The 115,343-nt window shown below is 54.3% G+C and carries 103 protein-coding genes, 7 tRNA genes and 1 pseudogene; 70 read left to right on the top strand and 41 right to left on the bottom strand.

The genetic code is table 11. The features are described 5' to 3' along the window. Nucleotides 1-19 precede the first annotated feature (19 nt). Nucleotides 20-226, bottom strand: a complete 207-nt coding sequence (locus tag ACWWFX_RS11280) for a YbfA family protein (protein ID WP_149464416.1) — start codon at nucleotides 224-226, stop codon at nucleotides 20-22. Nucleotides 227-558: 332 nt separating this feature from the next. On the opposite strand from ACWWFX_RS11280, the gene kdpF reads away from it, so the two are divergent. The 9 genes from kdpF to potE all read left to right on the top strand — a co-directional run bounded on the left by kdpF (nucleotide 559) and on the right by potE (nucleotide 12,458). Continuing rightward, nucleotides 559-624, top strand: coding sequence for a K(+)-transporting ATPase subunit F (gene kdpF / locus ACWWFX_RS11275; RefSeq protein WP_347794369.1), 66 nt, complete (start codon nucleotides 559-561; stop codon nucleotides 622-624). Further along, nucleotides 624-2,291 carry a potassium-transporting ATPase subunit KdpA gene (kdpA, locus tag ACWWFX_RS11270; RefSeq protein ID WP_473223820.1) on the top strand — a complete coding sequence of 556 codons (1,668 nt, stop codon included), beginning with the start codon at nucleotides 624-626 and terminating at the stop codon, nucleotides 2,289-2,291. Before kdpF ends, kdpA begins: the two co-directional genes overlap by 1 nt. Before the next feature lie 20 nt (nucleotides 2,292-2,311). Beyond that, on the top strand, nucleotides 2,312-4,360 hold the full coding sequence (gene kdpB, locus ACWWFX_RS11265; RefSeq protein ID WP_473223819.1) for a potassium-transporting ATPase subunit KdpB: 2,049 nt from the start codon (nucleotides 2,312-2,314) through the stop codon (nucleotides 4,358-4,360). 8 nt (nucleotides 4,361-4,368) lie between these two features. Continuing rightward, nucleotides 4,369-4,944 carry a potassium-transporting ATPase subunit KdpC gene (gene kdpC / locus ACWWFX_RS11260; RefSeq protein WP_473223818.1) on the top strand — a complete coding sequence of 192 codons (576 nt, stop codon included), beginning with the start codon at nucleotides 4,369-4,371 and terminating at the stop codon, nucleotides 4,942-4,944. A gap of 2 nt (nucleotides 4,945-4,946) precedes the next feature. Next, a complete protein-coding gene (gene kdpD, locus ACWWFX_RS11255) occupies nucleotides 4,947-7,634 on the top strand; it encodes a two-component system sensor histidine kinase KdpD (RefSeq protein WP_473223857.1) in 2,688 nt (895 codons plus the stop codon). Beyond that, entirely contained in the window at nucleotides 7,631-8,308 is a 678-nt protein-coding gene (gene kdpE, locus ACWWFX_RS11250; RefSeq protein ID WP_473223817.1) for a two-component system response regulator KdpE, read from the top strand. The genes kdpD and kdpE overlap by 4 nt, the downstream gene beginning before the upstream one ends. A gap of 277 nt (nucleotides 8,309-8,585) precedes the next feature. Then, nucleotides 8,586-8,690, top strand: a complete 105-nt coding sequence (speFL, locus tag ACWWFX_RS11245) for a leader peptide SpeFL (protein WP_114149115.1) — start codon at nucleotides 8,586-8,588, stop codon at nucleotides 8,688-8,690. Nucleotides 8,691-8,943: 253 nt separating this feature from the next. Then, nucleotides 8,944-11,142 (top strand): ornithine decarboxylase SpeF, encoded by a 2,199-nt coding sequence (gene speF, locus ACWWFX_RS11240; protein ID WP_473223816.1) that lies wholly within the window; start codon nucleotides 8,944-8,946, stop codon nucleotides 11,140-11,142. Next, on the top strand, nucleotides 11,139-12,458 hold the full coding sequence (gene potE, locus ACWWFX_RS11235) for a putrescine-ornithine antiporter (protein WP_473223815.1): 1,320 nt from the start codon (nucleotides 11,139-11,141) through the stop codon (nucleotides 12,456-12,458). Before speF ends, potE begins: the two co-directional genes overlap by 4 nt. 54 nt (nucleotides 12,459-12,512) lie before the next feature. Here potE and pgm read toward each other — a convergent pair whose 3' ends face one another. Both pgm and seqA read right to left on the bottom strand, forming a co-directional pair. Next, complete coding sequence (gene pgm / locus ACWWFX_RS11230; RefSeq protein WP_149464409.1) at nucleotides 12,513-14,153, bottom strand: phosphoglucomutase (alpha-D-glucose-1,6-bisphosphate-dependent); 1,641 nt, start codon at nucleotides 14,151-14,153, stop codon at nucleotides 12,513-12,515. A 24-nt stretch (nucleotides 14,154-14,177) separates the two neighbouring features. Then, on the bottom strand, nucleotides 14,178-14,735 hold the full coding sequence (seqA, locus tag ACWWFX_RS11225; RefSeq protein ID WP_276218383.1) for a replication initiation negative regulator SeqA: 558 nt from the start codon (nucleotides 14,733-14,735) through the stop codon (nucleotides 14,178-14,180). A 184-nt stretch (nucleotides 14,736-14,919) separates the two neighbouring features. Here seqA and ybfF point away from each other — a divergent pair, with 184 nt between their 5' ends. From ybfF to fur, 4 genes are all read left to right on the top strand, one after another. Further along, nucleotides 14,920-15,684, top strand: coding sequence for an esterase (ybfF, locus tag ACWWFX_RS11220; RefSeq protein ID WP_276218385.1), 765 nt, complete (start codon nucleotides 14,920-14,922; stop codon nucleotides 15,682-15,684). Between the two features lie 129 nt (nucleotides 15,685-15,813). Continuing rightward, complete coding sequence (gene ybfE, locus ACWWFX_RS11215) at nucleotides 15,814-16,107, top strand: LexA regulated protein (RefSeq protein WP_276218387.1); 294 nt, start codon at nucleotides 15,814-15,816, stop codon at nucleotides 16,105-16,107. A 150-nt stretch (nucleotides 16,108-16,257) separates the two neighbouring features. Then, entirely contained in the window at nucleotides 16,258-16,788 is a 531-nt protein-coding gene (gene fldA, locus ACWWFX_RS11210) for a flavodoxin FldA (RefSeq protein WP_015965346.1), read from the top strand. 282 nt (nucleotides 16,789-17,070) lie between these two features. Beyond that, nucleotides 17,071-17,523, top strand: coding sequence for a ferric iron uptake transcriptional regulator (fur, locus tag ACWWFX_RS11205; protein ID WP_013367108.1), 453 nt, complete (start codon nucleotides 17,071-17,073; stop codon nucleotides 17,521-17,523). A 113-nt stretch (nucleotides 17,524-17,636) separates the two neighbouring features. Here fur and chiQ read toward each other — a convergent pair whose 3' ends face one another. The 4 genes from chiQ to nagE form a co-directional block, all read right to left on the bottom strand. After that, nucleotides 17,637-17,969: a ChiQ/YbfN family lipoprotein gene (chiQ, locus tag ACWWFX_RS11200; RefSeq protein ID WP_473223814.1), complete on the bottom strand. Its 333-nt coding sequence runs from the start codon at nucleotides 17,967-17,969 to the stop codon at nucleotides 17,637-17,639. Nucleotides 17,970-18,020: 51 nt separating this feature from the next. Continuing rightward, nucleotides 18,021-19,424, bottom strand: a complete 1,404-nt coding sequence (gene chiP, locus ACWWFX_RS11195; protein ID WP_473223813.1) for a chitoporin ChiP — start codon at nucleotides 19,422-19,424, stop codon at nucleotides 18,021-18,023. A gap of 392 nt (nucleotides 19,425-19,816) precedes the next feature. Beyond that, entirely contained in the window at nucleotides 19,817-21,481 is a 1,665-nt protein-coding gene (glnS, locus tag ACWWFX_RS11190) for a glutamine--tRNA ligase (RefSeq protein ID WP_276218395.1), read from the bottom strand. A 183-nt stretch (nucleotides 21,482-21,664) separates the two neighbouring features. After that, on the bottom strand, nucleotides 21,665-23,686 hold the full coding sequence (gene nagE, locus ACWWFX_RS11185) for an N-acetylglucosamine-specific PTS transporter subunit IIBC (RefSeq protein WP_407732333.1): 2,022 nt from the start codon (nucleotides 23,684-23,686) through the stop codon (nucleotides 21,665-21,667). Between the two features lie 323 nt (nucleotides 23,687-24,009). On the opposite strand from nagE, the gene nagB reads away from it, so the two are divergent. From nagB to asnB, 5 genes are all read left to right on the top strand, one after another. Continuing rightward, a complete protein-coding gene (gene nagB, locus ACWWFX_RS11180; RefSeq protein ID WP_015965356.1) occupies nucleotides 24,010-24,810 on the top strand; it encodes a glucosamine-6-phosphate deaminase in 801 nt (266 codons plus the stop codon). Nucleotides 24,811-24,865: 55 nt separating this feature from the next. Next, complete coding sequence (nagA, locus tag ACWWFX_RS11175) at nucleotides 24,866-26,011, top strand: N-acetylglucosamine-6-phosphate deacetylase (protein WP_473223812.1); 1,146 nt, start codon at nucleotides 24,866-24,868, stop codon at nucleotides 26,009-26,011. Between the two features lie 12 nt (nucleotides 26,012-26,023). After that, nucleotides 26,024-27,244, top strand: a complete 1,221-nt coding sequence (gene nagC, locus ACWWFX_RS11170; RefSeq protein ID WP_276218401.1) for a DNA-binding transcriptional regulator NagC — start codon at nucleotides 26,024-26,026, stop codon at nucleotides 27,242-27,244. 86 nt (nucleotides 27,245-27,330) lie between these two features. Next, nucleotides 27,331-28,083, top strand: coding sequence for a ribonucleotide monophosphatase NagD (nagD, locus tag ACWWFX_RS11165; RefSeq protein ID WP_015965359.1), 753 nt, complete (start codon nucleotides 27,331-27,333; stop codon nucleotides 28,081-28,083). Nucleotides 28,084-28,337: 254 nt separating this feature from the next. Next, nucleotides 28,338-30,002, top strand: a complete 1,665-nt coding sequence (gene asnB, locus ACWWFX_RS11160; RefSeq protein ID WP_113857513.1) for an asparagine synthase B — start codon at nucleotides 28,338-28,340, stop codon at nucleotides 30,000-30,002. Nucleotides 30,003-30,046: 44 nt separating this feature from the next. On the opposite strand, the gene ACWWFX_RS11155 is transcribed toward asnB, so the two are convergent. Beyond that, a complete protein-coding gene (locus ACWWFX_RS11155) occupies nucleotides 30,047-30,487 on the bottom strand; it encodes a hypothetical protein (RefSeq protein WP_456147409.1) in 441 nt (146 codons plus the stop codon). 349 nt (nucleotides 30,488-30,836) lie between these two features. On the opposite strand from ACWWFX_RS11155, the gene ACWWFX_RS11150 reads away from it, so the two are divergent. From ACWWFX_RS11150 to ACWWFX_RS11120, 7 genes are all read left to right on the top strand, one after another. Then, nucleotides 30,837-30,913 (top strand) — tRNA-Met (locus ACWWFX_RS11150). 8 nt (nucleotides 30,914-30,921) lie between these two features. Next, nucleotides 30,922-31,006: transfer RNA gene (locus ACWWFX_RS11145), tRNA-Leu, on the top strand. 23 nt (nucleotides 31,007-31,029) lie between these two features. Then, nucleotides 31,030-31,104 (top strand) — tRNA-Gln (locus tag ACWWFX_RS11140). A 36-nt stretch (nucleotides 31,105-31,140) separates the two neighbouring features. Beyond that, nucleotides 31,141-31,215, top strand: a tRNA-Gln gene (locus ACWWFX_RS11135). Nucleotides 31,216-31,234: 19 nt separating this feature from the next. After that, nucleotides 31,235-31,311 (top strand) — tRNA-Met (locus ACWWFX_RS11130). A gap of 44 nt (nucleotides 31,312-31,355) precedes the next feature. Beyond that, nucleotides 31,356-31,430: transfer RNA gene (locus ACWWFX_RS11125), tRNA-Gln, on the top strand. A gap of 36 nt (nucleotides 31,431-31,466) precedes the next feature. Next, nucleotides 31,467-31,541 (top strand) — tRNA-Gln (locus ACWWFX_RS11120). Between the two features lie 93 nt (nucleotides 31,542-31,634). Here the strand turns inward: ACWWFX_RS11120 and ubiF are convergent. Beyond that, entirely contained in the window at nucleotides 31,635-32,810 is a 1,176-nt protein-coding gene (gene ubiF / locus ACWWFX_RS11115) for a 3-demethoxyubiquinol 3-hydroxylase (protein ID WP_473223811.1), read from the bottom strand. 162 nt (nucleotides 32,811-32,972) lie between these two features. Here ubiF and miaB point away from each other — a divergent pair, with 162 nt between their 5' ends. From miaB to rihA, 10 genes are all read left to right on the top strand, one after another. Beyond that, nucleotides 32,973-34,397 carry a tRNA (N6-isopentenyl adenosine(37)-C2)-methylthiotransferase MiaB gene (gene miaB, locus ACWWFX_RS11110; protein ID WP_231828185.1) on the top strand — a complete coding sequence of 475 codons (1,425 nt, stop codon included), beginning with the start codon at nucleotides 32,973-32,975 and terminating at the stop codon, nucleotides 34,395-34,397. Nucleotides 34,398-34,583: 186 nt separating this feature from the next. Further along, nucleotides 34,584-35,630: a PhoH family protein gene (locus tag ACWWFX_RS11105; protein WP_231828186.1), complete on the top strand. Its 1,047-nt coding sequence runs from the start codon at nucleotides 34,584-34,586 to the stop codon at nucleotides 35,628-35,630. Next, a complete protein-coding gene (ybeY, locus tag ACWWFX_RS11100; protein ID WP_015965365.1) occupies nucleotides 35,627-36,094 on the top strand; it encodes an rRNA maturation RNase YbeY in 468 nt (155 codons plus the stop codon). The genes ACWWFX_RS11105 and ybeY overlap by 4 nt, the downstream gene beginning before the upstream one ends. A gap of 97 nt (nucleotides 36,095-36,191) precedes the next feature. Further along, nucleotides 36,192-37,070, top strand: coding sequence for a CNNM family magnesium/cobalt transport protein CorC (corC, locus tag ACWWFX_RS11095; RefSeq protein ID WP_015965366.1), 879 nt, complete (start codon nucleotides 36,192-36,194; stop codon nucleotides 37,068-37,070). A gap of 22 nt (nucleotides 37,071-37,092) precedes the next feature. Then, nucleotides 37,093-38,631, top strand: a complete 1,539-nt coding sequence (gene lnt, locus ACWWFX_RS11090; protein WP_473223810.1) for an apolipoprotein N-acyltransferase — start codon at nucleotides 37,093-37,095, stop codon at nucleotides 38,629-38,631. A gap of 364 nt (nucleotides 38,632-38,995) precedes the next feature. Then, a complete protein-coding gene (locus ACWWFX_RS11085) occupies nucleotides 38,996-39,901 on the top strand; it encodes an amino acid ABC transporter substrate-binding protein (RefSeq protein ID WP_149464386.1) in 906 nt (301 codons plus the stop codon). Nucleotides 39,902-40,062: 161 nt separating this feature from the next. Beyond that, on the top strand, nucleotides 40,063-40,803 hold the full coding sequence (gene gltJ / locus ACWWFX_RS11080; RefSeq protein ID WP_015965369.1) for a glutamate/aspartate ABC transporter permease GltJ: 741 nt from the start codon (nucleotides 40,063-40,065) through the stop codon (nucleotides 40,801-40,803). Beyond that, nucleotides 40,803-41,480, top strand: coding sequence for a glutamate/aspartate ABC transporter permease GltK (gltK, locus tag ACWWFX_RS11075; protein ID WP_473223809.1), 678 nt, complete (start codon nucleotides 40,803-40,805; stop codon nucleotides 41,478-41,480). Before gltJ ends, gltK begins: the two co-directional genes overlap by 1 nt. Then, on the top strand, nucleotides 41,477-42,202 hold the full coding sequence (locus ACWWFX_RS11070) for an amino acid ABC transporter ATP-binding protein (protein WP_276218417.1): 726 nt from the start codon (nucleotides 41,477-41,479) through the stop codon (nucleotides 42,200-42,202). The genes gltK and ACWWFX_RS11070 overlap by 4 nt, the downstream gene beginning before the upstream one ends. Before the next feature lie 121 nt (nucleotides 42,203-42,323). Continuing rightward, complete coding sequence (rihA, locus tag ACWWFX_RS11065; RefSeq protein WP_473223808.1) at nucleotides 42,324-43,259, top strand: pyrimidine-specific ribonucleoside hydrolase RihA; 936 nt, start codon at nucleotides 42,324-42,326, stop codon at nucleotides 43,257-43,259. An 86-nt stretch (nucleotides 43,260-43,345) separates the two neighbouring features. Here the strand turns inward: rihA and ACWWFX_RS11060 are convergent, their stop codons facing one another. Next, nucleotides 43,346-43,828 carry a zinc ribbon-containing protein gene (locus ACWWFX_RS11060; protein WP_231828195.1) on the bottom strand — a complete coding sequence of 161 codons (483 nt, stop codon included), beginning with the start codon at nucleotides 43,826-43,828 and terminating at the stop codon, nucleotides 43,346-43,348. Nucleotides 43,829-44,051: 223 nt separating this feature from the next. Here ACWWFX_RS11060 and leuS point away from each other — a divergent pair, with 223 nt between their 5' ends. The 4 genes from leuS to nadD are packed head-to-tail and all read left to right on the top strand — an operon-like array spanning nucleotide 44,052 to nucleotide 48,904. Beyond that, nucleotides 44,052-46,634, top strand: coding sequence for a leucine--tRNA ligase (gene leuS / locus ACWWFX_RS11055; protein ID WP_473223807.1), 2,583 nt, complete (start codon nucleotides 44,052-44,054; stop codon nucleotides 46,632-46,634). A 14-nt stretch (nucleotides 46,635-46,648) separates the two neighbouring features. Beyond that, entirely contained in the window at nucleotides 46,649-47,230 is a 582-nt protein-coding gene (lptE, locus tag ACWWFX_RS11050) for an LPS assembly lipoprotein LptE (RefSeq protein WP_108473928.1), read from the top strand. After that, on the top strand, nucleotides 47,230-48,261 hold the full coding sequence (holA, locus tag ACWWFX_RS11045) for a DNA polymerase III subunit delta (RefSeq protein WP_473223806.1): 1,032 nt from the start codon (nucleotides 47,230-47,232) through the stop codon (nucleotides 48,259-48,261). The genes lptE and holA overlap by 1 nt, the downstream gene beginning before the upstream one ends. A 1-nt stretch (nucleotide 48,262) precedes the next feature. Then, nucleotides 48,263-48,904 carry a nicotinate-nucleotide adenylyltransferase gene (gene nadD, locus ACWWFX_RS11040; RefSeq protein ID WP_276218428.1) on the top strand — a complete coding sequence of 214 codons (642 nt, stop codon included), beginning with the start codon at nucleotides 48,263-48,265 and terminating at the stop codon, nucleotides 48,902-48,904. Here nadD and cobD read toward each other — a convergent pair. After that, the gene (gene cobD, locus ACWWFX_RS11035) at nucleotides 48,879-49,973 is read right to left on the bottom strand and encodes a threonine-phosphate decarboxylase CobD (protein ID WP_473223805.1); all 1,095 of its coding nucleotides are present in this window, start codon (nucleotides 49,971-49,973) and stop codon (nucleotides 48,879-48,881) included. The genes nadD and cobD overlap by 26 nt on opposite strands. A gap of 60 nt (nucleotides 49,974-50,033) precedes the next feature. On the opposite strand from cobD, the gene ACWWFX_RS11030 reads away from it, so the two are divergent. The 11 genes from ACWWFX_RS11030 (at nucleotide 50,034) to lipA (ending at nucleotide 60,687) form a co-directional block, all read left to right on the top strand. Further along, the gene (locus ACWWFX_RS11030) at nucleotides 50,034-50,645 is read left to right on the top strand and encodes an adenosylcobalamin/alpha-ribazole phosphatase (RefSeq protein WP_473223804.1); all 612 of its coding nucleotides are present in this window, start codon (nucleotides 50,034-50,036) and stop codon (nucleotides 50,643-50,645) included. A 257-nt stretch (nucleotides 50,646-50,902) separates the two neighbouring features. Then, nucleotides 50,903-51,220, top strand: a complete 318-nt coding sequence (gene rsfS, locus ACWWFX_RS11025; RefSeq protein ID WP_041686290.1) for a ribosome silencing factor — start codon at nucleotides 50,903-50,905, stop codon at nucleotides 51,218-51,220. A 3-nt stretch (nucleotides 51,221-51,223) separates the two neighbouring features. Further along, a complete protein-coding gene (gene rlmH, locus ACWWFX_RS11020; protein ID WP_108473933.1) occupies nucleotides 51,224-51,691 on the top strand; it encodes a 23S rRNA (pseudouridine(1915)-N(3))-methyltransferase RlmH in 468 nt (155 codons plus the stop codon). Between the two features lie 27 nt (nucleotides 51,692-51,718). Further along, on the top strand, nucleotides 51,719-53,620 hold the full coding sequence (gene mrdA / locus ACWWFX_RS11015) for a peptidoglycan DD-transpeptidase MrdA (protein ID WP_276218435.1): 1,902 nt from the start codon (nucleotides 51,719-51,721) through the stop codon (nucleotides 53,618-53,620). A gap of 2 nt (nucleotides 53,621-53,622) precedes the next feature. Beyond that, complete coding sequence (mrdB, locus tag ACWWFX_RS11010) at nucleotides 53,623-54,735, top strand: peptidoglycan glycosyltransferase MrdB (protein WP_015965383.1); 1,113 nt, start codon at nucleotides 53,623-53,625, stop codon at nucleotides 54,733-54,735. Nucleotides 54,736-54,745: 10 nt separating this feature from the next. Then, nucleotides 54,746-55,846 carry an endolytic peptidoglycan transglycosylase RlpA gene (gene rlpA / locus ACWWFX_RS11005; protein WP_276218438.1) on the top strand — a complete coding sequence of 367 codons (1,101 nt, stop codon included), beginning with the start codon at nucleotides 54,746-54,748 and terminating at the stop codon, nucleotides 55,844-55,846. Between the two features lie 146 nt (nucleotides 55,847-55,992). After that, nucleotides 55,993-57,192: a D-alanyl-D-alanine carboxypeptidase DacA gene (dacA, locus tag ACWWFX_RS11000; RefSeq protein WP_149464373.1), complete on the top strand. Its 1,200-nt coding sequence runs from the start codon at nucleotides 55,993-55,995 to the stop codon at nucleotides 57,190-57,192. Nucleotides 57,193-57,296: 104 nt separating this feature from the next. Beyond that, nucleotides 57,297-57,560 (top strand): DUF493 family protein YbeD, encoded by a 264-nt coding sequence (gene ybeD, locus ACWWFX_RS10995; protein ID WP_015965386.1) that lies wholly within the window; start codon nucleotides 57,297-57,299, stop codon nucleotides 57,558-57,560. A 61-nt stretch (nucleotides 57,561-57,621) separates the two neighbouring features. Then, nucleotides 57,622-58,293 (top strand): lipoyl(octanoyl) transferase LipB, encoded by a 672-nt coding sequence (lipB, locus tag ACWWFX_RS10990; protein ID WP_442961866.1) that lies wholly within the window; start codon nucleotides 57,622-57,624, stop codon nucleotides 58,291-58,293. 275 nt (nucleotides 58,294-58,568) lie between these two features. Next, nucleotides 58,569-59,522 (top strand): YbeF family transcriptional regulator, encoded by a 954-nt coding sequence (locus tag ACWWFX_RS10985; protein WP_276218444.1) that lies wholly within the window; start codon nucleotides 58,569-58,571, stop codon nucleotides 59,520-59,522. A gap of 199 nt (nucleotides 59,523-59,721) precedes the next feature. Further along, nucleotides 59,722-60,687, top strand: coding sequence for a lipoyl synthase (gene lipA / locus ACWWFX_RS10980; protein ID WP_015965389.1), 966 nt, complete (start codon nucleotides 59,722-59,724; stop codon nucleotides 60,685-60,687). Nucleotides 60,688-60,913: 226 nt separating this feature from the next. Here lipA and tatE read toward each other — a convergent pair whose 3' ends face one another. Next, nucleotides 60,914-61,120: a twin-arginine translocase subunit TatE gene (tatE, locus tag ACWWFX_RS10975; protein WP_276218447.1), complete on the bottom strand. Its 207-nt coding sequence runs from the start codon at nucleotides 61,118-61,120 to the stop codon at nucleotides 60,914-60,916. Nucleotides 61,121-61,247: 127 nt separating this feature from the next. Then, on the bottom strand, nucleotides 61,248-62,036 hold the full coding sequence (locus tag ACWWFX_RS10970; protein WP_276218448.1) for a deaminated glutathione amidase: 789 nt from the start codon (nucleotides 62,034-62,036) through the stop codon (nucleotides 61,248-61,250). A 93-nt stretch (nucleotides 62,037-62,129) separates the two neighbouring features. Here ACWWFX_RS10970 and crcB point away from each other — a divergent pair, with 93 nt between their 5' ends. Then, nucleotides 62,130-62,507: a fluoride efflux transporter CrcB gene (gene crcB / locus ACWWFX_RS10965; protein ID WP_015965392.1), complete on the top strand. Its 378-nt coding sequence runs from the start codon at nucleotides 62,130-62,132 to the stop codon at nucleotides 62,505-62,507. Nucleotides 62,508-62,566: 59 nt separating this feature from the next. On the opposite strand, the gene cspE is transcribed toward crcB, so the two are convergent. The 7 genes from cspE to ACWWFX_RS10930 all read right to left on the bottom strand — a co-directional run bounded on the left by cspE (nucleotide 62,567) and on the right by ACWWFX_RS10930 (nucleotide 70,243). Continuing rightward, nucleotides 62,567-62,776: a transcription antiterminator/RNA stability regulator CspE gene (gene cspE / locus ACWWFX_RS10960; protein WP_000034825.1), complete on the bottom strand. Its 210-nt coding sequence runs from the start codon at nucleotides 62,774-62,776 to the stop codon at nucleotides 62,567-62,569. Nucleotides 62,777-62,968: 192 nt separating this feature from the next. Further along, complete coding sequence (pagP, locus tag ACWWFX_RS10955) at nucleotides 62,969-63,538, bottom strand: lipid IV(A) palmitoyltransferase PagP (protein ID WP_231828207.1); 570 nt, start codon at nucleotides 63,536-63,538, stop codon at nucleotides 62,969-62,971. A gap of 155 nt (nucleotides 63,539-63,693) precedes the next feature. Continuing rightward, a complete protein-coding gene (locus ACWWFX_RS10950; RefSeq protein ID WP_473223803.1) occupies nucleotides 63,694-66,813 on the bottom strand; it encodes an efflux RND transporter permease subunit in 3,120 nt (1,039 codons plus the stop codon). Then, nucleotides 66,810-68,246 (bottom strand): efflux RND transporter periplasmic adaptor subunit, encoded by a 1,437-nt coding sequence (locus ACWWFX_RS10945; RefSeq protein ID WP_473223802.1) that lies wholly within the window; start codon nucleotides 68,244-68,246, stop codon nucleotides 66,810-66,812. Before ACWWFX_RS10945 ends, ACWWFX_RS10950 begins: the two co-directional genes overlap by 4 nt. Continuing rightward, nucleotides 68,243-69,499 (bottom strand): TolC family protein, encoded by a 1,257-nt coding sequence (locus ACWWFX_RS10940; RefSeq protein WP_276218460.1) that lies wholly within the window; start codon nucleotides 69,497-69,499, stop codon nucleotides 68,243-68,245. The genes ACWWFX_RS10945 and ACWWFX_RS10940 overlap by 4 nt, the downstream gene beginning before the upstream one ends. A 12-nt stretch (nucleotides 69,500-69,511) precedes the next feature. Continuing rightward, the gene (locus ACWWFX_RS10935; RefSeq protein ID WP_276218462.1) at nucleotides 69,512-69,844 is read right to left on the bottom strand and encodes a copper-binding protein; all 333 of its coding nucleotides are present in this window, start codon (nucleotides 69,842-69,844) and stop codon (nucleotides 69,512-69,514) included. Between the two features lie 54 nt (nucleotides 69,845-69,898). Beyond that, a complete protein-coding gene (locus ACWWFX_RS10930; protein ID WP_473223801.1) occupies nucleotides 69,899-70,243 on the bottom strand; it encodes a DUF2946 domain-containing protein in 345 nt (114 codons plus the stop codon). A 382-nt stretch (nucleotides 70,244-70,625) separates the two neighbouring features. Here ACWWFX_RS10930 and dcuC point away from each other — a divergent pair, with 382 nt between their 5' ends. The 4 genes from dcuC (at nucleotide 70,626) to uspG (ending at nucleotide 74,070) form a co-directional block, all read left to right on the top strand. Next, complete coding sequence (dcuC, locus tag ACWWFX_RS10925; RefSeq protein ID WP_015965399.1) at nucleotides 70,626-71,996, top strand: anaerobic C4-dicarboxylate transporter DcuC; 1,371 nt, start codon at nucleotides 70,626-70,628, stop codon at nucleotides 71,994-71,996. An 89-nt stretch (nucleotides 71,997-72,085) separates the two neighbouring features. After that, entirely contained in the window at nucleotides 72,086-72,892 is an 807-nt protein-coding gene (rna, locus tag ACWWFX_RS10920) for a ribonuclease I (RefSeq protein ID WP_473223800.1), read from the top strand. 159 nt (nucleotides 72,893-73,051) lie between these two features. After that, nucleotides 73,052-73,462, top strand: a complete 411-nt coding sequence (gene rnk / locus ACWWFX_RS10915; RefSeq protein WP_276218468.1) for a nucleoside diphosphate kinase regulator — start codon at nucleotides 73,052-73,054, stop codon at nucleotides 73,460-73,462. Between the two features lie 179 nt (nucleotides 73,463-73,641). Further along, nucleotides 73,642-74,070, top strand: a complete 429-nt coding sequence (gene uspG, locus ACWWFX_RS10910) for a universal stress protein UspG (RefSeq protein ID WP_015965402.1) — start codon at nucleotides 73,642-73,644, stop codon at nucleotides 74,068-74,070. A 47-nt stretch (nucleotides 74,071-74,117) separates the two neighbouring features. Here uspG and ACWWFX_RS10905 read toward each other — a convergent pair whose 3' ends face one another. The 6 genes from ACWWFX_RS10905 to ahpC all read right to left on the bottom strand — a co-directional run bounded on the left by ACWWFX_RS10905 (nucleotide 74,118) and on the right by ahpC (nucleotide 80,776). Then, a complete protein-coding gene (locus tag ACWWFX_RS10905) occupies nucleotides 74,118-74,885 on the bottom strand; it encodes a dimethyl sulfoxide reductase anchor subunit family protein (RefSeq protein WP_473223799.1) in 768 nt (255 codons plus the stop codon). Further along, a complete protein-coding gene (locus ACWWFX_RS10900) occupies nucleotides 74,885-75,442 on the bottom strand; it encodes a 4Fe-4S dicluster domain-containing protein (RefSeq protein ID WP_473223798.1) in 558 nt (185 codons plus the stop codon). The genes ACWWFX_RS10905 and ACWWFX_RS10900 overlap by 1 nt, the downstream gene beginning before the upstream one ends. Then, on the bottom strand, nucleotides 75,439-77,715 hold the full coding sequence (locus tag ACWWFX_RS10895; RefSeq protein ID WP_473223797.1) for a molybdopterin-dependent oxidoreductase: 2,277 nt from the start codon (nucleotides 77,713-77,715) through the stop codon (nucleotides 75,439-75,441). The genes ACWWFX_RS10900 and ACWWFX_RS10895 overlap by 4 nt, the downstream gene beginning before the upstream one ends. After that, complete coding sequence (locus tag ACWWFX_RS10890; RefSeq protein ID WP_473223796.1) at nucleotides 77,715-78,254, bottom strand: TorD/DmsD family molecular chaperone; 540 nt, start codon at nucleotides 78,252-78,254, stop codon at nucleotides 77,715-77,717. Before ACWWFX_RS10890 ends, ACWWFX_RS10895 begins: the two co-directional genes overlap by 1 nt. A gap of 201 nt (nucleotides 78,255-78,455) precedes the next feature. Beyond that, a complete protein-coding gene (ahpF, locus tag ACWWFX_RS10885; protein WP_108473952.1) occupies nucleotides 78,456-80,021 on the bottom strand; it encodes an alkyl hydroperoxide reductase subunit F in 1,566 nt (521 codons plus the stop codon). Between the two features lie 191 nt (nucleotides 80,022-80,212). Further along, the gene (ahpC, locus tag ACWWFX_RS10880) at nucleotides 80,213-80,776 is read right to left on the bottom strand and encodes an alkyl hydroperoxide reductase subunit C (protein ID WP_015965404.1); all 564 of its coding nucleotides are present in this window, start codon (nucleotides 80,774-80,776) and stop codon (nucleotides 80,213-80,215) included. 411 nt (nucleotides 80,777-81,187) lie between these two features. On the opposite strand from ahpC, the gene dsbG reads away from it, so the two are divergent. From dsbG to ACWWFX_RS10860, 4 genes are all read left to right on the top strand, one after another. Then, nucleotides 81,188-81,934 carry a thiol:disulfide interchange protein DsbG gene (dsbG, locus tag ACWWFX_RS10875; RefSeq protein ID WP_276218473.1) on the top strand — a complete coding sequence of 249 codons (747 nt, stop codon included), beginning with the start codon at nucleotides 81,188-81,190 and terminating at the stop codon, nucleotides 81,932-81,934. A 203-nt stretch (nucleotides 81,935-82,137) separates the two neighbouring features. After that, on the top strand, nucleotides 82,138-83,052 hold the full coding sequence (gene citR / locus ACWWFX_RS10870) for a DNA-binding transcriptional repressor CitR (RefSeq protein WP_473223795.1): 915 nt from the start codon (nucleotides 82,138-82,140) through the stop codon (nucleotides 83,050-83,052). Between the two features lie 150 nt (nucleotides 83,053-83,202). After that, nucleotides 83,203-84,426 carry a phosphoadenosine phosphosulfate reductase gene (locus tag ACWWFX_RS10865; RefSeq protein ID WP_473223794.1) on the top strand — a complete coding sequence of 408 codons (1,224 nt, stop codon included), beginning with the start codon at nucleotides 83,203-83,205 and terminating at the stop codon, nucleotides 84,424-84,426. Then, on the top strand, nucleotides 84,411-85,037 hold the full coding sequence (locus ACWWFX_RS10860; RefSeq protein WP_473223793.1) for an IbrB-like domain-containing protein: 627 nt from the start codon (nucleotides 84,411-84,413) through the stop codon (nucleotides 85,035-85,037). Before ACWWFX_RS10865 ends, ACWWFX_RS10860 begins: the two co-directional genes overlap by 16 nt. Here the strand turns inward: ACWWFX_RS10860 and ACWWFX_RS10855 are convergent, their stop codons facing one another. Next, on the bottom strand, nucleotides 85,038-86,198 hold the full coding sequence (locus ACWWFX_RS10855; RefSeq protein WP_473223792.1) for a pyridoxal phosphate-dependent aminotransferase: 1,161 nt from the start codon (nucleotides 86,196-86,198) through the stop codon (nucleotides 85,038-85,040). A gap of 114 nt (nucleotides 86,199-86,312) precedes the next feature. Between ACWWFX_RS10855 and ACWWFX_RS10850 the strand changes: the two genes are divergently transcribed. The 3 genes from ACWWFX_RS10850 (at nucleotide 86,313) to ACWWFX_RS10840 (ending at nucleotide 88,264) form a co-directional block, all read left to right on the top strand. Continuing rightward, the gene (locus tag ACWWFX_RS10850) at nucleotides 86,313-87,401 is read left to right on the top strand and encodes an oxidoreductase (RefSeq protein WP_473223791.1); all 1,089 of its coding nucleotides are present in this window, start codon (nucleotides 86,313-86,315) and stop codon (nucleotides 87,399-87,401) included. A gap of 184 nt (nucleotides 87,402-87,585) precedes the next feature. Continuing rightward, the gene (locus tag ACWWFX_RS10845; protein WP_421356098.1) at nucleotides 87,586-87,879 is read left to right on the top strand and encodes a type II toxin-antitoxin system RelE family toxin; all 294 of its coding nucleotides are present in this window, start codon (nucleotides 87,586-87,588) and stop codon (nucleotides 87,877-87,879) included. Next, the gene (locus ACWWFX_RS10840) at nucleotides 87,860-88,264 is read left to right on the top strand and encodes a helix-turn-helix domain-containing protein (RefSeq protein WP_276218486.1); all 405 of its coding nucleotides are present in this window, start codon (nucleotides 87,860-87,862) and stop codon (nucleotides 88,262-88,264) included. The genes ACWWFX_RS10845 and ACWWFX_RS10840 overlap by 20 nt, the downstream gene beginning before the upstream one ends. Here the strand turns inward: ACWWFX_RS10840 and ACWWFX_RS10835 are convergent. After that, nucleotides 88,261-88,458, bottom strand: a complete 198-nt coding sequence (locus tag ACWWFX_RS10835; protein ID WP_015965413.1) for a YbdD/YjiX family protein — start codon at nucleotides 88,456-88,458, stop codon at nucleotides 88,261-88,263. The genes ACWWFX_RS10840 and ACWWFX_RS10835 overlap by 4 nt on opposite strands. A gap of 144 nt (nucleotides 88,459-88,602) precedes the next feature. Beyond that, nucleotides 88,603-90,708, bottom strand: a complete 2,106-nt coding sequence (cstA, locus tag ACWWFX_RS10830) for a pyruvate/proton symporter CstA (RefSeq protein ID WP_276218490.1) — start codon at nucleotides 90,706-90,708, stop codon at nucleotides 88,603-88,605. Nucleotides 90,709-91,017: 309 nt separating this feature from the next. Here cstA and ACWWFX_RS10825 point away from each other — a divergent pair, with 309 nt between their 5' ends. Next, nucleotides 91,018-91,440 (top strand): DUF7832 domain-containing protein, encoded by a 423-nt coding sequence (locus tag ACWWFX_RS10825; protein WP_473223790.1) that lies wholly within the window; start codon nucleotides 91,018-91,020, stop codon nucleotides 91,438-91,440. A 100-nt stretch (nucleotides 91,441-91,540) separates the two neighbouring features. Here the strand turns inward: ACWWFX_RS10825 and entH are convergent, their stop codons facing one another. The 5 genes from entH to entC are packed head-to-tail and all read right to left on the bottom strand — an operon-like array spanning nucleotide 91,541 to nucleotide 96,374. Beyond that, the gene (gene entH, locus ACWWFX_RS10820; RefSeq protein WP_276218492.1) at nucleotides 91,541-91,954 is read right to left on the bottom strand and encodes a proofreading thioesterase EntH; all 414 of its coding nucleotides are present in this window, start codon (nucleotides 91,952-91,954) and stop codon (nucleotides 91,541-91,543) included. Between the two features lies 1 nt (nucleotide 91,955). Next, entirely contained in the window at nucleotides 91,956-92,711 is a 756-nt protein-coding gene (gene entA, locus ACWWFX_RS10815; RefSeq protein WP_456147381.1) for a 2,3-dihydro-2,3-dihydroxybenzoate dehydrogenase EntA, read from the bottom strand. Continuing rightward, a complete protein-coding gene (locus tag ACWWFX_RS10810; protein ID WP_473223789.1) occupies nucleotides 92,711-93,565 on the bottom strand; it encodes an isochorismatase in 855 nt (284 codons plus the stop codon). Before ACWWFX_RS10810 ends, entA begins: the two co-directional genes overlap by 1 nt. Nucleotides 93,566-93,578: 13 nt before the next feature. After that, complete coding sequence (gene entE, locus ACWWFX_RS10805) at nucleotides 93,579-95,189, bottom strand: (2,3-dihydroxybenzoyl)adenylate synthase EntE (RefSeq protein WP_473223788.1); 1,611 nt, start codon at nucleotides 95,187-95,189, stop codon at nucleotides 93,579-93,581. A 9-nt stretch (nucleotides 95,190-95,198) separates the two neighbouring features. Beyond that, nucleotides 95,199-96,374, bottom strand: coding sequence for an isochorismate synthase EntC (entC, locus tag ACWWFX_RS10800; protein ID WP_473223787.1), 1,176 nt, complete (start codon nucleotides 96,372-96,374; stop codon nucleotides 95,199-95,201). Nucleotides 96,375-96,621: 247 nt separating this feature from the next. Here entC and fepB point away from each other — a divergent pair, with 247 nt between their 5' ends. After that, nucleotides 96,622-97,587 (top strand): Fe2+-enterobactin ABC transporter substrate-binding protein, encoded by a 966-nt coding sequence (fepB, locus tag ACWWFX_RS10795; RefSeq protein WP_473223786.1) that lies wholly within the window; start codon nucleotides 96,622-96,624, stop codon nucleotides 97,585-97,587. A 124-nt stretch (nucleotides 97,588-97,711) separates the two neighbouring features. Here the strand turns inward: fepB and entS are convergent, their stop codons facing one another. Beyond that, nucleotides 97,712-98,953: an enterobactin transporter EntS gene (gene entS / locus ACWWFX_RS10790; protein ID WP_473223785.1), complete on the bottom strand. Its 1,242-nt coding sequence runs from the start codon at nucleotides 98,951-98,953 to the stop codon at nucleotides 97,712-97,714. Nucleotides 98,954-99,065: 112 nt separating this feature from the next. On the opposite strand from entS, the gene fepD reads away from it, so the two are divergent. Genes fepD through fepC form a run of 3 tightly spaced genes read left to right on the top strand, consistent with a single transcriptional unit; the run spans nucleotide 99,066 to nucleotide 101,862 of the window. Further along, nucleotides 99,066-100,073 (top strand): Fe(3+)-siderophore ABC transporter permease, encoded by a 1,008-nt coding sequence (fepD, locus tag ACWWFX_RS10785; RefSeq protein ID WP_473223784.1) that lies wholly within the window; start codon nucleotides 99,066-99,068, stop codon nucleotides 100,071-100,073. Beyond that, nucleotides 100,070-101,062 (top strand): iron-enterobactin ABC transporter permease, encoded by a 993-nt coding sequence (fepG, locus tag ACWWFX_RS10780; RefSeq protein ID WP_276218508.1) that lies wholly within the window; start codon nucleotides 100,070-100,072, stop codon nucleotides 101,060-101,062. Before fepD ends, fepG begins: the two co-directional genes overlap by 4 nt. Beyond that, nucleotides 101,059-101,862 carry an iron-enterobactin ABC transporter ATP-binding protein gene (gene fepC / locus ACWWFX_RS10775; protein WP_276218510.1) on the top strand — a complete coding sequence of 268 codons (804 nt, stop codon included), beginning with the start codon at nucleotides 101,059-101,061 and terminating at the stop codon, nucleotides 101,860-101,862. The genes fepG and fepC overlap by 4 nt, the downstream gene beginning before the upstream one ends. A gap of 83 nt (nucleotides 101,863-101,945) precedes the next feature. On the opposite strand, the gene wzz(fepE) is transcribed toward fepC, so the two are convergent. Continuing rightward, on the bottom strand, nucleotides 101,946-103,082 hold the full coding sequence (wzz(fepE), locus tag ACWWFX_RS10770; RefSeq protein WP_276218511.1) for an LPS O-antigen length regulator Wzz(fepE): 1,137 nt from the start codon (nucleotides 103,080-103,082) through the stop codon (nucleotides 101,946-101,948). A 409-nt stretch (nucleotides 103,083-103,491) separates the two neighbouring features. Between wzz(fepE) and waaB the strand changes: the two are divergent. Further along, nucleotides 103,492-104,631: pseudogene (waaB, locus tag ACWWFX_RS10765) on the top strand (lipopolysaccharide 1,6-galactosyltransferase). Between the two features lie 29 nt (nucleotides 104,632-104,660). On the opposite strand, the gene entF reads toward waaB, so the two are convergent. The 3 genes from entF to fes are packed head-to-tail and all read right to left on the bottom strand — an operon-like array spanning nucleotide 104,661 to nucleotide 109,995. Further along, entirely contained in the window at nucleotides 104,661-108,536 is a 3,876-nt protein-coding gene (entF, locus tag ACWWFX_RS10760) for an enterobactin non-ribosomal peptide synthetase EntF (protein ID WP_473223783.1), read from the bottom strand. Continuing rightward, complete coding sequence (locus ACWWFX_RS10755; RefSeq protein WP_327621805.1) at nucleotides 108,533-108,751, bottom strand: MbtH family protein; 219 nt, start codon at nucleotides 108,749-108,751, stop codon at nucleotides 108,533-108,535. The genes entF and ACWWFX_RS10755 overlap by 4 nt, the downstream gene beginning before the upstream one ends. Before the next feature lie 29 nt (nucleotides 108,752-108,780). Continuing rightward, nucleotides 108,781-109,995, bottom strand: a complete 1,215-nt coding sequence (gene fes, locus ACWWFX_RS10750) for an enterochelin esterase (protein ID WP_473223782.1) — start codon at nucleotides 109,993-109,995, stop codon at nucleotides 108,781-108,783. 252 nt (nucleotides 109,996-110,247) lie between these two features. Here fes and ACWWFX_RS10745 point away from each other — a divergent pair, with 252 nt between their 5' ends. Both ACWWFX_RS10745 and entD read left to right on the top strand, forming a co-directional pair. Continuing rightward, nucleotides 110,248-112,476: a TonB-dependent siderophore receptor gene (locus tag ACWWFX_RS10745; protein WP_473223781.1), complete on the top strand. Its 2,229-nt coding sequence runs from the start codon at nucleotides 110,248-110,250 to the stop codon at nucleotides 112,474-112,476. Nucleotides 112,477-112,532: 56 nt separating this feature from the next. Continuing rightward, the gene (entD, locus tag ACWWFX_RS10740; protein WP_473223780.1) at nucleotides 112,533-113,186 is read left to right on the top strand and encodes an enterobactin synthase subunit EntD; all 654 of its coding nucleotides are present in this window, start codon (nucleotides 112,533-112,535) and stop codon (nucleotides 113,184-113,186) included. A gap of 38 nt (nucleotides 113,187-113,224) precedes the next feature. Here the strand turns inward: entD and ACWWFX_RS10735 are convergent, their stop codons facing one another. Then, nucleotides 113,225-114,325 (bottom strand): NADH:flavin oxidoreductase/NADH oxidase, encoded by a 1,101-nt coding sequence (locus tag ACWWFX_RS10735; RefSeq protein ID WP_473223779.1) that lies wholly within the window; start codon nucleotides 114,323-114,325, stop codon nucleotides 113,225-113,227. A gap of 133 nt (nucleotides 114,326-114,458) precedes the next feature. Beyond that, a complete protein-coding gene (locus ACWWFX_RS10730) occupies nucleotides 114,459-115,208 on the bottom strand; it encodes an SDR family NAD(P)-dependent oxidoreductase (protein WP_276218526.1) in 750 nt (249 codons plus the stop codon). Nucleotides 115,209-115,343 lie beyond the last annotated feature (135 nt).

Genomic DNA, 115,343 nt, shown 5'->3' with positions numbered 1-115,343 from the left:
TTTACAGGCTGTGCAGCGCTTAGTAGAAGTCGCTCGCTGCTTTTTCGGCCTGATCCATCCACACCGGCTTATCGCTGGTTTTCGACCAGACGCGATGCAGATAGCTGTAAAAACGTGCGCGATCTTTCCAGAACAGCATGATCGGCAGGGCAATGACGCCAGCCGCCACGGCGAAAGTACGACGCAAAATGACAATATGTGCTGGATACTCTTTATACAGTTCCATAATTCTCTCCCCTATAGTTGGCTGGCAATAAACGCCATAAAAATGAATCTCAGTAATCTGGCTAAAATAATACCGCTTTGGCTGTAATTTTACTACTCATCCGACCACTTATTTTTGGTTATTTAAGTTTAATTTACATTCACCCCGTAACTAAGTTACAAAAAAGTTAAATTAATACTAACCATGAGTTAAATCATGGTCTTTGCCATTTTTATACTTTTTTTACACCCCTCCCCCTGATTTTTGCGAAATCTTTGCACCGAAAATCCTACCGTTAATCCAATCACTTAATGTGTTGGAGGTGGGTTGTGACTACAGGCGTAATAGCCGGCATGGTGCTGGTGTTCCTGTTACTGGCGTATCTGGTGTACGCCCTGCTGAATGCGGAGGCGTTCTGATGGCCGCTCAGGGATTTTTACTTATCGCCAGTTTCTTAGTCGTTCTGTTCATACTGGCGCGCCCGTTAGGCAAAATGCTGGCGGGCATGATCGCCAACGAACCGCTGCGCGGTGAAACGGTGCTGTGGCGAACGCTGGGGATTTCGACCGACGAAATGAGCTGGCAGCGGTATGCGCTCGCCATTCTGCTGCTCAACCTTTGCGGCCTGGTGGCTCTGTTCGCGCTGCTGATGCTCCAGGGTGTGCTGCCGTTTAACCCGCAGGGGTTTCCGGGGCTCTCCTGGCATCTGGCGCTGAACACTGCCGTCAGCTTTGTCACCAATACCAACTGGCAATCGTACGGCGGGGAAACCACGCTCAGTTATCTCAGCCAGATGGCGGGCCTGACCGTGCAAAACTTCCTGTCGGCGGCGAGCGGTATCGCGGTGCTTTTCGCCCTCGCCCGCGCATTTGCCCGCCAGCGTGTGACTACGCTCGGGAACGCATGGGTCGATCTTGTGCGCATCACGCTGTGGGTGCTGCTGCCGTTATCGCTGCTGGTCGCGCTGTTCTTTATTCAGCAAGGCACGCTGCAAAACCTGCTGGCGTATCAGCCTATCACCACGCTGGAAGGCGTTAGCCAGCAGTTGCCGATGGGGCCGGTCGCCTCACAGGAAGCGATCAAAATGATCGGCACCAACGGCGGCGGTTTCTTCAACGCCAACTCTTCGCATCCGTTCGAAAACCCGACGGCGCTGACGAATTTCGTGCAGATGCTGGCGATCTTCCTGATCCCTGCTGCGCTCTGCTTCGCCTTTGGTGAAGTGGTGAATGACAAACGCCAGGGCCGCGCGATTCTGTGGGCGATGAGCATCATCTTTGTCATTTGCGTCGCGGTAGTGATGTGGGCGGAAACTAAAGGTAACCCGCACCTGCTGGCGCTGGGCGCAGACAGCAACCTTAACCTGGAAGGGAAAGAGAGCCGCTTTGGCATTCTTGCCAGCAGCCTGTATGCGGTAGTGACTACGGCGGCATCCTGCGGCGCGGTCAACGCGATGCACGACTCCTTCACCGCCCTTGGCGGCATGGTGCCGATGTGGTTGATGCAGATTGGTGAAGTGGTGTTTGGCGGCGTCGGTTCCGGGCTGTACGGCATGTTGCTGTTCGTTCTGCTGGCGGTGTTCATCGCCGGGCTGATGATTGGCCGCACGCCAGAGTATCTGGGTAAAAAAATCGAAGTGCCTGAAATGAAAATGACCGCACTGGCGATTCTGGTGACGCCGACGCTGGTGCTGCTCGGCACCGCACTGGCGATGATGACCGACGCCGGGCGCAGCGGCATGCTCAACCCAGGCAGCCACGGCTTTAGCGAAGTGCTTTACGCCGTCTCCTCTGCGGCCAACAACAACGGCAGCGCCTTTGCAGGGTTAAGCGCCAACACACCGTTCTGGAACTGCCTGCTGGCGTTTTGCATGTTGCTGGGCCGTTTTGCGGTGATTGTGCCCGTGCTGGCCATCGCCGGTTCACTGGTGAACAAAAAAATCCAGCCAGCTACTCCCGGCACGCTCGCCACTCACGATGCGCTGTTTATCGGCCTGCTGATTGGCACCGTGCTGCTGGTCGGCGCCCTGACCTTTATTCCCGCCCTGGCGATTGGCCCGGTCGCGGAACATCTTTCCCTGTTTTAAGCATTGCGGAGTATGTGTTTATGAGTCGCAAGCAACTGGCGCTGTTTGACCGCAAACTGGTTGGGCAGGCGCTACTCGACGCCATTAAAAAACTCAGCCCGACCATTCAGTGGCGTAACCCGGTGATGTTTATCGTCTGGATTGGCAGCGTGCTGACCACCGTGATGAGCCTCGCGATGGCAACCGGGCACCTGCAGGGTAACGCGCTGTTTAGCGGCGCGATCGCCCTGTGGCTGTGGTTTACGGTGCTGTTCGCCAACTTCGCCGAAGCGATGGCGGAAGGCCGTAGCAAAGCGCAGGCCAACAGCCTGAAGAGCGTGCAAAAAACCGCCTTCGCCCGCAAACTTCGCGCCCCGCAGCACGGGGCCGAAATGGATCACGTCCCTTCTGATGAACTGCGTAAAGGTGACGTGGTGCTGGTGGAAGCCGGTGACATCATTCCCTGCGATGGCGAAGTGATCGAGGGCGGCGCGTCGGTCGATGAAAGCGCCATCACCGGGGAATCGGCTCCTGTTATTCGTGAATCCGGTGGCGATTTCGCGTCGGTGACGGGCGGGACGCGTATTCTCTCCGACTGGCTGGTGATCCGTTGTAGCGTCAACCCAGGCGAAACCTTCCTTGACCGGATGATCGCTATGGTTGAAGGCGCGCAGCGTCGCAAAACCCCTAACGAAGTGGCGCTGACGATTCTGCTGGTCGCCCTGACGATTGTCTTCCTGCTGGCGACCGCCACCCTGTGGCCCTTCTCCACCTGGGGCGGTAAACCGGTGAGCGTGATCGTGCTGATAGCTCTGCTGGTGTGTCTGATCCCAACCACCATCGGCGGCCTGCTGTCGGCCATCGGCGTTGCCGGGATGAGCCGCATGTTGGGCGCTAACGTGATAGCCACCAGCGGCCGCGCGGTAGAAGCCGCAGGCGACGTCGATGTGTTGCTACTGGATAAAACCGGCACCATTACCCTCGGCAACCGCCAGGCATCACAATTTTTACCTGCACAGGGCGTGGATGAAAGAACGCTGGCTGACGCGGCACAACTGTCGTCGCTGGCGGATGAAACACCGGAAGGCCGCAGTATCGTGATCCTCGTCAAACAACGTTTCAACCTGCGTGAACGCGATGTTCAGCAGCTTCACGCGACTTTTGTGCCCTTCACTGCGCAAACCCGCATGAGCGGAATTAACATCGATAACCGCATGATCCGCAAAGGATCAGTAGATGCCATTCGCCGCCACGTTGAAAGTAACGGCGGGCAATTCCCGGCGGATGTCGAGCATCTGGTCGACGGTATCGCCCGTCAGGGTTCAACCCCGCTGGTGGTCGTGGAAGGCGCGAAAGTCCTCGGTGCGATTGCCCTGAAAGATATCGTAAAAGGCGGCATTAAAGAACGCTTCGCGCAACTGCGCAAAATGGGCATCAAGACGGTGATGATCACCGGTGATAACCGCCTGACCGCCGCCGCGATCGCCGCTGAAGCGGGCGTCGATGATTTTCTCGCCGAAGCGACGCCGGAAGCCAAACTGGCGTTGATTCGCCAGTATCAGTCTGAAGGGCGCATGGTAGCGATGACCGGCGACGGCACCAACGACGCCCCGGCGCTGGCGCAGGCTGACGTGGCGGTGGCGATGAACTCCGGCACTCAGGCGGCGAAAGAAGCCGGCAACATGGTCGATCTCGATTCCAACCCGACCAAGCTGATTGAAGTGGTACATATCGGTAAACAGATGCTGATGACCCGTGGCTCACTCACCACATTCAGCATCGCCAATGACGTGGCGAAATACTTCGCCATTATCCCGGCGGCGTTTGCCGCAAGCTGGCCGCAACTTGGCGTGTTGAACATCATGCATCTGCATTCACCGGACTCAGCGATTCTGAGCGCGGTGATTTTCAACGCCCTGATCATCGTTTTTCTGCTGCCGCTGGCGCTGAAAGGCGTGAGTTATCAGCCCCTTTCCGCTTCTGCCATGCTGCGCCGCAACCTGTGGGTTTACGGCCTGGGCGGCCTGATTGTGCCGTTTATCGGCATTAAAGCTATCGATCTGTTACTGACTCTGTTTGGTCTGGTGTGAGGTATACCATGTCTCTGCTTCGTCCTGCTGTTGTGATTTTTCTTTTTCTGGCACTGATTACCGGCGGTGCTTATCCGCTGCTGACCACCGCGCTCGGCCAGTGGTGGTTTCACGATAGCGCCAACGGTTCGCTGATTATTGAGGGCAATCAGGTGCGCGGTTCCACGCTGATTGGGCAAAACTTTACCCAACCCGGCTATTTCCACGGTCGCCCCTCCGCCACGGCGGACATGCCCTACAACCCGATGGCATCGGGCGGCAGTAATCTGGCGGCGAGCAACCCGGCGCTGGATGATGCCATTCGCCAACGTGTCGCCCAACTTCGGGCTGCCAACCCGGATGCGCCAGCCGCCGTTCCCACGGAACTGGTGACGGCCTCCGCCAGCGGGCTTGATTACGGCCTGACGCCGGAAAGCGTGCGCTGGCAGGTGCCGCGCGTCGCCAGCGCGCGTCACGTCTCAGCGGAATGGCTCAATCAACAAATTGATGCCGCCACGCAGAAACCGCTGCTCGGTTTTCTCGGCCAACCTGTGGTAAATATTGTTGAGCTGAATATGGCGCTGGATGCCCACAAGGAAAACTGATGATGACCGACGAGCCGCAACGCCCAAACCCGGATCGCCTGCTGGAGCAGACGGCCTCTCCGCATCGCGGAAAGCTGAAGATTTTCTTCGGTGCCTGCGCGGGCGTGGGGAAAACCTGGGCGATGCTGGCGGAGGCCCAGCGTCTGCGGGCGCAGGGGCTGGATATCCTGGCGGGCGTGGTGGAAACCCACGGGCGTAAAGAGACGGCGGAAATGCTCAAGGGCCTGACGCTGCTACCGCAAAAGCGGCTCGCCTGGCAGGGCCGTTATCTGCATGAGTTTGACCTGGACGCCGCCCTCGCCCGCCGCCCGGCGCTGGTCCTGATGGATGAACTGGCGCACAGCAATGCGCCCGGTTCGCGTCATCCCAAACGCTGGCAGGATATCGACGAACTTCTGGAAGCCGGAATCGACGTCTTTACTACCGTTAACGTCCAGCATCTGGAAAGCCTGAATGACATTGTCAGCGGCGTCACCGGCATTCAGGTGCGTGAAACGGTGCCCGACCCGTTCTTTGATGCCGCCGATGAAGTGGTCCTGGTGGATCTGCCGCCGGACGACCTACGCCAGCGGCTGAACGAAGGCAAAGTGTACCTTGCCGGGCAGGCCGAACGCGCGATCGAGAATTTTTTCCGCAAAGGGAATCTCATCGCCCTACGTGAACTGGCGCTGCGCCGCACGGCGGACCGCGTGGATGAACAGATGCGCGCCTGGCGCGATACCCAGGGCCAGGAAAAAGTCTGGCATACCCGCGACGCGATCCTGCTCTGCGTCGGCCACCATACGGGCAGCGAAAAACTGGTGCGCACCGCCGCACGTCTGGCGGCGCGTTTAGGCAGCGTCTGGCATGCCGTATATGTGGAAACGCCTACGCTGCATCGCCTGCCAGAGGCCCAGCGCCGCGCGATCCTCAGTTCGCTACGTCTGGCGCAGGAGCTGGGCGCGGAAACCGCCACCCTTTCCGACCCCTCGGAAGAAAAAGCAGTGATCCGCTACGCCCGCGAGCATAACCTTGGCAAAATTGTGATCGGCAGACAGGAGAAACGTCACTGGTGGAGCGGCGAGCGCTTCGGCGACCGCCTGGCCCGTCATGCACCGGATCTCGATCTGCTGGTTGTCGCGATGGACGAGAAGCCCGATCCGCTGCCTTCATCAACCCGCGATCCGCGCAGCTTCTTTGACAAATGGCAGGTGCAAATCCGGGGCTGCGCGGTGGCGTTTGCCCTTTGCGCTGCCATCACGCTTATCGCGGCGCAATGGTTAATGGCGTTCGACGCCGCCAACCTGGTGATGCTCTATCTGCTCGGCGTGGTGATCGTCGCCCTCTTCTATGGCCGCTGGCCGTCGGTGCTGGCGACGGTTATCAACGTTATCAGTTTCGATCTCTTCTTTATCGCTCCGCGCGGTACGCTGGCGGTGTCTGATGTGCAATACCTTCTGACCTTCGGCGTGATGCTCACCGTGGGGCTGGTGATTGGCAACCTGACCGCCGGTGTGCGCTACCAGGCGCGGGTGGCGCGCTATCGTGAACAGCGCACCCGCCATCTGTACGAGATGTCGAAAGCCCTGGCGGTGGGACGCAGCGCCGAAGATATCGCCCGCACCTGCGAGCAGTATATTCAGTCAACCTTCCATGCGCGCAGCCAGGTGCTGCTTCCCGACGAAAACGATAAGCTCACGCCGTCCACACAGCAGGACGGCCTGACACCGTGGGATGATGCGATTGCGCGCTGGAGCTTCGATAAAGGCCTTCCCGCCGGGGCGGGCACCGATACCCTGCCCGGCGTGCCGTATCAGATCCTGCCGCTAAAAAGCGCCAGCAAAACGCTGGGGCTGGTGGTGGTCGAACCGCTTAACTTGCGCCAGTTGATGATCCCTGAGCAGCAGCGTTTGCTGGAGACATTCACGCTGCTGGCCGCCAGCGCGCTGGAACGGCTGGCGCTCACCGCCAGTGAAGAACAGGCGCGATTTGCCAGCGAACGGGAAAGTTTACGCAACTCGCTGCTGGCCGCGCTTTCCCATGATTTGCGCACACCGCTGACGGTGCTGTTTGGTCAGGCGGAAATTCTGACGCTCGATCTTGCCAGCAGCGGCTCGCCTTACGCCCCGCAGGCCAATGAAATTCGCCAGCACGTGCTAAACACCACGCGGCTGGTGAATAATTTGCTGGATATGGCGCGCATCCAGTCTGGCGGCTTTAATCTTAATAAAGAGTGGCTGACGCTTGAAGAGGTGGTCGGCAGCGCGCTGCGTATGCTGGAACCCGGCCTGAACGGGCAGCAGATTGCGCTATCGCTTCCCGACCCGCTGATGCTTATTCACGTCGACGGGCCGCTGTTTGAACGCGTGCTGATCAACCTGCTGGAAAACGCGGTTAAGTACGCCGGGCCGCAGGCGCAGATTGGCATTAACGCCCGCGAGCAAAATCATCAGCTCTTGCTCGATATCTGGGATGACGGGCCGGGCATTGCGCAGGGGCAGGAATCACGAATTTTTGATAAATTCTCACGTGGAAATAAAGAGTCCGCCATTCCCGGCGTCGGGCTGGGGCTGGCGATTTGCCGGGCCATTGTCGATATTCATGGCGGTACGCTTTCAGCCAGCAATCGCCCTGAAGGTGGCGCCTGTTTTCATGTTACACTTCCGCTGGAATCTCCACCGGAACTTGAAGAATTTCATGAGGATATGTGACCAGCGTTCTGATTGTTGAAGATGAACAAGCCATCCGCCGTTTTCTGCGCACCGCGCTGGAAGCCGAAGGGCTGCGCGTATTTGACGCTCAAACATTACAGCGTGGGTTACTGGAAGCGGCAACGCGCAAGCCCGATCTGGTGATCCTCGACCTCGGCTTGCCCGACGGCGACGGGATCGATTTTATCCGCGATTTCCGTCAGTGGAGCGCCACGCCGGTGATAGTGCTTTCCGCACGCAGCGAAGAGAACGACAAAATTGCCGCGCTGGACGCAGGCGCGGATGATTATCTCAGCAAACCGTTTGGCATCGGCGAGTTGCAGGCCCGCCTGCGCGTCGCGCTACGCCGCCACGCCAATACCCAGCCCAACGATCCGCTGGTGACATTCTCTGATGTGCAGGTCGATCTCGCCGCTCGCCGCATTGTGCGCGGCGGCGAAGAGGTGCATCTCACCCCTATCGAATTTCGCCTGCTGGCGGAACTGCTCAACAACCCCGGCAAAGTGCTCACCCAGCGTCAGTTGCTAAACCACGTCTGGGGGCCAAATGCGGTGGAACATAGTCATTATCTGCGGATTTATATGGGGCATATTCGGCAGAAACTGGAAGCCGACCCGGCACGGCCAAAACATTTCCTGACGGAGACGGGGATTGGGTATCGGTTTATGTTGTGAATAGTCATTCATTTATTTTGACTTTATAACCATAGTTAGTCTAATTTAATTAAATCCTTATTATTTATACGCCTCGTCAATTTTTGCTTTCGTCTAAAATAAAGAAACACAATCATTTAACAACACAGAAACATATCAGCACCTTCTATTGGAAGATGCGTATATTACGGCTAATTATTTGGCTTGTGATCGTTTTTTATTGATCAGCTTCACAGAATCAGGCCACTTCCAGGATAAAATACCAACGCTTTCATTTTACCAATAGGAAGGTTTAAAAATGGAAAATAATAGTCGTACAATGCCCCATATAAGGCGGACAACACATATTATGATGTTTGCCCACCGCAACAGCTTTGACTTTCATTTCTTTAATGCCCGCTAGTCATTCGACGACGGGCACTCCAGCATACAGGTCTTCCTGACCCTTTGCATTGCAGGCTATGCCTGTATTCCGCGGTGCTCCCCTTTGCATAACCCTGAGTTACCTGTAACCGGACCGGTTAGGGTTCATTGCATCTAAAAAAGCAAATCTCTGATTATTTTATCAGTGGGATGATTTTGCTTTTTTTCCGGAGATATCAATTTCTCATTTGAGAAATTGAGGACCTGCTATTACCTGAAATAAAGAGATGAATATGTCTAATTTAAAAATCGCGGTTAGCCATCGCTGCCCGGATTGTTTTTCTACGCTGCGTGAAATTGTTGATATCGAAGAAAGTAATCTTGTGGATGTCGCCGCTGTGGTGTTATCCATCAGCGATATTGAACAAGGCAAACTTGATGAAATCGATGCTACTGGCTACGGTATTCCTGTCTTTATCGCGACCGATAGTGAGCAACGCGTTCCGGCAGAATATCTACCACGGCTTTCAGGTGTTTTTGAACACAATGCCGCACGCAACACCTTTTATGGCCGCCAGTTAGAAACGGCTGCCAGCCATTATGAAACGCATCTGCGCCCACCTTTTTTCCGTGCGTTAGTGGACTATGTCAACCAGGGCAACAGCGCGTTTGACTGTCCTGGACATCAAGGTGGTGAATTTTTCCGTCGTCACCCCGCAGGGAATCAGTTCGTCGAATATTTTGGCGAAACGCTTTTCCGTTCGGACTTATGTAATGCGGATGTGGCCATGGGCGACCTGCTGATACATGAAGGTGCACCATGTATCGCGCAACAACATGCTGCTAAAGTGTTTAATGCCGATAAAACCTATTTTGTCTTAAACGGAACGTCCTCTTCGAATAAAGTCGTGCTCAATGCCCTGCTAACCCCGGGCGATTTGGTTTTATTTGATCGTAATAACCATAAATCAAACCACCACGGTGCATTACTTCAGGCCGGGGCGACACCGGTTTATCTGGAAACCGCACGTAACCCGTACGGCTTTATTGGCGGTATTGACGCACACTGTTTTGAAGAGCGTTATCTACGAGAGTTAATTTCTGAAGTTGCGCCAGAGAGAAGTAAAGATGTGCGCCCATTCCGTCTTGCCGTCATTCAATTAGGAACCTACGATGGCACCATCTACAATGCGCGTCAGGTAGTTGATAAGATTGGACATCTTTGCGATTACATTCTTTTTGACTCTGCCTGGGTTGGCTACGAACAATTTATTCCTATGATGGCAGACTGCTCGCCGCTCTTACTGGATTTGAACGAAAATGATCCAGGCATTTTGGTCACACAATCCGTTCATAAACAGCAGGCTGGTTTCTCTCAGACATCGCAAATCCATAAAAAAGATAGTCATATTAAAGGTCAGGATCGTTATGTTCCGCATAAACGCATGAACAATGCCTTTATGATGCATGCCTCCACCAGCCCGTTCTACCCTCTCTTTGCGGCATTGGACATCAATGCGAAAATGCATGAAGGCGTAAGTGGACGTAACATGTGGATGGATTGCGTCAAAAACGGTATTGATGCGCGCAAGCTGATTCTGGAAAACTGTCATCATATACGCCCGTTTGTTCCTGACGTCGTTGACGGAAAACCATGGCATGTTTATCCAACCGATAAAATCGCCAACGATCTGCACTTCTTCCATTTTGTCCCAGGCGAGCGCTGGCACGCGTTTGAAGGCTATGCAGAAAACCAGTATTTCGTTGATCCTTGCAAGCTGTTGCTAACCACTCCAGGCATTAATGCACATAATGGCGAGTACGAGAAATTTGGCGTTCCTGCCACCATTCTGGCTAACTTCCTTCGTGAAAATGGCGTTATCCCGGAAAAATGTGACCTCAACTCCATTCTCTTCTTGTTAACACCCGCTGAAGACATGGCGAAATTACAGCAACTGGTCGCGCTTTTGGTTCGTTTCGAAAAACTTCTTGAAGATGATGCGCCATTAGCTGAAGTATTACCTTCCATCTACAAACAACATGCCGAACGTTATGCGGGCTATTCACTCCGTCAACTTTGTCAGGAGATGCACGATCTTTACGCTCGTCACAACGTTAAACAGTTACAAAAAGAAATGTTCCGGAAATCACATTTCCCCTTGATCCGGATGAATCCTCAGGAAGCTAACTACGCCTATTTGCGTGGTGAAGTCGAGCTTGTTCGCCTACCCGATGCTGAGGGCAGAGTCGCCGCAGAAGGCGCTCTTCCTTACCCTCCTGGCGTTCTTTGTGTCGTTCCTGGTGAAATTTGGGGCGGGGCTGTACTGCAATATTTCGGCGCACTTGAGGAAGGGATAAACCTTCTGCCGGGTTTTGCGCCTGAATTGCAGGGGGTCTACATCGAGGAAAACGACGGACGTAAGCAAGTTTGGTGTTATGTCATTAAGCCACGCACAACCACTCCTGCCTTGCTGAAAGGGGAAATATTATGAGCAAAGCCAAAGCGAATAAAATGGGCGTCGTTCAGCTTACCATCCTGACCATGGTCAATATGATGGGCTCCGGTATTATTATGCTGCCGACCAAGCTTGCAGAAGTAGGTACCATCTCGATTATTTCATGGTTAGTCACCGCAGTAGGCTCAATGGCGCTAGCCTGGGCATTCGCCAAGTGTGGGATGTTTAGCCGAAAATCCGGCGGTATGGGTGGTTACGCTGAATATGCCTTTGGCAAGTCGGGCAACTTCATGGCGAACTATACCTATGGCGTCTCATTATTAATTGCTAACGTGGCGATTGCTATCTCTGCGGTAGGTTATGGCACTGAATTACTCGGCGCCTCACTGTCACCCGTGCAAATTGGGCTGGCAACGATCGGCGTACTGTGGATTTGTACCGTTGCCAACTTTGGAGGGGCACGCATTACCGGGCAAATCAGTAGTATCACTGTTTGGGGTGTAATCATTCCTGTCGTAGGTTTATGCATTATCGGCTGGTTTTGGTTTAGCCCAACGCTGTATGCCAGCTCCTGGAACCCCCACCACGTTCCATTCTTTAGCGCTGTCGGTTCATCCATCGCGATGACGCTCTGGGCCTTTCTTGGACTTGAGTCTGCCTGCGCGAATGCCGAGGTTGTTGAAAATCCAGAACGCAACGTGCCTATTGCCGTACTAGGAGGCACGCTGGGGGCGGCGGTGATTTACATTATTTCAACCAATGTGATTGCCGGAATCGTACCAAATATGGATTTGGCAAACTCAACAGCGCCGTTTGGTTTAGCATTCTCACAGATGTTTACCCCAACAGTTGGGAAAGTGATCATGGCACTCATGATTATGTCCTGCTGTGGCTCGCTTCTTGGATGGCAGTTCACCATTGCACAAGTCTTTAAATCATCCGCCGACGAAGGTTATTTCCCCAAAATCTTCTCACGGGTATCAAAAGTCGATGCGCCGGTTCAGGGCATGCTAGCCATCGTCATCATTCAAAGTGGATTGTCGCTGATGACGATCAGCCCATCATTGAACAGCCAGTTCAACGTGCTGGTCAATCTGGCGGTCATCACTAATATTATTCCATACATCCTGTCGATGGCGGCCCTGGTGATTATCCAGAAAATGGCAAATGTGGAACCTTCAAAAGCCAAAATCGCCAATGGCGTCGCATTCATTGGGGCACTTTACAGCTTCTACGCGCTCTATTCCTCCGGGGAGGAGGCGATGCTGTATGGTTCCATCGTCACGTTCCTGGGCTGGACGTTATACGGGCTGGTTTCACCACGCTTTGAACTAAAAAATAAACACAGTTAAGGGGTACATGGTAAAAAAAAGGAGCCGCAAGGCTCCTTTTTTATTTATTCGCTTTTACGCGTTTTTCAGCACTTCGCTGACAATCTCAACCGCTTCTTTCTCAATCTGCTTACGGTGTTCTTCACCAAGGAAGCTTTCGCAGTAGATTTTATACGCGTCTTCCGTACCTGACGGACGTGCGGCGAACCAGCCGTTGTCGGTCATCACTTTCAGACCGCCGATGGATGCGCCGTTACCCGGTGCCGCCGTCAGACGTGCGGTGATCGGATCGCCTGCCAGCGTGCTGGCGCTCACCATCTCTGGGGAGAGTTTAGACAATGCCGCTTTCTGCGCAGAAGTCGCACCCGCCTGCAAACGGTTGTAGCTTGGCGCACCGAAGCGTTTTGCCAGCTCGTTGTAATGCTCTTGCGGGTTCTTGCCGGTGACGGCGGTGATTTCCGCAGCCAGCAGGCACATGATGATACCGTCTTTATCGGTCGACCACGGCGTGCCGTCGAAACGCAGGAACGATGCCCCGGCGCTCTCTTCGCCGCCAAAACCGAAGCTGCCGTCAAACAGACCATCAACGAACCATTTGAAGCCTACCGGCACTTCCACCAGCTTGCGGCCCAGATCGTTAACCACACGGTCGATCATTGCAGAAGAAACCAGCGTTTTACCCACGGCGACGTCTTTGCCCCACTGCGGACGGTGCTGGAACAGGTAGTTGATGGCAACCGCCAGATAGTGGTTCGGATTCATCAGGCCCGCAGGCGTGACGATACCGTGACGGTCGTAGTCCGGGTCGTTGGCGAACGCGAGGTCAAACTTATCGCGCAGCGCCAGCAGGCCCGCCATCGCGCACTCGGAGGAGCAGTCCATACGGATTGCGCCATCTTTGTCGAGATGCATAAAGCGGAAAGTCTGGTCAACCTGATCGTTAACGATGGTCAGATTCAGCTTGTAGTATTCGCCGATACGTTTCCAGTATTCGATACCGGAACCACCCAGCGGATCGACGCCCAGCGTCAGGCCCGCTTTCTGGATAGCCGCCATATCGACAATATCCGCCAGCCCTTCAATGAATGGCTGCACCAGGTCCATCTCTTTCACATGACCGGACGCCAGCGCGGCATCCAGAGAAATACGTTTCACGCCTTTCAGGCCATCGGCCAGCAGCGCATTGGCGCGATCTTCCACCACTTTGGTGACGTTAGTATCGGCCGGGCCACCGTTAGGCGGGTTGTATTTGATACCGCCATCTTCCGGCGGGTTGTGAGACGGCGTAATCACAATACCGTCAGCCAGTGGACCACCTTTTTTGTTGTGGACCAGAATAGCGTTCGACACAGCAGGCGTCGGCGTAAAGCCGTTATTTTCCTGCACAATGACATCCACACCGTTTGCCGCAAGCACTTCGAGCACCGAGATAAACGCCGGTTCAGAGAGCGCGTGGGTATCTTTACCGACGAAGCAAGGGCCGGTAATGCCGTTTTTCGCACGATCTTCGGCGATAGCCTGCGCGATCGCCAGAATATGAGGTTCATTGAAACTCTGGCGCGCCGCGCTGCCACGGTGTCCGGAAGTACCGAACTTCACTGCATGCTCTGCGTTACCCACTTCCGGTTTCAGCACATAGTACTGAGACGTCAGCTGGGCGACGTTAATCAAATCACTCTGTTGTGCAGGTTGGCCCGCACGGTTATGGATTGCCATTGCTTGATCCTTCTTATGCAAGGGTTAGATTGTGCCGCATACCTTTTCGATTAATTCAGCGGGGAACTGCATAAATTGCATAATGTGTTCCACCATACTGCATTTACGACCCGTGTTGGTATTCGTGATCACCCAATATGGGGTTTCCGGTACCTGTTTCGGTTTAGTCTGATTACCGTTTTTCAGCAGGGTTTGCTCATTGGCGGCAAAGTAGACACGCGTACGCCCATGAAGTGATTCCGTCGCTTCGGCAAACGCGTTGTTATCCAGTTTGTAGAGCGTCGTCAGGATCAGCATAAAGCGATTGACGGCTTTTTTCTGCTCAGCATATTCGTCAGAGAGCAGCAGTTCACGCATCGCGCGAACTTTATCTTTCGCGGTTTTAACCGGTTTTACCTCGGCAACTGGAGCAACCTGAGCAGGCGCAACTTCAGCTTTGGCAACCGGAGCAGCAACAACAGGTTGTGATGCGGCGGAAAACTTCAGCATTCGCCGTAAAATGTCAGATGCGCTCTCGCCAATGTGCAGTGTGTGGGCGGCAATATAGCGATAGAGTTCGTCATCAACTTCGATCGTTTTCATCTTAATCCAGTGCAATTATTTTTTCTGAATACAAGTTGCTGGGATTATATGTTCAAAACCCAACAGCGGATAGCGTCATACCAGGATAGCGGCAAAAATGGGATAAAAATCGTATCTTGCCCCTGAACGTGAGAATGTCCAACATAATACCCTAACCCGACAGAGCGAAAAAAAGAACTTTGCTATGAAATTGAATACCCGAGCGCAATCTGCACAAAACCTGCACAATAATTCCCCCATTCTGCTCGTTCACGGCCTTTTCGGCAGCCTGGACAACCTTGGCGTACTGGCGCGCGACCTGGTGACCGACCACGATATCCTGCAAGTGGATATGCGTAATCACGGTCTTTCTCCGCGAGCGGATGAGATGAACTACCCGGCGATGGCCCAGGATCTGCTGGATACCCTCGACGCCCACAACATCGAGAAAGCCACGGTGATTGGTCACTCGATGGGCGGCAAAGCGGTGATGGCCCTGACCGCGCTAGCCCCGGAACGCATCGATAATCTGGTCGCTATTGATATCGCGCCGGTGGATTATCATGTGCGTCGCCACGATGAGATTTTTGCGGCGATTAACGCAGTCACCAACGCAGGTGTCTCCTCACGCCAGCAGGCCGCAACCGTGATGCGCGAATTTTTAGCCGAAGAAGGTGTGATTCAGTTTCTGCTGAAGTCGTTTGTTGACGGCGAGTGGCGCTTTAACGTACCGGTGCTGTGGGATCAGTACCCGCACATCGTCGGCTGGGAGACGATTCCGGCGTGGGATCATCCGGCACTGTTTATCCCCGGCGGAAATTCGCCTTATGTTACCGAAACTTACCGTAACGACCTGCTCTCGCAATTCCCACAGGCGCGTGCGCACGTCATTGCAGGCGCTGGCCACTGGGTGCATGCGGAAAAACCGGACGCGGTGCTGCGCGCCATCCGCCGATATTTAGCAGACTGATTAAAAACTCAACGACCGCGCGCCATTATGGCCGTGGTCGTTGGCGTGTCGGTTGCACTGATGTATGATTGCGCGCTGTCTGCACCGGGCGTTTCCCGGTAGCTTGTTTCCCCGAAGTCACTCTGAATCATGGCAAAAGAACAAACGGACCGAACGACAATTGATTTGTTCGCAAATGAGCGTCGGCCGGGAAGACCCAAAACCAATCCGCTTTCGCGTGACGAACAGCTGCGCATCAATAAGCGTAATCAATTAAAACGCGATAAAGTTCGCGGTTTGAAGCGCGTCGAGCTGAAACTCAATAACGATGCGGTAGATGCCCTGAACGAACTGGCAACCGCGCGCGATATGAGTCGCAGTGAGCTTATCGAAGAGATTCTGATGAGCCAGTTAGCCCTGCTTCGCGCGCAGGAAAAGCTCTGAAAATTTCATAAAATCCCGCTTTCATGTAGCAGAGTGTGCAGTCCGGTACGATTGCTGATTCCGCACCCTTCTCTGTTCTGCTATGATTGCCCTTATCTGTGGGCAATACGCCACCACCATATCATTAAGTTTCAAGAGGTTATTTAACTCATGGCAATCGTTGGCATTTTCTTTGGTAGCGACACCGGCAATACCGAAAATATTGCAAAAATGATTCAGAAACAGCTTGGTAAAGACGTTGCCGACGTGCATGACATTGCCAAGAGCAGCAAAGAAGACCTGGCTGCATTCGACATTCTGCTGCTGGGTATCCCTACCTGGTACTACGGTGAAGCCCAGTGCGACTGGGACGATTTCTTCCCGACGCTGGAAGAAGTTGATTTCAATGGCAAACTGGTTGCACTGTTCGGCTGCGGCGACCAGGAAGACTATGCGGAATACTTCTGTGATGCGCTGGGCACTATCCGCGACATCATCGAACCGCGCGGTGCGACCATCGTCGGCCACTGGCCAACAGCGGGTTACCACTTCGAAGCCTCTAAAGGCCTGGCCGATGACGACCACTTCGTAGGTCTGGCTATTGATGAAGATCGTCAGCCGGAACTGACCGCTGAACGTGTAGAAAAATGGGTAAAACAGATTTCTGAAGAGCTGCATCTGGAAGAGATCAAAAACGCCTGATTCTTGATGCGGCGTGACTTTTCAAATCACGCCGCATTAATAGGTAGAAGCAATCAAAATAATAGCTACAATTTTTTAACTTTTGAGCGTAAATCTGTACAATATCTTCTGAATTTAGCGAGTTTGCTGGTCAAGCCTCGTTTTCGAAATCTTTATTCGCCCAGGTCTTGCTGTTTTCATTTAGAAGGCGTCATTCTATAATGAGACGCATTACACTCGGTGCACTCTCTGTGATACTTCCGCGTTTGGAAGTCAATCGTTTAGCAACAGGACAGATTCCGCATGACTGACAACAATACCGCATTAAAGAAGGCTGGCCTGAAAGTCACACTTCCCCGGTTAAAGATCCTGGAAGTGCTTCAGGAACCAGACAATCACCATGTCAGCGCGGAAGACTTATACAAACGCCTGATCGACATGGGTGAAGAGATTGGTCTGGCGACCGTCTACCGCGTTCTGAACCAGTTTGATGACGCGGGCATTGTCACGCGCCATAATTTTGAAGGTGGCAAGTCCGTTTTCGAACTGACTCAACAACACCATCACGATCACCTGATCTGCCTCGACTGCGGCAAGGTTATCGAATTCAGCGATGATTCCATCGAAGCTCGTCAGCGTGAAATTGCCGCGAAACACGGTATCCGCCTAACCAACCACAGCCTGTACCTGTATGGTCACTGTGCTGAGGGCGACTGCCGCGAAGATGAACACGCGCACGATGGCGTAGAGAAGTAATTTCTTCGAGATTCTGAAAAGCCAACCTTCGGGTTGGCTTTTTTATTGCCTCTGTAAAGACAAAAAAAGCCGGAGACGCTTTAGGTCCCCGGCTCTGTGCAGGCCTTATTGTCTTACTTTGTCGTGTTATTACTGCGAATTTCCTGCCAGATTAACCCGCAATCTTTCTTCACGGCCTGATCGTTACCGGTTTTTCTCGCCAGAATGCACGCCTGATAATCGCTTACCCGCACGGTCTCCTGATTGGCAAACTGCTGGTGCGCCTTCTCCTGCTTCAGCACGTTCAGCACCTGCTGGCAGGCTTCGATTTTTTCCGGCGAGCCTTCTGCGGTGTTGATACAGGCGCTATAGGCATCTTTTAAACGCGTATCTTCTTTTGGTGCTTCAGACTGAGCGCAGCCCGCCAGCGCCGCGACCAGCGCAGCAATCATCACTATTTTTTTCATGTTATTAGCCTTATACGACACGGCGGGCTCTGCGGCCCGCCTGAATACTTATCAGAAGATGGTGAACGGTGCGATAACCATAAATTTCACGTCACGTTCATCCTGGAAGATGTTGCCGTAACCACCGCTCCAGCTCGGGATATCCGAGTGGTTGTCGTACTGGGTGAAGTGCAGTTTTAACAGAGTACCTTTCGCGCGCCCTTCCTGTACGGTGTATGCCACATCGAAGCTGTAAGAAGACTCTTCGATAGTTTTGTTTTTGTCGTAGTACGCGTCCGGGTTGATCTGCCAGGTAGACGGTTTGGCATCCCAGGCGTAGACGTATGATGCACCTACAGCCCAGCCCGGCAGGTTCCAGTTCTTCAGGTCATACATCGCACCGAAGAACACCGCTTTTTCGCCGTTGGCGTTGAAGTCAGAACGGTTATCCCACCACACATCGAGGCGACCGTTTGAGGAGGCGTAGGTTGGCGTCATACGCTGCAGGAAGTAGCCCTGCTGGCCTTCAGCCTTAACCCAGGTCCCTTCCAGACGCAGGTCAACCTGCCCCACTTTGTAACCGAAGGTCAGCGCCTGCAACCACGCGGTGCCGTCATAAATATCGTTTACGGTGCGGTCATCCACTTTATCGCGGGTACCGTAGAACTGATAGCTGGTAGACAGCGGGCTACCGGCGATATCAAATTTGTAGCTGGCTTTGGCAAAGTACTGATCGACATAGCCTTCCGCCTGACCAAATGCCGCTTCCAGCACCAGGTCATTTTTGAAGTCATATTTCATACCGATGGAGTGCAGATAATCGACTTTCGTGCGCTTATCGTTCTGGTAGAAATTATCCATTTCGATATGCCATGGGGCCTTATATTCATTGGTCCACATGTAGGAGAAGCTCAGCGCACCAGCATCGCCGTAATCAAAGTTCGCGCCCGCTTCTGCACCCTGATAGGTGCCTGGCATAAAGCTCCAGTGCGGCGCTAACAACGTTTGACCGGTCGGCTGAATATAACCACCACGCGCCCAAACCGGGCCATACTTAAATTTCGCAGCGGCTTTATAAAGGCTCACACCGCTTTTATCGCCGGAGTAATCTTCCGAGTAGCCTTTATTTTTAGACGAGAACGCAATTTCGTTCGGGTGACCACTTTCTGAGGATTCTGCCATTTCGATAGCGGTAAACGCCGCAATATCGAGGCCGAACATATCAGCAGCATAGCCGGACTGGAAATCGAGGTTGGCGTTCCAGGTGGAGTGAGAAAGGTTAGTTTTATATTTGTCGTTATCGGTCACATCTTTACGGTCACGCTCACGCTGCCAGTAATAGATGCCACCCGTTAACGTGGAGTCATCGATAAAGCCTGCTGCACTCGCCTGGGGAACAACGACCAGGCCCGACATTGCTGTGACACCGGCAATAGCCAGCGCCAGCGTACTACGTTTGCCACTGAACGTACGCATATGTGTATCCTCTTTGACTTTTAAAATGCCGCTGCAAAGCAGAGGCTAAAAATAAAAAACTGATAAAAAAGTAGCGGGTGAAAAGCACCTTTTGCTACAGGATTAGAGTATTTTTCGCGACGCGAATTATCAATCCTTTTTCGCAAGCAAAATGCAGGACTATGACAAAGCGCACATATTTCGTTGCGTCTTGTAACAAATGCGATTTATTAACATTAAGCGGCGCAATGCCTTATCTCATCAGGGGAAAATGTTAATTGCGCAGGTTGCGAGGATGTATCTGGGTGAAATGATGCAAACGGGTGATGCCTGCATAAAAAAGATTAATTCGCATCGCGAATATGAGAGACAAAAAAAACGCCGCAGATGCGGCGTTTTTCACAAGCAGAAACTTACTCGCCCGCTTTCGCCCAGGTGTCACGCAGGCCAACGGTGCGGTTGAACACCAGTTTTTCTGCGGTAGCGTAGCGGCTGTCGAGGCAGAAATAGCCTTCACGCTCGAACTGGTACGCTTTACCGGCAACGGCAGCTTTCAGAGACGGTTCAGCAAAGCCCTGTTTGATTACCAGTGAATCCGGGTTCATCACCGACAGGAAGTCATCTGCCGCACCTGGGTTCGGCACGCTGAACAGACGATCGTACAGGCGGATTTCAACCGGCAGCGCGTGTGCCGCGCTCACCCAGTGAATAACGCCTTTCACTTTACGGCCATCTGCCGGGTCTTTGCTCAGGGTATCGGCATCGTAGGTACAGAAGATGGTGGTGATATTGCCTTCAGCATCTTTCTCTACGCGTTCCGCTTTAATGACGTAAGCATTGCGCAGACGCACTTCTTTCCCCATCACCAGACGCTTGTACTGCTTGTTGGCTTCTTCGCGGAAGTCGGCACGATCGATCCAGATTTCACCGCTAAACGGTACTTCACGGCTGCCCATTTCCGGTTTGTTCGGATGGTTCGGCATGGTGACCATTTCGCCTTCGCCCTGGTAGTTTTCGATAACCAGTTTCACCGGATCGATAACCGCCATTGCGCGCGGAGCGTTTTCGTTGAGATCTTCGCGAATACAGGATTCCAGCGACGCCATCTCAATGGTGTTGTCCTGCTTGGTCACGCCGATGCGTTTGCAGAACTCACGGATAGCGGCAGCGGTGTAACCACGACGACGCAGACCAGAGATGGTCGGCATACGCGGGTCATCCCAACCTTCAACGTGTTTTTCCATCACCAGCTGGTTCAGCTTACGCTTGGACATCACGGTGTATTCCAGATTCAGGCGCGAGAATTCGTACTGGCGCGGGTGAACCGGAATAGAGATGTTGTCGAGAACCCAGTCATACAGGCGACGGTTGTCCTGGAATTCCAGGGTACACAGGGAGTGCGTAATGCCTTCCAGCGCATCGCTGATGCAGTGGGTGAAGTCGTACATCGGGTAGATGCACCACTTGTTGCCGGTCTGGTGATGCTCGGCAAATTTAATACGGTACAGCACCGGATCGCGCATTACGATGAACGGCGACGCCATGTCGATTTTCGCGCGCAGGCAGGCTTTACCTTCTTCGAAGCCGCCGGTACGCATTTTTTCGAACAGCGCCAGGTTCTCTTCGACGCTGCGGTCGCGGAACGGGCTGTTTTTACCCGGCGCAGTCAGGGTGCCGCGGTATTCGCGGATCTCTTCCGGCGACAGTTCGTCAACATAGGCCAGGCCTTTGTTGATCAGTTCAACGGCATATTGATGCAGTTGATCAAAATAGTCTGAGGAGTAGTGAATATCACCGGCCCAGTGAAAACCTAACCACTCGACGTCGTGTTTAATCGACTCGACGTATTCGATATCTTCTTTTACCGGGTTAGTGTCATCAAAACGCAGGTTGCACAGGCCCTGATAGTCCTGCGCGACGCCAAAGTTCAGGCAGATCGATTTCGCATGGCCGATGTGCAGATAACCGTTCGGCTCAGGCGGAAAACGGGTATGGACTGTGGTGTGCTTCCCACTGGCCAGATCTTCATCGATGATCTGACGAATAAAGTTACTCGGGCGGGCTTCAGCCTCACTCATCGTGGATTCCTCAAAAGCGTAAATAACGTATAACGGCGTATGATCTTATAAGCCGGACGCAGAGACAACCCTTAACTTACAGAAAATGCGTCTTTGAAGAGGAATATGGGGATCATTTGCTGCAAAAAAAAGCGGCGGAGGAAAGTCCCCCGCCGCTTAAGGCAATCGCGAACTCAGGAGCGATTATTTACCTTTAATTTCATACAACGCTGTTTGCCCCGCAACGACATGACCCTGCGCCTTAATCACCAGGCCGCTGAAGTCGTCAATGTTGCTGCAAACCACCGGGCTAATCATTGAACGTGCATTGGCGTTCAGGTAGTCGAGATCCATTTCCAGAACCGGCTGACCTGCTTTCACTTCGGCACCCTCTTCCACCAGGCGAGTAAAGCCCTGGCCGTTCAACGCAACGGTATCGATACCCATGTGGACAACGATTTCCGCGCCTTTCTCGGTTTCCAGGCAGAACGCATGGTTGGTGTTAAAGATTTTAACGATAGTGCCCGCCGCCGGGGAAACCACGGTTTTATCCGTTGGTTTAACCGCCACGCCGTCACCCACCGCTTTGCTGGCAAAGGCTTCGTCTGGCACCTCTTCCAGCGCCACCACGTCACCGGTGACCGGGGAAACCAGCTCGGCAATCACCGTGCTGTTATTCGGCACAGCTTGCGGTTTAGCCGCAGGCGCTGCTGCCGGTGCCGCAGTGGCTTCAGCCGCCGCAACCGGGCCTGTGGTTTTCATCGCGTTGGCGATTTTCTCTGCCACGAAGCCAACGATAATCTGCACGCTGGTTTTGTTCAGGCGAATCACGCCGGATGCGCCCAGACGTTTCGCCATTGCGTCGTTCACCAGAGAAGAGTCTTTCACGTTCAGACGCAGACGGGTGATACAGGCATCAATGCCGGTCAGGTTGTCAGAACCACCAATCGCGGCGATGTACTGACGCGCCAGGCCGGAAACATCCTGCTCTTTATCGCTACCTACATTCGTGTCCTGACCATCCGCTTCGCTACCGGCAACCGCCAGCTCGCGACCCGGGGTCATCAGGTTGAATTTGGTGATGGTGAAACGGAACACCACGTAGTAGATAACGAAGAACACCAGGCCCTGCGGGATCAGCATCCACCAGTGTGTCGCCAGCGGGTTACGCGAGGAGAGCACCATATCCACCAGCCCGGCGCTGAAGCCGAAACCGGCAATCCACTGCATGCTGGCCGCGATAAATACGGAGATACCGGTCAGGAAGGCGTGGATCACGTACAGTACCGGCGCCACGAACATGAAGGAGAATTCCAGCGGCTCGGTGATCCCGGTGAAGAATGCCGCGAAAGCACCCGCCATCATGATACCCAGCACTTTCGCTTTGTTCTCAGGACGCGCGCAGTGATAGATAGCCAGCGCTGCACCCGGCAGGCCGAACATCATGATTGGGAAGAAGCCCGCCTGATAACGACCGGTGATACCGACAACCGCTTTACCCGCTTCGATAGACTGTGCGCCACCGAGGAAGTTAGGAATGTCGTTAATGCCCGCCACGTCGAACCAGAACACGGAGTTCAGCGCGTGGTGCAGGCCAACCGGAATCAGCAGGCGGTTGAAGAAGGCGTAAACGCCCGCGCCAACGGAGCCCAGTTTCTGGATGTGCTCACCGAAGTTCACCAGACCGTCGAAAATTACCGGCCAGATGTACATCAGAATAAAAGCGACCACGATCATCACAAACGAGGTCAGAATCGGCACCAGACGGCGACCGCTGAAGAACGACAGCGCCTTCGGCAGCTCAACGCTGCTGAAGCGGTTGTAGAGTTCCGCAGAGATAATACCGACCAGAATACCCACGAACTGGTTGCTGATCTTACCGAACGCCGCCGGAACCTGGTCCGCCGGGATCTTCTGGATCATCGCTACCGCCGCCGGAGAACACAAAGTGGTCAACACGAGGAAGCCCACAAAGCCGGTCAGCGCCGCAGCACCGTCTTTATCTTTTGACATCCCATAAGCCACACCAATGGCAAACAGGACGGACATGTTATCAATAATGGCCGAGCCAGACTTAATGAAGAACGCGGCAAGGGCATTATCGCCACCCCAGCCAACAGGGTCGATCCAGTAACCAACCCCCATCAAAATTGCCGCTGCAGGCAGCGTGGCGACCGGCACCATCAGTGCGCGACCGACCTTCTGTAAATAACCTAGAATACTCACTTTATTCCCCCTATGAGACCCTGTTAGGCTCACGCTTTGCTGTTTTTTTATAGTGTTACAACTGATAAGTACGACGAATTATTCATTGACATGTGGAGTGTGTGAAAAATTAATTCGTATCGCAAATTAAACACCCATTTTTTGTGATTTTTGTCACCAAATATCGCTATACCCCCTCCCTTTTGCTGGCTAACTCGCAAAACTTATTTTATCATTCAAAAAATCAAAGCGGATTGACCCCTTGTTACCGCGAAAGTGCGTTACGCTTTATGATAAGCATTCGTCAATCCACGACCTTTTTAAATTAACTATAGAGGTGAACAATGAGACTGATTCCCCTGGCTACAGCAGAACAAGTGGGCAAATGGGCCGCGCGTCATATCGTTAACCGCATCAACGCGTTCAACCCAACCGCAGATCGTCCGTTCGTGCTGGGTCTGCCGACCGGCGGCACACCGCTGACTGCCTATAAAGCACTGGTAGAAATGCATAAAGCGGGCCAGGTTAGCTTCAAGCACGTTGTGACGTTCAACATGGACGAATACGTGGGTCTGCCGAAAGAGCATCCGGAAAGCTATCACAGCTTCATGCACCGTAATTTCTTCGACCACGTTGATATTCCGGCTGAAAATATTAATTTGCTGAATGGTAACGCCGCAGATATTGACGCAGAATGCCGTCGTTATGAAGAAAAAATTCGTTCTTACGGCAAAATCCACCTGTTTATGGGCGGCGTAGGCAACGATGGCCACATCGCGTTCAACGAACCGGCGTCTTCTCTGGCTTCCCGTACCCGTATCAAAACCCTGACACACGAAACCCGCGTGGCGAACTCCCGTTTCTTTGACGGCGACGTCTCTCTGGTTCCAAAATACGCGCTGACCGTTGGCGTGGGCACCCTGCTGGACGCTGAAGAAGTGATGATTCTGGTGCTGGGCAACCAGAAAGCACAGGCGCTGCAGGCTGCTGTAGAAGGCAACGTCAACCACATGTGGACCATCAGCTGCCTGCAGCTGCATCCGAAAGCCGTTATGGTGTGCGATGAGCCGTCCACGATGGAGCTGAAAGTGAAAACGTTGAAATATTTCAACGAACTGGAAGCGGAAAACATCAAAGGTCTGTAATGTATTATCGCCCTGCGGCATGTGCAGGGCGCTTTTTAGAAACCCGGGGGTCGTAATGTATGCATTAACTCATGGTCGGATTTACACTGGCCGCGAAATTCTGGATGACCACGCGATTATTATCGCCAATGGCCTTATCGAACGTCTCTGCCCGCTGGCAGAATTACCGTCAGATATTGAACAACGTTCAGTCAACGGCGCCATTATTGCCCCTGGTTTTATCGACGTTCAGCTGAATGGCTGCGGCGGCGTGCAGTTCAACGATACGGCAGAAGCCGTGAGCGTTGAAACGCTGGAAATCATGCAGAAAGCCAACGAAAAATCGGGCTGTACCAGCTACCTGCCAACGCTGATCACCTGTAGCGACGATCTCATGAAACAGGGCGTGCGCGTGATGCGCGAGTACCTGGCCAAACATCCTAATCAGGCGCTGGGCCTTCATCTGGAAGGGCCGTGGCTGAACATCATTAAGAAAGGCACCCATAACCCGGCCTATATCCGCAAACCCGAAGCCTCGCTGGTCGACTTCCTGTGTGAGAACGCGGACGTGATTACTAAAATCACCCTGGCCCCGGAAATGGTAGAGCCTGACGTTATCCGTAAACTGGTTGCCGCGGGGATCGTGATTTCTGCCGGTCACTCCAATGCGACGCTGGAAGAAGCCAAAACCGGCTTCCGCGCAGGCATTACGTTTGCCACCCACCTTTATAACGCGATGCCGTACATCAGTGGCCGCGAACCGGGTCTGGCGGGCGCCATTTTTGACAATGCCGACGTCTACTGCGGGATCATCGCTGATGGCCTGCACGTCAACTACGCCAACATCCGTAACGCCAAACACCTGAAAGGTGAGAAACTGTGTCTGGTTACGGACGCCACCGCGCCGGCAGGTGCAAACATTGATCAGTTCATTTTTGCTGGTAAAACAATATACTACCGTAACGGTTTGTGCGTAGATGAAAACGGTACGCTGAGCGGCTCCTCTTTAACCATGATTGAAGGGGTTCGCAATCTGGTTGAGCACTGCGGTATTGCGCTCGACGAAGTGCTGCGCATGGCCACGCTCTACCCGGCTCGCGCAATTGGCGTCGATAGCCATCTGGGCCAGATTGCCCCGGGCATGACCGCAAACCTGACCGCGTTCACGCGCGATTATAAAATCACCAAGACCATCGTTAATGGTGACGAGGTCGTTAACTGAGTAAGCGAAAGTATGACATCAGGCGGACAAGCTCAAATTGGTAATGTTGACCTCGTAAAACAGCTTAACAGTGCGGCCGTTTACCGCCTGATTGACCAGCATGGGCCAATCTCGCGCATTCAAATCGCCGAACAGAGCCAGCTTGCTCCTGCCAGCGTAACCAAAATTACGCGTCAGCTTATTGAGCGCGGATTGATTAAAGAAGTCGATCAACAGGCCTCCACCGGGGGCCGCCGCGCTATTTCTATCGTCACCGAAACCCGCAATTTCCACACCATCGGCGTGCGCCTGGGCCGTCACGATGCGACGCTCACCCTTTACGATCTCAGCAGCAAAGCGGTGGCCGAAGAGCACTATCCGCTGCCCGAACGCACCCAGGAAACGCTGGAACACGCACTGCTTAATACCATCGCCACCTTTATAGAAACCTGCCAGCGAAAAATTCGCGAGCTGATCGCTATTTCCGTGATTTTGCCCGGTCTGGTTGACCCGGAAAGCGGCGTGATCCGCTATATGCCGCACATTGCGGTGGAAAACTGGGGGCTGGTTGGCGCACTGGAAAAACGCTTTAACGTCACCTGTTTTGTCGGCCACGATATCCGCAGCCTCGCGCTGGCGGAGCACTATTTCGGTGCAAGCCAGGACTGTGAAGACTCCATTCTGGTGCGCGTACATCGCGGCACCGGCGCAGGGATTATCTCTAACGGGCGGATTTTCATTGGCCGTAACGGTAACGTCGGTGAAATTGGTCATATTCAGGTCGACCCGCTCGGCGAGCGCTGCCACTGCGGTAACTTCGGCTGTCTGGAAACCGTTGCCGCCAACGCCGCGATTGAACACCGAGTGCGTCACCTGCTGGAACAAGGCTATCAGAGCCGCATGACGCTTGATGATTGCAATATCAAAACTATCTGCAAAGCCGCTAATAAGGGCGATGCGCTGGCGACAGAAGTGGTTGAGCACGTAGGACGCCATTTGGGTAAAACCATCGCCATTGCTATCAACCTGTTCAACCCGCAGAAAATCGTCATTGCCGGTGAAATTACCGAGGCGGAACGTATTTTGCTGCCCGCCATCGAAGGCTGCATTAACACCCAGGCGCTGAAAGCGTTTCGCAAAAATCTGCCGGTGGTGCGCTCTACGCTCGATCACCGCTCCGCGATTGGCGCGTTTGCGCTGGTCAAACGTGCGATGCTCAACGGTATTCTGTTGCAGCATTTGCTGGAAGGTTAATCCTCTTGCGCGAGGCGGCCTCTCGCAAGGCAGCCTGCGTAATTCCGTGTATAATTACGCCTCTTTCAGACCATGTCAGGTAGTCCATGACCATTCAGAATGTAATTTGTGATATCGACGGCGTGCTGATGCACGATAACGTGGCCGTACCGGGTGCCGCAGAATTTCTAACTCGAATTCTGGAGAAAGGCCTGCCGCTGGTACTGTTGACCAACTACCCTTCCCAAACCGGGCAAGACCTGGCGAACCGTTTTGCCACCGCAGGCGTTGACGTGCCGGACAGCGTGTTTTACACCTCGGCGATGGCAACCGCGGATTTCCTGCGTCGTCAGGAAGGAAAAAAAGCCTACGTTGTTGGGGAAGGCGCGCTGATCCACGAACTCTACAAAGCCGGTTTTACCATCACCGATGTGAACCCGGATTTCGTGATCGTGGGTGAAACCCGCTCCTATAACTGGGAGATGATGCATAAAGCGGCCTTCTTCGTCGCCAACGGCGCACGCTTTATTGCCACCAACCCGGACACCCACGGTCGCGGTTTTTACCCGGCCTGCGGCGCACTGTGCGCGGGTATCGAAAAAATTTCCGGTCGCAAGCCGTTCTACGTGGGCAAGCCAAGTCCGTGGATTATTCGCGCCGCGCTGAACAAAATGCAGGCGCACTCCGAGCAGACGGTGATCGTTGGCGATAACCTGCGTACCGATATTCTGGCGGGCTTCCAGGCCGGGCTGGAAACCATCCTGGTGCTCTCTGGCGTCTCGACGCTGGACGATATCGACAGTATGCCGTTCCGCCCATCGTGGATTTATCCGTCAGTCGCGGAGATCGATGTGATTTAAGATTTATGTTGCCGGATGACTATTCGCTTATCCGGCAACCTCCGCAAACATCAATTCTTCAATGAAAACGTCAAATTATTGATGATTCGCTAATTCCTCAGTTCAAAACCTGTCCATTTTTCAGCATCCGGCAACTCCTGTTGCACTATTTCTTTTTCAGCCCCTAAAACGCTTGCGCCCTCTCCCGCTTTGCGGCATTTTTTATCCCATAGCCACAACAATTTCACGACATTACAGGGTTAACGGAGAAGTCTATGTGTTCGATTTTTGGTGTACTGGATATTAAAACTGACGCGGGCGAGCTGCGTAAAAAAGCGCTTGAGCTCTCCCGCCTGATGCGCCATCGCGGCCCGGACTGGTCCGGTATTTATGCGTGCGACAAAGCCATTCTGGCGCACGAACGTCTGTCGATTGTTGACGTCAATGCCGGTGCGCAGCCGCTGTACAACGAAAAGAAAACGCATGCGCTGGCCGTGAACGGTGAAATCTACAACCATCAGGCACTGCGCGCGGAATACGCTGACCGCTACCAGTTCCAGACCGGTTCTGACTGCGAAGTGATCCTCGCGCTGTATCAGGAAAAAGGCCCGGAATTCCTCGACGATTTGCAGGGGATGTTTGCTTTCGCCCTCTACGACAGCGAAAAAGACGCCTACCTGATTGGCCGCGACCACATCGGCATTATCCCGCTGTATATGGGTTACGACGAATTCGGTAACTTCTATGTTGCTTCAGAAATGAAAGCGCTGACGCCGGTTTGCCGCACCATCAAAGAGTTCCCGGCAGGCAGCTACCTGTGGAGCAAAGATGGCGAAATTCGTCAGTACTATCAGCGTGACTGGTTTGACTATGATGCGGTGAAAGACAACGTTACCGATAAAAACGAACTGCGTCAGGCGCTGGAAGAGTCCGTGAAAAGCCACCTGATGTCTGATGTGCCTTACGGCGTCCTGCTCTCCGGTGGTCTGGATTCCTCCGTGATTTCCGCCATCACCAAAAAATTCGCCGCACGTCGCGTGGAAGATGGGGAACGCTCCGAAGCCTGGTGGCCGCAGCTGCACTCCTTCGCCGTCGGTCTGGAAGGGTCGCCTGACCTGAAAGCCGCGCAGGAAGTGGCAAACCACCTCGGCACCGTGCACCATGAAATTCACTTCACCGTGCAAGAAGGTCTGGATGCCATTCGGGATGTTATCTATCACATCGAAACCTATGATGTGACGACAATTCGCGCCTCTACACCGATGTATTTGATGTCGCGTAAAATCAAAGCGATGGGCATCAAAATGGTGCTCTCTGGCGAAGGTTCTGATGAAGTGTTTGGCGGCTACCTTTACTTCCATAAAGCGCCAAACGCGAAAGAGCTGCACGAAGAGACTGTACGTAAATTGCAGGCGCTGCACATGTACGACTGCGCGCGTGCCAACAAAGCGATGTCAGCATGGGGCGTGGAAGCTCGCGTACCGTTCCTGGATAAAAAATTCCTCGATGTGGCGATGCGTATCAACCCGCAGGACAAAATGTGCGGCAACGGCAAAATGGAAAAACACGTTCTGCGCGAATGTTTTGAATCCTACCTGCCGGCAAGCGTCGCATGGCGCCAGAAAGAGCAGTTCTCCGATGGCGTAGGCTACAGCTGGATTGATACACTGAAAGAAGTAGCGGCGAAGCAGGTTACCGACCAGCAACTGGAAACCGCGCACTTCCGCTTCCCGTACAACACGCCGAGCTCTAAAGAGGGTTATCTGTACCGCGAAATCTTCGAAGAGTTATTCCCGGTGCCAAGCGCAGCGGAATGCGTGCCGGGCGGCCCGTCAGTCGCGTGCTCTTCCGCGAAAGCGATTGAGTGGGATGAAGCGTTCAAAACTATGGACGATCCGTCTGGTCGCGCGGTGGGCGTTCACCAGTCAGCCTACAAATAAGAGCGTGTTGTGAAATGCCCCGGCCCACGAGCCGGGGTTTTTTATTACTGTTTTTTCGTATCCTGTTCCAGGTACGCTGTCAGGAAATGTTCCGCGTTAGCACCCGACCCGTTAGAGAGTTCCTCGTTATAGTTGATCCACCAGTTGGATTGCTCATCAGGAAGATACAGGCTACCGTTGCCTTCTTTAATGCGCGCCAGTTCAAACGGTTTCCCTTTTATTTCAGCGGTATAGCTTTTCTCGCCGTCTCGCGTAATTTGAACTTTGCAGCGGAAAATACGCCCGTCAATGTCGTTATCGACATGCGAAACCTGCACTAACGCTTCATTCGCTTCGCGTGGCCCGATGCGCATCAGCCAGACAACGGCACCTTCCTGCCCGCGATAAGCCTGCACATATTTGCTGGTTTCCGGCCGAGCCTGATCGGCAAACGCGGACTGCATCAGTAAAAAAACACCTAAAAAAGCGGTAATCAAACGCAACATACTATTCCCTCAATAATGTAACGATGGGGAGCATCCCCTTATGGTCGTGACAAACATGCAGGCGCAACGCTTCCTGCCCTGACAAATTTGGCGGTATCAGTATTTCACAGAGCAATTTCTCAACACTATTGATGGAATCCGAATTTCATCCTTTACGCTGAAATAACAGCTTCATGCCGTGCATAAAAACACGAAGTAACCAATTTTTGCCGAATATTCCATCACGCTGTTCGCAACCTAACCAAACAGTCACATTCCGGCAATTTTCCTTGAAAAAGAGGTTGACGCTACAAGGCTCAATACGCATAATGCGCCCCGCAACGCCGATAAGGTAACGCGAAAAAAAGATGGCTACGTAGCTCAGTTGGTTAGAGCACATCACTCATAATGATGGGGTCACAGGTTCGAATCCCGTCGTAGCCACCATCTTTTTTGCGGGAGTGGCGAAATTGGTAGACGCACCAGATTTAGGTTCTGGCGCCGCAAGGTGTACGAGTTCAAGTCTCGTCTCCCGCACCATTCACCAATATGCGTTGCACGGATGGGGTATCGCCAAGCGGTAAGGCACCGGTTTTTGATACCGGCATTCCCTGGTTCGAATCCAGGTACCCCAGCCATATTTCTTCGATATTTGCGGATAACCGCGACGGTATTGGGGTATCGCCAAGCGGTAAGGCACCGGTTTTTGATACCGGCATTCCCTGGTTCGAATCCAGGTACCCCAGCCATCGAAGAAAGCAGTAAATTGGCTACGTAGCTCAGTTGGTTAGAGCACATCACTCATAATGATGGGGTCACAGGTTCGAATCCCGTCGTAGCCACCAAATTAGGAATTTATCGATTATTTCGGTAAACTAGCAAGAATTGTTGGGGTATCGCCAAGCGGTAAGGCTCTGGTTTCTGATACCAGCATTCCGAGGTTCGAATCCTCGTACCCCAGCCATTTTAAAAAGACGTTCACCTTGTGAGCGCACCCTGTTGGGGTATCGCCAAGCGGTAAGGCACTGGTTTCTGATACCAGCATTCCGAGGTTCGAATCCTCGTACCCCAGCCATATAAAACAAAAAAGCTCGCTTCGGCGGGCTTTTTTGTTTTTGTCGTTCAGAGGAAGTGCCGGATGCGCTACGCTTATCCGGCCCACGAAAAACTACAGTCCTAACGCATACTTCAGCGCCTGACGTTTTAACACGCCTGCGCGTTGGGCGGCCATGAGGCCGATATTACGCACCACTTTCAGCGGGCTGAGATCGTTACTAAAGCCAGCATAGAAGAGATCCATCCCGGACTGCATCAGCAGGTTATCCGCGCGACGGCGCGCCTGATAGCGCTTCAGCACCGTTTCACTGGCCCAATCTTCAGCATAACCGCGCGCATTCGCCAGCACGTCAATTAACGCATCCACATCACGATACCCCAGATTCACGCCCTGCCCCGCCAGCGGATGAATGGTATGCGCCGCATCGCCCACCAGCGCCAGCCCCGGCTGGACATACTGTAAGGCATGACGACGCGTTAGCGGGAACGAACCGGCAGCAACCGGCGTGACGTGTCCTAAACGCTGCGGAAAATGAGTATGAATTTCCTGTTGCAGCTGCGTCATGGTGAGCGCCTGTAGCTGGCGAATCCGCGCGGGCGTGTCATACCACACCAGCGATGCCCAGTGTTCAAAGAGCGGTAAAAACGCGCGCGGCCCGGTAGGTGAAAACTGCTGCCAGGTACTGTCGCCCGGATCGTTTTCACACTGCACGGTGATCAGCATGCAGGATTGCGGATACTGCCAGCCATGTGTGCCAATGCCAGCCATCTGACGTACCTGAGAAAATGCGCCATCCGCGCCAATCACCAGACGCGCGGACAACGTTTCGCCTTCAGCCAGCGTCACCACCCGGCGCCCAGCGTCCATCGTCATGGTGCTGAGGGTTTGACCGGTTTTCAGCGTGACCTGCGGATGTGCCTCAAGCGCCTGCCACAGCGCCAGCTGCAAGACGTTGTTCTCCACCATGTAACCCAACTGCGGCAGCTTCAGCTCAGCAGCATCAAATACCACGTGCGCGTTTTGCCACTCCCAGGTTTCGAGGCGACGCCAGGCATGCACGCGCATCGCCTGAATCGCATCCCAGACGTCAAGCCCGCTCAGGAGCGATACGGACGCGGCGCTGATAGCCGAGATTCGCACATCAGGCGGCGATGCCGGATCAAACGCAACAGGCGCGGATTTCTCCAGCACGGTGACGGAGAACCCTTCCCGCGCCAACCCTAATGCCAGCGCGCCGCCGACCATCCCACCGCCTACCACGGCGATGTCTGTTTGCTGAATTGTCATAGTCAATTATCCTTAACCGTTAATGCCTTAAGTTTACCGGATTTTGCGCCGCTTGAGGTCATACTGGTCACAACCGCGTCAAAGCATTACAATACGCGCCCTGCATTCCTGGCTATTTCCCCGCCATTTTCGGGGTTTAAACATTTGAGCAAGAGCAAGTCGATGACAAAAAAACTCCATATTAAAACCTGGGGCTGTCAGATGAATGAGTATGATTCATCCAGGATGGCCGATCTGCTGGATGCCACTCACGGGTATCAACTCACTGATGTGGCTGAAGAAGCGGATGTGCTGCTGTTGAATACCTGCTCAATCCGCGAGAAGGCACAGGAAAAAGTCTTCCACCAATTAGGCCGCTGGAAATTATTAAAGGAAAAAAATCCGAAGCTGATTATTGGTGTGGGCGGCTGTGTTGCCTCTCAGGAGGGGAAACTGATCCGCCAGCGTGCGCATTACGTCGATATTATTTTTGGCCCGCAGACCTTACACCGCCTGCCTGAGATGATTGATACCGTGCGTGGCAACCGCCGCCCGGTCATCGACGTCAGCTTCCCGGAAATTGAGAAGTTTGACCGTCTGCCGGAACCGCGTGCAGAAGGCCCGACCGCCTTTGTCTCCATCATGGAAGGCTGCAACAAATATTGTACTTACTGCGTGGTGCCGTATACCCGTGGTGAAGAAGTAAGCCGTCCGTGCGACGACATTCTGTTTGAAGTGGCGCAACTGGCGGCACAGGGCGTGCGTGAAATTCACCTGCTCGGCCAAAACGTCAACGCCTGGCGTGGTGAGAACTATGACGGCACGACGGGTTCATTCTCCGAACTGCTGCGCCTGGTCGCGGCTATCGACGGCATCGACCGCCTGCGTTTCACCACCAGCCACCCCATCGAATTTACCGACGATATTATCGATGTGTATCGCGATACGCCGGAACTGGTGAGCTTCCTGCATCTGCCGGTTCAGTGTGGTTCCGACCGCGTACTGAACCTGATGGGCCGCACGCACACCGTGCTGGAGTACAAATCGATTATCCGCAAGCTGCGCGCTGCGCGTCCGGATATTCAGATTAGCTCTGACTTTATCGTCGGCTTCCCCGGTGAAACGACACAGGACTTCGAGCAAACCATGAAGCTGATTGGCGAAGTGAATTTCGACGTCAGCTACAGCTTTATTTTCTCTGCCCGCCCAGGTACACCAGCCGCCGATATGGTTGATGACGTGCCGGATGAAGAGAAAAAACAGCGTCTGTACATTTTGCAGGAGCGTATCAATCAGCAGGCCATGGCGTGGAGCCGCCGTATGCTGGGCACCACCCAGCGTATTCTGGTTGAAGGCCTGTCGCGCAAGAGCGTGATGGAACTGACCGGACGCACCGAAAATAACCGCGTGGTGAACTTTGAAGGCACTCCGGATATGGTCGGTAAGTTTGTCGATGTTGAGATTGTGGATGTCTACACCAACTCACTGCGCGGCAAACTGGTGCGTACGGAAGATGAAATGGGGCTGCGCGTGGTCGAATCGCCAGAGTCCGTCATCTCTCGTACCCGTAAAGAGAATGACCTGGGCGTCGGTGTCTACCAGCCGTAAACCTTTCGGCCTGCCGCTCCGGCAGGCCTTGTTTTCTCAGCCTTTCACCCAAATATCCACTGCAATGCTTGCGCCTTTATTCGCTGGCGTGAATAATTTCATCAATGATGACCCGATTTTCGGGATGAGCCTAATCGTAGGCCGGATACGCGTATCGCCGTCCGGCAAACATGAAAGAGGAACAGTTTGAACATAGACACTCGCGAAATTACGCTGGAACCAGCAGACAACGCCCGCCTGCTGAGCCTTTGCGGCCCGTTTGATGACAACATCAAACAGCTTGAGCGGCGACTGGGCATCGAAATCAACCGCCGCGACAACCATTTCAAACTCACCGGACGCGCGATTTGCGTCACCGCGGCGGCAGATATTCTGCGCAGCCTGTATGTCGATACCGCCCCGATGCGCGGTCAGATTCAGGATATTGAACCGGAGCAAATCCATCTCGCGATTAAAGAAGCGCGCGTGCTGGAACAGAGCGCCGAAAGCGTGCCTGAATATGGCAAAGCGATCAATATCAAAACCAAGCGCGGCGTGATTAAACCGCGTACGCCGAACCAGGCGCAGTACATCGCCAATATTCTTGACCACGACATCACCTTCGGTGTGGGCCCGGCGGGTACAGGTAAAACATATCTGGCGGTCGCGGCGGCAGTCGATGCGCTGGAACGTCAGGATATTCGCCGTATTTTACTCACTCGTCCGGCGGTAGAAGCCGGTGAAAAACTCGGCTTCCTGCCGGGGGATTTAAGCCAGAAAGTTGACCCGTACCTGCGCCCACTGTACGACGCGCTGTTCGAGATGCTCGGCTTCGAAAAAGTGGAAAAACTGATTGAGCGCAATGTGATTGAAGTGGCTCCGCTGGCCTACATGCGCGGACGCACGCTCAACGATGCCTTTATCATTCTCGATGAGAGCCAGAACACCACCATCGAACAGATGAAGATGTTCCTGACCCGCATCGGCTTTAACTCGAAAGCAGTGATCACCGGCGACGTCACCCAGATTGACCTGCCGCGTAATACCAAATCCGGCCTGCGCCACGCGGTTGAAGTGCTGGCGAACGTCGATGAAATTAGCTTTAACTTCTTCCACAGCGAAGACGTGGTCCGTCACCCTGTGGTGGCGCGCATCGTTAACGCCTATGAAGCCTGGGAAGAAGCAGAACAAAAACGTAAAGCTGAGCTGGCGGCGGAAAGAAAACGCGAAGCTCAGGAACAGGAGCAGAAATGAGTCAGGTGATCCTCGATCTCCAGTTGGCCTGTGAAGACAACACCGGTCTGCCCGACGAAAGTCAATTTCAGACATGGTTGGATGCCGTTATCCCGCAATTTCAGGAAGAATCAGAAGTGACGATTCGCCTGGTGGATACCGCCGAAAGCCATGAGCTCAACCTGACCTATCGCGGGATGGACAAGCCGACCAACGTGCTCTCTTTCCCGTTTGAAGCACCGCCGGGAATGGAAATGCCGCTGCTGGGCGATCTCATCATCTGCCGTCAGGTGGTTGAACGCGAAGCAAAAGAACAGAACGTGTCGCTCGATTCCCACTGGGCGCACATGGTGGTGCACGGCAGCCTGCATCTGCTGGGCTACGACCATATCGAAGATGAAGAAGCCGAAGAGATGGAAGGCATCGAAACGGAGATAATGCTTGCTCTGGGCTATGAGGATCCGTACATTGCCGAGAAAGAGTAACTGCCGGGCTTCGGCCCGACAGTGTTTTATTGCCGTCTAACGCTGAGTTTGCGCGTGACGGCCCTGATTAACTAACCATGAGAACCCAAACGACGCCATGAGCGACGACAATTCACACAGTAGTGACACAGTAAGCAGCAAAAAGGGATTTTTCTCCCTCTTACTCAGCCAGCTTTTCCACGGTGAACCGAAAAACCGCGATGAACTGCTGGAGCTGATCCGTGATTCCGGGCAGAACGACCTTATCGACGAAGATACGCGCGATATGCTCGAAGGGGTAATGGACATCGCCGACCAGCGCGTTCGCGATATCATGATCCCGCGTTCCCAGATGATTACCCTGAAACGTAACCAGACCCTTGATGAATGTCTCGACGTCATCATCGAATCTGCGCACTCCCGTTTCCCGGTGATCAGCGAAGACAAAGATCACATCGAAGGGATTTTGATGGCTAAAGACTTGCTGCCGTTTATGCGCAGCGATGCCGAAGCCTTCAGCATGGACAAAGTGTTACGCCAGGCGGTTGTCGTGCCTGAGAGTAAACGGGTTGACCGGATGCTCAAAGAGTTCCGCTCACAGCGCTATCACATGGCGATTGTTATCGATGAGTTTGGCGGCGTTTCCGGCCTCGTCACCATCGAAGATATTCTGGAACTGATCGTCGGTGAAATTGAAGATGAGTACGACGAAGAAGATGATATCGACTTCCGTCAGCTCAGCCGCCACACCTGGACGGTGCGCGCGCTGGCTTCTATCGAAGATTTCAACGAAGCCTTCAGCACCCACTTCAGCGATGAAGAAGTCGATACTATCGGCGGGCTGGTGATGCAGGCGTTTGGTCATCTGCCGGCACGCGGCGAGACCATCGACATCGACGGTTACCAATTCAAAGTGGCAATGGCGGATAGCCGCCGTATCATTCAGGTTCATGTCAAACTTCCTGATGACGCGCCACAGCCGAAAATGGAAGACTAAACTAACAGGACATTTAGCCTAAATGGTATTTGCCTCTCTTATTGAACGCCAGAGCGTGCGCTTACTGCTGGCGCTGTTATTCGGAGCCAGCGGAACGCTGGCTTTTTCTCCTTATGATATCTGGCCTGCCGCGCTCATCTCATTGATGGGCTTACAGGGGCTCACATTCAATCGCCGCCCACTGCAAAGCGCCTGGATTGGCTACTTCTGGGGGCTGGGACTGTTCGGCTCCGGCATTCACTGGATTTACGTCAGTATCGCCCAGTTTGGCGGTATGCCTGGCCCGGTGAACGTCTTCCTGGTGGCGTTACTCGCCGCTTACATGTCACTTTATACCGGGCTGTTTACCGGTATTCTGTCGCGCCTGTGGCCAAAAGCGACCTGGATACGTGTCGCTATTGCTGCGCCAGTGGTATGGCAAATCACTGAATTCCTGCGCGGCTGGGTGCTGACTGGCTTCCCATGGTTGCAGTTTGGCTACAGTCAGATTGATGGCCCGTTGAAAGGCATTGCACCGATTATGGGGGTGGAAGCGATCAACTTCCTGCTGATGTCAGTCAGCGGTCTGCTGGTACTTGCTGCCTGCACCCGCAACTGGCGTCCGGCGGTAATCGCCATCGTGCTCTTCGCGCTGCCCTTCCCGCTGCGTTACATTCAGTGGTATCAGCTTGAGCCACAGCGCGCGACGCAGGTTTCTCTGGTACAGGGCGATATCGCGCAGTCATTAAAATGGGATGAAAATCAGCTGATTAATACGCTGAAAATTTATCTCGATGCCACGCAGCCGGAGATGGGCAAGTCGCAACTGATTATCTGGCCAGAATCCGCTATCCCGGACCTCGAAATTAATCAGCAGAACTTCCTGCGCATGATGGACGACCTGCTACGTTCGAAAGACACCACGCTGGTGACCGGTATCGTTGACGCGCGTCTGAATAAACAGAACCGTTACGACACCTACAACACCATCATTACGCTGGGTAAAGATAGCCCGTACAGCTACGAATCAAAGAATCGCTACAATAAAAACCACCTGGTCCCGTTTGGTGAGTTTGTACCGCTGGAATCGATTCTGCGCCCGCTGGCACCGTTCTTTGACCTGCCGATGTCGTCCTTTAGCCGAGGCGCATATGTTCAGCCGCAGCTGCTGGCGCACAACCTGAGGCTGACAGCGGCGATTTGCTACGAGATTATTCTCGGCGAGCAGGTACGCGATAACTTCCGTCCGGATACAGACTTCCTGCTGACCATCTCTAACGATGCGTGGTTTGGTAAATCTATCGGCCCGTGGCAGCACTTCCAGATGGCGCGCATGCGTTCGCTGGAGCTGGCACGTCCGTTGCTGCGCAGCACCAACAACGGCATCACCGCCGTGATTGGCCCGCAGGGTGAGATTCAGGCGATGATCCCGCAGTTTACTCGTCAGGTATTAACCACCACCGTGACGCCAACAACCGGCTTAACGCCGTACGCACGTACCGGCAACTGGCCGCTGTGGGCGCTCACCGCGCTGTTTGGCTTTGGCGCGCTGGTGATGAGTTTGCGTCAGCGTAAAAAATAATCCCCCACGTTTCAGGCCGGATACGCGTTAGCGCCATCCGGCCTACCACTCTCCTTTTCTGCCTTTTCTGGCACGCCAATTGCTTAATAAATACAGGCAGTAACGAATTCTGCATGAGCGCAACCTGGTAGCACCAAAACGAATCACCGGTAGCACCTCTTTAGTGCAATCTGCGATTTTTGCCTCAAAACGGTGCGGAGCAGTTCGCAAAAATAAACAATAAATCAGCAAATTCTTTACATTAAGCCACACTAAATGTTAACAAACACAGATAACGCTGCACGCTGAAATTGCAGACGATAACAACACAAACATCACTATGGGTATCTATGCGTCGATGACGCAGAGGATAAAGGAGTTGGATATGCAATTACGTAAACTGACCGCTGCTATGCTGGCGATGGGATTATGCGCCGGGCTGGCTCACGCAGAAGATGCACCGGCGGCAGGTAGCACCCTGGACAAAATCGCCAAAAACGGCGTAATCGTTGTCGGGCACCGTGAATCTTCCGTTCCGTTCTCTTACTACGACAACCAGCAAAAAGTGGTCGGCTATTCTCAGGATTACTCCAACGCCATCGTTGAAGCCGTGAAGAAGAAGCTGAACAAGCCTGACCTTCAGGTGAAACTGATTCCTATCACCTCTCAGAACCGTATCCCGCTGCTGCAAAACGGCACCTTCGATTTTGAGTGTGGCTCTACCACCAACAACCTCGAACGCCAGAAACAAGCGGCTTTCTCTGACACCATCTTTGTCGTCGGCACCCGTCTGCTGACCAAAAAAGGCGGCGACATTAAAGACTTCGCGGATCTGAAAGGCAAAGCGGTTGTTGTGACTTCCGGCACCACCTCTGAAATTCTGCTGCACAAGCTGAATGACGAACAGAAAATGGATATGCGAATCATCAGCGCCAAAGACCACGGTGACTCCTTCCGTACCCTGGAAAGCGGTCGCGCGGTCGCGTTTATGATGGATGATGCCCTGCTGGCCGGTGAGCGCGCGAAAGCGAAGAAACCAGACAACTGGGAAATCGTCGGCAAGCCGCAATCGCAGGAAGCTTACGGCTGTATGCTGCGTAAAAACGACCCGGATTTCAAAAAGCTGATGGATGACACCATCGCCCAGGCGCAAACCTCCGGTGAGTCAGCAAAATGGTTTGAGAAGTGGTTCAAAAACCCAATCCCACCGAAAAACCTGAACATGAACTTTGAACTGTCTGACGAAATGAAGGCCCTGTTTAAAGAACCGAATGACAAAGCTCTGAACTAATTATAACAACCAGGGCGGGACTACCTGCCCTCTCGATTGTTGAATAGCACGGACAGACTACAGGTCTGGCGGTCGTTCCCCGCCGGGCCCGAATATCGCAGTACGCCGTTCACCAATCTTCGAGGGTAGCACTGCTACCCTTTTTTTTCTGGAGTAGATTTATGTCAATAGACTGGAACTGGGGGATCTTTCTGCAGCAAGCCCCGTTCGGCAACACCACCTATCTTGGCTGGCTATGGAGTGGTTTTCAGGTCACCGTCGCCCTGTCGATTACCGCCTGGATTATCGCTTTCTTCGTTGGCTCCCTGTTCGGCATCCTGCGTACCGTCCCCAACCGCTTCCTCTCGGGGATCGGCACCCTGTATGTTGAACTCTTCCGTAACGTTCCGCTGATCGTGCAGTTCTTTACCTGGTACCTGGTGGTGCCGGAATTACTGCCAGAAGATCTGGGAATGTGGTTTAAAGCAGAGCTGGACCCTAATATTCAGTTCTTCCTCTCATCGATGATTTGTCTTGGCCTCTTTACCGCGGCACGCGTGTGTGAGCAGGTGCGTGCGGCGATTCAGTCGCTGCCGCGCGGGCAGAAAAACGCCGGTCTGGCGATGGGCTTAACGCTGCCGCAAACCTACCGTTATGTGCTGCTGCCAAACGCCTACCGCGTGATTGTGCCGCCGATGACCTCAGAGATGATGAACCTGGTGAAAAACTCCGCCATCGCCTCGACCATCGGTCTGGTCGATATGGCCGCGCAGGCAGGCAAACTGCTGGATTACTCGGCGCATGCCTGGGAATCGTTCACCGCTATCACCCTTGCTTATGTCTTGATCAACGCCTTCATTATGCTGGTGATGACCCTGGTGGAACGTAAAGTTCGCCTGCCGGGCAATATGGGAGGCAAATAATGTACGAGTTTGACTGGAGTTCTATCGTTCCTTCCCTGCCCTATCTGCTTGCCGGGCTGGTGGTGACGCTGAAAATTACCGTAACGGCTGTGATCGTCGGTATTGTCTGGGGCACCATCCTTGCGGTGATGCGCCTGTCAACCTTCGCACCCGTTTCCTGGTTTGCCAAAACCTACGTTAACGTTTTCCGCTCCATTCCGCTGGTGATGGTACTGCTGTGGTTTTACCTCATCGTGCCGGGGCTGTTGCAGGATGTGCTGGGGCTATCGCCGAAAACCGATATCCGCCTGATCTCCGCGATGGTGGCGTTCTCAATGTTTGAAGCGGCCTACTATTCGGAAATTATCCGCGCTGGTATTCAGAGCATTTCGCGCGGTCAGTCCAGCGCCGCACTGGCGCTCGGGATGACTCACTGGCAGTCGATGAAGCTCATCATTCTGCCGCAGGCGTTCCGCGCGATGGTGCCGCTGCTGCTCACCCAGGGGATCGTCCTGTTCCAGGATACCTCGCTGGTGTATGTCTTAAGTCTTGCCGATTTCTTCCGTACCGCGTCCACCATCGGTGAGCGTGACGGAACCCAGGTCGAAATGATCCTGTTTGCCGGCACCGTTTATTTTGTGATTAGCCTGAGTGCTTCGTTGTTGGTCAGCTACTTGAAAAGAAGGACAGTTCAATGATTACCCTGAAAAATGTTTCTAAATGGTATGGTCAATTTCAGGTGCTGACCGACTGCTCCACCGAAGTGAAAAAGGGTGAAGTGGTGGTGGTTTGCGGCCCGTCAGGATCGGGTAAATCGACGCTTATCAAAACCGTTAACGGCCTGGAGCCAGTACAGAAAGGTGAGATTCTGGTGAACGGGATTCAGGTTAACGATAAAAAAACCAACCTCGCCACGCTGCGCTCAAAGGTTGGGATGGTGTTCCAGCATTTCGAGCTGTTCCCGCATTTATCGATTATCGAAAACCTGACGCTGGCGCAGGTAAAAGTGCTGAAGCGCGACAAAGCAGCGTCCCGCGAAAAAGGCCTGAAACTGCTGGAGCGCGTGGGGCTTTCCGCGCACGCCAACAAGTTCCCGTCGCAGCTTTCCGGCGGCCAGCAGCAGCGTGTGGCGATCGCCCGCGCCCTGTGTATGGATCCGGTGGCGATGCTGTTTGATGAACCGACTTCAGCGCTCGATCCCGAGATGATCAACGAAGTACTGGACGTTATGGTTGAGCTGGCCAACGAAGGCATGACCATGATGGTGGTGACTCACGAAATGGGCTTTGCCCGTAAAGTGGCGAACCGGGTGATCTTTATGGATGAAGGGAAAATCGTTGAAGACTCCGAGAAAGAGGCCTTCTTCGCCAACCCGAAATCGGAACGCGCCAAAGACTTCCTCGCGAAAATTCTGCATTAATCTTTTCGGCGCGCGCTTCAGAGTGCGCGCCGCTTCACGCTTTTCTGCATATCCCCTCGAATGCATTGCCATGCAGCGCTAACCTTGTCGCAAAAAATGCCTGACCAGACAAGGAGTAACTATGGCAACCCCGATCATTCTCGACTGCGACCCAGGACACGACGATGCTATTGCCATCGTGCTGGCCCTTGCCTCTCCGGAACTGGATGTCAAAGCCATCACCTCCTCCGCCGGAAACCAAACGCCGGACAAAACACTGCGTAACGTGCTGCGCATGCTCACACTGCTGAAGCGCCCCGATATTCCGGTGGCGGGCGGAGCGATTAAACCGCTGATGCGTAAGCTGATTATTGCCGATAACGTGCATGGAGAAAGCGGTCTTGATGGCCCGGCGCTGCCGGAACCCGGTTTTGCCCCACTGACATGCACCGCCGTGGAGTTAATGGCCAAAACCCTGCGTGAAAGTGCAGAACCGATCACGATTGTTTCCACCGGCCCGCAAACCAACGTCGCTCTGCTGCTCAACAGCCACCCGGAACTGTACGCGAAGATCGCGCAAATCGTGATTATGGGTGGCGCAATGAGTCTGGGTAACTGGACGCCTGCCGCAGAGTTCAATATCTATGTTGACCCGGAAGCCGCAGAAATCGTCTTCCAGTCCGGTATTCCGGTGGTGATGGCGGGGCTGGATGTCACGCATAAAGCGCAAATTCACACCGAAGATACGGAGAGATTCCGCGCCATTGGTAACCCGATTTCCACCATCGTTGCCGAGCTGCTCGACTTCTTCCTCGAATATCACAAAGATGAAAAATGGGGCTTCATCGGCGCGCCGCTGCATGACCCGTGCACCATCGCCTGGCTATTGAAACCCGAGCTGTTTACCACCGTGGAACGTTGGGTTGGCGTGGAAACACAGGGCAAATATACCCAGGGCATGACCGTTGTGGATTACTATTTCCTCACCGGCAATAAACCGAACGCGCAGGTGATGGTGGATGTGGATCGTCAGGGGTTTGTGGATTTGCTGGCGGAAAGATTAGCGTTTTACCATTGATAAACGCCCGGTGGCGCTTCGCTTACCGGGCCTACGGAGAAGCCATATTGTAGGCCGGATAAGCGTAGCGCATCCGGCACAAATCCTTACGGCTCGAACGGCCTTCTCTGGAACTGGTCATGCCCGCATTTCGGGCACAGCGGCAGGACATCCGGCGTATACACCGCCAGGTGGAAATGACACTTCTCGCACACCAGATTGCCAAGCCCTACCACCTCACCGCTGTGATACACGCCGTGGTGATTGAGGTCCTGGAAGACTTCGCGCCATTCCAGCTGCGTTTTATCGGTGATGTCCGCCAGCTCCTGCCAGATACTCTCCTTGATGACGCGTAAAAATACGCTGTCTTCTTCGTCGTCCTGGCTTTCGCTGTAGCTCATGGCGAACTCTTCCAGGTCACGCCTGACTGCACGAATCAGTTCGTCCACCTCGGTTCGCGTTAACTCGCCGGTCTGAGCAACCCGCGCACGCGCCTGTTCCACCAGCGCATCGATATCACGCTCGCCGTTGCGTAGACGTTCGGTCAGCGTCGTCACCAGTTCGCGGTAAAATTGAGCAACCTTGTTCATTGTTTCCTCTCCCGGGCAGTTAACCTACTCTTATAATAGACCTTATTTCTTTACTACTCTGTCAGCTACCCCACAGAGTTCGTAAATCAGTGTCCGGGCTTTTCACCGCCATAATGTGTGAAAGGCTGTTTTGACGATGCGCTTTGGGCTATGCTATGCGGATCTGATTACCACATCCATTGGCTACATTGTAGCTGTATTGAAAACAGGACCACTGGCTGCCATGCAAGAGCAATACCGCCCGGAAGAGATAGAATCGAAAGTCCAGCAACATTGGGACGAGAAGCGTACCTTTGAAGTAACTGAAGACGAGAGCAAAGAGAAGTATTACTGCCTGTCGATGCTTCCTTATCCTTCTGGTCGACTACACATGGGCCACGTGCGTAACTACACCATCGGTGACGTGATCGCCCGTTATCAGCGCATGCTGGGCAAAAACGTACTGCAACCGATTGGTTGGGATGCGTTCGGTCTGCCGGCAGAAGGTGCTGCGGTTAAAAACAATACGGCACCGGCTCCGTGGACGTATGACAACATCGCCTACATGAAAAACCAGCTCAAAATGCTGGGCTTCGGCTATGACTGGAGCCGCGAGCTGGCGACCTGTACCCCGGAATATTACCGTTGGGAGCAGAAATTCTTCACCGAGCTGTATAAAAAAGGCCTGGTCTACAAGAAAACCTCTGCAGTCAACTGGTGCCCGAACGACCAGACCGTTCTGGCGAACGAACAGGTTATCGACGGCTGCTGCTGGCGCTGCGATACCAAAGTTGAGCGTAAAGAGATCCCACAGTGGTTTATCAAAATCACCGCTTACGCTGACGAACTGCTGAACGACCTGGATACGCTGGACCACTGGCCTGACACGGTAAAAACCATGCAGCGCAACTGGATTGGCCGTTCCGAAGGTGTGGAAATCTCCTTCGACGTAAACGACTACGCCGACAAGCTGACCGTGTACACCACCCGTCCAGACACCTTTATGGGTTGTACTTACCTGGCTGTCGCCGCAGGCCACCCGCTGGCCCAGCAGGCTGCAGCCAACAACCCGACGCTGGCGGCTTTCGTTGATGAATGCCGTAACACCAAAGTGGCCGAAGCCGATATGGCGACCATGGAGAAAAAAGGCGTCGATACCGGCTTTAAAGCGATTCATCCGCTGACCGGCGAAGCCATTCCGGTATGGGCGGCTAACTTTGTTCTGATGGAATACGGCACCGGCGCGGTTATGGCCGTTCCGGGTCACGATCAGCGCGACTACGAGTTCGCCACCAAATACGGTCTGAACATCAAGCCAGTTATCCTGGCGGCAGACGGTTCGAAACCGGACCTCTCCGAGCAAGCACTGACCGAAAAAGGCACCCTGTTCAACTCCGGCGAATTCGACGGGCTGAGCTATGAAGACGGCTTTAACGCCATCGCCGACAAACTGGCCGCGATGGGCGTGGGCGAACGTAAAGTGAACTACCGTCTGCGCGACTGGGGTGTTTCCCGTCAGCGTTACTGGGGCGCGCCGATTCCGATGGTAACACTGGAAGACGGCACCGTTATCCCAACGCCTGAAGATCAGCTGCCGGTTATCCTGCCGGAAGATGTGGTTATGGACGGCATCACCAGCCCAATTAAAGCTGACCCGGAGTGGGCGAAAACCACCGTTAACGGCATGCCTGCGCTGCGTGAAACCGACACCTTTGACACCTTTATGGAATCTTCATGGTACTACGCGCGCTACACCTGCCCGCAGTATCAGGAAGGCATGCTGGATTCCGATGCGGCCAACTACTGGCTGCCGGTGGATATCTACATTGGCGGTATCGAACACGCCATCATGCACCTGCTCTACTTCCGCTTCTTCCACAAACTGATGCGCGATGCCGGCATGGTGAACTCTGACGAACCGGCTAAACAGCTGCTGTGTCAGGGCATGGTGCTGGCTGATGCCTTCTACTATGTTGGCGCGAACGGCGAGCGTAACTGGGTTTCCCCGGTTGATGCTATCGTTGAACGTGACGACAAAGGTCGTATCGTGAAAGCGAAGGACGCGGCAGGCCATGAGCTGGTGTATACCGGCATGAGCAAAATGTCCAAGTCCAAAAACAACGGTATCGACCCGCAGGTGATGGTTGAGCGCTATGGCGCAGACACCGTTCGTCTGTTCATGATGTTTGCTTCCCCGGCGGATATGACGCTGGAATGGCAGGAATCCGGTGTGGAAGGGGCTAACCGCTTCCTGAAACGTGTCTGGAAACTGGTTTACGAGCACACCTCTCAGGGCCCGGTTGCGGCGCTGAACGTGGATGCGCTGAGCGAAGATCAACAAGCCCTGCGCCGCGACGTTCATAAAACCATCGCCAAAGTCACCGATGATATCGGTCGTCGTCAGACCTTCAACACCGCTATCGCGGCGATCATGGAGCTGATGAACAAACTGGCTAAAGCGCCGGTGGAAGGCGAGCAGGATCGCGCCCTGATGCAGGAAGCGCTGCTGGCGGTTGTGCGTATGCTCAACCCGTTCACTCCGCACGCCAGCTTCACCCTGTGGCGTGAACTGGGCGGTGAAGGCGATATCGACAACGCACCGTGGCCGGTGGCTGACGAAAAAGCGATGGTGGAAAACACCACGCTGGTCGTCGTCCAGGTGAACGGTAAAGTGCGCGGTAAAATCACCGTGGCCGTTGACGCAACCGAAGAACAGGTTCGTGAACGTGCAGGCCAGGAACATCTGGTCGCGAAATACCTTGATGGCGTTACCGTGCGTAAAGTGATTTACGTGCCGGGTAAACTCCTTAACCTGGTCGTGGGCTAAGCGCGGGAGGAAGCGTGCGATATTTGACAACTCTGTTGTTATCTTTGGCGGTGCTCGTCACCGCCGGATGCGGCTGGCATCTGCGTAGCACTACGCAGGTTCCCAGCGAAATGAAAACGATGATCTTCCAGTCCGGCGATCCGAACGGCCCGTTAAGCCGTGCGGTGCGTAATCAGCTGCGTCTGAACGACATCACTCTGCTGGAAGACAGCACCCTGCGTAAAGATGTGCCGTCGCTGCGTATTATCAGCTCCGGCATTTCGAAAGATACGGCATCCGTGTTCCAGAACGGCCAGACGGCGGAATACCAGATGGTATTAACCGTGCGTGCGTCGGTGCTGATCCCGGGTCAGGATATCTTCCCGATCTCGACCAAAGTGTACCGTTCGTTCTTCGATAACCCGCAGCGCGCTCTGGCGAAAGATGCCGAGCAGACGATTATCATCAACGAAATGTACGATAAAGCGGCTGAACAGCTGATCCGTAAACTGCCGAGCGTACACATCGCCGACAGTAAAACGGCGCCAGATACCGTTCCAATGGCGGAAGAATCGCCGATTGGTCCTGGCCGCGTCTCCACCACTCTGGGTAACTGATGATTCGGTTGTATCCGGAACAACTCCGCGCGCAGCTCTCTGAAGGGCTGCGCGCGGCGTATCTGCTGCTCGGTAACGATCCGTTGCTGCTTCAGGAGAGCCAGGACGCCGTGCGCCATGCGGCCACTGAACAGGGCTTTATCGAGCATCACACCTTTTCACTCGACGCCAGCACCGACTGGAACGAGATCTTCTCGCTAAGCCAGGCCCTGAGCCTGTTCTCCAGCCGCCAGACGCTGCTGCTGCTGCTGCCGGAAAATGGCCCGAACGCCGCCATCAACGAACAGCTAACGCGCCTGGTTTCGCTGCTGCATGACGATCTGTTGCTCATTATTCGCGGCAACAAGCTCACCAAAGCCCAGGAAAATGCGGCCTGGGTGAGCGCACTTGCCAGCAATGCCGTTCAGGTAAGCTGTCAGACGCCAGAGCAAGCCCAGCTTCCCCGCTGGTTAGCGACGCGCGCGAAACTGCTGAATCTTCAGTTAGATGAACCCGCCAGCCAGCTATTGTGTTACTGCTACGAAGGTAACCTGTTGGCGCTGTCGCAGGCGCTGGAGCGCTTATCACTGCTGTGGCCAGACGGTAAACTGACACTGCCGCGCGTAGAGCAGGCGGTGAATGATGCGGCGCACTTTACGCCCTTCCACTGGGTCGATGCCCTGCTGGCGGGAAAAAGTAAACGCGCTCTGCACATCCTGCAACAGTTGCGGCTTGAAGGCAGCGAGCCGGTCATTTTGCTGCGTACCGTACAACGCGAACTGCTATTACTGGTGAACCTGAAGCGCCAAAGCACTCACACGCCGCTGCGCGCCTTGTTTGATAAACATCGCGTCTGGCAGAATCGCCGTGGTCTGGTTGGCGACGCCATTAATCGTCTGAGCGGCGACCAGCTACGTCAGGCGGTCACCCTGTTGACGCAGGCGGAACTTACTCTGAAACAGGATTACGGTCAGTCTGTTTGGGCTGAACTGGAAAGCCTGTCGCTACTGCTTTGCCATAAAGCCTTAGCCGACGTATTTATTGACGGATGATATGACAAAGCTCCAGGCACTGTTTGGCGGTACTTTCGATCCCATTCATTATGGTCATCTGAAGCCGGTAGAAATTCTGGCAAATCAGATAGGGTTATCGCGCATTATTATTATGCCGAATAACGTGCCGCCGCACCGCCCGCAGCCGGAAGCCACCAGCGACCAGCGCAAACATATGGTAGAACTGGCGATTGCCGATAAACCGTTATTTGTACTGGATGAACGTGAGCTGCGCCGTGACATGCCGTCGTATACGGCGCAAACGTTACAGGAGTGGCGTCAGGAAGAAGGGCCTGAAGCCGCGCTGGCGTTTATTATCGGCCAGGACTCCCTGCTGACGTTTCCCACCTGGCACCAGTACGAAACAATCCTTGAGAACGCGCATCTGATTGTCACGCGTCGCCCCGGTTATCCGATGACCATGCAACAGCCGGAACATCAGCAGTGGCTGGATGATCGGCTGACGCTACGTTCGGAAGATCTGCACGAACAGCCTGCGGGGAAAATCTTCCTCGCCGAGACGCCGTGGTTTGATATCTCCGCCACCATTATTCGCGAGCGATTACAAAACGGCGAATCCTGCGACGAAATGATGCCCGCGCCAGTGCTGGAATACATCATGCAGCAGGGCTTGTACCGCTAAATACCTCATTCAACGCCTGGCACAGTCGGGCGTTTTCTTCCCGACTGCGGATCGCCACACGGTAATAGCGCCCGTCCAGCCCCGGATAATTCGCACAGCTGCGGATGAGTACATGGCGCATCAACAGCGCCTGCTGTAAATCCAGACCCAGAACATTACAGCGTAAGAACAGGTAGTTCGCACGCCCTTCCCAGACCGTAAGCCCGGAAAAGCCTCGCAGCTGCGTCAGCAAACCATCGCGTTCCTGCGCCAGCCACTGCCAGGTTGCCTGCTGATACGCGCGGTCGTGCAGGACCATCTCACCTGCCAACGCGGCAAACGCATTGATAGACCAGGGCATCTGGCGCTGACGCATTCGCGCCACGGCGTCAGCGTCGCTGTTCAGCAGATACCCCAGACGAAGCCCCGGAATGGCATAAAATTTGGTTAGCGAGCGCAGCACCCAAACATGCGGGTTATTCTCCAGGTGCGGGATCAGCCCTGGTTCATCAGGAAGGAAATCGAGAAACGCCTCATCCACCACCAGCGTTATCGACAGCGCCCGACAGCGTTCAACAATCGCCGCCAGTAATGATGCGTCAGGATAAAGCCCGGTCGGGTTATTCGGCGTACACAGAAACAGGCAATCCAGCTCAGCGCTCAGGGCCGGAAGTAAGCGCTCGGTAAGCTGCCAGCCCTCTTCTTCGCACAGGGAAAATTCGCTGATCTGACAACCGACCTGCGCCAGCGCGCGTCGATATTCCGCAAACCCCGGCGTCACCAGCATGGCTCGCTGCGGTTGGAGCCCCTGCGTCAGCGTATAAATTGACTCCGTTTCGCCATTACCGGCCAGAATCCACTCAGCGGGAACATCATGGTGCGCCGCCAGTTGCTGATGCAGACGCTGATACTCCACATCCGGATAGCGTTCCGCCACGCCAATTTGCGCCACTAACGCCTGTTTGAGCGGTTCCGGCATACCCAGCGGATTGATATTCGCGCTAAAATCAACGAGCAAAGCGGATTCAATGCCCAGCAGTTGCGCCGCCTCGCGAATGTTACCGCCGTGGGTGCTGGTAAGCTTAGCCATGATACTTCTCCGCCAAAAAGCAGTATCTTACTTCAGTTTGTTGATTCAGGGAGAAACACAATGAAACTCTGGCTGGTTCGTCACGGAGAAACCCAGGCAAACGTCGATGGGCTGTACTCCGGCCACTCGCCTACCCCGCTGACGGCAAAAGGCATCAGGCAAGCCGAAACGCTCGGTACGCTTCTGCAACAGGTGCCTTTTGATCATGTGATGTGCAGCGAACTGGAACGTACGCAGCAAACGGCGCGCCTGCTGCTGGGCAGCAGCCCACTGCAACCTGAAATTGTCCCGCAGCTCAATGAGATGTTTTTTGGCGACTGGGAGATGCGCCATCACCGTGATTTGGTTGTTGAAGACGCAGCCAATTATGACGCCTGGTGTAACGACTGGCAGAATGCTATCCCCACCAACGGCGAAGGCTTCCAGGCTTTCTCTGCGCGGGTTAATGTCTTTATCGACAGGCTTCCCGAGCTCGATTATCAGAACCTGCTGCTGGTCAGTCATCAGGGTGTGCTAAGCCTTTTGACCGCACTTTTACTGAAGATGCCGTCGTCGGCAATGTGGCATTTTCGCATCGACCAGGGCGCATGGAGCGTGATTGAATTTACGCCCACGTTTACCACACTTCGCGTCCTCAATAGCCGCGCGCGCTGGCAGCCGGAAGCGGGATAATCCCGATTTCTACCGCCGCGTCCGGCGCAGCCATTGACACCCGGCGACAGACTGTTATTCTCCGCAGCCAGAATCATTCCAGATGCAGCTATTGGCAAAAATTGTTTTACAAAAATGGCGATGCATTCGTTATTAATGAATGGGATGATAGCCCGCCTTACGACCCGTCCGGTGACATTTGTCCCGACAACGCCTTCAGTTCGGGTATACTGTCGGGCTCTACGACTATTTTCTTCACACACCCAAGGGGAACACACTTGCAGGGTAAAGCACTCCAGGATTTTGTAATCGACAAAATTGATGACCTGAAAGGTCAGGACATCGTGGCTATCGACGTTCACGGTAAATCCAGCATCACCGATTGCATGGTGATCTGCACCGGCACGTCCAGCCGTCATGTCATGTCTATCGCCGATCATGTTGTTCAGGAATCTCGCGCTGCAGGCTTAATGCCGCTGGGCGTGGAAGGCGAAAACGTCGCCGATTGGGTTGTTGTCGATTTAGGCGATGTGATTGTCCACGTCATGCAGGAAGAGAGCCGTCGCCTGTATGAACTGGAAAAGCTCTGGAGTTAAGTTGTGAAGCTGCAGTTGGTCGCCGTCGGCACCAAAATGCCGGATTGGGTACAAACCGGGTTTACCGAATATCTGCGCCGTTTTCCGAAAGACATGCCGTTTGAGCTGGTAGAAATTCCTGCCGGCAAGCGCGGTAAGAATGCGGACATCAAACGTATTCTCGATAAAGAAGGCGAGCTGATGCTCGCCGCCGCCGGTAAAAATCGCATTGTCACGCTCGATATTCCCGGCAAACCGTGGGATACGCCGCATCTGGCGGTCGAACTGGAGCGCTGGAAGCAGGATGGCCGCGACGTCAGCCTGCTGATTGGCGGGCCTGAGGGGCTTTCTCCGGCCTGCAAAGCCGCCGCTGAACAGAGCTGGTCGCTTTCGAATCTGACGATGCCGCACCCGCTGGTGCGCGTGCTGGTCGCCGAGAGCCTGTACCGGGCGTGGAGCATCACCACTAACCACCCTTACCACCGCGAGTAATGATGACCAGGGTAAATTAAGCAGCGAATGAAACTACAGAATTCTTTTCGCGACTATTCGGCTGAGTCTGCGCTGTTTGTGCGCCGGGCGCTGGTCGCCTTTACGGGGATTTTGCTGCTTACCGGCGTGCTGATCGCTAACCTCTATAATCTGCAGATCGTCCGTTTTACCGATTATCAAACCCGTTCCAACGAGAACCGCATTAAGCTGGTGCCAATAGCGCCAAGCCGCGGCATTATCTACGATCGCAACGGTACCCCACTGGCGCTCAACCGCACCATCTACCAACTGGAGATGATGCCGGAAAAAGTCGACAGCGTGCAGGACACGCTGGAAGCGCTGCGCGGCGTGGTCGATCTCAACGATGATGATATTGCCAATTTCAAAAAGGAGCGATCGCGCTCGCATCGCTTTACGTCTATCCCGGTGAAAACCAACCTGACAGAAGTTCAGGTTGCGCGCTTTGCGGTGAATCAGTACCGCTTCCCCGGCGTGGAAGTGAAAGGCTATAAACGCCGCTATTATCCGTTTGGATCCGCCCTCACCCACGTCATTGGATACGTCTCAAAAATTAACGATAAAGACGTTGAGCGGCTCGACAAAGACGGCAAGCTGGCAAACTACGCGGCAACGCATGATATCGGTAAGCTCGGTATCGAACGCTATTACGAAGATGTGCTGCACGGCCAGACCGGTTATGAAGAAGTTGAGGTCAACAACCGTGGGCGCGTCATCCGTCAGTTGAAGGAAGTGCCGCCACAGGCCGGACATGATATCCACCTGACGCTCGATCTTAAGCTGCAGCAGTATATCGAAACGCTGCTGGCCGGCAGCCGTGCGGCAGTCGTGGTTACCGACCCGCGAACGGGCGGCATTCTGGCGCTGGTTTCCATGCCAAGCTATGACCCAAACCTGTTCGTCGATGGTATATCCAGCAAAGATTACTCCGGGCTGCTGAACGACCCGAATACGCCGCTGGTTAACCGCGCCACACAGGGGGTTTACCCGCCCGCCTCGACCGTTAAACCGTACGTGTCCGTATCCGCGCTCAGCGCAGGGGTGATCACCCGCAATACCAGCCTGTTTGACCCCGGCTGGTGGCAGTTGCCGGGCTCTGAAAAACGCTATCGTGACTGGAAAAAATGGGGCCACGGCCACCTGAACGTAACGAAAGCGCTGGAAGAATCCGCGGATACCTTCTTCTATCAGGTCGCCTATGACATGGGTATTGACCGCCTGTCCGAGTGGATGGGGAAATTTGGCTATGGCCATTACACGGGCATCGACCTTGCGGAAGAGCGCTCTGGTAATATGCCGACCCGTGAATGGAAGCAGAAGCGCTTTAAAAAGCCGTGGTATCAGGGCGATACCATTCCGGTCGGTATCGGCCAGGGCTACTGGACGGCAACGCCGATTCAGATGAGCAAAGCGCTGATGATCCTGATTAACGATGGCGTGGTGAAAGTGCCGCATCTGCTGATGAGCACCACCGAAGCCGGGAAACAGATCCCCTGGGAGCAGCCACATGAACCGCCGGTAGGCGATATTCATTCCGGCTTCTGGGAAATCGCCAAAGACGGGATGTATGGCGTCGCCAACCGTGGCAACGGTACCGCGCATAAATACTTCGCCAGCGCGCCGTATAAAATTGCCGCCAAGTCCGGTACCGCGCAGGTATTCGGTCTGAAAGCGAATGAAACCTATAACGCGCATAAAATTGCCGAGCGTCTGCGTGACCATAAACTGATGACCGCTTTCGCGCCGTACAACGATCCGAAAGTTGCCGTTGCCATTATTCTGGAGAACGGCGGCGCAGGCCCGGCGGTGGGGACGATTATGCGTCAAATTCTCGACCACATTATGCTTGGCGATAACAACACCGATTTACCAGCCGAAAATCCGGCCGCAACGGCGGCGGAGGACCAATAAACATGACGGATAATCCGAACAAAAAATCGCTGTGGGATAAAATCCACATCGATCCGGCCATGATGCTGATCCTGCTGGCGCTGCTGACCTACAGCTCGCTGGTCATCTGGAGCGCGAGCGGCCAGGACATCGGCATGATGGAGCGTAAAATCGGCCAGATCGCCATGGGTCTGGTGATCATGGTTGTAATGGCGCAAATTCCGCCGCGCGTGTACGAAGGCTGGGCGCCATGGCTCTATATCTTCTGTATTATTCTGTTGGTGGCGGTCGATGCCTTCGGCGCGATTTCGAAAGGCGCTCAGCGCTGGCTTGACCTCGGCGTCGTGCGTTTCCAGCCGTCAGAGATAGCCAAGATCGCCGTCCCGCTGATGGTCGCGCGCTTTATTAACCGTGATGTCTGTCCGCCGTCGCTGAAAAACACCGGTATCGCGCTGATATTGATCTTCATGCCAACGCTGCTGGTCGCGGCGCAGCCTGACCTCGGAACATCCATTCTGGTTCTGCTCTCCGGTTTATTTGTGCTGTTCCTCTCCGGCCTGAGCTGGCGACTTATCGGCATCGCCGTGGTACTTATCGCCGCCTTTATTCCGATATTGTGGTTCTTCCTGATGCACGACTATCAACGTCAGCGCGTCATGATGCTGCTCGATCCGGAATCGGACCCGCTCGGCGCGGGCTATCATATTATTCAGTCTAAAATTGCGATAGGCTCCGGTGGCCTGCGTGGCAAAGGCTGGCTGCACGGTACCCAGTCGCAGCTGGAATTCCTGCCTGAACGTCACACCGACTTTATCTTCGCCGTTCTGGCGGAAGAACTGGGGCTGATTGGCATTCTGGTACTGCTGGCGCTGTACGTGCTGCTGATTATGCGTGGGCTCTGGATTGCCGCCCAGGCGCAAACCACCTTTGGCCGCGTCATGGCCGGTGGCCTGATGCTGATTTTATTCGTTTATGTCTTTGTAAATATTGGTATGGTAAGTGGCATTCTTCCGGTGGTGGGCGTTCCGCTACCGCTGGTCAGCTACGGGGGCTCGGCCCTTATTGTACTGATGGCCGGGTTCGGTATCGTCATGTCGATACATACCCACAGAAAAATGTTGTCGAAAAGCGTCTAAGAGGTGCTCAATGCAAAAGCTTTGGCTGGGGATCTGCATCGCAGCAGGATTGCTGGCAGGTTGTTCGAATGATGATGTGCAACAAAAAACCGTCACCGTTCCGCAGCCCGCAGTATGTAATGGCCCGATAGTGGAAATCAGCGGGGCCGATCCGCGCTTTGAGCCGCTGAGCGCCACCGCAAACCAGGATTACCAGCGCGACGGTAAAAACTACAAAATCGTGCAGGATCCTGCCAACTTCAGCCAGGCGGGTTTTGCCGCTATCTACGACGCTGAACCCGGCAGCAATCTGACGGCGACGGGCGAGGCGTTTGACCCGACGCAAATCACTGCCGCGCACCCCACGCTGCCGGTGCCGAGCTACGCGCGCGTCACCAACCTGGCGAATGGCCGCATGATCGTCGTGCGCATTAACGATCGCGGCCCGTACGGCAACGATCGCGTGATCTCCCTTTCCCGCGCGGCAGCCGATCGTTTGAATACGTCAAACAATACCAAAGTGCGTATCGATCCGATTATCGTAGCCCAGGACGGCACGCTTTCCGGCCCAGGCATGGCCTGTACAACCGTCGCGAAACAAACTTACGCCTTACCCAGCCGCCCGGATCTGAGCGGCGGCTTAGGTAGCGCGTCATCGGCTCCGCAGGCCTCTTCGCCGCAGGGCGATGTGCGCGCTATCAGCAACGATACACTGAAACCTGAAGACACCGCGGGTGCGCCCGTCAGCAGCAGCGGTTTCCTCGGCGCCCCTACTCCACTTAACAACGGTGTGCTGGAAAGCAGCGAGCCAACCCAACCCGTGCAAACAGCCGCACCGGTGACCGCGCCCGCCGCAACGCCTGCCCCTGCGGCTGTCGCTGCACCCGTAGCGGCGTCTGCCGCGACCGGCGACTTTGTGGTCCAGGTTGGCGCCGTCAGCGATCAAGCGCGCGCGCAACAGTATCAACAGCGCCTGAGCCAGCAGTTCTCTGTACCGGGACGCGTCACGCAGAACGGTGCCGTCTGGCGTATTCAACTGGGCCCGTTCAGCAGCAAAGGCGAAGCCAGCACCTTACAACAACGTTTGCAGAGCGAAGCCCAACTGCAATCGTTTATCACTCGCGCCAACTAAGATGTAGCCAGGCTTCCGATATCGTTTGCTAATGAATGTAAAAGTCATTAACAAAGTCGTATGCGATGTCGGATGCCTGCCCGCACTGCATTTGCTATAGTAAGGCACTTTTTTTAATTCCATAAACGGACGTCGTTGTTCTGACCATGAAGACCTCTCTTTCTGCTTGCTTACTTATCCCAGCGCTCTCAGTCGCCGTACTGACCTCCGCTGCCCATGCCGATGATTTAAACATCAAAACCATGATCCCGGGCGTACCGCAGATTGACGCGGAGTCCTACATCCTGATCGACTACAACTCAGGCAAAGTTCTGGCTGAACAGAACGCCGACGCCCGCCGCGACCCGGCCAGCTTGACCAAAATGATGACCAGCTATGTTATCGGTCAGGCGATGAAAGCGGGTAAATTCAAAGAGTCCGATCTGGTCACTGTCGGCAACGACGCCTGGGCGACCGGCAACCCGGTCTTCAAAGGCTCTTCACTGATGTTCCTGAAACCTGGCATGCAGGTTCCTGTTTCTCAGCTGATCCGCGGTATCAACCTGCAATCCGGTAACGATGCCTGCGTGGCGATGGCCGACTTCGTGGCAGGCAGCCAGGATTCCTTCGTGGGTCTGATGAACAGCTACGTCAGCGCGCTGGGTCTGCAAAACACCCATTTCCAGACCGTTCACGGCCTGGACGCTGACGGTCAGTACAGCTCTGCACGTGATATGGCGAAAATCGGTCAGGCACTGATCCGCGATGTGCCGAACGAATACACGATCTATAAAGAGAAAGAGTTCACCTTTAACGGTATCCGCCAGACTAACCGCAACGGCCTGCTGTGGGATAACAGCCTCAACGTAGACGGTATTAAAACCGGCCACACCGATAAAGCAGGCTATAACCTGGTGGCTTCCGCTACCGAAGGTCAGATGCGTCTGATCTCCGCCGTAATGGGCGGTCGCACCTACAAAGGTCGCGAAACGGAAAGTAAAAAACTGCTGACCTGGGGCTTCCGCTTCTTCGAAACCGTTAGCCCGCTGAAAGCAGGTAAAGAGTTCGCCTCTGAGCCCGCCTGGTTTGGCGACAGCGATCGTGCTTCCCTCGGCGTGGACAAAGACGTTTATCTGACCATCCCGCGTGGCCGCATGAAAGATCTGAAAGCCAGCTATGTGCTGACCTCCACCGAACTGCATGCACCGCTGCAGAAAAATCAGGTCGTGGGCACTATTAACTTCCAGCTGGACGGCAAAACAATTGAACAGCGTCCGCTGGTGGTGCTGCAGGAAATTCCGGAAGGTAACTTCTTCGGCAAAATCATTGATTACATTAAATTAATGTTCCATCACTGGTTTGGTTAAAAATCACCCACTTGAAAGTGTGATTTCGATCCCCATATACTATGTAACGTTAAGCAACTCCCGCCTGTCCGGCGGGAGTTGTTCTTTTTACCACTGGAGCTGACATGAAAACCAAACTGAACGAACTGCTTGAATTCCCGACTCCCTTTACTTACAAAGTGATGGGTCTGGCGAAACCTGAGTTGGTTGACCAGGTGGTGGAAGTGGTACAGCGCCATGCGCCTGGTGATTACTCTCCGCAGATAAAACCGAGCAGCAAAGGCAACTACCACTCGGTGTCCATTACCATCAACGCGACGCATATTGAGCAAGTGGAGACGCTGTACGAAGAGTTAGGCAATATCGAAATTGTTCGTATGGTGCTGTAATCCCTGCCACGTTACCCGGCCTGCCGGGTAACGTTAATTGTTTGTGATATACTCCCCGTCCATGAATTCCTCTCTCTACGGAGATGCTGTTTTGGACACCAATACCCTTCTCATCCGCCAGCTTGGCTTACAGCCGTACGAACCCGTATCGCAGGCCATGCATGAGTTTACCGATCAACGCGACGACACAACGCTCGATGAAATCTGGCTGGTTGAGCATCACCCTGTCTTTACTCAGGGCCAGGCCGGTAAAGCGGAACATGTACTGGTGCCGGGCGATATTCCCGTAATTCAAAGCGACCGTGGCGGCCAGGTGACCTATCACGGGCCGGGTCAGCAGGTGATGTACGTATTGCTGAATCTGAAGCGTCGTAAGCTTGGCGTGCGTGAACTGGTGACGCTGCTGGAACAAACGGTGGTGAATACCCTGGCGGAGTGCGGTATTGACGCGCATCCGCGCGCCGATGCGCCGGGCGTTTATGTGGGTGAGAAAAAAATCTGCTCCCTGGGGCTGCGCATTCGTAAAGGGTGTTCTTTCCACGGCCTGGCCCTGAATATTGCGATGGATTTATCGCCCTTCCTGCGCATCAATCCTTGCGGTTACGCCGGTATGGAGATGACCCAGGTACAGCAGTGGAAAGCTGATGCCACGCCTGACAATATATCACCGCTTTTAGTCTCACATTTTTTAGCGCTGCTAAACAATCCACCACACGAATATATTCACAGTTAATATATATTCTCCCCAGCCCAACCTTACCGTTGGGCTGGCGTTATTTCCCTCCTGCCCCCCCTTTACAAAAATATCAAAATTCTATATTTTCTCTTCAGCTTCATTCAGCAAAAATAACATACCAGACTACCACAGCAACCAATACATAAAGACAACTCATTGAATAAATGAGATAAAATTAAAACAAAATCACAAATTGCAATTTTGTATCGAAGATAATAATAACGACAAAAGCAATAAACCATTCACATGGTGAATGCAAAAGGGTAAATAGAGTGGAATATCAGCAACCGTTAGAAAATAAATCACCGCCACGTATCGATAATGATACAACCCAGATTTTCCGCACCTTACGTAATATTGATCTTAATTTGCTGACGATTTTTGAAGCGGTCTATGTCCATAAGGGGATTGTTAACGCAGCGAAAGTGTTAAATATCACGCCGTCTGCCATCAGCCAGTCGATTCAAAAACTGCGTGGTCTTTTCCCTGACCCGCTGTTTATCCGTAAAGGTCAGGGGGTGACGCCAACGGCCTATGCCACGCATCTGCATGAATATATTAGCCAGGGGCTGGAGTCGATACTTGGCGCGCTGGATCTTACCGGCAGTTATGATAAACAGCGTATCCTCACCATTGGTACGCCGCCCTCCGTCGGGGCGCTTATCATGCCTGCGATTTACCAGGCCATTAAAGAAAGCTACCCGCAGATTCTGGTACGTAATATTGCCGTCAACGACACAGGCAATCAGCTCAGCCAGTTCCAGACGGATTTGATCATCGATAGTCATGCTCAGACAATGCCAGCGCTTTACAGCCACACGCTGTTTCGCGACCCGCTGGTGCTGGTTTGTCGCCATGGGCATCCCGTTTTACAGCAATCCGTTACCCTGACATTGCTGAAGGCGTATGAATATACTCTGTTGACGCCCGATGGCAGCAGCCACAGCAGCCTGCATAAACGCATTCATGAGATGCTGCCAGACCGTCAGGTGAGTTTCAGCAGTTACAATTTGTTCACCATTGCGTCACTGATTGGCGGCAGCGACCTGCTGGGGATCATGCCGCGTCGATTCTTCTCTCTTTACCGTCAGTGCTGGCCGCTGGCCTGCATTGATTTTGCGCCCATTCAGCAAGAAGAAGTCGAATTTTCATTGCATTACAACAAGCTCAGCCTGCGCGATCCGGTTTTACAGGGTGTCATTGATGTCATTCGTCAGGCATTCTGATCGCGAAAACAGTTAGCCCGTCCGATAACTAAAAAGCATAAAACAACAACTATTTTACAATTTGCCGCACTGGCAGGCTGCTTTGACACCCGTTTCAATGGTATACTGCTTACAATGAATTCAAAAATAGTTGATAAATGCAACATTTCATTGAATTGAAACGCTTTCCTTAAAGACTCGCAACTGGAACACGCACGCTATGAGTAAACCCATTGTGATGGAACGCGGTGTTAAGTACCGCGACGCCGATAAAATGGCACTTATCCCGGTCAAAAACGTGGCCACCGAGCGCGAAGCGCTGCTACGCAAACCCGAGTGGATGAAAATCAAACTTCCGGCTGACTCCTCCCGTATTCAGGGTATCAAAGCGGCGATGCGCAAGAATGGCCTGCACTCTGTTTGTGAAGAAGCCTCTTGCCCGAACCTGGCGGAATGTTTTAACCACGGCACCGCGACATTCATGATTCTGGGTGCTATCTGTACCCGTCGTTGCCCATTCTGTGACGTTGCCCACGGTCGCCCGGTTGCCCCGGATGCCAACGAACCGGGCAAACTGGCGCAAACCATCGCCGACATGGCGCTGCGTTATGTGGTCATCACCTCCGTTGACCGTGATGACCTGCGCGACGGTGGTGCTCAGCACTTTGCCGATTGCATCAGCGCCATCCGCGAGAAAAGCCCAACGATTAAAATTGAGACGCTGGTTCCTGACTTCCGTGGTCGTATGGATCGCGCGTTAGAGATCCTGACGGCAACCCCACCAGACGTCTTTAACCACAACCTGGAAAACGTACCGCGTATCTATCGCCAGGTGCGTCCGGGCGCGGACTATAACTGGTCGCTGAAGCTACTGGAACGCTTTAAAGAAGCGCACCCGGAAATCCCAACCAAGTCTGGCCTGATGGTCGGCCTGGGTGAAACCAACGCGGAAATCATCGAAGTGATGCGCGATCTGCGTCGCCACGGCGTCACCATGCTGACCCTGGGTCAGTATTTGCAGCCAAGTCGCCATCACCTGCCGGTACAGCGTTATGTGAGCCCGGATGAGTTTGAAGAGATGAAAGCGGAAGCGCTGGCGATGGGCTTCACCCACGCCGCGTGCGGCCCGTTCGTTCGTTCCTCCTATCACGCCGATCTTCAGGCGAAAGGGATGGAAGTGAAATAAACGCAGACGCAGCGTTTAGCGAAGCCGTTGCTTTTAAGCAGCGGCTTTTTTATACCGGCATTAGAAACATCTGATTGCAACTTAATACCTTTCGTCATATTTCAGGTATCAAAAAAGGCCATTGCGTCTCCGCGTTGGCCTTTTTAACAGGCTATAATTGCCCGCTATAAGACATGCACCTGCTTAAAGCAGAATTTATCCGCACGCCTTATCCAATGTCTGCTGCTTACTCTTTGTGAGAGAGTTTTTCCGCCGGGATGTCATCCGCATCAACACTTTTCTTAGCGCTGACCTCATCCTCGTTCATGGCTTTCTTAAAGCCCTTGATTGCTGAGCCCAGGTCGCCGCCCAGCGTACGTAATTTTTTGGTACCAAACACCAGAACAATCAGCGCTGCGACAACCAGCAGTTTGGTAATACTAATCTCACCCATAGATACCTTCTTCTCTAAAACAGGCTGCAAAATGCGTTAAATGACCATAGCGTATTAACGGTCATCTTACCGCGCGCACACAATAGCAATCTGTAACAAGGTGAATCAAGTGTTGTTTAAAAAAACGTCACAGTAATTGCGGTAGCGCAAAACGGCGGTTAGTTAATACCGGTAATTGTGCGCGCACCTCTTTCACCTGCTGTTCAAAGACTTCTGCCATTATAAGTTGCGGCGTGGCCCCGGCACCGGCGAGCGTGACGCCCAGGGGGTCGATAATACGGCTCTGGCCGATATTCCGACTGCCACATTCGCCCGAGGCGACGATATAACAGGTCGTATCGAGCGCGCGGGCCGCCAGAAGCGTTGACCAGTGGTGCTCCTTCAGTGGCCCGCGTACCCATGCCGCCGGTAGAACCAGCAGATTTGCGCCCTGAAGTGCCAGGCTTAACGCCAGCTCAGGAAAGCGCAGATCGTAGCAGGTCATTAACCCTACGCGCATCTCACCAACCTCAAGCAGCGGCGGCACCACCGCGCCCGCATCCACAAGTTTTGACTCCTGCACGTTAAACGCATCATAGAGGTGCAGCTTCTGATACTGCGCAATTACCTCTCCGCCACGCAGCGCCACCAGCGTATTCACGGCCCTGCCCGCCGTAGAGGGCACGTGCAGCGTCAGGATGGTCGTCAGCGTATCCTGACGGCTCTGAGCCTTCAGTTCCTGCATAAAGCCGCCATCGAGCATCTGAGCGGATTTCACGCTGAGATCGGGGTCAGCGATATCACGCGCCAGCAACGCCTCAGGCAGTACCAGCAATGAGACGCCACGTTCTGCTGCCGTGCGCATCAGCGAGATGCATTCCTGCGCGTTGGCCTGCCAGTCGGCAGAAACGCTAAATTGACCCGCCGCGACCCACATATGACGTCCTCTTTTTTACGTTGGTTCTGGCAAGATTAGCAGCTTCAACGCTAAACTCACCCACTTCGATGGTTTGAAAACAGGAAAAATCAGGTGTTCAACGTTCTCCTGGCAGTTTTTATCGGCGGCGGAACCGGAAGCGTCGCGCGCTGGATGCTCAGCACCCGGCTCAACCCAATGCATCATGCGCTGCCGATTGGCACGTTAACGGCAAACCTGCTGGGCGCGTTTATCATTGGTGCGGGGCTGGCGTGGTTTAACCGAATGACGCATATCGACCCGATGTGGAAACTGCTTATCACCACAGGATTCTGCGGCGGTTTAACCACCTTCTCCACTTTTTCGGCGGAAGTGGTCTTTCTGTTACAGGCGGGGAAGCCGGGATGGGCACTGCTGAATGTCGGGGTGAATCTGCTGGGCTCGTTTGCGATGACCGCCCTGGCCTTCTGGCTGTTTAACGCCAGTCGATAAATGGACGAAAAAAAACCCGCGATTAGGCGGGTTTTGAATTCTGACTGCTAATGCGCTGATTACAGAGCGATTACGTTAGCAGCAGAAGGGCCTTTGGCACCGTTAGTGATTTCGAACTCTACACGCTGACCTTCAGCCAGAGTTTTGAAACCATTGGTCTGGATTGCAGAGAAGTGTACGAACACGTCTTTGCTGCCATCTTCCGGAGTAATGAAACCGAATCCTTTGGACTCATTAAACCACTTAACGTTACCTTTAATCTTAGACATCAAAATTACCTTTATATGAAAAAACGACACAAATGCTGTGTCAGGTATCAGTACAACAATAATGCTGCGTTTTGTCTAGTGCAGGTTAGCTAAAAAGTGATAAATGTCTCTAACTTTTATACGGGGGTTGACTTTAATTCGAGTTTGTTAGCAACCCAGTCAACCCCACTGCTCCCGTGCGCAAAACCAGGATTAAAACTGGAAGCGCATCCAGGCGAAGTAAACGTTGCCGTTGTTATAGGTGCCCGGTATATAGGTCATCTGGAAGGTTGCCGGACCATAGCCGATAGACGCCATCGGCAGCAGCACCGGAATCGGCACATAATTGTAGTTGTCACGCGCCGTCACCCCTACCGTATAGCCCAGTCCCAGACGGAAATTATCATCGCTCAGCGGTCGCCATGTTTTCTCCCAGCCGTAACCGCCAATCGGCTCCCACTTGTTCCAGGAGTCTTTAAACGCCATCAGATAGATGCCGTGCCAGTTCCCTTTTTCATCCCAGCGAGAGACACCAAAACCCGCGCCCCATGGACGTTCGTTGTAACGGTCGGTTTTCTCTTTATCGTAGGCAAAGCGCGCATGCCAGGTGATTGCCGGAACATAGAGATCGTAATGCTGGGGTTCATCCCAGGTTTGCGCAATATTATCGTTGAGCGTGGAGAAGCCGTTGCGCACCGATTCGGTAAATGAGGCATTCGCCGCAGGCAGAATGCAGAGTTGAGCCGCAATTAGCGCAGCCACTAAATAAATTCGTTTGAGCATTAACACGTTAGCATTACCAAAGCTTATTACATAATAGAAATAGCGTACCAATGCTAACCTTAATCAAGGCTTAACAATATCGGGTTATTCTTTATTTTAGGGTAATTCTTAGTAAATAAAGTAAAGTAATTAAGCACCCCGCAGGGTGCTTGTATTCATTGTTTACGGTGGATGATGCGATAAAGCGCGGGAATAACCAACATCGAGAGTAACGGTGCGGAAATCATCCCGCCGATCATCGGCGCGGCAATCCGGCTCATCACTTCCGAGCCCGTACCACTGCCCCACATGATAGGCAGCAGGCCGGCCATGATGGTCGCGACTGTCATCACTTTGGGGCGCACGCGTAGTACCGCCCCTTCATGAATTGCGCGCATTAATAGCGGTGTACCGCCATCAGGATCGGATTTACGATGTTTCTCAAGCGCGTGATTCAAATAGAGCACCATAATCACGCCAAATTCAGCAGACACGCCAGCAAGGGCGATAAATCCTACCGCGCCAGCCACCGAGAGATTATACCCCAGCAGCCATAACAGCCAGACGCCGCCGATCAGCGAAAAAGGAAGAGTTCCCATTATCAGTAATACATCTGAAATACGTCTGAAGGTTAACCAAAGTAGTGTAAAAATAATCACTAAGGTCACCGGAAGGACTATTTTCAGTTTTGCCGTAGCGCGTTCAAGATATTCAAATTGCCCGGACCAGGAGAGCGTTACCCCCTGCGGCAAGGCCACCTGTTGCGCTACACGCTGCTGCATCTCATCCACCGCGGATTTCAGGTCACGTCCGCGTAAATCGACATAGATCCAGTTCGACAGTCGCGCATTTTCGCTTTTCAGCATCGGCACGCCTTCGGTGATACGGATATCCGCCAATTCGCTGAGCGCCACCTGGCTACCATTGGCCGTCACCACCGGCATTGCCCGCAGTTTGTCGATATTATCGCGCCATTCGCGCGGGTAACGGATGTTAATGGGATAGCGTTCTCGCCCTTCGATAGTCTGACCAACGTTCTCGCCGCCCACCAGCGTCGACACCAGCGATTGCAACTCTTTCACCGACACGCCATAGCGTGCCGCCTGCTGGCGGTTGATGGCGATATCAACATAACGTCCGCCGGAAAGCCGCTCAGCCAACGCGGACGTCACGCCAGGTACGCCTTTTACCACCTGCTCGATTTCGCGGGCGACACGTTCGATATCCGCCAGGTTATTGCCGTTCACTTTGATTCCCACCGGGCTCTTGATGCCTGTCGCCAGCATATCGAGACGGTTGCGAATCGGCGGTACCCAGACGTTGGCAATCCCCGGTACTTTCACCGTTTTATCCAGCTCTTCAATCAGTTTGTCCGGCGTCATGCCCGGTCGCCACTGGTCGCGAGGTTTGAACTGAATGGTGGTTTCCAGCATAGTCAGCGGTGCAGGGTCGGTCGCCGTTTCCGCGCGCCCGGCCTTACCGAACACGCTGGCTACTTCCGGCACGCTTTTAATCAGCCGATCGGTTTGTTGCAGCAGGCGGCTCGCTTCGCGTGCAGAAATGCCCGGCAGCGTAGACGGCATATAGAGCAAATCGCCCTCGTCGAGCGGCGGCATAAATTCGCTGCCCAACTGGCTGAGCGGCCATAGCGTAATACCCAGCAGCAGCAGCGCCAGCGCCAGCGTCGCCTTCGGCCAGGCCAGCACTTTATCAAGCAGCGGCTCATAGGCACGAATCAGCCAGCGGTTAATCGGGTTGGCTTGCTCATCCGGGATTTTTCCGCGAATAAAATAGCCCATCAGCACCGGCACTAAGGTGATACCGAGCCCCGCAGCCATTGCCATCGCCCAGGTTTTGGTGAACGCCAGCGGCGCAAACATTTTCCCTTCCTGCGCTTCAAGTGAGAAGACGGGAATGAACGACAACGTGATGATCAGCAGGCTGCAAAACAGCGCGGGCCCCACTTCGGTTGCCGCTTGCCCGGCAATGTGCCAGTAATCGGAGCCGGAAGGCGTTTTATCGGGATGATCGTGCCGCCACTGTTCCAGAACCTTGTGCATGTTTTCGATCATCACGATCGCCGCATCTACCATGGCACCGATGGCTATCGCAATCCCACCCAGCGACATAATGTTGGCGTTGATCCCCTGATAGTGCATAACGATAAACGCACCAAGTATGCCAAGCGGCAGCGAGACAATTGCCACCAGCGCCGAGCGGAAATGGAACAGAAACAGGGTACAAACCAGGGCAACGACGATAAACTCTTCAATCAGCTTATGGGTTAACGTTTCGATCGCGTGGTCGATAAGCTGCGAACGGTCGTAAACCGGGACGATTTCCACCCCTTCCGGCAACGTTTTTTGCAGCGACTGAAGTTTCGCCTTCACGTCCATAATGGTCTGACGGGCATTCTTGCCATAACGCATAATGATAATGCCGCCGGCCACTTCCCCCTCGCCGTTAAGCTCCGCGACGCCGCGCCGAATTTCCGGCCCCATCCGCACATCAGCGACATCCGCCAGCAGCACCGGCACGCCATCACGGCTGGTCACCACCACCTTGCGGAACTCATCGAGCGAATGCAGATAACCGGTGGTGCGTACCATGTATTCCGCTTCGCCCATCTCCATCAGTGCACCGCCGCCCTCCTGGTTGGCGGATTTCAGCGCATCGACAATTTGCTGATGCGTCACGTTTAGCGCCCGCATCCGCGTCGGATCGGCAATCACCTGATACTGGCGTACCATCCCGCCGACGCTGGCGACTTCCGAAACGTTAGGCACGGTTTTCAGTTCGTACTTCAGCGTCCAGTCCTGGAGCGCACGCAGATCCGCAAGACTGTGTTTGCCGGTACGGTCAACCAGCGCATACTCGTAAATCCAGCCCACGCCCGTGGCATCCGGCCCTAATGCCACCGTGACGCCTTCCGGCATTTGCGCCTGAATCTGACTCAGATACTCCAGCACGCGCGAACGCGCCCAGTAAAGGTCAGTACCGTCTTCAAACAACACGTACACATAAGCGTCGCCAAACATCGAAAAGCCGCGCACCGTCTTCGCGCCAGGCACCGAAAGCATGGTGGTGGTAAGCGGATAAGTGACCTGATCTTCTATAATCTGCGGCGCTTTTCCCGGATAGCTGGCGCGAATAATCACCTGCACATCAGAGAGGTCCGGCAGCGCATCCAGCGGCGCACGTTGCACCGCCCAGGCGCCCCACAGCGCCATCCCCAGCGCCGCAAAAATCACCAGCAGGCGATTACGCAACGCAGCACGAATCACGGCGGCAATCATTTCTCGCCTCCCGTCATTGGCATCCATTGTGAAATCAGCGGCCCCTGCGCATCATCCAGCGTAAAGTGGAACATGATGTTATCGCCAGGCTTCGGTTTTGCCGCGCTGGCGCTGAGGGTGAAGTCCATAGTCATCGCCCCCCAGTGCAGCGCGGGAATCGGCTGGTGCGACAGCGTCACCGTGTTCCCTTCGATGGCCTTGACGACGCCGTTGCCGACATACTCTGGCGCCTTTTTCGTTTCCTGCGGCAAGGCGCTGCGCAGGCTGGCTTCGGAATCAATCAGGAACTGACCGGAGGTCACCACCTTATCGCCCTCTTTCAGCCCTTCTTTGACCTCCGTCCAGCCGTTGGCGGTTACGCCAGTGGTGACGCGTACCGGTGCGAAGTGCCCGTCTCCGGTGGCGACAATCACCCGATTTTCACTGCCGGTGGCAATCAGCGCTTCTTCCGGAATAGCCAGCACCGGCGGCTGCGCGGATTCATCCTGCAAACGCACGGTTAAAAACATCCCGGGCTTCAGTTTGTGCTGCGGGTTATCCAGCACAATGCGCGCCTTCAGGGTGCGTGTGGTGGTTTCCATCTGCGGCAGCAGTTCACTTACCTTGCCGTGGAACTGCTCGCCCGGCCAACCGTCAGCGCTCGCCACGACGTCACTGCCCGGTATCAGGCGTTGCGCCTGGGTTTGTGGGTAATCAATCACCACCCATACCGGGTCCTGGCTTGCCAGTTCAAACAACGGCGCGGTGGCGGTAACCTGCGCGCCTTCACGCGTGTCGAGCTTCGACACGTAGCCCTCCTGCTCGGCACGCAGCACCATTCGCGACTGCGGTTTGCCGCTGCGTTCCACCTGGCGAATGACGGATTCCGGCATAAAGGTCAGCGTCAGGCGCTCACGAGCGGCCCGGCTGAGCGCGGCATCGCCAAGTTGACGTACGGCCAGATACTCCTGCTGCGCCGCCGTCCATTCGGGGATCCACAGCTGCGCCAGCGGCTCACCGGCTTTCACCCACTGCTGCGGGGCGCGAACAAACAGTTTCTCGACGACGCCGTTGGCCGGAGACGGAATAATTTGCAGGCTACGCTCATCGGTGGTGACCGTGGCAAACGCGGAAAAAGGCTGCACCAGCGCACGTTTTTCTACGGCGCCGATGCGCATGCCGAGACTTTGCTGCTGTTGCGGGCTAATGCTAACGCCGCCGTTATCCGGCGTTTCATCGGCATAGCGCGGCACCAGTTGCATATCCATAAACGGTGATTTTCCCGGCTTATCAAAGCGCTGGCCGGGGACCATCGGGTCGTACCAATAGAGCACTTTGCGCGCCGTCGCATCCGTGGCGGCGGAGTCTGTCGCCGGGCTACGATGTCCGGCGTAATAGCCCGCTCCCGCCGCCAGCACGGCCACAATCGCCAGCGTCAGTAAGTTCTTGTTCATAGCGCCAGCTCCTGTGGAATTAAGTAGTGAATGGCCGCCCAGGTTCGGGCGACCTCGCGTTCGGCCTGACTGGTGGCAAGGGTGCTGTCCAGCACATCGCGACGCGCGGCGAGCAAGGAGGAAAGGTCAGACTGCCCGGCGCGATACTGGGCGGTCAGTAAGGAAAGGCGCTGCTGCTGGAGCGGTAGTGTTTCATCGCGCAGGCGCAACCAGATATTTTGCGCGGCCTGATATTCGGCAATCAGCGAGCTAATCTGGGCGGCGTGATCGCGTTCAGTCAGCGAAAGCTGATCGTTGGCCTGCATAGTGCGAGAGACATCCGCCGCGTAATCTTTATCCTGACGTTTATCTTTGAACAGCGGCAAATCGACGGTAAACATCACCCCCGCCATATCGTCATACCCTTCCGAGCGATGGCCGTAGTACACCTCGACATCGACGTCGGGGATGGCCGCCACCGCCGACTGTGCCGAGCGCGCTTTGGCTTCGTTAGCTTCCCGCGCGGCGGCAATCACTTCCGGGTGCTGATCCACACCGGCCAGCAGCGTGGCTTCATCCGCAGGCAAGCGTTGATACGGCGGCAGTGCGCCGGAAACCGATTCAATCGGCTGACCGGTAAACTTCATCAGTTTTGCCCGCGCCACCTGCACATCACGCTCCGCCAGGGTGACGTTATTGCGCATTGCGTTCAGCGTGACCTTTAGCGCCAGTACGCTGTCCGGTGCGGCGGTTCCGCTGCCGACGCTGGCGCGCTGCGTTCCCTGCTGTCGCTCGGTTTCCGCCACCAGCTTTTTGGCCGATTGCAGCGCTTTTTCCGAGAGCGCGAGATCGAGCCACGCTTGCGCGGTATCGCGTTGCAGCGCGGCACGAATCGCTTCTGATTTCGCGCTAACGCTTTGCGCCTGCGCCTGTAACGTCTGCGCCTTGCGTTCGCGTTTTTCGGCGCTGACGTAACGCTGCATGATGCCCACGCGCTGCATGGTCATCCCTTCGCGGGTCAGACGTTGGTTATTACTGCCCTGTACCGGGACGTTTTCGATACCAAATTTCAGTTTCGGATCCGGCAATTCACCTGCGGAATCCGCCATATTTTCCAGCGCCCGCGCTTCATTGCGATTAGCGGAAAGTTCAGCGGAATAGCGCTGGGCTTGCGACAGAGTTTGCGTGAGTGTCCATGACTCCGCCTGCACGGCGGAGCCAAAAAACCCAAGCAACACCCCGCCGAGCCAAAGGCTCAACGTGCGTTGTTTCATATCACCTCCGGCTTAGCGGTGCGGATTCAGGGATACAATCTGGTAACCGCTATCACCTTCGGTAAAGGTGAAATCCACATCCTCGCCCACGCGTTGCGCGGTCACGGGTTGGCTTGTCGGTTGGGCAAATTGCATCGTCATCGCAGGCCAGTTCAGCGCGGGGATGGGATGATGGGCAATAGTGATGGAAGTGGGGGTCACTTTTTTGATAACACCTTCCCCCTGCCAACTGGCGGCGGACGGCATGGTCATTGTGGCGTGTGCGCTCATCTCGTGAGCAGAAACGGAAAATGCGGATACAGCAAACAGTACGCCAGCCAGCGCACGAGTATAAATTGCAGACATAGTAAACTCCTGATAATCGTTAATTAATTGATAGTTAAACGGATTATCAGGTTTCTATTCGCGGAACCGGCAAAAACGGATCGTTGCCGGAGGCCCTACGGCGGGAGGTGCCAGTGACCACGCGTCTTCCTGGACGGCTTCACAGGTCGGCATAACTAACGCCAGGCTGGAAACCACCGGAATCGCGACTAAAGAGGAGTTATCGAGCGTTTTCTGCGAGGAGTCGGGCACACAGTGCTGCCCGCACAGCGACATGTTGTTTGCCGTCGCATGCGATGACATCTGGTGATCCATATGCTGGATCATCGCCACCTCGCCCGCCGGGCTTAACTGACAGTCATGAGAAGCAATTGCTACCTGGCACTGGATAAACCAAAAACCGAACGCGAGCAGAAGCATCAGAAAATGTTTTCTGATGAAGCGTAAGCGCCAGTTCCAGGATGCGTACATAATCACGATTCGGTTAATGAAAGTAACCGGAGTATACGCAGGCAATATTCGTGAAATAAAGTCTTTTTTAATTGCTTTACGATTCAACAAACTGGAAATAATTATAACAATTAATTCACTTATTGCTTTCAGATACGCCCTGCCCCGCTATAATCAAGAGGTTTTCAGCTTTGTGATTTACTCGATCAATTGCCTGTTGTATTACTACAAATAATCATTTTATTGATTTCCATCAGCAAGTATTGCCGCTTATTTCGGCACATTCCCTTTATTATTCTTTTTTATGCGCCATTTGTAGCGCATATTTTCGACAATGGTGATAGGTATACTCATGTTAACGGCATTTGAGCTCCTGATTGGGGTTGTGGTCATTGTGGGCGTTGCCCGCTATATCATTAAAGGCTTTTCCGCCACCGGCGTGTTGTTCGTCGGTGGGATTGTCTTGCTGATCGCAAGCGCGCTGATGGGCCATAAAGTGTTACCCGCCAGCGAAGCAAGCACCGGCTATTCCGCAACGGATATCGTTGAATACATCAAAATCCTGCTGATGAGCCGCGGCGGCGACCTCGGCATGATGATCATGATGCTGTGTGGTTTTGCCGCCTATATGACGCATATTGGCGCCAACGACATGGTCGTAAAACTGGCCTCAAAACCGCTGCGTTATATTAACTCACCCTATTTGTTGATGATTGCCGCCTATTTCGTCGCCTGCCTGATGTCGCTGGCTGTGTCATCCGCGACGGGCCTTGGCGTATTGTTAATGGCAACACTGTTCCCGGTGATGGTAAACGTCGGCATTAGCCGTGGTGCGGCTGCTGCTATTTGCGCCTCTCCGGCGGCGATTATTCTTTCTCCTACTTCCGGTGACGTCGTGCTGGCGGCAAAAGCGGCGGAGATGCCGTTAATTGATTTTGCCTTTAAAACGACGCTCCCAATCTCAATCGCAGCGATTATCGCAATGGCGATTGCCCACTTCTTCTGGCAGCGCTATCTCGATAAAAAAGAGAACGTGTCCCATGAAATGCTCGATGTGAATGAAATCACCACCACCGCACCGAGCTTTTACGCCATTCTGCCCTTTGCGCCGATCATTGGCGTGCTGATTTTCGACGGTAAATGGGGCCCGCAGCTGCACATTATTACCATTCTGGTTATCTGCATGCTGCTGGCGGCGGTACTGGAATTCTGCCGCAGTTTCAACACGCAGAACGTCTTCTCCGGTCTGGAAGTGGCCTATCGCGGCATGGCGGACGCCTTCGCCGGCGTGGTGATGCTGTTAGTTGCGGCGGGCGTCTTTGCCCAGGGCCTGAGCACGATCGGCTTTATCGATAGCCTGATTTCCATCGCCACCTCGTTTGGTTCCGCGAGCATTATTCTGATGCTGGTGCTGGTGGTGCTGACCATGCTGGCGGCGATGACCACCGGTTCCGGCAACGCGCCGTTCTATGCGTTTGTCGAAATGATTCCTAAGCTGGCGCACACCTCGGGTATCAACCCGGCTTATCTTTCCATTCCGATGCTGCAGGCATCCAACCTTGGCCGTACCATCTCCCCGGTTTCCGGCGTCGTGGTTGCGGTAGCCGGGATGGCAAAAATCTCGCCGTTTGAAGTGGTGAAACGCACCTCCGTTCCGGTGCTGGTTGGCCTGGTCGTGGTGATCATCGCGACTGAAATTCTGGTACCGGGTAGCGCGCTGTAAGTATTCGCGAAACTGATAAAAGGCGTCTAACGACGCCTTTTTTATGCTTTAATAATTGCCTTGAATCGTTAACACCCCGGATACGTACTATGTTCAGGAAGGATCTTCTGGCCGGATGCGTCGGCACCCTGCTGCTCGTCGCGCAATGCGCCAGCGCTGCCCCCCTCACTCCCACGCAATATGGCGATTTTGACCGCTATGTGCTGGCGCTTTCGTGGCAAACCGGTTTTTGTCAGAGCATGAACGACAGAAATCGCAAAGAGCCGCAGGAGTGCAAAATCCAGAAAGAGACGGCCAACAAAGCCGATCATCTCACCGTCCACGGTCTCTGGCCGGGGCTGCCAAAATCTATCGCCTCTCGCGGCGTTGATGAAGGCCGCTGGATGCGCTTTGGTTGCGCGACGCGCCCGATTCCGAATATGGCGGAAGCCAAAGGCAGCCGTAAATGTTCAGCCCCCGAAACCGGTTTATCGCTGGAAATGGCAAACAAGCTGAACGGTGTGATGCCCGGTAGCGGTGGAAAATCCTGCCTTGAGCGTTATGAATATGCCAAACATGGCGTCTGTTTTGGTTTCGACCCGGACGCGTATTTCGGCACCATGGTGCGCCTGAACAGCGAAGTGAAAGCCAGCGCGCTGGGGCAATTTTTAGCCGCTAATTATGGGCAAAAAGTGAAGCGCAGCGACTTTGATGCCGCCGTTGCCAGCGCCTTCGGTAAAGAGAACGTCAAAGCGTTTAAACTGACCTGTAATGGCAACCCAAACTATCTTACCGAAATGCAAATTTCACTAAAAGCCGGGAACATCAACGCGCCACTTTCTGCCGCGTCGTTCCTGCCTCAGCCGCACCCCGGCAACTGTGGTAAACAGTTTGTGCTGGATAAAGTGGGATACTGACAATAATCGAGATAAATCGATAATTTTCAGTGATTGAATGTGCGTTGTATCACTTCAAACCTGATGATTGAATGCGTATGATGGTGTGAGATGAACCCTTGCCGCTGGCGGTGAGGGTTTTCTTTTGGATAGACGTTTCTGGAACGACATGGAGTAACTATGACCAGACCTGCCATCATCATTAATGAGTTCGATGCGGAGCGTATCGACAGACTGCTGGAACTGCCTGCTTACGCAAACTCTCCGGTGGCTGGCGCGCTGAACGACGAACTGGACCGCGCGCAAATGTGCCCGCCGGAACAGGTTCCGCCTGATGTCGTGAGCATGAACAGCAAGGTGAGATTTCGCGATCTGACCAGCGGCGAAGAGCGCGTGCGAACTCTGGTATTTCCTACGCAAATGACAGACAGCAACACGCAGCTTTCAGTGCTGGCCCCGGTGGGCGCGGCGCTGATTGGGCTGCGCGTTGGTAGCACGATTCACTGGGAACTCCCCGGCGGCACGTCCACGCATCTTGAGGTGCTGGAACTGCTCTACCAGCCGGAAGCAGCCGGTGATTACCAACGCTAATTGCGATGAATTAAGAGGATGCCCCGGCATCCTCTTTCTGTCTCTGGTGGCGGTATCTGGCGAGATTGAAAAAACTTTACACCCTTCCACGCAGCGAACGATAAATTTGAGATATCAATGACAAACTAAAAAGTCATAATATGCTTTGATATCAAATACAGAGACAAGGAGGAATGCATATGTACAAGACAATCATTATGCCCGTTGACGTATTCGAGATGGAATTGAGTGATAAGGCTATCGCTCACGCTGAATTTCTGGCGCAGCAGGATGGGATTATTCATCTACTCCACGTGCTGCCCGGCTCCGCCAGCTACACCATGAGCCGTTTCGCGGCGGATGTGCGTCGCTTTGAAGAGCACCTTCATCAGGAAGCGATCAACCGTTTAGAAACGATGAAAAGCCACTTCAGTATCGACCCCGAGCGCCTGAAACTGCACGTGCGCATCGGCAGCGTTCGCGACGTGGTGAACGAGCTCGCTGAAGAACTGAAAGCTGACGTGGTGGTTATCGGTTCCCGTAATCCGTCCATCTCCACTCACCTGCTGGGTTCGAATGCCTCCAGCGTTATTCGCCACGCCCATGTGCCGGTGATGGTGGTGAGATAAAAAAATGCCCGCGCAATTTTTATCGCGCGGGCACCCTTCCGGTTTCGTTAGTACGGATGACCGATATTCACAATCGTGCTAACCGTATCCCCAAAGAACGTCATTCGCGTTAAAAACAAGCCAATGAACAGAATGGCAAAGACGACTCTATTGTAGCAATCGCCCTTCCATGTGATAACAAACGCCACAACAAGGCACGCTAGCCCCATCAGATAAAGTGGGGATGTGAGCCAGCCGCGCGCCGTCATTTGCATAATGGTACCGCCACTCAACCACATTAACGGCGCAGCAAGTAATAACGCTATGCATACCAGAATGCCCTGCCGCAAAGCGGATCGAGGTGACGACAGCTTAAGCAGTGGAACCGCCGCGCATCCCATCACCCATACCGTAATGCAAAAAAGCAAAATAGTGATACCGTTAGCGATCGCCACCATCGCAGGAGCTGCATAGGTAATACCCTGAACAGTCACCAGCGCAATACCGAACAGCGATGCTACCAACGCAGGCACTTTATGCCCTTTCGCCAAAAACGTGATCCCAACCGTGATACCGTAGAGCGTAGCGCCCAAAATTTCACGGCTCAGCCAGGCATGTTTCAGGTTACGCAGAGCATCATAGGCGCGATCCGGATGTGCAAGGTGTAGTACCGCCGCTACTGAGGCCACCGCCAGAATCAAACCAATTACCAGCCAGTTGGCGCGACATCCTTTCACCTCGCCACGCAATGTACGCCAGGTCACCACAATCGTCATTCCAACCGACATCTGGCTCAGTAGCGTAAAAATAACCAATGGCAGTTCATATTTTTCCATTATTTATCCCCCGGTTGTTTTGGCTGACGAGCCAGAATAAAGCGCGTACCAGGGTTTAGTTGCGGCATATGAGGATAGCCAGGCGGATACTGAACGGCATTATTGGGGCTGGGATCGGTATCAAGATCGATAATGCTCAGTGCGCTGACCGGGCACGCCGATACGCAGGCGGGCTGCATACCGATATCGAGCCGCTCATAACACATGCTGCATTTTTCCGCTTTCCGCGTCTCTTCATTAAATCGCGGCGCGCCGTAAGGGCAATTGCGAATACAGTTTTTACATCCGATACAGTGTTCAGGGTTATGAATGACAACGCCATCTTCACGGCGGGTATAGGCCTCAACCGGACACGCCGCCACGCAGGCCGGATGTTCGCAGTGATTGCACGCCAGCGAATAAAATGCACGTTCTTCATGGGGATAGATCGCTTTATCCAGCGGGTAGACATAGCGCCAGTAACGTTCAGGCTCTAGCTGGTTAAAACTCTTACAGGCCATCGCACAGCCGCGGCACCCGATACATTTATCACTATTAACTAAAAATGCGCGCCTCATGCGGATGCTCCCTTGTTAGCAATAAGCGTAATGTCGACAAACTGACTGTGTATCGCCGCACCTGGCGCACCGGTGGCCATCTTGCCCATATCGGCAGGCGTATCTTTCACGACGTTCTGCACGTTGTAGCTGATTTTGTTGAACCAGGATTCGTACATCACCAAAAAATCCTCTGGCACATTGGTGGTCAGTTTGGCGCGAAGCTCAACGTCGCCGGCATCATTGAATACCTTCACCCGATCCATGTCGTGAATACCTTTTTTCTCAGCCGCTGACGGATGGATATACACGAAAGGTTCCGGCCAGAATGTTTGCATCCAGTCCAGATTCACAAACTGCGAGTGCAAACCGTATTGCAGATGCGGTGTAAACAGATGGAACGGCAGCGAACGTGCGAGATCGGCTTTATATTCTGGCAACGCGGTATGCCCGTCCTCCGCGCAGCGCGGCGACAAAAACTCATACTTACCAGACGGTGTTTTAAATTTACGATCGTGCCAGGCGGCAGAGCTTGGCATTTTGGCCTTTCTTGGCCCTTCACGCAGATCGTCCCATCGGCTGATGTCAAACTGTTGCGCCATGCCATCATTGAACTCGTTGTCGAGCCAATGTCTGGGCTCAAAATCTTGTGGGAAAGTACAGGCTCCTGGTTCCAGTTTATTGATAGCTCGCGAGAGCAACGCCGAAATCTCGGGGTCACTTTTACACTCATAAAGCGGCTTAATTGCGGGTTCGTTAAGTGATAACCAGTAATGCCAATAGGAGGAGCACAAATCCCATTGCTCGAATGTGGTCGTTAGCGGCAACACAATATCAGCATGCTGGACGGTTTCATTGAAAAACTGATCGACGCAAACCACCATTTCCAGTTTGCTGAAGGCTTTTTCCATCTTGTTGCGGTCAAAATCCTGAGCAAAGGGATTTTTGGATGCAACCCACAACATGCGTACTGGCGGATCGTTAGCCTCAAGCAAGCCTTGTGCCGTTTGGTTGATATTTAGCGCGCGGTCTGAATACTCACTCTTCTCAGCACTATCGCTGACAAATTCGCCCACCGGGCCACCTGCGCCTTTCACACCGATCGACCCAACCGGTGGCTTAAACGCCATCAAACCGTAGTTGTAACCCCAGGTTTGCAGATGCCCATAACGTGCGCCACCACCCTCAAGGCCGATGTTTCCACTCATCGCGACAAACGCGTCAATAGCGCGCACATTCGCCCCGCCGTTGACATGACGTTGCATTCCGTAGCCAATCCAGACTGTGGCGGGCTTCACCGCCATAAACTCATCCGTCAATGAGCGAATCGTCTCTGCGGATAAACCACAAATGTCTGCGGCCCATTCCACTGAAATATTGTTGCGCAGATAATTTTCAAACTCAGGGTATCCCTGCGCAAACTGGGTAACAAATTCATGATCTACGCGCCCGCTGTCCAGCAGATGTCGACACATGCCGAGCGCCAGTGCGCCATCTGAACCTGAGCGAACCCGCAGATAGAGATCGGCTTTTGCCGCGGTTTGCGTTAATAACGGGTCGATAACCACCACTTTGGCACCCTGCTCTCGCGCCTGATACACATATTTCATGCTGTGCATTGAGCACCATGCGGGGTTTGCCCCCCAGATGATGATGTACTTTGCTTTCACCATATCTTCCGGGTCGTTGCACCACATATCGCCCATATCATAATTTTGCGCATCAATGCCCGCTGGCCAGCACGGCGTTCCGGCAAATCGGGTGGTGTAACCCAACGACGACATCAGGCCTTCGGTAGCGTATCCCATCACGCCCAGGTTGCCGGAGTATTTCGACAATGCCAAACCCAGCATGGAGCCATCTTTCTTTTTGATTTCCAACATCTTGCTGGCAATGCGCAGCATGGCGTCATCCCAGGAGATTCGTCGCCAGTTACCACTTCCGCGGCCATCCTGAATCATCGGATACTTTATGCGATCGGGGCTATACACCCGACGTGGGTAGGTCAGGCCTTTCACGCAGGGCGTGCCATGGGTGTAGGTTGATTCGCTCGCACCTTCAACAAACGTAATGACATCATCCTTAACCCAGGTTTTCAGGCTACAGGTGTCGTAGCAATTGCGTGGGCACGCGTTGCGATAGACCTTGTACGTTTTTGGATTAAAGGGGATAGGCGGTTGAGCCTGCGCGCAGCGAGAGGTAAGCAAACCGCCAGGCAATGCTGAAATCGCACCTAATGCGACCAAACCTTTTAGAAAGGAGCGCCGATTTATAGCACCTGTTTCAACACTCATTATGCCGCCCTCATTTTTAATTCATCCAGCCAGCCAGCTAACCTGCTTGCCACTTTTTTTAGCTCCATCGTTTGTGCATTCCCTGTTATGTTTAAAACAAATAATGGCATCCATTTCGCTACATATTCAAAAACATAGCGAAACAGCATTTCTTTTAATTCAGGCTGTTGCCTTACATTTATTAATAATAAAACACATAATTCCAACGCATATGAAACATGATCGTCAGGAAGATGATTCTCATTATTAATTGATAGCCCCAATTGCTGCATGAATTCTCGCAACTCAAGCGTCGTTTTCCCCATTACCGTGGCCTCCTCCTCAAGGTATACAGAGGCATAGGGCGCAGCCTTTAAGGCCTGAGGACCGAGAAATAGCGCATTAAAATCATACTCCATTGCCAGAGTTGGTTTTTGTGCATCAGGTTCAAGGGCTAAATATGCAGTGACTAACGTACTATTATTATTGGCAATAAAAAAATCACGCAGTAACAACCCCGTTAACTCGAAGGGCGTTAACGGGCCTAAAATAAACTCCATGAATAGATAAACCTCAACACATTAAGAATATGTATTTAAAATTCAGAACAGGAGATTATATTACGTAAAATAACGGGCGATATTTTGATTTGCGCAACGAAATGAACAAAAAGGTGCTGGTTGAAATGAGATATTACAAAAACAAAAAACGCCTGACAATGTCAGGCGTTTGGCTTTGCAGGTGTCGTCTTACTTCTTTTTTTATGCCGTTTTCGTACGAATCAGATAATCAAAGGCGCTGAGTGACGCTTTCGCGCCTTCGCCGGCGGCGATGATAATCTGTTTGTACGGAACGGTGGTGCAGTCACCCGCGGCAAAGACGCCTTTGACGCTGGTTTCACATTTCGCATCGATGATAATTTCCCCCATCCGGTTGCGCTCAATCGCGCCTTCCAGCCAGGTGGTGTTCGGCAGCAGGCCAATCTGGACGAAGATCCCCGCCAGTTCAATCTGATGCGTATCACCGCTTACACGGTCACGGTATTCCAGGCCGGTCACTTTGCTGCCGTCGCCTTTCACTTCCGTGGTTTGCGCATTCAGAATGATATCAACGTTTTTCAGGCTGCGGACTTTATCCTGCAGAACCTGATCCGCTTTCATTTCCGGGGCAAATTCCAGCAGAGTAACGTGTTCAACCACGCCCGCCAGGTCGATTGCCGCTTCCACACCGGAGTTACCGCCACCGATAACCGCTACGCGTTTGCCTTTAAACAGCGGGCCGTCACAGTGCGGACAATAGGTTACGCCCTTGGTGCGATACTGATCTTCGCCCGGCACATTCATGTTGCGCCATTTCGCACCGGTTGCGATGATGATGCTGCGCGCTTTCAGCACGGCGCCAGACGCGGTTTCAATCTGGTGTAAGCCACCTTCCTGTGCCGCCGGAATCAGTTTCGATGCGCTCTGGCTATCAATCACATCAACATCATACTCACTGACGTGGGCTTTCAGTGCGCCAGCCAGTTTCTGACCTTCGGTTTTCGGTACGGAGATATAGTTTTCAATATCAACGGTATCGAGCACTTGGCCGCCGAAACGCTCGCCCATCAGGCCGGTACGGATGCCTTTACGCGCTGAGTAGACAGCGGCAGCGGCGCCGGATGGGCCGGAACCCACGATCAGCACTTCATAAGCATCACGGGTGCTCAGCTCTTCCGCTGCGCGTTTTTCCGCGCCAGTATCGATTTTGGCCACGATTTCCGTCAGTGTCATACGGCCCTGACCAAACTCCTGACCATTCACGAACACTGCCGGAACACCCATCACATTACGTTCGGTGATTTCGTTCTGATAGGTGCCGCCATCGATCGCCGTGTGCTTGATGCGCGGGTTCAGCACGCTCATCAGGTTCAGCGCCTGCACCACGTCCGGGCAGTTGTGGCAGGAGAGCGAATAATAAGTTTCGAATTCAAAATCGCCGTCGATATTACGGATCTGCTCCAGCAGAGACTGCGCTTCTTTCGACGGATGACCGCCAGTCCACAGCAGCGCCAGTACCAGCGAGGTGAACTCATGCCCCAACGGGGAGCCAGCAAAACGCGGGCCCTGGTGGGAACCTGGGTTGGTAATCAGGAACGACGGTTTACGAACGGCCAACGTGTTGTCTTCTTTGAAGGTCACTTTATCTGACAGTTCAGCAATCTCAGCCAGCAGTTCCTTGATTTCTGCCGATTTGGCGCTGTCATCCAGCGTGGCAATCAGCTCAACAGGTTTGGTCAGCTTTTCAAGATAGGCTTTGAGCTGGGTTTTCATGTTGGTGTCGAGCATTGTTAATCTCCTGGGCTAAATACATCATCATGCAAGCTGCCTCATTCGGGCGGCCTGGATGCAACTTGCATCATAGTGCGTGGGGGAAGAAAAACGGGTGCTAAGCACCCGTTGGTTGCCGGGTGGCACTGCGTTTACCCGGCCTACATTTGTAGGCCCGGGCAAGCGTCGCGCCGCCGGGCAATAAAGACTTAGATTTTGCCGACCAGATCTAAGGACGGAGCCAGAGTTGCTTCGCCTTCTTTCCATTTAGCCGGGCAAACTTCGCCTGGGTGAGAAGCAACATACTGTGCTGCTTTGATTTTACGCAGCAGGTCAGATGCGTCACGGCCAATGCCTTCAGCGGTAACTTCGATAGCCTGGATGATACCCTGCGGGTCAACTACGAAGGTCGCACGGTCAGCCAGACCTTCATCTTCGCGCATGTTCTCGAAGTTACGGGTCAGGGCGCCAGTCGGGTCGCCGATCATCGCGTATTTGATTTTCGCGATGGTTTCAGAGCTGCTGTGCCATGCTTTGTGGGTGAAGTGAGTATCGGTAGAAACAGAGTACACATCCACGCCCAGTTTCTGCAGTTCTTCGTAGTGGTCTGCTACGTCGCCCAGTTCAGTCGGGCAAACGAAGGTGAAGTCAGCCGGATAGAAGAAGAATACGCTCCAGCGACCTTCGGTATCTTTCTCGGTTACTTCGATGAATTCGCCGTTTTTGAATGCCTGGTTTTTGAAAGGTTTGATTTTAGTGTTAATTAAGGACATCTATACTTCCTCCGTGTTTTCGTTGAGTTGTAAGTTAACGAAATTTGGTTGATAGGGCCAATGCGTTTCCATTATCAAATCAATAAGCGTTACCTTACAACCGACTCAAGACAACATTGTGAACCTGAAAATGAGTAAGGCACGAAACGCCCCTTACCCGTCTAATCTGCGTAAAGTAAAAAGGCCCCCTCTTCAGGCGGCCCCGTTACCTGAACACCCGTCGGTGGATTCAGCGCCAGCCAGGCTGGCTATATGTTGCGCTCTACATTACCTTAACAAAGGTTGTAACAGCTAAGGGATTACATCACCCCACCCTTCAAAGGGCAATCCACCACCGGTTGGTCTTATCTATGGTTGTGATAGGCTACACCATTCCTTTCATCTTACGGACTGATTTTACAGAGATTTTCTATGCTAAAACGTTCTTTACTCCTCACCCTCCTCCCTCTGTTCGCCCACGCGGAAGAACTCCCTGCGCCGGTAAAAGCCATCGAAAAACAGGGCATTACCATCATCAAGCCGTTTGATGCGCCCGCAGGTATGAAAGGGTATCTCGGCAAATATCAGGATATGGGCGTGGCTATCTACGTGACACCAGACGGCAAACACGCCATTTCCGGCTATATGTATGATGAGAAAGGGCAAAATCTCAGTGAGCAGCTGTTCCAGAAAGAGATTTATACCCCGGCCGGGCAGGAAATGTGGAAGCGCATGGAGAAAAGCCACTGGTTACTGGACGGTAAAAAAGACGCGCCGGTCATCCTGTACGTTTTCGCCGATCCGTTCTGCCCGTATTGCAAGCAGTTCTGGCAGCAGGCGCGTCCGTGGGTAGATGCAGGAAAGGTTCAGCTTCGCACGCTGCTGGTTGGCGTGATCAAACCCGAAAGCCCGGACACCGCCGCCGCAATCCTGGCAACGAAAGATCCTGCCAAAACCTGGCATGACTATGAGCAATCCGGTGGAAAACTGAAGCTCACCCTTCCCGCGACCCCAGCAGCGGATGCGATGCGTACATTAAATGAAAATCAGAAACTGATGGATGACCTGGGCGCAAACGTCACCCCAGCCATTTACTATATGAATAAAGAAGGCCAGTTACAGCAGGTCGTCGGCCTGCCTGATGCCCAAAAACTGAAGGTCATGATGGGCGAAGAGTAATTAACCCAGGGTGATTGTATAAAAATAAAATATCAATCACCTTGTTTTCTATGATCAGTAGTAAAACACTATTTTCTGATATATATTTAGTCAGGATGTAAGGTGCTTTAAGTTTTACGAAAACATGGAATGTTAATAATCTTCGCGGTACAGGAGAGCAACTGCGCCTTCTCTGCTACCTGCACCGAAACAAGGACAACATAATGGCTAACCTCTATGATCTAAAGCGGTTCGATCTTAACTTATTAGTTATTTTTGAATGCATTTATCAACATCTCAGCATCAGTAAAGCCGCGGAGACGCTGTTTATTACCCCGTCCGCCGTCAGCCAGTCATTACAGCGCTTGCGCATTCAGCTCAACGACCCGTTGTTCGTGCGTTCCGGCAAAGGGATCACGCCTACCACGGTCGGCGTTAACCTGCATCATCACCTCGCGGATAACCTGAATCAGCTGGAAAAAACCATCAATATTATGAGCCATTCGGAACTTACGAAGCGCTTTGTGATTTATGGCCCACAGATATTCATTTCCGGCCCATTGATTAATATCGTGACACGTTTACTGGAAGACCCCAGCATCGAAATCGCCCATTACGATTACGTTGCCACTTCAGATAACATCGAAGATTTAATGAGTTACAGGAAAGCTGATCTGGTGTTAAGCACCTCGCCTATCATCAATCGTTCGGTTGCCTGCGAGCCATTTAAAGAGGTTTCAACCGTTCTGGTCTGCCGTGAAGATCACCCTCGACTGGGAGAGCATGCGACAAAAGAAGAGATTCTTCAGGAGCGCTTCGCTACTTACACAACGGACGAACCGGGCATTAAGGGATATCAGACTGAAGTGGATGAACAGTACCTGGGCAGACGCACAGGATTACGCACTAACTCACTTATCGGTATGGTCAACATTATACAAAAAACCGATTTAATCGGGATTATTCCCCGCGAGTTTTTTGATTATTTAGGCAAAAATATGAAGTTACGGGAAGTCATCACCCCGGAACCATTACCCTCCGTAATGATATACATTATCTATAACCGTTCGTCGATGAACACGCCTGCATTTGCGAAAGTAATAGAACGAATCACCCATTACAAAGAATCACCACAATGAATTAATCGCTCATATATATTCATATACAAAATGCCTACTCATTAATAAATGTACATTAGGTTTGCCATTAATTAAAATATTACATTCAACGTCCTTGCCGTTATATTATAGTGCCTTATCATGCTTAATATATCGCAAGGATCGCCGACGATGTCGTTATTAAAGGTACCTTTACCCTGTACCGTACAGGAGGCCAGCCAGCATCGTGCCTCCTGGGCCTTGCAGAATTTTACTCGCGTTTGTGTCTCCTTTTCCGGGGGCAAAGATTCCACGGTAATGCTACATATTACCGCCCGACTGGCGCGGGAAATGGGCAAAAAAATCAGCGTCCTGTTTATCGACTGGGAGGCGCAGTTTTCCAGCACCATTGCCCATTGCGAACGGATGCGCGATCTCTATCAGGATGTTATCGAGAATTTCTATTGGGTGGCGATTCCCCTCACCACGCAAAACGCCCTTACCCAATTTGAACCTGAGTGGCAATGCTGGGAGCCTGGGGCAAAGTGGGTGCGGCAGCCGCCTGAAGGCGCCATTACCGACCCGGTATTGTTCCCGTTTTATCGCCCTGGCTGCACCTTTGAAAGCTTCGTCCAGAGCTTCGCAGAGTGGTTTTCGCAACAACGCCCGGCAGCTATGCTGGTCGGGATCCGCGCGGATGAATCCTATAACCGATTCCTGACCATCTCATCACAGCGCAAACAGCGTTTCGCCGATGATAAACCGTGGACAACCGCCGCCCCTGGCGGTCACGCCTGGTATGTGTACCCCATTTACGACTGGAAAACGGCAGATATCTGGACATGGTTCGCCCGCACCAGGCTTTGTTACAACCCGCTCTACAATCTGATGTATCAGGCTGGCGTGCCGCCCCGCAACATGCGTATTTGTGAGCCGTTTGGGCCAGAGCAGCGCCAGGGGTTATGGCTATACCATGTGCTGGAGCCAGAACGTTGGGCCGCCATGTGCCAGCGCGTCAGCGGCGCACACAGCGGCGGGGTTTACGCCGGGCGCGACAATCAGTTTTACGGTCACCGAAAACTCGAAAAACCCGCACATCACAGCTGGCGTAGCTACGCGATGTTTCTACTGCAAAGCATGCCGCAAACCACCGCCGAGCATTATCGCAATAAAATCGCGGTCTACCTGCACTGGTATCAAAAACAGGGCATGGAGGATATTCCGGACAGCCAGGAAGGCGACGTCGGCTCGAAAGACATCCCGTCCTGGCGACGTATCTGCAAGGTCATGTTAAACAACGACTACTGGTGTCGGGCACTCTCTTTCAGCCCAACCAAATCCATCCACTATCAGCGCTATCGCGAACGGATGAACCAAAAACGTCAACAATGGGGGATCCTGTGCAACAACGATTAATTAATGATATGACCACCTGGCTGCAATCACTTGATTTCGAGGCGCGTGTAGAAGCGATCAATCACTTTCGCCAGGCGCTGCATGGCGTCAGCCCGTTTAACGATCAGCCCGTTGACTGCGTGATTTGGGTCAAAGAGGAGCAGATAACTCCCAACGCCTACAACCCAAATAACATGGCGCCGCCGGAAAAACGGCTGCTGCAAAAATCGCTGGAGGCAGACGGTTTTACACAGCCGCTGGTCGTGATGGATAAAGATGGCCATCAGTATGAAATTGTGGATGGTTTTCACCGCTATGCGCTCGCCAGCAGCAAACCGGCCTTGAAAAAGCAGTTTAAAGGCTACCTGCCCATCACCAGTATCGATAGCCGCAGCACCACGTTGCCATCACGCATGGCAGCAACCGTGCGCCATAACCGCGCTCGCGGCCGACATCAAATTAATGCCATGTCTGATATCGTGCTGGAACTGGCGCGTCTGGGCTGGAACGATGAGAAAATCAGCAAAGAGCTGGGGATGGACAGCGACGAAGTGCTGCGTCTGAAGCAGATTAACGGCCTGCTCGAAATGTTCGGCGATCGTAATTTTTCACAGGCCTGGACCGTTAAATAATCAGAGCTGGCGCAAGCGCTCTGCCGCCGCCAGCAGAGTCGATTCCTGCTTGGCAAAGCACAGACGAATGAGTTTGTGCGGGAAGGGATCGGCGCAAAAAACCGATAGTGGAATCGCAGCAACGCCCACTTCGGTGGTTAACCACTGGCAGAAGCTCACGTCATCCTTATCAGAGATAGCGCTATAATCAGCCAGCAGGAAATAGGTTCCTTCACAGGGCAGAATTTCCAGTCGGCTCTCTCTCAACGCTTCAATAAATAGATCGCGCCGCTCACGGTAAAACGTGGGCAACTGGCGATAGTGCTCCGGCTGGGCACGCAGCATATCCGCCAATGCCAGCTGCGCCGGGGTATTTACCGCAAAGGTCAAATACTGATGCACTTTGCGCAATTCGGCGCTTATCGCCGCTGGCGCAATGCAGTAGCCAACCTTCCAGCCCGTCATATGATAGGTTTTACCAAACGATGACACCGCAACAGCCCGTTCACGCAGTTGCGGATGCGCCAGCACGCTGGCGTGGCCCTGCGGATCAAAGCAGATATGTTCGTAGACTTCATCGCTCAGCACGTAGATTTCTCGCTCCGCAATCGCCTGCCAGAGTGCGGAAAAGTCAGCCGCATGCCAGACGGTGGCTGAAGGATTGTGCGGTGTATTAAGAATAACCAGACGCGTTTTATCGCTGAGTAATGCGTGAAACGCGGCCCAATCGACACGAAAATGTGGCGGCTGCAACGCAATACGCTTGAGGACGCCACCCGATAGCTCCACCGCTGGCGCATAGCTGTCATAGCTTGGATCAAAACAGATGACCTCATCGCCTGGGCGCACCAGGGCAGTAATTGCCGCATAAAGTGCTTCTGTCGCGCCCGCCGTCACGGTGATATCGCTATTGGCGTCCGGGGTGTAGCCATATAGCGAGCCGGTCTTTTCGGCAATGGCCTCACGCAGCGCCTGTACGCCGGTCATCGGCGCATACTGGTTCGCGCCTGCGGCAACGTGATACGCCAGTCGCTCCTGTAAATAACGCGGACCGTCAAAATCAGGGAAACCCTGCGACAAATTAATCGCCTGATGTTTAAGCGCCAGTGCACTCATTTGCGTGAAAATCGTGGTGCCGAGATTAGGTAATTTACTCTGTGGGATCAGTGGGTTGTGCGTCATTATTGTTGTTCCATCTGTGATGCAGTGTTGAAGCCACTATAACACGATGCTAGTATTTGGCAATCAAGACGTTTAGACGTCTATAAAACAATAATATCCTGAGGCACAACATCTATGAATCAAACTGATATTCGCGTGGTCCCTGGCCCCGCTAACTACTTCTCGCACCCCGACAGCCTGCAACGTCTCAACGATTTTTTCAGCCCTGAGCAACTCTCCCGCGCGGTGTGGATTTACGGCGAAAAAGCAATTGCAGGTGCACGCCCTTATCTGCCGGAATGCGCCACCGCGCCGGGATCAACGCAGATTTTGTTCACCGGCCACTGTAGCGAACGGGATGTGAACGCACTGGTCGCGCAGGCTGGCGATAACCGTAGCGTTGTCATTGGCGTAGGCGGCGGCGCGTTGCTTGATACGGTGAAAGCCGTTGCACGCCGACTGAATTTACCGTTTGTCGCTATCCCAACGATCGCCGCGACTTGCGCCGCGTGGACGCCGCTTTCCGTGTGGTATAACGATGCAGGTCAGGCGCTACAATTTGAAATTTTTGACGACGCCAACTTCCTGGTACTGGTTGAGCCGCGCATTATCCTCGACGCTCCGGCAGAATATCTGCTGGCAGGCATTGGCGATACCTTAGCGAAATGGTACGAAGCCGTGGTTCTCGCCCCGCAACCGGAAACGCTGCCGCTGACGGTTCGCCTGGGTATTAATGGCGCGCTGGCGATTCGGGATGTGCTGCTGGAAAGCAGCGAGCAGGCGCTAATTGATCAGCAGCAAGGGAAATTAACCCAGGTATTTCGCGACGTTGTGGATGCCATTATCGCGGGCGGCGGTATGGTTGGCGGTCTGGGCGAGCGCTTCACTCGCGTTGCCGCCGCACATGCGGTGCATAACGGCCTCACCGTACTGCCGCAGACGGAGAAGTTTCTCCATGGCACCAAGGTCGCCTACGGCATTCTGGTACAAAGCGCCCTGCTCGGTCAGGATGATGTGCTGGCGCAACTGGTTCACGCCTACAAACGCTTCCATTTACCCACTACGCTTGCGCAGCTGGACGTCGATATTCACAACCGCGCGGAGCTCGATAAAGTCATCGCCCACACGCTGCGCCCGGTGGAATCCATTCATTTCCTGCCCGTCGAACTGACGCCGGACACGCTGTTTGCAGCCTTTGAAAAAGTGGAAAACTTCGCGGGTTAATCCACTGTTTATGCAAGCCTCTGTCAGTTGACAGAGGTTTTTGCGAGCCTTCACGAAGCCTTGCCTTTTACCTCTTTCCCCTCTCACTAATCTTGCTTATCGTGACACTTATTAGAAAAATTTAATTTTCTAATAAACTTATATTTTACTTATGTAAACCGTAAGCGTACAGTGGAGGTACAGGATGGTTATTACCTGGTCAAGAGTGGCAAGGCGGCAGTTAGAAAGCATTGATGTGAGATATCGGCAAAAGGTCACTGAGAAGATAATGGCGTTAAATGACAGAAACGCGCCGATGCCCGATCTCGTTAAGCTCTCCACGCCAAAGGACCACTATCGCCTGCGCGTGGGTGACTATCGCATTATTTTTACGGTGATAGACGACGAAAACACCTGCCACATTGTGGCCGTGAAGCGCAGAACTACGACGACATATCTGCACGAGGAGAAGGCACCCTATGGCTATTCAGCTAATTAAGGATGAAAACGGGAAACCGCAGTACGTTGTGATCCCTTACGACGAATATTACCGCCTGCGTTTGCAACTGGCTGAGTCCGCGAGCGACGATGACGATGAATGGGAAGATATTCCCTGCGAACATGATGACGATGACAACACCAGCCTGCCCGGCATCGTGTGCGACATCATGGATAAAGAAGGCGTGAGCTTACAGGCGGCCTGGCGCATTCATTGCGGCTTATCACAAAAGGACGTGGCGGAGAAACTGGGTATTAGCCAGTCTGCCATTTCACAACTCGAATCTGCCGAATCTCGCCCGCAAAAACGCACGCGTGAGAAACTGGCGGCAATATACGGCTGTAAACAGGAACAAATCAGCCTGTATCTGCCAAAAGAGGGCTAACAGCAGCGCGCACCGCCTTTTCCGCCATAGCGAGCATCCTGACGATCGCGGAAGAACTCTTCGTACGTCATTGGCGTCTGGTCGGGGTGCGTAACACGCATATGCTCGACATAGTTGTCGTAGTCCGGCACGCCAATCATCATTTTCGCGGCCTGACCCAAATATTTTCCTGCTTTTGATAATGTGTCGAACATGGTGAATTCTCATTGATTGTGGTGCGTTTTGTTCCCCTCACCCCGCCCTCTCCCACAGGGAGAGGGAGAAAACCGACGCAAATGTCACAACGAGCTCGGTCGGTCCCCTCTCCCTGAGGGAGAGGGTTAGGGTGAGGGCATCTGTCAATGCGCCCCTTTCGCCTGGGTCACAATCTCTTCCAGGTTTTCCGGCATCGGCTCATAAGGCGTTTCTTTCGCCGTCGGTTTGTCCTCTTTCAGTGCCGCCAGTGCGGTCTTAATCGAGAACAGCGCCAGCACGACCACCACCACCATAAAGAAGATGGTCAGGCCAGCATCCAGACGGTTGTTAAACACCAACTGCGCCAACTGGGATTCCGTGTACTGCGGCGGAATCGCCCCGCTGTCGATCATCGCCTGGAATTTATTGGCGATAGCCAGGAAGCCCACACGAACGTCCGGGCTGAACGCTTTCTGCCAGCCAGCCGTCAGCGTACAAACCAGCAGCCAGGCCGTTGGCACCAGCGCTACCCACGCATAGCGTTGACGTTTCATCTTAAACAGTACCACCGCGCACAGCATTAACGCCATACCTGCGAGCATCTGGTTAGCGATACCAAACAGTGGCCACAGGGTATTGATACCGCCTAACGGGTCAACCACGCCCTGGTGCAGGAAGTAGCCCCACGCCAGTACGCACAGCGCCGTCGCCAGCAGGTTCGCGGGCAGCGAGTCAGTTCTCTTCAGATTTGGGTTAATGACGCCCAGCAGGTCCTGCAGCATAAAGCGCGCCGCTCGCGTACCGGCATCCACCGCCGTCAGGATAAACAGCGCTTCAAACAGAATGGCGAAGTGATACCAGAACGACACATCCATCAGGCCGCCCAGCGCGCCGTGCAGAATGTACGCCATGCCGACCGCCAGCGTCGGCGCACCGCCCGCACGCGAGATAATCGACTGCTCACCCACTTCATTGGCAATATGGTTCAGAGTTTCCGGCGTTACCGCAAAGCCCCAGCTGCTCACCACCTGCGCGGCGGAAGCCACCACATCAACGGTACCCGCTGGTGCCAGCATCGCCATCGGGCTGTTCATCGCAAAGTAGACGCCCGGGTCGATGATACAGGCGGAAACCAGCGCCATAATAGCGACGAAGGATTCCATCAGCATCCCGCCATAGCCAATCAGGCACGCCTGACCTTCATTCGCCAGCATCTTCGGCGTAGTACCTGAAGCAATCAGCGCATGGAAGCCCGAAACCGCGCCACAGGCGATGGTGATAAACAGGAACGGGAACAGGTTACCGGTCCACACCGGGCCGGTGCCATCGACGAATTTGGTCAGTGCAGGCATGGTCAGCGTCGGGCGCATAATCAAAATACCAATCGCCAGCCCAACGATCGTACCAATTTTCAGGAAGGTAGAAAGATAATCGCGCGGCGCCAGCAGCAGCCAGACCGGCAATACCGCCGCCACGAAACCATAGCCCACCAGCATCCAGGTCAACTGGACGCCCGTGAAGTCAAACCACGGCGCCCAGGTTTCACTTTCCGCCACCCAACCGCCAGAAATAATGGCAAAAATCAGGAAGAACAAACCGATAACGGAGACTTCGCCAATGCGCCCCGGGCGCAGATAGCGAATGTAGATCCCCATAAACAGCGCCAGTGGAATGGTAAACGCCACGGTGTATGTTCCCCATGGGCTGTGCGTCAGGGCTTTCACCACGATCATCGCCAGCACCGCCAGAATGATCACCATGATCATAAAGGTGGCAATCAACGCGATAACCCCGGCGGTTGGCCCCATCTCCTCTTTCACCAGTTCACCCAGCGAACGACCGTCGCGGCGCGTGGAGACAAAGAGCACCATAAAGTCCTGCACCGCACCGGCAAGCACCACGCCCGCGAGGATCCAAATCATCCCAGGCAGATACCCCATCTGCGCCGCCAGCACCGGGCCCACCAGCGGCCCCGCCCCGGCAATCGCCGCAAAATGGTGACCGAACAGCACTTTCTTGTCGGTCGGTACATAATCCAGCCCATCGTTATGACGCACGGCAGGCGTCATACGCGAAGGGTCAACCGCCAGTACATTTTTGGCGATATAGCGTCCATAAAAACGGTAAGCAATCAGATAGATACAAACTGACGCCACCACTATCCAAAGGGCGTTAATCTGTTCACCACGATTGAGGGCTATATAGCCCAGGGCAAACGCTCCGACAATGGAGAGCAATGCCCATGTGAGGTATTTCCCTGAATTGTTCATAGATGTTGTCCGTGTGAGTCGCTGAGAGTGTTACATTTTATTTCTGTATCAACAGGTTTGATTTAACAACTCAGAAACCAATAAGTACAACAAGAACACTACGTATTTACATCACATTGTTAACGGGATCACTTAAGTTAAGAAAAGAAGTGTAAAATTACGGACAATTGAGAGGGCTGACTCACCAGATTGGTAAAACTACTTAATACGTGAAAATGCATAGCAGACACCCATAGCATTCCGCGTCAATGTTATGCAAAGCAACCACACGATAGTATGGCTATTTCGTCACATGACAAGGAGTCCCCCATGAGTTACGACAAAGCGAAATACCATTTTGACTCGGTTATAGAAGAAGGTTTACCGCTCAGACAGGCTTACGTCCATACGGGTTTTTATTTAGGCTGGTTGATTGATAATGACCTGTTGGACGAAGAGTTTAAGGAGGATTTAGCTGAATCTCTTGCCCTCTTTATGCGCAGAGAAATAACAGCCCCTCAGCTTTTTGAAGAGTTCGACGGCGCTCTGACCGATGAAGAACTTTCGGATCAAGGAAATGCCTTTACTAAACATTATTTTGATTTTAGTACAGGCGATTATCTCGAAGACTACTGCACCTATCTGGTCAAAGATCTCCCCAGCGAATTCCATGTAAAAGATACGTGGGAAAATTATGAAATTGCAGCGAGTTTCATCTCCAGACGCTACCAGGAATGGCTACAGAACCAATAGCGCATATTTTGCCGGGTGGCGCTGCGCTTACCCGGCCTACGAATGTCCACGAACCGTAGGCCCGGATAAGCGCAGCGCCATCGGGCAATTCAGCGCAAATCTAGCCGATCACCGCCGTCCCCAGACGGCAGGTGCAGCAGCGTCGCCCTTGTTCATCGAACACGACGATTTCCCAGCTTTGGCTCTGGCGACCTGAATGCAGCGGGCGGCAGACACCGCGTACTTTACCCTGAGAGACCGGGCGGTGATGTGAGGCGTTAAGTTCTGTTCCCACCACGCACTGCCCATCGCGAGTCATCATAAACCCCGCCATCGACCCCAGCGTTTCAGCCAGCGCCGCCGAGGCTCCTCCGTGCAGCAGGCCAAACGGCTGATGGGTGCGCGCATCCACCGGCATTTCCGCTTCGAGAATGTCATCCCCAAGATGGGTGTAAACAATCCCCAGGTGCGCCACCATCGTATTCAGGCTGGTGGCATTCAGTTCTTCAAGTGATAAGTGACGTTTCCAGATCATCTTACGCTCCCAGCGTCGAGCCGCCGTCAACCACGATGTCCTGCAACGTGATATGGCTGGCACAATCTGAGGCGAGGAACAGCACCGTGTTAGCAATTTCCTGGGGTTTTGCGATTTTCCCCAGCGGAATGCCGAGCTTAAACTGCTCGCCAAAACCGCGAATACGCTGCTGCTCCGCATCGTCGCTTTGCCACATTCCGCGCTGCATGTCAGTATCCGTCGATCCCGGCGAGACCAGATTACAACGCACGCCGGAACCCGCCAGTTCCAGGCCCACCGTGAGCGCCAGGCTTTTCAGCGCCGCTTTCGATGCGCCATAGGCGCTCATACCGATACGCGGCGTATGCGCGGCGTCGGACGCCACAGTAACAATCGCTCCGCCCTGCTGTTTGCGGAAGGTCGCCATGGTCTGCTGGAAAAAGTTGAATGCCCCACCGACGTTGACCGCAAAGGTCTGCTGCCAGTCGTCAATGCTCAGTGCATCCGTCGCACCCATGCGCAGAATACCGGCAGCGTTCACCAGCACATCGAGACGCGGCGTGGTGGCGAGCAGGCGCTCACACACCTGCGCCACCTGACGCGCGTCGGAGACATCCAGCACCTGCGTGGTAAAAGGATACGCCTCGTCTGAGAAGGCGAGATCAAACCCCACTACCGCTGCGCCAGCATCGACAAACGCCTGCGCGGTGGCAAAACCAATGCCTCTGCCCGCGCCAGTGACCCACACCGTTTTGCCGCTGAAATCGAAGCCGCTCATCACTTCACCTCGCGGGAAAGCAGCGCCCACCAGGCATCGATCGTTGGGTTTTTCGCCAGCATCACAAAATCGATATCGCCGTACACTTTACGCCAGCGCGCGGCCAGCGCCATCATGCGCACGGAATCCAGACCGTAGTCGATCAGGTTCTCATCATCCATCGGCTCGTCGGATTCATCCAGCAGCGGCAGCACCAGCGCACGCAGTGCGGCTTTGCTGGCCGGAACGGACGGCAGCAGTTCATCCGTCATCACCACGCGGCCACTGCGCCCGGCGACATAGTTCAGCGACATTAAATGCTCGTCGCGGCTGAAGTCCGCCAGCGCGTCGGCGACAAAGAACGGCTTGATATCACGCATGAACGCGTCGGTCGCGGTGGTCATGCAGCCAATATGCGCATACACGCCGGTAATGATCAGTTGATTGCGGCCCGTCTCTTTCAGCATCAGCTCCAGCGGTGAGCGGTGGAACGCGCTATAGCGCCACTTCACCAGCACCGTATCCGCTTCGTCTGGCGTCAGCGCGGCGACAATTTTTTGCTGCTCTGGCGAACGGGTCAGGCCCGGCCCCCACATATCATTCAGCAGGGCGCGATCTTCATCGCTCTGCTCTTTCGGCTGGGCGGTGTAGTAGACCGGAATATTATTCTTTTTACAGAAATCACGCAGCGCAGCGATATTCGCTACCACGGTTTCCATCATTTCGCTGTTATCGCCCCAGAAGTTGAGGAAATATTCCTGCATATCATGGATAAGCAGCGCCGCACGCTCAGGCTCAAACGCCCAGCTCACTTTGTTATCCGGAAGCTCCATTGCCGTCGGCAGTGCGTAACCCTTTAATTTTGGAATAGCCATTCTGTTCTCTCCTTCAGCCCAGCGCGCGGGAAGCCAGCCACTGACGCAGTTGTTTTTTATCGACTTTGCCGACGTGGGTCAGCGGCAGTTCATCCACACACTCGACGCGATCCGGCAGTTTAAAATCAGCAACGCCCTGCTCCCGCAGGAAACGACGAACCTGAACGGCGCGCAGCGGTTCTTTCACCACCAGATACGCGCAGCTTTTTTCGCCCATCAAATCGTCTTCCATGCTCACCAGCGCGGCATGGACAACCGACTCATGCCTGAGCAGCAGGTTTTCTATCTCTTCGGCGGCGATCTTCTCACCGCCACGGTTGATCTGATCTTTCTCGCGCCCCTGAACGGTGATATAGCCCTCTTCATCAATGGAGATGAGATCGCCGGAACCATAAAAACCGTTAGCATCAAACGCACTGGCGTTGTGCTGCGGGCTTTTGTAGTAGCCGCGGAAGGTGTACGGCCCGCGCGTCATCAGTCGCCCCACTTCGCCACGCGGCAGCGGTTCGCCGTTTTCATCAGCCACCCACACTTCATCGTCAGGGCACATCGGGCGGCCCTGGGTATTGATGATGCGTTCAAGGGAATCATCCAGCCGGGTGTAGTTCACCAGCCCTTCCGCCATGCCGAAGACCTGCTGTAGCTGGCAACCAATTTCTGCCGGGATACGCGCGGCCAGCGTAGCGGAAAGTCGCGCCCCGCCCACTTGCAACAGCTTCAGCGAACGCAGCGACGCATTGTCGCCCCACTCGGCGATTGCCTGTAACCACAGGCTGACGGCAGGCGGCACCAGCGCCGCCACATTCACCTGATGCTTTTCAATCAGCGGGAAACAGAGGGTGGCGCTCGGGTCGGCGGCCAGCACTACCGTGCCTTCGGCCAGAAATACGCCCAGCGCGCCCGGCGAGCTCATCACGTAGTTGTGCGCCGACGGAATCGCGCATAAGAAGCGGGTTTCCGGGGTGAAATGACAAATTTCATTACTGCGGCGAATACTGTAGTAGTAATCGTTGTGCGTACGCGGAATCAGCTTCGGCGTACCGGTGCTGCCGCCAGAAAGCTGGAAAAACGCCACTTCGTCGGCGGGCGTTGGCGTGGCGGTAAAGTTATCCGCCGCCTGCGTCAGCGCCGCATCAAGTGAATGCTCACCTTCGCCACCACGCAGCAGCACCACGCGTACTGACGGATGGTTTTCGATAAAGGTATTCAGGAAACTGTCATCGGCGAACAGGGCGTGTGTGCGATCGGCAATCAGCAGCGACGGTTCGATTTGATCGGCATAAGCATTCAGCTCGCTGCGTTGATGGCTGAACAGCGCGTTGACCGGCGCGACGCCAATACGCAGCAGCGCAAATAGCGTCATATAGAACTCGACGATATTGCCAAGCTGCACCAGCGCCGTTTCGCCCTGTTTCAGCCCCTGGCGCTGAAGCGCCGACGCCAGGTTATCGACCGCCTGGTTAAGCTGGCGATAGCTGATTTCACGTTCGCCATCAATGACCGCAACGGCATCGCTATCCGCGTGGCGGGTCAAAATATCGGTCAGCGGCAGATCCTGCCAGTAGCCTTTTTCACGGTAGCGCGCCGCCAGGTCCGCTGGCCAGCGGGTAAATTCCACAGACATCGTTGCTCCTTACTGCAAACCAAAAACGTTCAACATGGTGGAAAGTTTCACGCCCGTTTCACGCCACTCCGCTTCGGGAGAAGAAGCAGGCACGATGCCGGCTCCGGCAAACAGACGCACTTTGTTCGCATTCACTTCGGCGCAGCGGATAGTGACCACCCACTCGCCGTTTCCTTCGGCATCGCACCAGCCCACAATGCCGCCGAACAGGTCGCGTTCGAAAGGTTCCAGCTCGGCGATGATTTGCTTCGCCGCCAGATGCGGGAAACCGCTCAGGGCAGGCGTCGGGTGCAGCAAGCACGCCAGAGACAGCGCGTTTTCCGCCGGATTCGCCTCGCCTTCAATCGGCGTCGCCAGATGCCAGAGTGTTGGTGTGGTAATCAACTGCGGGGTTTCCGGCAGCGACAGCGAGCGGCTGCGTGGGGCCAGCGTGGCTTTCATCGCCTGGGTCACCAGTTCGTGTTCGTGGCGATCTTTTTCCGATGCCAGCAGCTTGTTGCCCGCTTCCCTGTCCAGCACATCATCCGGTTGACGACGCGCGGAACCGGCCAGCGGCAGAGAGCTGAAATGGCTCCCCTCTTTACGCAGCAGCAGTTCAGGGCTCGCGCCCAGCAGCACGCCGCCGTTCTCCAGGGGTACATGGAAGTTAAAGCTCGCCGGGTTTTGCGCGACCAGGCGCTCCAGCAGTACACCGCTGTCCAGCGGGCGATCGGTGGCGATTTCAATCAGACGCGAGAGCACGACCTTATCGACCTGCGGCGTGGCGGTCAGCGCCGCGGCGCGAGCGACCATCTCCATAAACACCGGCTGCTGCGGAATTTCGCGGCGTTCGGTCACGCCAACCGGCGAGGTCGATGCGATATAGCGTGCAGAGTGCTGCTTCCCGGTACGCGAGAAGGATTGCCACTGTTTCGGGATAAAGAGTGAAGAGGGTTGGTTGGTATCAAAGGGGATCGCGCCAACCATCACCGGTTTTTCGATCCCCGCCGCTTTCGCCTCGGCAAATGCGGCAGCAAGTTGTTGCTGGAAAGAACTGTTCAGGGCATCGCCGCCTGCCGCAGGGCAGGAAAAACGACGAAAACAACCGGTGGCAGTGAAGCTCCGGTAAGGCGACATAAAGAAGAAGTTATCCGCGCAGAGTGTTTCTTGCTGCTCGTTCGTATCCACAGCCAGTGACGTTTCCATATCATCCTCCAAAAAACGATAAAGATATTACGAATAATTATCATTTATATTTTCGTTCGGTAACCTAAAAGTAAATGCTTCGTATGTCAACAGCACGGGGTAGTAAGTTGTGCTCAATAGACGGCTTTGCCGTACAAGTGCGCTAAACCTCGCGCTTTTTACGGTATTTCTTCATAGACTTGCATCCAGCAGGCACAATGATTGAAAATGAGAAGCATTCACTACACCATAAACAGGATACCGCGCTGTGAACTTTCCTTCCCTGCACCACAAAACGTTGCTGTTGTGCTTTGTCAGCCTTTTAGGACTATCCTCAGCCACCGCCGCCGACTGGCCGCGCCAGGTCAGCGACAGCCGTGGCACACTCACGCTTGAGCACAAGCCAGAACGAATTGTCTCCACCAGCGTCACGCTGACCGGTTCATTGCTGGCGATTGATGCGCCAGTGATTGCCAGCGGGGCCACCACGCCGAACAACCGCGTGGCCGACGGTCAGGGTTTCCTGCGCCAGTGGAGCGAGGTGGCGAAACAGCGCAAGCTGGCGCGTCTCTATATTGGCGAACCCAGCGCGGAAGCCGTCGCCGCACAAATGCCGGATTTAATTCTGATCAGCGCCACCGGTGGTGACTCGGCGCTGGCGCTCTACGACCAGCTTTCCCCTATCGCGCCCACGCTTATCATCAACTATGACGATAAGAGCTGGCAGGAACTGCTGACGCAGCTTGGGCATATCACCGGCCAGGAAAAAGAAGCGAGCGCGCGTATTGCAAGCTTTGATAAAAAACTCGCCGAGGTGAAACAGCACATCACCCTGCCGCCACAGCCAGTGAGCGCCATGGTTTACACTGCCGCCGCGCACAGCGCCAACCTGTGGACGCCGGAGTCGGCGCAGGGCAAGCTGCTGGAACAACTGGACTTTACGCTTGCGACGCTGCCCGAAGGTCTGCACGCCAGCCAGAGTCAGGGAAAACGTCACGATATTATTCAACTTGGCGGGGAAAATCTGGCAACGGGTCTGAACGGCAAAAGCCTGTTCCTGTTCGCGGGCGACCAGAAAGATAGCGACGCTATCTATGCCAACCCGCTGCTTTCCCATCTGCCTGCGGTACAGCAAAAGCATGTTTATGCTTTAGGCACCGAAACCTTCCGCCTCGATTACTACAGCGCGATGCTGGTGCTGGAGCGGTTGTCTGCGCTGTTTAGCGCGAAGTAACGTTTTGCCGGATGGCGGCGCGTTGCGCCTTATCCGGCCTACCGACATTCGCGGGGATTACCGGCCGCACCTGCACCTTGTAGGCCCGGTAAGCGCAGCGCCACCGGGCAACCGCACAGAGCGCTTACCCTTCAACAATCACCGGCTGCTGGCGGAAACGTCGCAGCTCGGTCAACAAGCCGAGCAGGATAACGCCAACAAGCGCCAGCGCCCAACCGCTGGCGCTGGCCGACGCCACCGGCGTCAGAATTGCCCCTAATCCGCCGAGCAGCGCCGCACCAATGGCATCACCCGTCACGTTTTGCGCCGTCCATAATCCATTGATCCGTCCAAGCATCGCTTCCGGCGTTTGCGTCTGAATGAGGGTGTACTGCAACAGCGAGCTAATCGCGCTCAGCCAGCCGAACAGCGCCAGGCACACCACGCCCATTGCCCACATCGGCATCAGCGCGAACAGGCCAATCGCCACGAACGCCGCGACGGAGGAGAGCAGCATGATGCGCCCAGGCCGCTCATGACGTGCCAGGTTGCCGCTGGTCAGCGCACCAAACGCCGCGCCCAACGGAATCGCCGCATACAGCAGCCCAATCTGCGCCGCTGACATCTGCCAGTTCAGCGCCAGCGCCGGATAAAGCACGCGCACCGCGCTCGCCATGGTCAGCAAACCGCCCAGCAGAGCAATACCGCCAATCAGCGGGCTGGCAAGCAGAAAGCGGAACCCCGCCACCAGCGAAGCCAGCGGATGTTCTCGCTGCTGTGGCGGGGGTGGAAGCTGCGGCAGGCGCAGCAGAGTCAACGTGGTAATAAAGGTGCCCAGCGCCGCCAGCAGGTAGTTCCAGGAAACGCCACCGGACGCCAGCAGCAGGCCGCCGACCATCGGTGAAATCACCGAGCCCAAACGCACCGTCAGCATGGTGATCGCCCCGGCCTGCATTAAATTCTCGCGCCCGACCAGCACCGGCGTCGCCGCCAGCAACGCCGTGACACCCAGCGAAGCAAAGAAACCATCCCATAGCCCCAGCAAATAGATAGCAATCAGCGACGGTTCCGGCAGCAGGGCATTCAGCCACAGGCCAATAAAACCGATGCCGCAGGTGCCACGCGCCAGCAGAATCAGCTTGCGGCGCTCGTACCGGTCGGCCAGCACGCCGCCGACCATTAGGCCGATAAACATCGCCCCGCCGGTAAGCGTGACGGAAAGCCCCACCTGCCAGGTGGAATGGGTCATCATTTGGATCTGGACCGGAACGGCAACGCCGAGGAGCCCCAGAGAGAGAATAGAGATAAATCGGGCGATAAAGACGGCACGAAAGGCCGGATGCGTTTTGAGCAGGCTAAGATTCAGCAGCCAGGATTGTCGATTCATTACAGCGCCTTGATGCTTTTTTTTCATACCATTTTCGTGGGCGCACATGCTAACATAAACGAATAAGATAGATAACGATAATTACTATTATTATCAACTTCAGGGATGTGTTATGTCGTTTTCCACTTCCGCGTTGCGCGCCGTTGCGCTGCCCGGTTTGTTTTTGCTGCTACTCCTCGCAGTAACACTCAGCTTACTTATCGGCGCGAAAGCGCTTCCTGTTTCCGTGGTTGTCGATGCCTTTAGCGGCACCTGTCAGAGTGCGGACTGCACTATCGTGCTTGATGCCCGTCTACCCCGTACGCTGGCAGGATTACTGGTAGGTGGCGCGCTGGGCCTGGCCGGGGCATTGATGCAAACGCTCACCCGCAACCCGCTGGCTGACCCTGGCCTGCTCGGCGTCAACGCCGGCGCCAGTTTTGCCATCGTGCTGGGTGCGGCGCTGCTCGGTATCGCCTCACCGGAACAGCAACTGTTAATGGCCTTTTGCGGCGCGTTTATGGCGTCATTGATTGTGGCCTTTACCGGCAGCCAGGGCGGCGGCCAGTTGAGCCCTGTTCGTCTGACGCTGGCGGGTGTGGCGCTGGCGGCAGTGCTGGAAGGCTTAACCAGCGGCATCGCCCTGCTCAACCCCGACGTTTACGATCAACTGCGCTTCTGGCAAGCGGGCTCGCTGGATATCCGCACCTTTACCACGCTGAAAGTGGTGCTGGCCCCTGTGCTTATCGCCGGTATTGCTGCTCTGATGCTCAGTCGGGCGCTGAACAGCCTGAGCCTCGGCACCGACACCGCCACCGCGCTGGGCAGCAAAGTGGCGCGTACACAAATTTTGGGCCTGCTGATCATCACCGTACTGTGCGGCAGCGCCACGGCGGTTGTTGGCCCGATCGCCTTTATTGGCCTGATGATGCCACATATTTCTCGCTGGCTGGTAGGTGCCGATCACCGGAGATCGTTGCCTGTTACGTTGCTGGCAACCCCTTCCCTGCTGCTATTCGCCGATATTATTGGCCGCTTAATTGTGCCCGGTGAGATGCGCGTCTCGGTCGTCAGCGCCTTTATCGGCGCGCCGGTGCTTATCTTCCTGGTGCGCCGCCAGCGCGCGGGAGGTGGCCGATGATGACCCCGTCTCGTCGTTTAGTGGCAACCTGCCTGCTGCTGGCTATCGCTTGTCTGTTGGTCATGATCTGGAGTCTTCGCAGCGGCGCGGTCACGCTGGAGTTTAGCCAGGTCCTCTCCGCCCTGTTGGGTGATGCACCGCGCGCTATCACCATGGTGGTGACCGAATGGCGTCTGCCACGCGTGGTCATGGCGCTGGTCATTGGCGCGGCGCTTGGCGTCAGCGGCGCTATTTTCCAGTCATTGATGCGCAACCCGCTCGGCAGCCCCGATGTAATGGGCTTTAATACCGGCGCATGGAGTGGCGTACTGGTCGCTATGGTGTTCTTCGATCAGCACCTTACCGCCATTGCGGTCGCCGCGATGGCGGGCGGTATTCTGACCGCGCTGATTGTCTGGCTGCTGGCCTGGCGTGACGGAATTGATACCTTCCGCCTTATCATCATAGGCATCGGCATACGAGCAATGTTGGTGGCGTTCAATACCTGGCTGCTGTTACGCGCCTCACTGGAAACCGCAATCTCTGCCGGGCTGTGGTATGCGGGCTCGCTCAATGGCCTGACCTGGGCAAAAGCCTGGCCGTCGGTGCCAATTATTATCGTGATGCTGGCCTGCGCCGCTTTGCTGGTACGCCGCCTGCGGTTACTGGAAATGGGTGATGACACCGCCTGCGCGCTTGGCGTTCGCGTAGAATATTCACGCCTGCTGATGATGTTTGTTGCCGTCATACTGACTGCGGCTTCCACCGCGCTGGCAGGGCCGATTTCCTTTATCGCGCTGGTGGCGCCCCACATCGCCCGTCGTCTTAGCGGCACTGCGCGCTGGGGTCTGATGCAGGCGGCACTGTGCGGCGCGCTGCTGTTAGCCGCTGCCGATTTTTGCGCGCAGCAGCTGTTCCTGCCTTATCAGCTTCCGGTCGGCGTCGTGACCGTAAGCCTGGGCGGTATTTACCTTATTGTGTTGCTTATTCAGGAGTCCCGCAAAAAATGACCGTTTCTCAGCCCCGTTTACGCGGTGAACAGTTAACGCTGGCCTATGGCAAAAAGACGATTGCGGAAAACCTTAACGTCACCATTCCCGACGGCCATTTCACCGCCATTATAGGCCCCAACGGCTGCGGAAAATCTACGCTACTGCGCACGCTCAGCCGTTTGATGACGCCCTCACAGGGGCATGTTTTTCTCGATGGTGAGCACATTCAGCAATATGCCAGTAAAGAAGTGGCGCGCCGCATTGGGTTACTGGCGCAAAACGCCACCACGCCGGGCGATATTACTGTACAGGAACTGGTTGCACGTGGACGCTATCCACATCAGCCGCTGTTTACCCGCTGGCGCGAGGAGGATGAACGCGCGGTGGCGAACGCGATGCGGGCCACTGGCGTGACAAATCTCGCCAGTCAAAGCGTTGATACACTCTCGGGGGGGCAACGCCAGCGCGTGTGGATAGCGATGGTGCTGGCGCAGGAAACCGCCATTATGCTGCTGGATGAGCCGACCACCTGGCTTGATATCAGCCATCAAATCGACCTGCTGGAGCTACTGAGCGAACTCAATCGTCAACAGGGTTACACGCTGGCGGCGGTATTGCACGACCTGAACCAGGCCTGCCGTTACGCCACGCATTTGATTGCATTAAAGGAAGGAAAGATCGTAGCGGAAGGCGCACCGGGTGAAATAGTCACCGCAGAGCTTATTGAGCAGGTTTACGGTTTAAAATGCCTGATCATTGAAGACCCGGTTGCCGGAACACCGTTAGTTGTGCCGCTAGGGCGAACGGGGCGCGCCTGAGATTTGCCCGGTGGCGCTATGCTTACCGGGCCTACGTGCGTGAGGTTTGCCTGGCCGGATGCGCCGCATCCGGCTAATGCTCATCAGGCTAACTGCTCTTCCAGCGGCGATGCTTCTTCGAGCTTGCGGGAAAGCAGTGCATTTTGCAGCAACACCGCTCCGCAGCCCACCATCCCTCCAACCAGCCCGGCCAACAGGATAATCAGCGATTTTCCCGGACCATCTTTCTTCACCGGTAATGATGGAGAGAGCTGATATTTAAACGGCTCAAACGACACGTCAGAGATATTCAGCGCCGTTAACTGCTGCACATGATATTGCAGGTTACGCAGGTCACCGTTAATATCCGCAAGATCCGTTACGCCCTTTTCAATCTGCAGTTTTTTCGCAATACCATCGGCACCTAATGCAATAGAGAAATCAGGATCGTCTTTAACCGCCTGACCATTACTGTACACCGGTTTAGCGATGCCCGCTGCGGTCGCAATCTCGAGCGAATAGTGCAGACGATTAATCTTCGCATCGAGCTGATTCTTTAATTTTATCAGCTCCAGCGCCAGTTTTTCTTTCTCGAAATGGGTCTTAATATCAAGACGGTTGCGCATATCGTCCAGCGTCTCTTTCACCACAATCGCCGAGATATAATCGATATAGCCATTGAGAACCTTCTGCGCTTCTTCCGGATTTGGGCCGGTAAAGCTCAGCGTCCAGGAGGTGAATAACGCGGGCTCATTCTTCTTACCGAAGTTGTTATCAACCGCTTTCATTTTATCGCTGAGGCCAACAATGGCACGGTGCAGATCCAGCGGGTCAATATCAGCCCCTTTCAGCTGGTCCATAATCACCGGAGACGTACGCAGATACTCTTCCAGCAGCGAAAGTGAATTAAATTTCTTAATAAACTGGGTAAACACGTCGGATTTTTTGACGCTGACATCAACGTCCAGTACGCGTAATGCCACCAGCGTCCTCTCAAGCTCCTGCCACTGGCTCGGTTCGGCGGTTGTGATCACCGCCTGACTGGTCCATTTTTGCGGCATCAGGAACGACGCTAATAGCCCTACAACGGCAAATCCGAAAGCGATAGCAATAATGCGAGTTTTCGCGCGCCACAAAATATCCAACAAGTGGAGCAAATCAATTTCTTTACTGTTTGATGAGAGAGCTGGATAGGAAGAGAAGTCTGAATCTTTGTTAGGTTTTATATTGAGTGATGACATGCTGTATGTCCTGCAGCGGTTCTGATAGATAACATCCCGACAACATAATACCAGAACTTCAGATTATTCCTACTCAAAATTGTATGTATTGTAAGCACGCTACCAATAATGGCAGGAAAACGCGGCGCAATGTTACCGCGATGTAACAAAACAACACTCATCCAAATAAAATGCATTCAAAATAATTCATATCGAAAATAATGCATCCAGAACAATCATCGCGGTTAAATACCTATACTACGAATAGTCCGTGATCATGGTCACATTTTTATAGATTTAATCTGCCTCCGGAATGATTTCAAATTGAGCCCTATTTTCTGGAAAGATAAAATTAGCAAAATATTGGCGGCTCCTCTCAGCTATTTCATTAACAGTATCATCACAATAAGGTTTAACTGGATAAAAAATAATGAAAATAGTATTTATTGGTGAAGCTATTTCAGGTTTTGGCGGAATGGAAACAGTGATTCGCAATGTTATCCAGACATTGAGTGCTGAACCTTTCTCTGCGCAATGTAAAATATTTTTTACCTGTCGCAAGAATGACATGGATAAAAAATGGCTTAAAGATATTGATGCCCATTACTCCATTTCAAATATCAAATTATCCCCGCTACGCAGGGCTAAGCATCTCCATGCCTTGAGTAGCTGGCTTTCGGATGAACAGCCCGATGTCGTTATTGCTATCGACCCCCTCTCATGCCTTTATGCCAGTAGAGCTCGCTTAAAAACGAATGGCCACTTCACGCTATTTTCCTAGCCACATTTTTCGCTGGATCATAAAAAGCATGCGAAATATATCACCTGCGCTGATGAGCATCTTGCTATCAGTTGCGGCATCCGCCAGCAGATGATTAAACGAGGGGTGGCCGAAAAGAATATTCACGTCATCTATAACCCAACGGATAAAACCCCGGTCGTTATTCCTGCGCATACCCAGAATGATATTCCAGCCTTTATCTATGTTGGTAGATTAAAATTCGAAGGACAGAAACGGGTAAAAGATTTACTCGACAGTTTCTCCCGCGTTCCCGGTCGCTGGAAATTGCACATTATCGGCGACGGCTCTGACAGCGATCGCTGCAAAACATATGCGCAGGAGTTATGTATTGCGAATCGAATTACCTGGCATGGCTGGCAGGCGCAACCGTGGAAAGTGGTGCAGCAAGAGATTGGCCAGGTTACGGCGTTGCTACTGACCTCCTCTTTTGAAGGTTTCCCTATGACGCTACTGGAAGCTATGGCACGCGGCATTCCCTGCATCAGTTCAGACTGTATCTCCGGGCCAGGCGATATCATCATTCCAGGCGTGAATGGTTGCCTCTATCCGCCAGGCGAACGGGCAGAACTTTCAGCGCTTATTTCAGCGATGATCAACGGTGAGATAACGTTCGACCACGCGGCCATACCGGCCACCATCGACGCGTTTTACGCAGATAATTACTATCGCAGATTAGGTGACATTCTCTATTCTCGCTCACTTACGCCTTCTCTTTCGTTTCAGGAAAGCAAAAAGAAGCGCACGCCACTGACTACCGCACTGAACTGAAGCCCTCCCCCGAAAGGGAGGGTAAGCGGTTATTGTTTGCCAAGGATATGCTTCAGAACCGGGCCAATCGCCACAAACGCCTGTGGAGAAATAATATCGACGTGAGCGCAATCCTGACGATAGACCTCCAGCTCACCGACCCACGGCGCCCAGGCCTGCTGCGGGTCCATGCCTTCCGGTAAGGTGCGTTCAGCCACAAACAGCGTCGCCTTGCCATCGAATCTGGCGCTGTGCGCGGTGGTGAGCAACCTCACCGCATCGGCATAGTTGCCTTCGATAGCATTAAACAGTTCGCCAGAGGCTTGCCCCTGCTGAGCGGCGAGAAACGCCTCGCGCTCACGGGCGATCTCAGCCAGCACTTCCGGATCCAGACCGTTGGCTTCTTTCTCCGACCAGTTTTGCGTTTCCGGCGGCCAGGTATCGAGTAATCCCAGGAATGCCACCGCTTCACCACGTGCACGCAGCCGCGCAGCAATGCCCTGCGCCAGCGTGCCGCCCAGCGAATAACCGAACAGATAGTACGGACCATGCGGTTGCTGCGCCAGCAGCGTGGCAAGATGATGGTCGCAAACCTCGTCCAGGGTCGCAGCCTGCTGCATCGGCCCTTCCGGGCGCGGAGACTGAATACCCGTTATCGACCAGTTTGCGGGCAGATAACGCGCCAGCACGCTGAATTGCCAGGCAAAACCCGAAGCCGGATGGAAACAGAACAGCGTTGGCCCGTGGCTCTCACGCAGCGGAAGCAGGGTTTCATAACCCAGACGCTGCGTCTGTTCGTCATTTTCAGCATCCAGCAGCACGCTCAGTTTGCTCACCGTAGAGGCCACCATGACCTGCCCCGGCGTCACCTGACGCCCGGTTTGCTGGCTCAACTGCGCGGCAAGCCGCATCGCCAACAGCGAATGTCCACCCAGTGCGAAGAAATCAGCTTCCACATCATTAATCTCGCAACCGAGCAGCGCGCTGAAGGCCTGTGCCACCAGGTTTTCCGTGCCTGGCAGAGGTTCACGGCTTTGCGTGCTCACCGTCAACTGTGGCAGCGGCAGGGCTTTACGATCGAGCTTACCGTTAGCACTCAGCGGCAGAGAATCCAACTGAAGCAGCACGACCGGCACCATATGCGGCGGCAGTTGTTCCCGCAGTTGCGCCAGTAATACATCGCGATCTAACGGTAAACCTGATTCCGAAACCAGATAGCCGACCAGCTGACGCGCGTCGCCGCCGGTTGCTGCCGCCTGGTTGATTACGCAGGCATGGGTGACCGCCTGTGCGACATCCGGCAGGCTTTGCATTACGCGGTCAATTTCACCCAACTCAATACGCTGGCCGCGAATTTTCAGCTGATCGTCACTGCGCCCCAGATACTCCACCGCGCCGTTTTCCAGCCAGCGCGCGACATCCCCGGTGCGATACATACGCTCGCCCGGCGCAAACGGATCGGCAATAAAACGGCTGGCGGTGAGATCGGGTCGCCCCAGATAGCCTTGCGCCAGCTGAATGCCAGTCAGATAAAGATCGCCTGCAATCCCCATCGGGACCGGGCGCATCATCGCATCAAGAATGCGTAACCCGGTATTCCAGACCGGATAACCAATCGGCACGCTGTGGCCAGTGGTATTCGCCAGTTCTTCGCCAAACGCCGGATACCAGCTGACGTCCACGGCGGCTTCCGTCGGGCCATAAAGATTATGCAGCGGAGCGTGCGTAAGCTGTTCCCACTCGCGGCAAAGCTGCGCAGGCAGCGCTTCGCCGCTACAGAACACCTGCTTCAGCGTGCGACAGCAACGGGCCGTTTCAGGCGTCAGCGAGGCGACAAATGCCGCCAGCATCGACGGCACAAAGTGGGTGGTGGTAACGCCATATTCCGCGAAGAATTGCTGCATCGCCTGCGGGTCGCGATGCGCTTCCGGTTCTGCCATCACCAGTTTCGCGCCAGCGATAAACGGCCACCAGAACTCCCAAACCGAGACATCGAAACTGCATGGCGTTTTCTGCGCCACCACGTCATCCGCGCCAAGCGGATAGTGGTCCTGCATCCACAGCAGGCGGTTAACGATGGCTTCATGGCCCACCATTACGCCTTTTGGTCTGCCCGTCGAGCCTGAGGTAAAAATGATATAGGCCGTCTGCTGCGGCGTGGTGATCGCCAGCGGTTCATCGCCATCTACCGGCAGCGGTTCGTTGTAGCAAAGGCTTTCGATATTCGGGAAACGATGACGCTGATCGGCTGAGGTGATCAACAGTTTCGGTTTCGCATCTTCCAGCATCATGTGCAGGCGATCGTCCGGATAGCCCGTATCGAGCGGCAGCCATGCGGCCCCGGCTTCCACGATACCGTGCAGCGCCAGCGTTAAAAATACCGAGCGCGGCAGCGCCACGGCGACGCAATCACCTGGCTGTACGCCATGTGCGCGCAGCAGGCGCGCCAGCGCCAGCGTCTGTTCGCGCAGTTCGCGATAGCTGAACTGATAGCGCGCATCTGCCAGCGCCGGGGCGTCTGGCGTTTTGGCCGCTTGCTCAGCCACCAGCGAATTCAGCGTAGCGGCCGGTATTTCGCGCGCGGTGGCGTTAATTTTTTCTAACTGCGCATATTCGTCGTCAGAGAGCAGATCCACATCGCCACAGGCCAACGCCGGGTTATCCGCAAACTGCTGCAATAAAGCACTAAGGCGCGCGATGTGACGTTTCAGCGTCGGCTCATCGTAGCGTTGTTGATTTGCCAGGACTTCCAGCGTCAGGCCGCCCGACTCATCCGGGAACAGCGCCAGCTCCAGATCATTTACCGGGCCGGTCGCCAGCGTGTGCGTGGTGGCCTGGACATCGGTGAACGCCAGATGGTAATCAAACACTTTGACGTTAAAGACCGGGCCAAACAGCGGTTCATCGCCCGCCGCACGCCCGCTGTCGCGCACAATCTGCTCGGCATCGTAACGCTGATGACGACGCATTTTCTTCAACTGCCCGGAAAGGCGTACCGCTAGCTCTGCCAGCGTTTCTTTTCCGTTCAGGGTGACGGAGAGCGGCAACACATTCAGCACCGGTCCGGTGGCGGTTAACGCCGCCGATCCCATGCGACGCATAAAGATAAACCCGGCGGCAAAGTCACTTCGTCCGCATAAACGCCCAAGCCAGAGCGCGCTCAATGCCAGCGCCAAATCGGCACGCTGGCACTGTGGTGCGGCGGCGGCCAGACGAGAAAACGCGTGGCGATCGGCGGTCAGTTTCAGCCGCCAGATATCGGTGGTTTCCGCGCGCCCCGGCAGCGGAACGGGAGAGAGAGATACCGGTGACGGCAGCGATTGACGCTGCTCGCGCCAGAACGCACCGTCACGCTGATACACCTCGCTTTCCCGATAGCGCTGGTATTCCTCCACCACCTCCGCAAACGGGGTAAATGGCGATTCCGGCGTCGGTTCGCCCTGCTGCCATGCGCGGTAAATTTCGCTTATTTGACGGGTAATGGCCGGGAAACTGAAGCCATCCACCAGCAAATGATGATAACGCTGATACCAGTACCAGCGGCGATCGCCGACGCGATAAAGCTGATGACACAGCAGCGGATTACCGCTTTCCAGACGCAGGTTCTGCGCCAGGTCGTCCTGCATCAGGGTCATGGCAGCCTGGTGCGGATCGGCATCCGCGCGAAGATCGTGTACCTCAGGCATAGTGAACATCAGGCTGTCATCGACCTGCTGCCACGGTTCGCCGTTGTCCTCGCCAAAACGCATACGTAGCGTATCAGCCTGATTCACCCCGGCAACAATCGCACGCGCCAGCAGTTCGCCATCCACTTCACCTTCCAGCTCAACGTAATGCGCCACGCTCCAGGCATTCGGTAACGTTGAGAGTTTTTCCGCCATCCAGATCCCCGGTTGCGCGGCAACTAACGGTAAACGCGGGCTCATGCAGCCCCCTTCTCAGACGCATAATGCGACGGAATCAATGTCGACCAGTTATCCGTGAGCCAGGCATTGCAGCCGTCTATAGATTGCGGCTGGCTAATCACGCGCCAGCCCGCAGGCAGCGCGCACTGGGCAGGCCACAGGCTAAACTGCTGCTGTTCATTTTGCAGAAGATAAAACTGCCCTTGCACATCGTCGAAGGGGTTACTAACTTGCATACCAAACTCCTGTCGTTAATCGTGCTTTGCTAGTCGGCGTGAACCAAAGGTTCCCAGAGCGTCATCAGCCCTGCGGTTAACCCGCCACGCCAGCAAAGCGCATCATGCCCGCCGTCAACCTGACGCCAGAAAATCGACTGCTGTGTTTGCTGTAGTTGTGATAAGAGCGCCTGATTGGTGCGAAAGATAATCGGCTCGCGTACGCCGGCTTCCAGCACGATGCGCAATCCTGTTGGCTGTATCTCGCCGCTTTTGAGGCGTTGCAAAATCAGCCCTTCTTCCTGGCCGCCTCGATGCGGCCACCAGTACGATCCCGACTGGCTTAAGACGCAGCCAAAACGCTCTGGCCAGTAAAGCCCGGCGTAGAGCGACGCAAGACCGCCGAAGCTCTGCCCGGCCACCACGGTGCGATCGGCGCGATCGCTAAACGACGCAATGGCCTGTACCTGTGGCAGGAGTTCTTGTTGTAGCGCCTGCCAGAACGCCGGGTTGCAGGGCAGTTCGACGCTGCGGTGCGCATTGTCGATCACGTCGATCAACAGATAGACCGCCGGAGGCAGTTTTCCAGCCTGGGTTAGCGCCGTCAGCGCGGGCCAAACGGGCATGCTTTCTGCCCAGAACTGGCCGTCCAGCAATACCGCCAGCGGCCTGTCACCGGCATCGGCTTCGCCTGTGGTAAAAATCCATACCCGCCGCGTGTTATTCAGTTTCGTGCTATGCCACTCAATACACTGCGGCGCGTTCCAGTGCGTGGCAGGCGTCGCCCATCCCGGCTGTTCGGGGGCCTCGGGCATTTCCAGCGCCGATACCGCATGCCCGCGCCCGCCCTTCCAGCTTTGTGAATTCAATGGGTCCGCCACCGCACGCGGCAGGAGCTTGCGCCAGCCTTCGCGCAGCAGTGCACGATCCGGCTCGCTTTGGCTAAAAATCGCCGCCGGAAAATCATCTTCGCGTGCAGAAGGCGCAAAGCAGTAGCTTCCCCGCCAGGTGGCGGGAAGCGTCGTTTTCCAGAACCAGGCATCGGTATGAGGCAGGCGTTCCAGCGTCTGTGGTGCTGAGTTGTGGTGATGATCGGTGACGCCGGTGATGTAAATCCACACCCGACGAACAGGGGATGTTTGCGCGGTGCCATTAGGATCGCGCCACCAGAATGTGACCTGATAGCGATCGCCAACTCGTTCAAATTGCGGGCCTTTTATCGTCGCCCACCAGGCATCGCTTCCTGCTGCTAACTTCTCCGTCACGTTAACCCCATGTTTAGTGTGGAATTTTTTGTTACATGTGAAAATCTATTGATAATATTATTGATAACTATTTGCATTTGCAATAACGTATTGGCGCGCAAGAGATGTCTTTCAAAATAAAAGATTAGTCAGGAACCGCTTTCTTCCCCATGGACGGCAGCTTTCGCAGTTCCCTGGCACAACTCATGCCGCCTCTCCTCCCCGTGGGAATGGAGCAAGTGGAGAGAACGGCGAAGAAAAGCAGGATTAGTGATGAATAACAAGATCAAATCCCTGGCCTTACTGGTCAATTTGGGTATCTACGGCGTCGCCTTCCCCCTCAACGCCGCAGAGACCGCCTCCACCAGCGAAACCGAATCAACTGGCGAGACGATGGTCGTCACCGCCGCGCAGCAGAACCTGCAGGCTCCCGGTGTTTCCACCATTACCGCTGACGAAATCCGTAAAAATCCGGTGGCGCGCGATGTGTCTGAAATCATCCGTACCATGCCGGGCGTCAACCTGACCGGTAACTCCACCAGCGGCCAGCGTGGCAACAACCGCCAGATTGATATTCGCGGGATGGGCCCGGAAAACACCCTGATCCTGATTGACGGTAAACCAGTCAGCAGCCGTAACTCTGTTCGTCAGGGTTGGCGCGGCGAGCGTGATACGCGTGGCGATACCAGTTGGGTACCGCCGGAGATGATCGAACGTATTGAAGTCATTCGCGGCCCGGCGGCAGCCCGTTATGGTAACGGCGCAGCGGGCGGCGTGGTGAATATCATCACTAACAAAGGCGGCAACGAGTGGCACGGGTCGTGGGATACCTACTTCAACGTGCCGGAGCACAAAGACGAAGGCTCCACCAAGCGCACCAACTTTAGCCTGAGCGGCCCGATGGGCGGCGATTTCAGCTTCCGTCTGTACGGTAACCTGGATAAGACGCAGGCGGATGCGTGGGATATCAACAAAGGTCATCAGTCTGAACGTACCGGTATTTACTCCAGCACGCTGCCTGCAGGCCGTGAAGGCGTCATCAACAAAGATATCAACGGCCAGGTACGTTGGGACTTTGCGCCGATGCAGTCTCTGGAGTTCGAAGCGGGCTACAGCCGCCAGGGTAACCTCTACGCGGGTGACACCCAAAATACCAACAGCAACCAGTTAGTGAAGGATAATTACGGCAAAGAGACGAACCGTCTTTACCGCCAGAACTACTCTGTAACCTGGAATGGCGGCTGGGATAACGGCGTAACCACCAGCAACTGGGTCCAGTACGAGCACACCCGTAACTCCCGTAAAGGTGAAGGTCTGGCGGGCGGTACGGAAGGGATCTTCTCCACCAACGACTATGTGAATATCGATCTTGCCGATCTGATGTTGCACAGCGAAGTGAGCATTCCGCTCGACCTGCTGGTTAATCAGAACCTGACGCTGGGCACCGAATGGAACCAGCAGCGCATGAAAGATTTAGGTTCTAACACCCAAACCTTTATGGGCGGCGACGTTCCGGGCGCAACCAGCACTAACCGTAGCCCTTATTCGCAGGCTGAGATTTTCTCTCTGTTTGCCGAAGACAACATTGAGCTGACCGACAGCACCATGCTGACGCCAGCGCTGCGTTTCGATCACCATACCATCGTCGGCAACAACTGGAGCCCGTCGCTGAACCTGTCTCAGGGGCTGGGCGATGACTTCACCCTGAAAATGGGTATCGCGCGTGCTTATAAAGCGCCGAGCCTGTATCAGACTAACCCGAACTACATTCTCTACAGTAAAGGTCAGGGTTGCTACGCCAGCGGCGGCGCCTGCTATTTGCAGGGCAATGATGACCTGAAAGCAGAAACCAGCATCAACAAAGAGATTGGTCTGGAGTTCAAACGCGATGGCTGGCTGGCCGGTGTGACCTGGTTCCGTAACGATTACCGCGACAAAATTGAAGCGGGCTACTCTGCGGTTTCCAGCAATGGCAGCGGTACCGATATCTATAAATGGGAAAACGTGCCAAAAGCCGTGGTTGAAGGTCTGGAAGGTACGTTGAATATCCCGGTTAGCGAAACGGTTAACTGGACCAACAACATCACCTACATGCTGCAAAGTAAGAACAAAGAGACGGGCGATCGCCTGTCCATTATTCCGGAGTACACGCTGAACTCAACCCTGAGCTGGCAGGTACATCAGGATGTCTCCTTGCAGTCGACCTTTACCTGGTACGGTAAACAGCAGCCGAAGAAATACAACTATAAAGGGCAACCGGCTACTGGCCCGGAAACTGACGAAGTCAGCCCTTATAGCATCGTTGGCCTGAGCGCGACCTGGGATGTGACCAAAAACGTCAGTCTGACCAGCGGCGTGGATAACGTCTTCGATAAACGCCACTGGCGTGAAGGCAATGCCCAGACCACGGGCGGGGCGACAGGTTATATGTATGGCGCAGGCGCGAATACCTATAACGAATCAGGCCGTACCTGGTTTATGAGCGTCAATACGCACTTCTAAACTTAACGCTGTTCCGTCTTCTCTCCCCTTTGTGGGGAGAGAAGTATGGGGAAAAGATGCAAACCCATCACACGACATTTACCCTCGCAAACTACCTTCTACACCGTATTGATTTTCAGCCTGAAACCTTCACCGACGGCGATTTGCTGTGGTTACCGCATCACGCCGACCTGGCGCATTTCGGCAAAAAACGTCGTATTGAGCATCTTGCCGGGCGGATTGCCGCCGCGTACGCGTTACAATCTTTGGGCCTGAAAGCCATCCCAGGCATAGGTGAACAGCGCCAGCCGCTGTGGCCGGAAGGCATTTTTGGCAGCATCAGCCACAGCGGAAAACGGGCAATCGCCGCCGTGTCCAGGATGCCTGTGGGCATTGATATCGAGCACATCTTCAGCTCGCAGTTAGCCGCCGAAGTGGCGACGCAAATTGCCTCGCCTGCGGAAATTTTTCGCCTGCAAACCAGCGGCCTGCCTTTTGCGATTGCCCTGACGCTGGCGTTCTCTGCCAAAGAGAGCGTCTATAAAGCGTACTCTTCACAGGCGGAACCCTGCCCAGGATTTACGGCGGCTGAGATGACCGCGATTGATGAGAACACGCTTTGTCTGCGCTTAACACCGGCGTTTTCAGCCCAGCTTGCCGGGAAGGAAATCAGCGTGGCTTATGAGGTGAAGGGCGATGAAGTGGTGACCTTCACGGTTACTTCTCTTTAATGAAAGCGCGATACGTTGTCTCGCATCGCGCACCCTGACTATTTAAATAAATGCTTCAGACTGTGTGGCTGGCAGCGAAGATATTGATTCGACGCGCGAACCTGCGCCCCCAGCGCCGCTGCTGCATGCCATGGCCATCTTGGGTTATAAAGTACGCCGCGCGCGAGCCCGATAAAATCAGCATCACCTCCCGCCACGATTGACTCGGCATGTTCTGGCTCGGTAATTAATCCCACCGCGACGACCGGGATGTTAACGGCTGATTTCACCGCCCTGGCCAGCGGAACCTGGTAGCCTGGGAAAACATCAATCTGCTGTTCAGGATGCAAACCACCACTGGAGACATGTATTGCATCTGCCCCGCGTTCTTCCAGCAGTCTGGAGAATGCTACTGCCTCGTCAATATTGAACCCGCCCTCGACCCAGTCGGTTGCCGAGATGCGCACGCTGATTGCTTTGTCCGCCGGGAATGCGGCGCGAACGACGTCAAAAATCTCCAGCGGGAATCGGACTCTATTCTCAAAAGAGCCGCCGTAATTGTCCGTTCGGTTGTTCGACAGCGGCGATAAAAATTGATGCAGCAGATAGCCGTGCGCAGCGTGTATCTGGATAAGATCCACATTCAGCCGGGCCGCGCGTTTCGCTGCCTGCGCAAATTGCTGACGCACGCTTTCTAAGCCTTCGCTATCCAGTGCCGCAGGCGTCGAATGTCCCTCGTTGTAGGGAATCGCGGAGGGCGCGACGGTCTGCCAACCGCCCTCTTCATTGGGCGCGAGTGGCCCTTTTTGCTCCCACGGTTTGGACGTGGACGCTTTCCTTCCCGCATGGGCCAGCTGTATTGCGATAGGCATATCTGACCACTGGCGAATGGAGGCTATCACCCGGCCCATGGCTTCTTCACAACGATCGTCATACAGACCAACATCCGCAAACGTAATACGCCCTTCGGGAGAAACGGAGGTTGCTTCAATGGTCAGTAGCCCCGCGCCAGACTGCGCCAGTTGACCCAGATGCTGTACATGCCAGTCATTCATGCAGCCATCCGTTGCCGAATACTGGCACATAGGAGCAATCACGATGCGATTATCAAGTTCAAGGTTTCGAATGCGGAAAGGGGTAAACAGCTTAGGTTGCGACATACCTTTTTCTCCAGAGGATGACTGTGGGATTTCAAAACAATTATGTATGCCATCCACTGTACGCCAGAAAAAGCCGGGAAGCCCATTTTACGACATCATCAGGGGCAAGAATCTTCCCGGCAACTTTCATCAGCTATATCTGCGCCAACCCGCCATCAACATAAATCTCTGCGGCATTGATGAAGCTCGCGTCGTCGGAGGCAAGGAAAACCACCGCTTTGCCGACCTCTTCCGGTTCGCCCAGTCGCCCTAACGGCACCTCGGCCGCCAGTGCGTCAAATAGCCCCTGGCGATGCTCCTCGGGCACCAGGCCGCCAAGACCCGGCGTGCGAATGGGGCCAGGGCTGACCACATTGATCCGGATGCCGCTATCTTTCAGGTCGAGCGCCCACGAACGGACCAGGCTACGTAACGCGGCTTTACTTGCGCTGTACACGCTAAAGTTCGCAGTGCCTTTCACCGCCGCCGTCGAGCCCGTAAGGATAACGGAAGAGCCCTTACGCAACAGCGGCAACGCTTTTTGCACAGTAAACAGCACACCGCGCACATTGGTGCCGAAGATGCGGTCAAAATGCGCTTCGGTTATCTGCCCCAGCGGCAGCATGTCACCGCCCCCGGCATTGGCAAACAGCACATCCAGCCGTCCTGATTCGCTGGCAATCGTCGAGAATACGGTATCAAGATCGTTTAAATTAGACGCGTCGGCGCGAATGCCTTTTGCGGAAGGGCCAATTAACGCCACCGCCGCATCAAGTTCTTCACGGCGTCTGCCGGTGATATACACCGTTGCGCCCTGCTCAGCCAGCGCCTGCGCTGCGGCCAGGCCAATACCGGTGCTTCCCCCGGTGACTAACGCAATTTTATCCGCCAGTTTTTTACTCATGGTGCACTTCCTTAACTAAAGTTTAAATATGTCAGGTGAGTCATCGACTTAGCGCAACGACCCGGTTGCTAAGCTCGTGAGTACTGTAATCGCACTCACTCAGGCGGAAAAACAGGGCAAATAAGAAAACACTCT

The sequence above is a fragment of the Pseudocitrobacter sp. 2023LY-00077 genome, from assembly GCF_055796175.1.
Note: the sequence above shows the minus strand (reverse complement) of the source record. Positions and strands in the feature narration are given on the sequence as shown.

What these genes read in the sequence shown, in the direction of transcription:
- ACWWFX_RS11280 (WP_149464416.1), bottom strand. Translation starts at nt 226, where the DNA reads ATGGAACTGTATAAAGAGTATCCAGCACATATTGTCATTTTGCGTCGT.
- kdpA (WP_473223820.1), top strand. Translation starts at nt 624, where the DNA reads ATGGCCGCTCAGGGATTTTTACTTATCGCCAGTTTCTTAGTCGTTCTG.
- kdpB (WP_473223819.1), top strand. Translation starts at nt 2,312, where the DNA reads ATGAGTCGCAAGCAACTGGCGCTGTTTGACCGCAAACTGGTTGGGCAG.
- kdpC (WP_473223818.1), top strand. Translation starts at nt 4,369, where the DNA reads ATGTCTCTGCTTCGTCCTGCTGTTGTGATTTTTCTTTTTCTGGCACTG.
- kdpD (WP_473223857.1), top strand. Translation starts at nt 4,947, where the DNA reads ATGACCGACGAGCCGCAACGCCCAAACCCGGATCGCCTGCTGGAGCAG.
- speFL (WP_114149115.1), top strand. Translation starts at nt 8,586, where the DNA reads ATGGAAAATAATAGTCGTACAATGCCCCATATAAGGCGGACAACACAT.
- speF (WP_473223816.1), top strand. Translation starts at nt 8,944, where the DNA reads ATGTCTAATTTAAAAATCGCGGTTAGCCATCGCTGCCCGGATTGTTTT.
- potE (WP_473223815.1), top strand. Translation starts at nt 11,139, where the DNA reads ATGAGCAAAGCCAAAGCGAATAAAATGGGCGTCGTTCAGCTTACCATC.
- pgm (WP_149464409.1), bottom strand. Translation starts at nt 14,153, where the DNA reads ATGGCAATCCATAACCGTGCGGGCCAACCTGCACAACAGAGTGATTTG.
- seqA (WP_276218383.1), bottom strand. Translation starts at nt 14,735, where the DNA reads ATGAAAACGATCGAAGTTGATGACGAACTCTATCGCTATATTGCCGCC.
- ybfF (WP_276218385.1), top strand. Translation starts at nt 14,920, where the DNA reads ATGAAATTGAATACCCGAGCGCAATCTGCACAAAACCTGCACAATAAT.
- ybfE (WP_276218387.1), top strand. Translation starts at nt 15,814, where the DNA reads ATGGCAAAAGAACAAACGGACCGAACGACAATTGATTTGTTCGCAAAT.
- fldA (WP_015965346.1), top strand. Translation starts at nt 16,258, where the DNA reads ATGGCAATCGTTGGCATTTTCTTTGGTAGCGACACCGGCAATACCGAA.
- fur (WP_013367108.1), top strand. Translation starts at nt 17,071, where the DNA reads ATGACTGACAACAATACCGCATTAAAGAAGGCTGGCCTGAAAGTCACA.
- chiQ (WP_473223814.1), bottom strand. Translation starts at nt 17,969, where the DNA reads ATGAAAAAAATAGTGATGATTGCTGCGCTGGTCGCGGCGCTGGCGGGC.
- chiP (WP_473223813.1), bottom strand. Translation starts at nt 19,424, where the DNA reads ATGCGTACGTTCAGTGGCAAACGTAGTACGCTGGCGCTGGCTATTGCC.
- glnS (WP_276218395.1), bottom strand. Translation starts at nt 21,481, where the DNA reads ATGAGTGAGGCTGAAGCCCGCCCGAGTAACTTTATTCGTCAGATCATC.
- nagB (WP_015965356.1), top strand. Translation starts at nt 24,010, where the DNA reads ATGAGACTGATTCCCCTGGCTACAGCAGAACAAGTGGGCAAATGGGCC.
- nagA (WP_473223812.1), top strand. Translation starts at nt 24,866, where the DNA reads ATGTATGCATTAACTCATGGTCGGATTTACACTGGCCGCGAAATTCTG.
- nagC (WP_276218401.1), top strand. Translation starts at nt 26,024, where the DNA reads ATGACATCAGGCGGACAAGCTCAAATTGGTAATGTTGACCTCGTAAAA.
- nagD (WP_015965359.1), top strand. Translation starts at nt 27,331, where the DNA reads ATGACCATTCAGAATGTAATTTGTGATATCGACGGCGTGCTGATGCAC.
- asnB (WP_113857513.1), top strand. Translation starts at nt 28,338, where the DNA reads ATGTGTTCGATTTTTGGTGTACTGGATATTAAAACTGACGCGGGCGAG.
- ACWWFX_RS11155 (WP_456147409.1), bottom strand. Translation starts at nt 30,487, where the DNA reads ATGTTGCGTTTGATTACCGCTTTTTTAGGTGTTTTTTTACTGATGCAG.
- ubiF (WP_473223811.1), bottom strand. Translation starts at nt 32,810, where the DNA reads ATGACAATTCAGCAAACAGACATCGCCGTGGTAGGCGGTGGGATGGTC.
- miaB (WP_231828185.1), top strand. Translation starts at nt 32,973, where the DNA reads ATGACAAAAAAACTCCATATTAAAACCTGGGGCTGTCAGATGAATGAG.
- ybeY (WP_015965365.1), top strand. Translation starts at nt 35,627, where the DNA reads ATGAGTCAGGTGATCCTCGATCTCCAGTTGGCCTGTGAAGACAACACC.
- corC (WP_015965366.1), top strand. Translation starts at nt 36,192, where the DNA reads ATGAGCGACGACAATTCACACAGTAGTGACACAGTAAGCAGCAAAAAG.
- lnt (WP_473223810.1), top strand. Translation starts at nt 37,093, where the DNA reads ATGGTATTTGCCTCTCTTATTGAACGCCAGAGCGTGCGCTTACTGCTG.
- ACWWFX_RS11085 (WP_149464386.1), top strand. Translation starts at nt 38,996, where the DNA reads ATGCAATTACGTAAACTGACCGCTGCTATGCTGGCGATGGGATTATGC.
- gltJ (WP_015965369.1), top strand. Translation starts at nt 40,063, where the DNA reads ATGTCAATAGACTGGAACTGGGGGATCTTTCTGCAGCAAGCCCCGTTC.
- gltK (WP_473223809.1), top strand. Translation starts at nt 40,803, where the DNA reads ATGTACGAGTTTGACTGGAGTTCTATCGTTCCTTCCCTGCCCTATCTG.
- ACWWFX_RS11070 (WP_276218417.1), top strand. Translation starts at nt 41,477, where the DNA reads ATGATTACCCTGAAAAATGTTTCTAAATGGTATGGTCAATTTCAGGTG.
- rihA (WP_473223808.1), top strand. Translation starts at nt 42,324, where the DNA reads ATGGCAACCCCGATCATTCTCGACTGCGACCCAGGACACGACGATGCT.
- ACWWFX_RS11060 (WP_231828195.1), bottom strand. Translation starts at nt 43,828, where the DNA reads ATGAACAAGGTTGCTCAATTTTACCGCGAACTGGTGACGACGCTGACC.
- leuS (WP_473223807.1), top strand. Translation starts at nt 44,052, where the DNA reads ATGCAAGAGCAATACCGCCCGGAAGAGATAGAATCGAAAGTCCAGCAA.
- holA (WP_473223806.1), top strand. Translation starts at nt 47,230, where the DNA reads ATGATTCGGTTGTATCCGGAACAACTCCGCGCGCAGCTCTCTGAAGGG.
- nadD (WP_276218428.1), top strand. Translation starts at nt 48,263, where the DNA reads ATGACAAAGCTCCAGGCACTGTTTGGCGGTACTTTCGATCCCATTCAT.
- cobD (WP_473223805.1), bottom strand. Translation starts at nt 49,973, where the DNA reads ATGGCTAAGCTTACCAGCACCCACGGCGGTAACATTCGCGAGGCGGCG.
- ACWWFX_RS11030 (WP_473223804.1), top strand. Translation starts at nt 50,034, where the DNA reads ATGAAACTCTGGCTGGTTCGTCACGGAGAAACCCAGGCAAACGTCGAT.
- mrdA (WP_276218435.1), top strand. Translation starts at nt 51,719, where the DNA reads ATGAAACTACAGAATTCTTTTCGCGACTATTCGGCTGAGTCTGCGCTG.
- mrdB (WP_015965383.1), top strand. Translation starts at nt 53,623, where the DNA reads ATGACGGATAATCCGAACAAAAAATCGCTGTGGGATAAAATCCACATC.
- rlpA (WP_276218438.1), top strand. Translation starts at nt 54,746, where the DNA reads ATGCAAAAGCTTTGGCTGGGGATCTGCATCGCAGCAGGATTGCTGGCA.
- dacA (WP_149464373.1), top strand. Translation starts at nt 55,993, where the DNA reads ATGAAGACCTCTCTTTCTGCTTGCTTACTTATCCCAGCGCTCTCAGTC.
- ybeD (WP_015965386.1), top strand. Translation starts at nt 57,297, where the DNA reads ATGAAAACCAAACTGAACGAACTGCTTGAATTCCCGACTCCCTTTACT.
- lipB (WP_442961866.1), top strand. Translation starts at nt 57,622, where the DNA reads ATGAATTCCTCTCTCTACGGAGATGCTGTTTTGGACACCAATACCCTT.
- lipA (WP_015965389.1), top strand. Translation starts at nt 59,722, where the DNA reads ATGAGTAAACCCATTGTGATGGAACGCGGTGTTAAGTACCGCGACGCC.
- tatE (WP_276218447.1), bottom strand. Translation starts at nt 61,120, where the DNA reads ATGGGTGAGATTAGTATTACCAAACTGCTGGTTGTCGCAGCGCTGATT.
- ACWWFX_RS10970 (WP_276218448.1), bottom strand. Translation starts at nt 62,036, where the DNA reads ATGTGGGTCGCGGCGGGTCAATTTAGCGTTTCTGCCGACTGGCAGGCC.
- cspE (WP_000034825.1), bottom strand. Translation starts at nt 62,776, where the DNA reads ATGTCTAAGATTAAAGGTAACGTTAAGTGGTTTAATGAGTCCAAAGGA.
- pagP (WP_231828207.1), bottom strand. Translation starts at nt 63,538, where the DNA reads ATGCTCAAACGAATTTATTTAGTGGCTGCGCTAATTGCGGCTCAACTC.
- ACWWFX_RS10950 (WP_473223803.1), bottom strand. Translation starts at nt 66,813, where the DNA reads ATGATTGCCGCCGTGATTCGTGCTGCGTTGCGTAATCGCCTGCTGGTG.
- ACWWFX_RS10945 (WP_473223802.1), bottom strand. Translation starts at nt 68,246, where the DNA reads ATGAACAAGAACTTACTGACGCTGGCGATTGTGGCCGTGCTGGCGGCG.
- ACWWFX_RS10940 (WP_276218460.1), bottom strand. Translation starts at nt 69,499, where the DNA reads ATGAAACAACGCACGTTGAGCCTTTGGCTCGGCGGGGTGTTGCTTGGG.
- ACWWFX_RS10935 (WP_276218462.1), bottom strand. Translation starts at nt 69,844, where the DNA reads ATGTCTGCAATTTATACTCGTGCGCTGGCTGGCGTACTGTTTGCTGTA.
- ACWWFX_RS10930 (WP_473223801.1), bottom strand. Translation starts at nt 70,243, where the DNA reads ATGCTTCTGCTCGCGTTCGGTTTTTGGTTTATCCAGTGCCAGGTAGCA.
- dcuC (WP_015965399.1), top strand. Translation starts at nt 70,626, where the DNA reads ATGTTAACGGCATTTGAGCTCCTGATTGGGGTTGTGGTCATTGTGGGC.
- rna (WP_473223800.1), top strand. Translation starts at nt 72,086, where the DNA reads ATGTTCAGGAAGGATCTTCTGGCCGGATGCGTCGGCACCCTGCTGCTC.
- rnk (WP_276218468.1), top strand. Translation starts at nt 73,052, where the DNA reads ATGACCAGACCTGCCATCATCATTAATGAGTTCGATGCGGAGCGTATC.
- uspG (WP_015965402.1), top strand. Translation starts at nt 73,642, where the DNA reads ATGTACAAGACAATCATTATGCCCGTTGACGTATTCGAGATGGAATTG.
- ACWWFX_RS10905 (WP_473223799.1), bottom strand. Translation starts at nt 74,885, where the DNA reads ATGGAAAAATATGAACTGCCATTGGTTATTTTTACGCTACTGAGCCAG.
- ACWWFX_RS10900 (WP_473223798.1), bottom strand. Translation starts at nt 75,442, where the DNA reads ATGAGGCGCGCATTTTTAGTTAATAGTGATAAATGTATCGGGTGCCGC.
- ACWWFX_RS10895 (WP_473223797.1), bottom strand. Translation starts at nt 77,715, where the DNA reads ATGAGTGTTGAAACAGGTGCTATAAATCGGCGCTCCTTTCTAAAAGGT.
- ACWWFX_RS10890 (WP_473223796.1), bottom strand. Translation starts at nt 78,254, where the DNA reads ATGGAGTTTATTTTAGGCCCGTTAACGCCCTTCGAGTTAACGGGGTTG.
- ahpF (WP_108473952.1), bottom strand. Translation starts at nt 80,021, where the DNA reads ATGCTCGACACCAACATGAAAACCCAGCTCAAAGCCTATCTTGAAAAG.
- ahpC (WP_015965404.1), bottom strand. Translation starts at nt 80,776, where the DNA reads ATGTCCTTAATTAACACTAAAATCAAACCTTTCAAAAACCAGGCATTC.
- dsbG (WP_276218473.1), top strand. Translation starts at nt 81,188, where the DNA reads ATGCTAAAACGTTCTTTACTCCTCACCCTCCTCCCTCTGTTCGCCCAC.
- citR (WP_473223795.1), top strand. Translation starts at nt 82,138, where the DNA reads ATGGCTAACCTCTATGATCTAAAGCGGTTCGATCTTAACTTATTAGTT.
- ACWWFX_RS10865 (WP_473223794.1), top strand. Translation starts at nt 83,203, where the DNA reads ATGTCGTTATTAAAGGTACCTTTACCCTGTACCGTACAGGAGGCCAGC.
- ACWWFX_RS10855 (WP_473223792.1), bottom strand. Translation starts at nt 86,198, where the DNA reads ATGACGCACAACCCACTGATCCCACAGAGTAAATTACCTAATCTCGGC.
- ACWWFX_RS10850 (WP_473223791.1), top strand. Translation starts at nt 86,313, where the DNA reads ATGAATCAAACTGATATTCGCGTGGTCCCTGGCCCCGCTAACTACTTC.
- ACWWFX_RS10845 (WP_421356098.1), top strand. Translation starts at nt 87,586, where the DNA reads ATGGTTATTACCTGGTCAAGAGTGGCAAGGCGGCAGTTAGAAAGCATT.
- ACWWFX_RS10840 (WP_276218486.1), top strand. Translation starts at nt 87,860, where the DNA reads ATGGCTATTCAGCTAATTAAGGATGAAAACGGGAAACCGCAGTACGTT.
- ACWWFX_RS10835 (WP_015965413.1), bottom strand. Translation starts at nt 88,458, where the DNA reads ATGTTCGACACATTATCAAAAGCAGGAAAATATTTGGGTCAGGCCGCG.
- cstA (WP_276218490.1), bottom strand. Translation starts at nt 90,708, where the DNA reads ATGAACAATTCAGGGAAATACCTCACATGGGCATTGCTCTCCATTGTC.
- ACWWFX_RS10825 (WP_473223790.1), top strand. Translation starts at nt 91,018, where the DNA reads ATGAGTTACGACAAAGCGAAATACCATTTTGACTCGGTTATAGAAGAA.
- entH (WP_276218492.1), bottom strand. Translation starts at nt 91,954, where the DNA reads ATGATCTGGAAACGTCACTTATCACTTGAAGAACTGAATGCCACCAGC.
- entA (WP_456147381.1), bottom strand. Translation starts at nt 92,711, where the DNA reads ATGAGCGGCTTCGATTTCAGCGGCAAAACGGTGTGGGTCACTGGCGCG.
- ACWWFX_RS10810 (WP_473223789.1), bottom strand. Translation starts at nt 93,565, where the DNA reads ATGGCTATTCCAAAATTAAAGGGTTACGCACTGCCGACGGCAATGGAG.
- entE (WP_473223788.1), bottom strand. Translation starts at nt 95,189, where the DNA reads ATGTCTGTGGAATTTACCCGCTGGCCAGCGGACCTGGCGGCGCGCTAC.
- entC (WP_473223787.1), bottom strand. Translation starts at nt 96,374, where the DNA reads ATGGAAACGTCACTGGCTGTGGATACGAACGAGCAGCAAGAAACACTC.
- entS (WP_473223785.1), bottom strand. Translation starts at nt 98,953, where the DNA reads ATGAATCGACAATCCTGGCTGCTGAATCTTAGCCTGCTCAAAACGCAT.
- fepD (WP_473223784.1), top strand. Translation starts at nt 99,066, where the DNA reads ATGTCGTTTTCCACTTCCGCGTTGCGCGCCGTTGCGCTGCCCGGTTTG.
- fepG (WP_276218508.1), top strand. Translation starts at nt 100,070, where the DNA reads ATGATGACCCCGTCTCGTCGTTTAGTGGCAACCTGCCTGCTGCTGGCT.
- fepC (WP_276218510.1), top strand. Translation starts at nt 101,059, where the DNA reads ATGACCGTTTCTCAGCCCCGTTTACGCGGTGAACAGTTAACGCTGGCC.
- entF (WP_473223783.1), bottom strand. Translation starts at nt 108,536, where the DNA reads ATGAGCCCGCGTTTACCGTTAGTTGCCGCGCAACCGGGGATCTGGATG.
- ACWWFX_RS10755 (WP_327621805.1), bottom strand. Translation starts at nt 108,751, where the DNA reads ATGCAAGTTAGTAACCCCTTCGACGATGTGCAAGGGCAGTTTTATCTT.
- ACWWFX_RS10745 (WP_473223781.1), top strand. Translation starts at nt 110,248, where the DNA reads ATGAATAACAAGATCAAATCCCTGGCCTTACTGGTCAATTTGGGTATC.
- entD (WP_473223780.1), top strand. Translation starts at nt 112,533, where the DNA reads ATGCAAACCCATCACACGACATTTACCCTCGCAAACTACCTTCTACAC.
- ACWWFX_RS10735 (WP_473223779.1), bottom strand. Translation starts at nt 114,325, where the DNA reads ATGTCGCAACCTAAGCTGTTTACCCCTTTCCGCATTCGAAACCTTGAA.
- ACWWFX_RS10730 (WP_276218526.1), bottom strand. Translation starts at nt 115,208, where the DNA reads ATGAGTAAAAAACTGGCGGATAAAATTGCGTTAGTCACCGGGGGAAGC.